Annotated in this window: 71 protein-coding genes; 34 read left to right on the plus strand and 37 right to left on the minus strand. The window is 68.6% G+C overall.

Annotated features, from left to right (window positions below):
* Positions 1–188: 188 nt before the first annotated feature.
* Complete coding sequence (gene argE / locus DFQ59_RS16860; RefSeq protein ID WP_114280901.1) at positions 189–1346, minus strand: acetylornithine deacetylase; 1158 nt, start codon at positions 1344–1346, stop codon at positions 189–191.
* 147 nt (positions 1347–1493) lie between these two features.
* Between argE and DFQ59_RS16865 the strand changes: the two genes are divergently transcribed.
* The gene (locus DFQ59_RS16865) at positions 1494–2618 is read left to right on the plus strand and encodes a GNAT family N-acetyltransferase/peptidase C39 family protein (RefSeq protein WP_114280902.1); all 1125 of its coding nucleotides are present in this window, start codon (positions 1494–1496) and stop codon (positions 2616–2618) included.
* Between the two features lie 20 nt (positions 2619–2638).
* Positions 2639–4132 carry a RimK family protein gene (locus DFQ59_RS16870; RefSeq protein ID WP_114280903.1) on the plus strand — a complete coding sequence of 498 codons (1494 nt, stop codon included), beginning with the start codon at positions 2639–2641 and terminating at the stop codon, positions 4130–4132.
* Between the two features lie 51 nt (positions 4133–4183).
* Here the strand turns inward: DFQ59_RS16870 and DFQ59_RS16875 are convergent, their stop codons facing one another.
* From DFQ59_RS16875 to DFQ59_RS16935, 13 genes are all read right to left on the minus strand, one after another.
* Entirely contained in the window at positions 4184–4369 is a 186-nt protein-coding gene (locus DFQ59_RS16875; RefSeq protein WP_114280904.1) for a hypothetical protein, read from the minus strand.
* A gap of 231 nt (positions 4370–4600) precedes the next feature.
* Complete coding sequence (gene urtE / locus DFQ59_RS16880; RefSeq protein WP_114280905.1) at positions 4601–5296, minus strand: urea ABC transporter ATP-binding subunit UrtE; 696 nt, start codon at positions 5294–5296, stop codon at positions 4601–4603.
* Entirely contained in the window at positions 5296–6135 is an 840-nt protein-coding gene (gene urtD / locus DFQ59_RS16885) for an urea ABC transporter ATP-binding protein UrtD (protein ID WP_114280906.1), read from the minus strand. Before urtD ends, urtE begins: the two co-directional genes overlap by 1 nt.
* Complete coding sequence (gene urtC / locus DFQ59_RS16890; protein WP_114280907.1) at positions 6132–7229, minus strand: urea ABC transporter permease subunit UrtC; 1098 nt, start codon at positions 7227–7229, stop codon at positions 6132–6134. Before urtC ends, urtD begins: the two co-directional genes overlap by 4 nt.
* A 3-nt stretch (positions 7230–7232) precedes the next feature.
* Entirely contained in the window at positions 7233–9002 is a 1770-nt protein-coding gene (gene urtB, locus DFQ59_RS16895; protein WP_245937303.1) for an urea ABC transporter permease subunit UrtB, read from the minus strand.
* A 130-nt stretch (positions 9003–9132) separates the two neighbouring features.
* The gene (urtA, locus tag DFQ59_RS16900; RefSeq protein WP_114280908.1) at positions 9133–10434 is read right to left on the minus strand and encodes an urea ABC transporter substrate-binding protein; all 1302 of its coding nucleotides are present in this window, start codon (positions 10432–10434) and stop codon (positions 9133–9135) included.
* 306 nt (positions 10435–10740) lie between these two features.
* Entirely contained in the window at positions 10741–11361 is a 621-nt protein-coding gene (gene ureG / locus DFQ59_RS16905; protein WP_114280961.1) for an urease accessory protein UreG, read from the minus strand.
* A 37-nt stretch (positions 11362–11398) separates the two neighbouring features.
* Positions 11399–12106, minus strand: a complete 708-nt coding sequence (locus DFQ59_RS16910) for an urease accessory protein UreF (RefSeq protein ID WP_114280909.1) — start codon at positions 12104–12106, stop codon at positions 11399–11401.
* Entirely contained in the window at positions 12090–12560 is a 471-nt protein-coding gene (gene ureE / locus DFQ59_RS16915) for an urease accessory protein UreE (protein ID WP_114280910.1), read from the minus strand. The genes DFQ59_RS16910 and ureE overlap by 17 nt, the downstream gene beginning before the upstream one ends.
* A 28-nt stretch (positions 12561–12588) precedes the next feature.
* Positions 12589–14292, minus strand: a complete 1704-nt coding sequence (ureC, locus tag DFQ59_RS16920; RefSeq protein WP_114280911.1) for an urease subunit alpha — start codon at positions 14290–14292, stop codon at positions 12589–12591.
* 7 nt (positions 14293–14299) lie between these two features.
* A complete protein-coding gene (locus DFQ59_RS16925; RefSeq protein WP_114280912.1) occupies positions 14300–14611 on the minus strand; it encodes an urease subunit beta in 312 nt (103 codons plus the stop codon).
* 11 nt (positions 14612–14622) lie between these two features.
* Positions 14623–14925: an urease subunit gamma gene (gene ureA, locus DFQ59_RS16930; protein WP_114280913.1), complete on the minus strand. Its 303-nt coding sequence runs from the start codon at positions 14923–14925 to the stop codon at positions 14623–14625.
* A 51-nt stretch (positions 14926–14976) separates the two neighbouring features.
* Positions 14977–15825 (minus strand): urease accessory protein UreD, encoded by an 849-nt coding sequence (locus DFQ59_RS16935; RefSeq protein ID WP_114280914.1) that lies wholly within the window; start codon positions 15823–15825, stop codon positions 14977–14979.
* Positions 15826–16122: 297 nt separating this feature from the next.
* Between DFQ59_RS16935 and ilvD the strand changes: the two genes are divergently transcribed.
* On the plus strand, positions 16123–17967 hold the full coding sequence (ilvD, locus tag DFQ59_RS16940; protein WP_114280915.1) for a dihydroxy-acid dehydratase: 1845 nt from the start codon (positions 16123–16125) through the stop codon (positions 17965–17967).
* Between the two features lie 502 nt (positions 17968–18469).
* Positions 18470–19183, plus strand: a complete 714-nt coding sequence (locus tag DFQ59_RS16945; protein ID WP_170142204.1) for a YfdX family protein — start codon at positions 18470–18472, stop codon at positions 19181–19183.
* A gap of 73 nt (positions 19184–19256) precedes the next feature.
* On the opposite strand, the gene DFQ59_RS16950 is transcribed toward DFQ59_RS16945, so the two are convergent.
* Both DFQ59_RS16950 and DFQ59_RS16955 read right to left on the minus strand, forming a co-directional pair.
* Positions 19257–20069, minus strand: coding sequence for an arylamine N-acetyltransferase family protein (locus DFQ59_RS16950; RefSeq protein WP_114280917.1), 813 nt, complete (start codon positions 20067–20069; stop codon positions 19257–19259).
* Positions 20070–20072: 3 nt separating this feature from the next.
* Entirely contained in the window at positions 20073–21005 is a 933-nt protein-coding gene (locus DFQ59_RS16955) for a ketopantoate reductase family protein (RefSeq protein ID WP_114280918.1), read from the minus strand.
* 173 nt (positions 21006–21178) lie between these two features.
* Between DFQ59_RS16955 and DFQ59_RS16960 the strand changes: the two genes are divergently transcribed.
* Complete coding sequence (locus DFQ59_RS16960; RefSeq protein WP_211314983.1) at positions 21179–22363, plus strand: M20 aminoacylase family protein; 1185 nt, start codon at positions 21179–21181, stop codon at positions 22361–22363.
* Between the two features lie 83 nt (positions 22364–22446).
* On the opposite strand, the gene DFQ59_RS16965 is transcribed toward DFQ59_RS16960, so the two are convergent.
* Positions 22447–22824: a sulfur globule family protein gene (locus tag DFQ59_RS16965; RefSeq protein WP_114280919.1), complete on the minus strand. Its 378-nt coding sequence runs from the start codon at positions 22822–22824 to the stop codon at positions 22447–22449.
* Positions 22825–23367: 543 nt separating this feature from the next.
* On the opposite strand from DFQ59_RS16965, the gene DFQ59_RS16970 reads away from it, so the two are divergent.
* Positions 23368–23916 carry a hypothetical protein gene (locus DFQ59_RS16970; protein WP_114280920.1) on the plus strand — a complete coding sequence of 183 codons (549 nt, stop codon included), beginning with the start codon at positions 23368–23370 and terminating at the stop codon, positions 23914–23916.
* A 143-nt stretch (positions 23917–24059) separates the two neighbouring features.
* Here DFQ59_RS16970 and DFQ59_RS16975 read toward each other — a convergent pair whose 3' ends face one another.
* Complete coding sequence (locus DFQ59_RS16975; RefSeq protein ID WP_114280921.1) at positions 24060–25187, minus strand: hypothetical protein; 1128 nt, start codon at positions 25185–25187, stop codon at positions 24060–24062.
* A gap of 5 nt (positions 25188–25192) precedes the next feature.
* Positions 25193–25924: a type 1 glutamine amidotransferase gene (locus DFQ59_RS16980; RefSeq protein ID WP_114280922.1), complete on the minus strand. Its 732-nt coding sequence runs from the start codon at positions 25922–25924 to the stop codon at positions 25193–25195.
* A 257-nt stretch (positions 25925–26181) separates the two neighbouring features.
* Between DFQ59_RS16980 and DFQ59_RS16985 the strand changes: the two genes are divergently transcribed.
* The 5 genes from DFQ59_RS16985 (at position 26182) to DFQ59_RS17005 (ending at position 30611) form a co-directional block, all read left to right on the plus strand.
* Positions 26182–26673 carry a peroxiredoxin family protein gene (locus DFQ59_RS16985; RefSeq protein WP_170142205.1) on the plus strand — a complete coding sequence of 164 codons (492 nt, stop codon included), beginning with the start codon at positions 26182–26184 and terminating at the stop codon, positions 26671–26673.
* 76 nt (positions 26674–26749) lie between these two features.
* Positions 26750–28294: a methyltransferase regulatory domain-containing protein gene (locus DFQ59_RS16990; RefSeq protein ID WP_170142206.1), complete on the plus strand. Its 1545-nt coding sequence runs from the start codon at positions 26750–26752 to the stop codon at positions 28292–28294.
* 94 nt (positions 28295–28388) lie between these two features.
* Positions 28389–28886 carry a C40 family peptidase gene (locus tag DFQ59_RS16995; RefSeq protein WP_170142207.1) on the plus strand — a complete coding sequence of 166 codons (498 nt, stop codon included), beginning with the start codon at positions 28389–28391 and terminating at the stop codon, positions 28884–28886.
* A 158-nt stretch (positions 28887–29044) separates the two neighbouring features.
* Positions 29045–29659 carry a trimeric intracellular cation channel family protein gene (locus DFQ59_RS17000; RefSeq protein WP_245937304.1) on the plus strand — a complete coding sequence of 205 codons (615 nt, stop codon included), beginning with the start codon at positions 29045–29047 and terminating at the stop codon, positions 29657–29659.
* A 154-nt stretch (positions 29660–29813) separates the two neighbouring features.
* Entirely contained in the window at positions 29814–30611 is a 798-nt protein-coding gene (locus tag DFQ59_RS17005; RefSeq protein WP_114280926.1) for a hypothetical protein, read from the plus strand.
* A 92-nt stretch (positions 30612–30703) separates the two neighbouring features.
* On the opposite strand, the gene hspQ is transcribed toward DFQ59_RS17005, so the two are convergent.
* A complete protein-coding gene (hspQ, locus tag DFQ59_RS17010; protein WP_114280927.1) occupies positions 30704–31021 on the minus strand; it encodes a heat shock protein HspQ in 318 nt (105 codons plus the stop codon).
* A 194-nt stretch (positions 31022–31215) separates the two neighbouring features.
* Here hspQ and DFQ59_RS17015 point away from each other — a divergent pair, with 194 nt between their 5' ends.
* The 4 genes from DFQ59_RS17015 (at position 31216) to serB (ending at position 36273) form a co-directional block, all read left to right on the plus strand.
* Positions 31216–31764 carry a hypothetical protein gene (locus DFQ59_RS17015; protein WP_114280928.1) on the plus strand — a complete coding sequence of 183 codons (549 nt, stop codon included), beginning with the start codon at positions 31216–31218 and terminating at the stop codon, positions 31762–31764.
* Between the two features lie 129 nt (positions 31765–31893).
* Entirely contained in the window at positions 31894–33483 is a 1590-nt protein-coding gene (locus DFQ59_RS17020) for a bifunctional GNAT family N-acetyltransferase/carbon-nitrogen hydrolase family protein (RefSeq protein WP_114280929.1), read from the plus strand.
* A 61-nt stretch (positions 33484–33544) separates the two neighbouring features.
* The gene (locus tag DFQ59_RS17025; protein ID WP_211314984.1) at positions 33545–35017 is read left to right on the plus strand and encodes an SLC13 family permease; all 1473 of its coding nucleotides are present in this window, start codon (positions 33545–33547) and stop codon (positions 35015–35017) included.
* A 38-nt stretch (positions 35018–35055) separates the two neighbouring features.
* Positions 35056–36273: a phosphoserine phosphatase SerB gene (gene serB / locus DFQ59_RS17030; RefSeq protein ID WP_114280930.1), complete on the plus strand. Its 1218-nt coding sequence runs from the start codon at positions 35056–35058 to the stop codon at positions 36271–36273.
* Positions 36274–36542: 269 nt separating this feature from the next.
* Here the strand turns inward: serB and DFQ59_RS17035 are convergent, their stop codons facing one another.
* The 3 genes from DFQ59_RS17035 to DFQ59_RS17045 form a co-directional block, all read right to left on the minus strand.
* Positions 36543–37142 carry an acyl carrier protein phosphodiesterase gene (locus DFQ59_RS17035; RefSeq protein ID WP_114280931.1) on the minus strand — a complete coding sequence of 200 codons (600 nt, stop codon included), beginning with the start codon at positions 37140–37142 and terminating at the stop codon, positions 36543–36545.
* A 287-nt stretch (positions 37143–37429) separates the two neighbouring features.
* Positions 37430–38686, minus strand: coding sequence for a TlpA disulfide reductase family protein (locus DFQ59_RS17040; RefSeq protein WP_114280932.1), 1257 nt, complete (start codon positions 38684–38686; stop codon positions 37430–37432).
* Positions 38687–38752: 66 nt separating this feature from the next.
* Positions 38753–39094 carry a hypothetical protein gene (locus DFQ59_RS17045; RefSeq protein ID WP_114280933.1) on the minus strand — a complete coding sequence of 114 codons (342 nt, stop codon included), beginning with the start codon at positions 39092–39094 and terminating at the stop codon, positions 38753–38755.
* A gap of 196 nt (positions 39095–39290) precedes the next feature.
* Between DFQ59_RS17045 and msrB the strand changes: the two genes are divergently transcribed.
* The 6 genes from msrB (at position 39291) to DFQ59_RS17075 (ending at position 44646) form a co-directional block, all read left to right on the plus strand.
* Positions 39291–39692 (plus strand): peptide-methionine (R)-S-oxide reductase MsrB, encoded by a 402-nt coding sequence (gene msrB, locus DFQ59_RS17050; protein WP_114280934.1) that lies wholly within the window; start codon positions 39291–39293, stop codon positions 39690–39692.
* A 117-nt stretch (positions 39693–39809) separates the two neighbouring features.
* Entirely contained in the window at positions 39810–41015 is a 1206-nt protein-coding gene (locus DFQ59_RS17055; protein WP_114280935.1) for a TraB/GumN family protein, read from the plus strand.
* 85 nt (positions 41016–41100) lie between these two features.
* Positions 41101–41889, plus strand: coding sequence for a DUF169 domain-containing protein (locus DFQ59_RS17060; protein ID WP_114280936.1), 789 nt, complete (start codon positions 41101–41103; stop codon positions 41887–41889).
* 144 nt (positions 41890–42033) lie between these two features.
* Positions 42034–42399, plus strand: coding sequence for an antitermination protein NusG (locus tag DFQ59_RS17065; RefSeq protein ID WP_114280937.1), 366 nt, complete (start codon positions 42034–42036; stop codon positions 42397–42399).
* A gap of 7 nt (positions 42400–42406) precedes the next feature.
* On the plus strand, positions 42407–43456 hold the full coding sequence (locus tag DFQ59_RS17070) for a glycoside hydrolase family protein (protein WP_211314985.1): 1050 nt from the start codon (positions 42407–42409) through the stop codon (positions 43454–43456).
* A 227-nt stretch (positions 43457–43683) separates the two neighbouring features.
* Complete coding sequence (locus tag DFQ59_RS17075) at positions 43684–44646, plus strand: phosphoribulokinase (RefSeq protein WP_114280938.1); 963 nt, start codon at positions 43684–43686, stop codon at positions 44644–44646.
* Between the two features lie 93 nt (positions 44647–44739).
* On the opposite strand, the gene rsxD is transcribed toward DFQ59_RS17075, so the two are convergent.
* The gene (rsxD, locus tag DFQ59_RS17080) at positions 44740–45765 is read right to left on the minus strand and encodes an electron transport complex subunit RsxD (RefSeq protein ID WP_114280939.1); all 1026 of its coding nucleotides are present in this window, start codon (positions 45763–45765) and stop codon (positions 44740–44742) included.
* A 126-nt stretch (positions 45766–45891) separates the two neighbouring features.
* On the minus strand, positions 45892–47508 hold the full coding sequence (cimA, locus tag DFQ59_RS17085) for a citramalate synthase (protein WP_211314986.1): 1617 nt from the start codon (positions 47506–47508) through the stop codon (positions 45892–45894).
* A 128-nt stretch (positions 47509–47636) separates the two neighbouring features.
* Between cimA and efpL the strand changes: the two genes are divergently transcribed.
* Entirely contained in the window at positions 47637–48200 is a 564-nt protein-coding gene (efpL, locus tag DFQ59_RS17090) for an elongation factor P-like protein EfpL (RefSeq protein ID WP_114280940.1), read from the plus strand.
* A 347-nt stretch (positions 48201–48547) separates the two neighbouring features.
* On the opposite strand, the gene DFQ59_RS17095 is transcribed toward efpL, so the two are convergent.
* The 5 genes from DFQ59_RS17095 to DFQ59_RS17115 all read right to left on the minus strand — a co-directional run bounded on the left by DFQ59_RS17095 (position 48548) and on the right by DFQ59_RS17115 (position 52558).
* A complete protein-coding gene (locus DFQ59_RS17095; RefSeq protein ID WP_245937305.1) occupies positions 48548–48898 on the minus strand; it encodes a TusE/DsrC/DsvC family sulfur relay protein in 351 nt (116 codons plus the stop codon).
* A 115-nt stretch (positions 48899–49013) separates the two neighbouring features.
* Positions 49014–49406, minus strand: coding sequence for a CoA-binding protein (locus DFQ59_RS17100; protein ID WP_114280942.1), 393 nt, complete (start codon positions 49404–49406; stop codon positions 49014–49016).
* Between the two features lie 72 nt (positions 49407–49478).
* Positions 49479–50387, minus strand: coding sequence for an LOG family protein (locus DFQ59_RS17105; protein ID WP_114280943.1), 909 nt, complete (start codon positions 50385–50387; stop codon positions 49479–49481).
* Between the two features lie 196 nt (positions 50388–50583).
* The gene (locus DFQ59_RS17110) at positions 50584–51330 is read right to left on the minus strand and encodes a sulfite exporter TauE/SafE family protein (protein ID WP_114280944.1); all 747 of its coding nucleotides are present in this window, start codon (positions 51328–51330) and stop codon (positions 50584–50586) included.
* Positions 51331–51565: 235 nt separating this feature from the next.
* Positions 51566–52558, minus strand: a complete 993-nt coding sequence (locus DFQ59_RS17115; RefSeq protein WP_114280945.1) for an HpcH/HpaI aldolase/citrate lyase family protein — start codon at positions 52556–52558, stop codon at positions 51566–51568.
* Between the two features lie 425 nt (positions 52559–52983).
* Here DFQ59_RS17115 and DFQ59_RS17120 point away from each other — a divergent pair, with 425 nt between their 5' ends.
* The 10 genes from DFQ59_RS17120 to DFQ59_RS17165 all read left to right on the plus strand — a co-directional run bounded on the left by DFQ59_RS17120 (position 52984) and on the right by DFQ59_RS17165 (position 70907).
* The gene (locus tag DFQ59_RS17120; protein ID WP_114280946.1) at positions 52984–54105 is read left to right on the plus strand and encodes an HpcH/HpaI aldolase/citrate lyase family protein; all 1122 of its coding nucleotides are present in this window, start codon (positions 52984–52986) and stop codon (positions 54103–54105) included.
* 8 nt (positions 54106–54113) lie between these two features.
* Positions 54114–55739: an acetate--CoA ligase gene (locus DFQ59_RS17125; protein ID WP_114280966.1), complete on the plus strand. Its 1626-nt coding sequence runs from the start codon at positions 54114–54116 to the stop codon at positions 55737–55739.
* On the plus strand, positions 55736–56671 hold the full coding sequence (locus tag DFQ59_RS17130) for an HpcH/HpaI aldolase/citrate lyase family protein (RefSeq protein WP_114280947.1): 936 nt from the start codon (positions 55736–55738) through the stop codon (positions 56669–56671). Before DFQ59_RS17125 ends, DFQ59_RS17130 begins: the two co-directional genes overlap by 4 nt.
* A 117-nt stretch (positions 56672–56788) precedes the next feature.
* Positions 56789–57856 carry a MaoC family dehydratase gene (locus DFQ59_RS17135; protein WP_114280948.1) on the plus strand — a complete coding sequence of 356 codons (1068 nt, stop codon included), beginning with the start codon at positions 56789–56791 and terminating at the stop codon, positions 57854–57856.
* A 232-nt stretch (positions 57857–58088) separates the two neighbouring features.
* The gene (pta, locus tag DFQ59_RS17140; RefSeq protein ID WP_114280967.1) at positions 58089–60185 is read left to right on the plus strand and encodes a phosphate acetyltransferase; all 2097 of its coding nucleotides are present in this window, start codon (positions 58089–58091) and stop codon (positions 60183–60185) included.
* The gene (locus DFQ59_RS17145) at positions 60182–61375 is read left to right on the plus strand and encodes an acetate/propionate family kinase (RefSeq protein WP_114280949.1); all 1194 of its coding nucleotides are present in this window, start codon (positions 60182–60184) and stop codon (positions 61373–61375) included. The genes pta and DFQ59_RS17145 overlap by 4 nt, the downstream gene beginning before the upstream one ends.
* Positions 61376–61524: 149 nt before the next feature.
* Positions 61525–62151, plus strand: a complete 627-nt coding sequence (locus DFQ59_RS17150) for a Rieske 2Fe-2S domain-containing protein (protein WP_114280950.1) — start codon at positions 61525–61527, stop codon at positions 62149–62151.
* A gap of 76 nt (positions 62152–62227) precedes the next feature.
* Positions 62228–63334: a response regulator gene (locus tag DFQ59_RS17155; protein ID WP_114280951.1), complete on the plus strand. Its 1107-nt coding sequence runs from the start codon at positions 62228–62230 to the stop codon at positions 63332–63334.
* 49 nt (positions 63335–63383) lie between these two features.
* Positions 63384–70121 (plus strand): PAS domain S-box protein, encoded by a 6738-nt coding sequence (locus DFQ59_RS20335; protein ID WP_114280952.1) that lies wholly within the window; start codon positions 63384–63386, stop codon positions 70119–70121.
* A gap of 159 nt (positions 70122–70280) precedes the next feature.
* The gene (locus DFQ59_RS17165) at positions 70281–70907 is read left to right on the plus strand and encodes a DUF502 domain-containing protein (protein WP_114280953.1); all 627 of its coding nucleotides are present in this window, start codon (positions 70281–70283) and stop codon (positions 70905–70907) included.
* A gap of 118 nt (positions 70908–71025) precedes the next feature.
* Here the strand turns inward: DFQ59_RS17165 and rpoS are convergent, their stop codons facing one another.
* Both rpoS and DFQ59_RS17175 read right to left on the minus strand, forming a co-directional pair.
* Entirely contained in the window at positions 71026–71907 is an 882-nt protein-coding gene (gene rpoS / locus DFQ59_RS17170; protein ID WP_114280954.1) for an RNA polymerase sigma factor RpoS, read from the minus strand.
* Positions 71908–72102: 195 nt separating this feature from the next.
* The gene (locus DFQ59_RS17175; protein ID WP_147275280.1) at positions 72103–72609 is read right to left on the minus strand and encodes a bacteriohemerythrin; all 507 of its coding nucleotides are present in this window, start codon (positions 72607–72609) and stop codon (positions 72103–72105) included.
* Between the two features lie 828 nt (positions 72610–73437).
* Between DFQ59_RS17175 and DFQ59_RS17180 the strand changes: the two genes are divergently transcribed.
* The gene (locus tag DFQ59_RS17180) at positions 73438–74121 is read left to right on the plus strand and encodes a response regulator transcription factor (RefSeq protein ID WP_245937306.1); all 684 of its coding nucleotides are present in this window, start codon (positions 73438–73440) and stop codon (positions 74119–74121) included.
* Between the two features lie 116 nt (positions 74122–74237).
* Positions 74238–76889 carry a PAS domain S-box protein gene (locus DFQ59_RS17185; RefSeq protein ID WP_170142208.1) on the plus strand — a complete coding sequence of 884 codons (2652 nt, stop codon included), beginning with the start codon at positions 74238–74240 and terminating at the stop codon, positions 76887–76889.
* Between the two features lie 142 nt (positions 76890–77031).
* Here the strand turns inward: DFQ59_RS17185 and DFQ59_RS17190 are convergent, their stop codons facing one another.
* The 5 genes from DFQ59_RS17190 to gpgS form a co-directional block, all read right to left on the minus strand.
* On the minus strand, positions 77032–77457 hold the full coding sequence (locus DFQ59_RS17190) for a VOC family protein (RefSeq protein WP_114280969.1): 426 nt from the start codon (positions 77455–77457) through the stop codon (positions 77032–77034).
* Positions 77458–77513: 56 nt separating this feature from the next.
* Positions 77514–78011 carry a rubrerythrin family protein gene (locus DFQ59_RS17195; protein ID WP_114280957.1) on the minus strand — a complete coding sequence of 166 codons (498 nt, stop codon included), beginning with the start codon at positions 78009–78011 and terminating at the stop codon, positions 77514–77516.
* A gap of 97 nt (positions 78012–78108) precedes the next feature.
* Positions 78109–79167, minus strand: coding sequence for a glucosaminyl phosphatidylglycerol flippase (gpgF, locus tag DFQ59_RS17200; protein ID WP_245937307.1), 1059 nt, complete (start codon positions 79165–79167; stop codon positions 78109–78111).
* Complete coding sequence (gpgD, locus tag DFQ59_RS20340) at positions 79140–79880, minus strand: N-acetylglucosaminyl phosphatidylglycerol deacetylase (protein WP_245937308.1); 741 nt, start codon at positions 79878–79880, stop codon at positions 79140–79142. Before gpgD ends, gpgF begins: the two co-directional genes overlap by 28 nt.
* 4 nt (positions 79881–79884) lie before the next feature.
* Entirely contained in the window at positions 79885–81000 is a 1116-nt protein-coding gene (gene gpgS / locus DFQ59_RS17210) for an N-acetylglucosaminyl phosphatidylglycerol synthase (protein WP_114280959.1), read from the minus strand.
* Positions 81001–81751 lie beyond the last annotated feature (751 nt).

Consider the following 81751-nt stretch of genomic DNA (forward strand, 5'->3'; position numbering starts at 1 on the left):
CCGTGTTCCGTGTTCCGTGTTCCGTGTTCCGTGTTCCGTGTTCCGTGTTCCGTGTTCCGTGTTCCGTGTTCCGTGTTCCGTGTTCCGTGTTCCGTCAAGAGCGTCCCCGATAATCAAGAGCCCGCGCAACCCCTTCGCCCTTCACGCACTCACGCACTCACGCATTCACGCATTCACGCATTCACCCATCACCCTTCACAGCAGAACCGCCCGATCAGCTGCTCCAGCAGGTCCACGGTGGGGCGGACACGGTCCAGCGCCAGGTATTCGTCCGGCTGGTGGGCCTGGTCGATGTCGCCCGGGCCGAGGATCAGGGTCTCCATTCCCAGCGCCTGCAGGTAGGGCCCCTCGGTGCAGAAGGCCACCGCCTCGGCGCCGTGGCCGGTGAGCCGTTCGGCGACCTGCACCAGCGCCGAGGCGGCCGGGGTCTCCATGGCGGGCGTGCCCTTGAACAGGGGGAATATCTCCAGCTCCAGGCGCGAGCCCTCCAGCCGCCGCTCCAGCCGCCGGACGAGCTCGCCGCGCAGCTCGTCGAGCGCCATGCCCGGCAGAGGCCGCAGGTCGATATGCAGCTCGCAGCGCCCGCAGATGCGGTTGGGATTGTCGCCGCCGTGGATGTGACCCAGGTTGAGGGTGGGCACCTCCACCTGGAACAGGGGATTACGGTGGGCCGCCTGGAGCTCCGCGCGCCAGGCCAGGATCTCGCCCAGCACCCCGTGCATTCCCTCCAGGGCGTTGACGCCGAGGGACGGGTCGCTGGAGTGGCCGGAACGGCCGGTAAGCCGGATGGCCTCCATCATGATGCCCTTGTGCATGCGCACGGGCCGCAGCCCCGTCGGCTCGCCGATGACCGCGTAGCGGCCCCGGGGACGGCCGGCGGCCACCAGGGCCTCGGCCCCCTCCATGCTGCTCTCCTCGTCGGCGGTGGCGAGGATGATGAGGGGCGAGCGCAGCTGCCTCGCCTCGAACCGCCGCGCCGCCTCGATGGCCAGCGGGAAGAAACCCTTCATGTCGGCGGTCCCCAGCCCGTAGAGCCGGTCGTCGGCCTCGGTGAGGACGAAGGGGTCGGAACGCCAGCGGTCGGCGTCGAAGGGCACGGTGTCGGTGTGGCCGGCCAGCACCAGCCCCCCCGGACCCGCGCCCAGGGTGGCGATGAGGTTGGCCTTCTCCGGGCGCTCCGGCAGCGGCATCACCTCCACCGCGAAGCCGAGCGTCTCCAGCCAGCCGGCAAGGATGTCGATGACCGCGCGGTTGCTCTGGTCGAACTCGGGGCTGACGCTGCTCACCGAGGGGGTGGCCACCAGGCGCTGCAGCATTTCGATGAGACCGGGGACGGGCGTGTTCATGGAGCAAGGATGGACCGGGTTCCGGCAACTGCGCAAGCGCTCCGTCACGGTGATGGTGGGCCCCGTTCCCGCGTGCTAAATTACTGGGGCCCGTGGCGGTGTGCCGCGTGGCGCAAGGGTGCTTACCCTCTCCCTCACGGTCATCCCATGATCAGACCTGCCGATCTGTCGGACATCGATGCGCTGGTGGCCATCGAGAACCGCTGCTTCGAGACCGATCGCCTCTCCCGGCGCAGCTTCCGCTACATGCTCACCAAGGCCAACAGCAGCCTGCTGGTGGAGGAATCGGAGGGCGCCATCCGCGGCTATGCCCTGGTGCTCTACAACGCCGGCACCTCGCTGGCCCGGCTCTACTCCATCGCCGTGGATCCGGGCCACCGCGGCCTGAAGCTGGGCGGCAAGCTGCTGCAGGCCGCGGAGGCCGCGGCGCTGGAGGCGGGCTGCGCCTACATGCGCCTGGAGGTACGCCAGGACAACGAGGCCGCCCAGCGCCTCTACCGGGAGCTCGGCTACCAGAAGTTCGGCACCTGGCTCGACTACTACGAGGACCACGAGGAGGCGGCCCGCTACGAGAAGCTGCTGGCCCCCCACCTCAATCCCGACCTGGTCATCGTCCCCTACTACCAGCAGACCCTGGACTTCACCTGCGGTCCGGCCACCCTGATGATGGCCATGAAGGCGCTCGACCCGGACACGGAGATGAGCCGGCGCCAGGAGATCCGCATCTGGCGGGAGGCCACCACGGTGTTCATGACCGCCGGCCACGGGGGCTGCGGCCCCTACGGCCTGGCGCTGGCCGCCCACCACCGCGGCCTGGACGTGGAGATCCACGTGGTGGACGACGAGGAGGCCATGTTCATCAGCTCGGTGCGCAGCGAGGAGAAAAAGGAGGTCATCCGGCTGGTGCAGGAGGACTTCCTCGACCAGATCCGGCAGCTCTCCCTGCCCCTGCACCATGACCGGCTGGGCGTGGCGGACCTGCGTGCGGCCTTCGAGTCGGGCGCCATCCCGGTGGTGCTGATCAGCTCCTACCGCATCTACCGGGAGAAGTTCCCCCACTGGGTGGTGGTAACGGGCTTCGACGAACGCTATATCTATGTGCATGACCCCTTCGTGGACGACGAGGCCGGCAAGACGCAGACCGACTGCGTGAGCATGCCCATCCCCCAGAAGGACTTCGAACGCATGGCCCGCTACGGCAAGTCCGGGCAGCGCGCCGTGCTCATCCTCCGCAAGCGCAGGTCGCGCCGCCGCGGGCAGCGCGCCGGCTGAAACGACCGTTCACGGGAGCCATGGCCACTCAAGTCATCGTCGTCGAAAATCCAGCGGACGGGAAAGCCCTCGAGGCGGGCTACCCGGTCATCACCGTCAGCGACTATCTCACCCGCCCGGAATATATCCGCCAGAAGGACCTGCGGGTTATCAACCTGTGCCGCAGCTACCGCTACCTGAGCACGGGCTACTACTGCTCGCTCCTGGGCGAGGCGCGCCACCACCGGGTGGTCCCCGCGGTGAAGACCATGCTGGATCTCAGCAGCAAGGCCATGTACGGGCTCGACGTGGAGGATCTGGACGAGCTGGTGCACGAGACCATGGGCGGGAAGCGCCGGCGCAGCAGGGAGGTGGAGGGACTGACCGGCTTCACCCTGGAGATCTATTTCGGCCACACCATCTACGCACCGCTGGAGGAGCTGGCCCGGCAGATCTTCGAGACCTTCCCCGCCCCCCTGCTGCGGGTGGAGTTCGAGAAGGAGGGCACCTGGCGCATTGCCTCCATCAAGCCCCTGTTCCTGCACAAGCTCACCGCCGGGCAGACCGCCAGCTTCATCGAGGCGCTGGACACCTACTCCAAGAAGCGCTGGCGCACCCCGCGCTCGCGCACCGTCTTCCGCTACGACCTGGCGATTCTCCACGATCCCGCCGATCCCCTGCCCCCCTCCGATCCGAAGGCGCTGAAGAAATTCATCCGCATCGGCAAGGACCTCGGGGTGGACATCGAGCTCATCGGGAAGAAGGACTACGCCCGGCTGGCGGAGTACGACGGACTGTTCATCCGCTCCACCACCAGCATCGACGACTACACCTACCGCTTCGCCAAGAAGGCCCAGAGCGAGGGCATGGTGGTCATCGACGACCCCGAGTCGATCCTGCGCTGCACGAACAAGGTCTACCTGGCGGAGCTGCTGAAGGCCAACCGCGTGGCCACGCCCAGGACCCGCATCATCCGCAAGCGCGACCTGCCGGAGCTGGAGGCGGAGTTCGGCTTTCCCCTGGTGCTCAAGATCCCGGACGGCTCCTTCTCCCGCGGCGTGGTGAAGGCGGAGAGCGCCGAGCAGCTGCAGCGCCATGCCGCGGAGCTGTTGCGGGAGTCGGAGCTGATCCTGGCCCAGGAGTACATGTACACGGAATTCGACTGGCGCATCGGGGTTCTCAACCGCGAGCCCCTCTACGCCTCCCAGTACTTCATGTCCAAGAAGCACTGGCAGATCTACAAGCACGAGGGCGGCGGGCGCTTCGCCAGCGGGGCCTACAAGACCTGGCCCCTGGAGGAAGTGCCGGCGAAGGTGATATCGGTGGCGCTCAAGGCGGCCAACCTCATCGGCGACGGCCTCTACGGCGTGGACCTCAAGATGTACCGGGGCAACGCCTACGTCATCGAGGTGAACGACAATCCGAGCCTGGAATCGGGGGTGGAGGATGGCGTGCTGAAGGATGCCCTCTACCGGCGCATCATCGAGGAGTTCGTGCGCCGCATGGAGCTGCGGCGGAGCAACCGGCGCGGCTGAGCCGGGGAAGGCGGGGCGCCCCCGGCCCGGAAGCCGGGTGCGCGCAGCCGGTCATGAATGGTAGAGGCAACGGCAGAGATAGCCGAAGACAACGACCACGATCGAAGCGGCGATGGCCACCGGGTTGCCCTCGGTGCCCAGGCCCACCACCAGGGGCAGGCCGACGGGAAACAGCACCAGCCAGGGCTGGCGACCCACCCGTCTCAGGTCTCGCTGCAGGTGCTGTGACACACCCATGGGACTCCTCCATCCGCATGTTCTCGGCTCCCGCCGGCGTCTGGCGCGTCGGCTTTATGATTTGTTCTGGGAGCGAATTCATTGTTGTCATGGGTGCGTGCGGCAGACAGCGTCAGCGGCCCGACCCGGTGGCGAATCCATAATTCTCACCACTCGAGTCGGGAAATTAGCAGAACTCCACCCCGGGAGACAACCGGCAGCTGTCGTGCAGCGCAACAAGCAGGCGCCGGTTCAGACGGCGAGATAGCGTCCCACCAGCGTGTCATCCAGCTGCCCGATGGCGCCGGACGCCACGCTGCGCCCCTTCTCCACCAGGTTGAAGCGATGGGCGGTGCGGCGGGCGAAGGGGAGCTTCTGCTCCACCAGCAGCACGGTGAGCCCCTCCTCGCGGTTGAGGCGCCGGATGACCGCGCCGATCTGGTGCACGATGTTGGGCTGGATGCCCTCGTTGGGCTCGTCGAGGATGAGCAGGCGCGGCTCCAGCACCAGCGCCCGACCGATGGCGAGCTGCTGCTGCTGGCCGCCGGAGAGATCCCCGCCGCGCCGGTTCAGCATCTCGCCGAGCACCGGGAACAGCTCGAACACCCGCCCGGGGATACGGCGCGCGCGGGGACCGCGGATGCCGAGACCCACCCGCAGGTTCTCCTCCACGGTGAGCTGGGGGAAGATCTCGCGGCCCTGGGGCACGTAGCCGATGCCGAGGCGGGCGCGCAGCTCCGCCGGCCGTCCCGCCAGTTCCCGGCCGTCGAACCGGATGGAGCCGCTGCGCACCGGCAGCAGCCCCATGACGGCTTTCAGCAGGGTGGTCTTGCCCACGCCGTTGCGCCCCATCAGGCAGGTGCACTCGCCCTCCGGCACCTCCAGGTCCAAGTCCCAGAGGATGTGGCTCTCGCCGTAGAACTGGTTGACGCCCTCGAGCCGCAGCATCACTCGCCCCCCAGGTAGACTTCCACCACCCGCGGATCGTTCTGCACCGTGTCCATGTCCCCCTCCGCCAGCACGCTGCCCTCGTGCAGCACCGTCACCTTGCGGGCGATGGAGCGCACGAAGGCCATGTCGTGCTCCACCACCACCACCGAGTGGCCGCCCGCGAGGCTGGTGAGCAGCTCGGCGGTGCGCTCTGTCTCCCCGGCGGTCATGCCCGCCACCGGCTCGTCCACCAGCAGCAGCTTGGGGTCCTGCATCAGCAGCATGCCGATCTCCAGCCACTGCTTCTGGCCGTGGGAGAGCAGCCCGGCGGGGCGGCCGTGCTCGCCGGTGAGGCCGATGCTGGCGAGCACCTCGTCGATCCGGTCGCGCTGGGCGCCCGTGAGGCGCGCCCTCAGCGTATGCCAGACGCCCTTGCTGCCGCGCATGGCCAGTTCGAGGTTTTCGAACACCGTGTGCTGCTCGAACACGGTGGGCTTCTGGAACTTGCGGCCGATGCCGATCTCGGCGATGGCCGGCTCGTCCAGGCGCAGCAGATCGATGCGCTGGCCGAAGTGGACCGTGCCCGTGTCGGGGCGGGTCCGGCCGGTGATGACGTCCATCATGGTGGTCTTGCCGGCGCCGTTGGGGCCGATGATGCAGCGCAGCTCGCCGGTGTCGATGTAGAGGTTCAGGGCGTTCAGCGCCTTGAAGCCGTCGAAGCTCACGCTCACATCCTCCAGGTAGAGGATGGGGCCGTGGGTGGTGTCCAGCACCATGTCCCGGCTCAGCGCCGGGGCCATGAAGTCGAACACCCGGTCGCGGCGCAGCAGCTCCCGCGTGGTGCGCAATCCGCTCATGCCCGCGCCTCCCGGACCCGGCGCACCAGCCCCGCCACGCCGCGGGGCAGGAACAGGGTCACCAGCACGAACAGGGCGCCGAGGGCGAACAGCCACACCTCCGGAATCGCGCCGGTCAGCCAGGTCTTGGCGTAGTTCACCAGCAGCGCGCCCACCACCGCACCGTAGAGGGTGCCGCGGCCGCCCACCGCCACCCAGATGACCAGCTCGATGGAGTTGAGCGGCGAGAACTCGCCGGGGTTGATGATGCCCACCTGGGGCACGTACAGCGCCCCGGCGATGCCCGCCAGCACCGCCGAGACGGTGAACAGCCAGAGCTTGTAGTTCTCCACCCGGTAGCCGAGGAAGCGGGCGCGGGCCTCGGCGTCGCGCACCGCCACCGTGACCCGCCCCAGGCGCGAACCGACGATGGCGCGGCAGAGCACGTACCCGCCCGCCAGCGCCAGGGCCGAGGCGAGGAACAGGGCCACCCGCGTGGTGTCCGCCTGCAGGCTGAAGCCGAGCAGGTCCTTGAAGTCGGTCAGCCCGTTGTTGCCGCCGAAGCCCATCTCGTTGCGGAAGAAGGCGAGCATCAGGGCGTAGGTGAGCGCCTGGGTGATGATGGAGAGGTAGACCCCGGAGACCCTCGAGCGGAAGGCGAGCCAGCCGAACACGAAGGCCAGCAGCCCCGGCACCAGTCCCACCATGATCAGGGCGAACCAGAACTGGTCGAAGCCGAACCAGTACCAGGGCAGCTCCTGCCAGTTGAGGAACACCATGAAGTCGGGCAGCTCCGGGTTGCCGTAGACGCCCCGCTCGCCGATCTGGCGCATCAGGTACATGCCCATGGCGTAGCCGCCGAGGGCGAAGAAGGCGCCGTGGCCGAGGCTGAGGATGCCGGCGAAGCCCCACACCAGGTCGAGCGCCAGGGCCAGCAGGGCGAAGGTGAAGTACTTGCCCAGCAGGGTGACGGTGAAGGTCGATACGTGCAGCGCCGAGGAGGCCGGCACCGCCAGGTTGAGCACCGCCACGGCGGCGGCGACCACGGCCAGCACCGCCAACAGCACCTGGCCGCCGGTGTCGCCCCGCAGGGCACTGGGAAAGAGGCGCACCATGGCTCAGGCCTCCGCTGCCCGCCCCTTCTGCGGAAAGAGTCCGCGGGGGCGCTTCTGGATGAACAGGATGATGAACACCAGCACCAGGATCTTGGCCAGCACCGCCCCGGACACCGGCTCCAGGAACTTGTTGGCCACCCCCAGGGTGAGACTGCCCACCAGGGTGCCGAGCAGGTTGCCCACCCCGCCGAAGACCACCACCATGAAGGAGTCGATGATGTAGGCCTGGCCGAGATTGGGGCCCACGTTGGTGAGCTGGCTCAGCGCCACGCCGGCCACCCCGGCGATGCCCGATCCGAGACCGAAGGTGAGCGCGTCCACCCGGTCGGTGCGCACGCCCATGGCCTTCGCCATGGCCCGGTTCTGGGTCACCGCCCGCACCTTGAGCCCGAGACTGGTGCGCTTCAGCACCAGGATGAGGGCCACGAACACCATCAGGCTGAAGACGATGATGGCCATGCGGTTGTAGGTCAGCGACAGGGCGCTGTTGATCTCCAGCGAGCCGCTCATCCAGCCCGGCGTGGCCACCGAGCGGTTCAGCGGCGAGAAGACGGTGCGCACCAGCTGTTGCAGGACGAGGCTCAGGCCGAAGGTGGCCAGCAGCGTCTCCAGCGGCCGGCCGTAGAGGAAGCGGATGACGCCCCGCTCGATGGCCACCCCCGCCAGCCCCGCCACCAGGAAGGCCGCCGGCACCGCCACCAGCAGCGACCAGTCGATGGCCTCCGGCATCAGCAGCTGCACCACGTAGGTGGTGTAGGCGCCGAGCATCATCATCTCGCCGTGGGCCATGTTGATGACCCCCATCACGCCGAAGGTGATGGCCAGGCCGATGGCCGAGAGCAGCAGCACCGAGCCGAGGCTGATGCCGAAGTAGGCGGTCTCGGCCAGGCTGAACAACTCCAGCCGCGCGTCGATGCCGGCGAGCACCTTGCGCGCCGCCGTGCGCACGCTCTCGTCGGGCTCGGCGAAGCCACCGTCGTCCCGCACCGCGGTGAGCGCCGCCAGGTGGTTGCGCACCGCCGGCTCCAGGTTTCCTTCCAGCACCCCGAGGGCGCTGAGGCGGGTCTCCCGCTCGCCGCCATTCAGGGCGCCCAGTGCCAGCGCCACCTCCATGGCCGCGCGCACCTCGGCGGCCGTCTCCAGCGCCGCCGCCTCCCGCAACAGGGCCAGGGAGGACTCATCCAGTCCGTCGAGCATCTGCCGCACGGCGGCCAGGCGCACCTCTTTCTCCGGGTCGTGGAGACTGAGGCGGGCGATGGCGTCCCGCAGCTGGCCGCGCAGGCTGTTGTTGATGGTGACCCGGCGCAGATCGCCCTTGCCGACGCTGCCGAGTGCGCTGCCGTCGATGGCATCGGTCACCGGCTGCCCGTCGCCCCCGGCCGCAGCCGGGATCACCAGCCGGTCATCGGACTTGCGCCGGTAGAGCTCGCCCGCCAGGAACGCCTCGAGCAGAATCCGGGCACGGGGATGACCGCTCGCGGCGATCTCCTCCACCCGCGCCGCCTTCTCCCGGAAACCGGCGCCGGCCAACTCCGAGACCAGCATGGCGAAGGTGCGCTCCGGCACCGGCCCATCCTCCGCCGGGGTCCCCGGCGCAACCATTGCGCCGGGATCGGCGGCCGCCGCCGCGGACAGGCCCGGCGCCGGGGGCCCGGCTTCCGCCACGGCGGCAGCGGTGGCCTCCGCCAGTCCCGGCGCGGGACTCCCCAGGCACGCCAGCACCAGCAGCAGGATGCAGGCGGGCCGTAAGCGCGTTGCGTTGTTTCCACCCATGGACGTTGTGTGCCGTGTGCTATCGATGACTTCAGCGGGAATCACCGCCGGAAAGGGATCCTCCGGCCACCGCTCAACCAGCGCCGGAACAGGGAACGGACGCCCTCCCTGGCGTCCGCAGGGCGCCGGATCAGTAGTTCTGGCCCGAGCACTCCTTGGTGACGGTGTTGTAGTTGCCGCAGGAGACGGGCGGCGTCCAGTCGGCGATGATGTCCTTGCTGCCGGGCAGGAAGTCGGACCAGGCGTCGCCGGGAACCTCGGCGTCGGTCTCCCAGACCACCGCGAACTGGCCGTCATCCTGGATCTCGCCGATGAGCACCGGCTTGGTGACGTGGTGGTTCTTCAGCATCACCGCCTTGCCGCCGGTGAGGTTGGGCGTCTCCAGGCCGATGATGGCCTCGGCCACCTTGTCGGTATCGGTGCTGCCGGCCTTCTCCACCGCCTTCACCCACAGGTTGAAGCCGATGTAGTGGGCCTCCATGGGGTCGTTGGTGACGCGCTTGTCGCTCTTGATGAAGGTGTGCCACTGCTTGATGAAGGCGTCGTTCTCAGGCGTATCGACGCTCATGAAGTAGTTCCAGGCGGCGAGGTGGCCCACCAGCGGCCGGGTGTCGATGCCCGAGAGCTCCTCCTCGCCCACGGAGAAGGCCACCACCGGGATCTCCTCGGCGGAGATGCCCTGGTTGCCGAGCTCCTTGTAGAAGGGGACGTTGGCGTCGCCGTTGATGGTGGAGACCACGGCGGTCTTCTTGCCGGCGGAGCCGAACTTCTTGATGTCGGAGACGATGCTCTGCCAGTCGGAGTGGCCGAAGGGGGTGTAGTTGATCATGATGTCCGCATCGGCAACACCCTTCGCCTTCAGGTAGGCCTCGAGAATCTTGTTGGTGGTGCGCGGGTAGACGTAGTCGGTGCCGGCCAGCACCCAGCGCTCCACACCCACGTCGTTCATCAGGTAGTCCACCGCGGGAATGGCCTGCTGGTTCGGCGCCGCGCCGGTGTAGAAGACGTTCCTGGAGGACTCCTCGCCCTCGTACTGCACCGGGTAGAAGAGCAGTCCGTTGAGCTCCTCCACCACCGGCAGCACGGACTTGCGCGATACCGAGGTCCAGCAGCCGAAGATGGCGGCCACCTTGTCCTGCTGGATCAGCTCGCGGGTCTTCTCGGCGAACAGCGGCCAGTCGGAGGCGGGGTCCACCACCACCGGCTCGAGCTGCTTGCCCAGCAGTCCGCCCTTCTTGTTCTGCTCATCGATGAGCATCAGCATGGTGTCCTTCAGGGTGGTCTCGCTGATGGCCATGGTGCCGGAGAGCGAGTGGAGAATGCCCACCTTGATGGTGTCGGCGGCCTGGGCCATCTGCAGGCCCAGGCCCAGGACCGCGGCCGAACAGGCCAGTGCGGTGCGCTTGAGCAGCGTGCGGTTGTTTCTCTTCATGTAACCCCCATACCGGTGTGTGGTCGTTGGTGAAGCAGCCGGGTCGTGCCCGTCGCAAACGGGATTGCATGCACCATGCCAATCGGCAGGCGGGCGGCCGCAACCCGCGCGGATGCGCCGGAACCGGGCCCCGCCCGTGCCGCAACGGCACCCGCTGCACCGCCGCCGTGCATCCGCGCGGTGCACGCATCGGGCTGGTGCGCGCGCACCGCACCCCCACGGTGCGGCCCTGCTCCGCCCGCACCAGTACCGCGCATAAAAAAACCGCGCCTTCGCGGGCGCGGCTGCGGGCGACGGGATGGCGGCTCAGGCCGCCTGTTCCAGCAGACCCTGGCGGACGATGAACTCCACCACCGCCTCCAGCCCCGTGCCGGTCTTGAGGTTGGTGAAGACGAAGGGTCGCTCGCCGCGCATGCGCCGCGCGTCCCGGTCCATCACCTCCAGGGAGGCGCCGACGTAGGGGGCGAGATCGATCTTGTTGATCACCAGCAGGTCCGAGCGGGTGATGCCGGGCCCGCCCTTGCGCGGAATCTTGTCGCCGGCGGAGACGTCGATCACATAGATCGTCAGGTCCGAGAGCTCGGGGCTGAAGGTGGCGCTCAGGTTGTCGCCGCCGCTCTCCACCAGCACCAGGTCGAGCTGCGGGAAGCGCCGCCCCAGTTCGGCCACCGCGGCCAGGTTCATGGAGGCGTCCTCGCGGATGGCGGTGTGGGGACAGCCGCCGGTCTCCACGCCGATGATGCGCTCGGACTCCAGGGCCTCGTGACGAATGAGGAACTCCGCGTCCTCGCGCGTATAGATGTCGTTGGTCACCACCGCGATCTCGAACCGCTCGCGCAGGACCCGGCACAGGGCCGCCAGCAGCGCCGTCTTGCCGGAACCCACCGGGCCGCCCACGCCAACCCGCAATGTCTGCCTGTTTTCCACCGTGTCGTCCTCCACTTCGATCGCGCCGCCGCTCCGATCAGGAGCGGAACAGCCGCGTGTACTGGGTCTCGTGCAGGGCACCGGCCAGGGCGAGACCCGGAGCGCCCATTCCCATCACCGCCTCATCCAGCTCCAGCCCCCGCTCCACCGCGGCCGGCATCCGCCGCTGGAGCGCCGAGAGCAGGCGCTGGGCCGCCGTCTGTCCGAGCGGTATCAGCTTGGTGGCCGCCGCCACCTGGTTCTCCGTCCACGCCCACAGCAGCCCCAGCGCGCCGCTGCGCACCGGGATGCCCCAGCTCACCGCTGCCAGGGCGAACAGGGTGGCGAAGCCGGCATCACCGCGTCCGGCCCAGGCCCGGGCCCGCTCCTCGCCCAGGTCGGCGAGCAGTCGCGCCAGGGCGGCGCCCAGGTGGCGATCCTCGGCCTGCAGCTCGGCGCTCTCGCGCACCGCCCCCAGCCAGGCGTTCCAGTATTCCACCTCCGGCTCGGCCGCTTCGCGCCAGGCCCGGTGCAGCCGGGCGAAGACCGGAACGTCGGCGCGGGCGAGGCTGTGCTCCAGCAGCCCGCCGATCCACTCGCCCGCGCTGCGCTCGTCCGTCACCCAGCCCGCCTCGACGGCCCATTCCAGCCCCTGGGAGTAGGCGAAGGCGCCCACCGGCAGCGCGGGACTGGTGAGTTGCAGCAGGCGCAGCAGGGCGGCTTCGCCGGCCACGTCCGCCGGTTCTGGCTCAGACCAGGCGCACATGCACGTAGTCGTGATTGTGCGCATGCCCGTGGCCGCCGCCGTAGGCGCCCCCCTCGGGCTCGAACGGTGCGATCTCGTTCACCACTTCCAGCCCCAGCTCGCGCAGCATGTCGTCGAGCACGTGGTCGGTTGCGTAGCGCACCCAGGCGGTCTCGATCTGCAGCGCCACGTGGCGGTTGCCGAGGTGATAGCAGGCCCGGGCCAGCAGCAGCGGATCCCGGCTGCGGGCGGTGGAGACGCGCTCCGGGGCCGCGCAGACGCGGATGACCCGCCCGCTCTCGTCGCGCAACAGGTCGCCGTCGCAGAGCTGCGTGCCCCGCGGCAGCATCAGCCCCACGTTCTCGCCGTTGTCCAGCTGCACCGGCATGCGGCTCTTCACCCGCAGCTCGTAGGGCAGCGTGAGGGTCACTTCGGGCTGTTCCGGCGTCCCGAGCCGTTCCGTCACTCGCAGCATCTGGATATCCTCCCGGGGCCGACCCCGGCTAGAACAGGAAGTAGCGCTGGGCCAGGGGCAGCACCGTGGCCGGCTCGCAGGTGAGCAGCTCGCCGTCGGCCCGCACGGCGTAGGTCTGCGGGTCCACCTCGATGCGCGGCAGCCAGTCGTTCAGCACCATGTCCACCTTGCCCACCGTGCGACAGCCCTGCACGGCCGCCACGGTCTTGGCCAGCCCCAGCCGGCCGCCGATGTCCGCCTCCAGGGCCGCCCCGGAGACGAAGGTGAGCGCGGTGGCGTGGCGCGCCCCGCCCAGCGCCCCGAACATGGGCCGGTAGTGCACCGGCTGGGGCGTGGGGATGGAGGCGTTGGGATCGCCCATGGGCGCGGCGGCGATGAGCCCGCCCTTGATGATGAGGTGCGGCTTGGCCCCGAAGAAGGCGGGCCGCCACAGGACCAGGTCCGCCAGCTTGCCCACCTCCACCGACCCCACCTCGTGACTGATGCCGTGGGCGCGGGCCGGGTTGATGGTGTACTTGGCCACGTAGCGGCGGGCACGCAGGTTGTCGCTGCCGGCGGAGTCACCGCTCAGGCTGCCGCGCTGCGCCTTCATCTTGTGGGCGGTCTGCCAGGTGCGCGTGATCACCTCGCCCACCCGGCCCATGGCCTGGGAGTCGGAGGCGATCATGGAGAAGGCGCCGAGATCGTGCAGGATGTCCTCCGCGGCAATGGTCTCGCGGCGGATGCGCGAGTCGGCGAAGGCCACGTCCTCGGGGATGTTGGGGTCCAGGTGGTGGCAGACCATGAGCATGTCCAGGTGCTCGTCCACCGTGTTCACCGTGTAGGGTCGGGTGGGGTTGGTGGAGGACGGCAGCACGTTGGCCTCGCCGCAGGCGCGGATGATGTCCGGCGCATGCCCCCCGCCGGCGCCCTCGGTGTGGTAGGTGTGGATGGTGCGGCCCTTGAAGGCGGCCAGGGTCTGCTCCACGAAGCCCGATTCGTTGAGGGTGTCGGTGTGGATGGCCACCTGCACGTCGAAGCGGTCCGCCACGCCGAGACAGCAGTCGATGGCCGCCGGCGTGGTGCCCCAGTCCTCGTGCAGCTTGAGCCCCATGGCCCCGGCGCGCACCTGCTCCTCCAGCGCTTGCGGCAGGCTGGCGTTGCCCTTGCCGAGGAAGCCGAGGTTCATGGGCAGGCCGTCGGCCGCCTGCAGCATGCGGTGGAGGTTCCAGGGGCCCGGGGTGCAGGTGGTGGCGTTGGTGCCCGTGGCCGGACCGGTGCCGCCGCCGAGCATGGTGGTGACGCCCGACATGAGCGCCTCCTCCACCTGCTGCGGGCAGATGAAGTGGATGTGGGAGTCGACGCCCCCGGCGGTGACGATGAAGCCCTCGCCGGCGATGGCCTCGGTGCCCGGCCCCACCACGATGTCAACGCCCGCCTGGGTGTCGGGGTTGCCGGCCTTGCCGATGCCGGCGATGCGCCCCGCCTTGATGCCGATGTCCGCCTTCACCACGCCCCACCAGTCGAGGATCAGGGCGTTGGTGATGACCGTGTCCACCGTTTCCGCACTCGGCGCCTGGGACTGGCCCATGCCGTCGCGGATCACCTTGCCGCCGCCGAACTTCACCTCGTCGCCGTAGACGGTGCGATCCGCCTCCACCCGGATCCAGAGGTCGGTGTCGGCGAGCCGCACCCGGTCGCCCACGGTGGGGCCGTACATCTCCGCATAGGCCTGCCGGCTGATGCTCACCATGGCCGCCTCATCCCTCCAGCTCGCCCATCACCCGGGCGTTGAACCCGTACACCCGCCTCCGGCCGGCATAGGCCACCAGCTCCACCTCCCGCTCCTGCCCCGGCTCGAAGCGCACGGCGGTGCCGGCGGGAATGTTGAGCCGGAAGCCGCGGGCGGCTTCGCGGTCGAAGGCCAGCGCCGGGTTGGTCTCGTGGAAGTGGTAGTGGGATCCCACCTGGATGGGCCGGTCCCCGGTATTGGCCACGGTCACCCGCAGCGTGGGGCGCCCGGCGTTGATCTCGATCCCGCCCTCGGCGGCCACGATTTCGCCTGGAATCATCATCCGTCTCCTCAGCCGATGGGCTCGTGCACGGTCACCAGCTTGGTGCCGTCGGGGAAGGTGGCCTCCACCTGCACCTCGGGGATCATCGCCGCGACCCCCTCCATCACGTCATCCGCCCCCAGCAGGGTGCGGCCGTAGTCCATCAGCTCGGCGACGCTGCGCCCGTCGCGGGCCCCTTCCAGGATCGCGGCGCTGATGTAGGCCACCGCCTCCGGGTAGTTGAGCTTCAGTCCCCGCTCACGGCGCCGCTCGGCCAGCAGGGCCGCGGTGAACAGCAGCAGCTTGTCCTTCTCCCGTGGCGTCAGTTCCATCACTCCTCCTCTTCATGTTCCCGGCCCCGCCCGGAGGCGCGGGTCCCCGCTTCAGGTGTTCCAGATCCGCGGCGCGCACGCCGGCCGCCCCAGCAGCGCCGGGCGCAGCACCCGCCAGGCGGCCTCGAAACAGCGCCGGGCGCGCGCGGTGGAACCGCCCAGGTAGCGGCACACCAGCACCTCTTCCAGCTGGGTGACAGTGAACAGGTCGCCGGGCGCGTCCGCGCCCACCGCCTCCCGCACGCTCCGATCCAGTCCCGCAACGTTGCCGACGGCGGCGAGGCTGCCGATCACCGGCGCGCCGCGCAGCCCCCAGGCCGCCGACTGGAACGGGGTTCCCGCCTCCAGGTCGAGCCGCTCCAGGTAGAGGGGACGGCCGTTGCGCCACAGCTCGAGGCGCTGGCGCAGCCGGCCGCGGGCGAACGCCTCGCCCGCCGCCGGGCGCCCCAGGCAGGTGATCTCCCAGCCCAGGAAGCGGGCGTCCCCGGCCAGGTCCACCCGGGTCCCGCTCTCCACCCGGGCACCGTCGTAGACGATGTTCTCCTGCGGCAGCCACTCCAGCGCCGCCCCCGCCTCCAGCTCCAGCCGTACCGCCTGGCTCGCGGTCGGCCCGCCGCTGCGGTAGAACTTGCCGGCGGCCGGCGCGGTCAGCAGCACCCCGGAGCGCGCGGCGGCCCGCACCTGCAGCCGCAGGCGGTCGCCCCCCACCACCCCGCCCGGCGGGTGCAGCAGGTAGACGTGGCAGACGCCCGGCTCGGGGTGGAAGGTGCGCTGCACCAGCAGCGGGCCGCGGTGGCGCCGCTCGGCCAGCACGCTGCGCTCCCCCCGGCGCTCGAAACCAAGGGTCAGCGTTCCCAGCCAGCCGGACTCCGCCTCCGCCACCCTGGCCACGGCCGTCATGGGTCACTGCTCCGCCACCGCATCCGTCACCGTCCTCCGCCATGCCTCCGTCCCGGGAACAGAGCAAGGCCCATGCCAGCCGGGAAAAACCGGCGCGGGCATGGATGGATGGCGCCTGGGGCGGGCGCGCGTGCACCAGCACGGGGAACAGGACGGTGCAGGGACGCCATGACGCACCATGATGGTGCGCGGCGGGCGGATTGATCGACCGCGGCGGGGGATCGGCCAGGCGGGTCATCTGCTATGCTAGGGCACTGCTCCGCAGAGCCGTCGAGTCGAACCGCACGAGGAAACACCATGCCCAACTACCGCTCCTGGACCACCACCCGCGGCCGCACCATGGCCGGCGCCCGGGCGCTCTGGCGCGCCACCGGAATGAAGGACGACGACTTCAACAAGCCCATCATCGCCGTGGTCAACTCCTTCACCCAGTTCGTCCCCGGGCACGTGCACCTGAAGGACCTGGGACAGCTGGTGGCGCGCGAGATCGAGGCTGCCGGCGGCGTGGCCAAGGAGTTCAATACCATCGCCGTGGACGACGGCATCGCCATGGGCCACGGCGGCATGCTCTACTCCCTGCCCTCGCGGGAGATCATCGCCGACAGCGTGGAGTACATGGCCAACGCCCACTGCGCCGACGCCCTGGTGTGCATCTCCAACTGCGACAAGATCACCCCGGGCATGCTGAACGCGGCGCTGCGCCTCAACATCCCCGCCATCTTCGTCTCCGGCGGCCCCATGGAGGCGGGCAAGGTGAAGTGGCACGGCGAGGAGCTCCATGTGGATCTCATCGACGCCATGATCGTGGCCGGCGACGACAAGGTGAGCGACGGCGAGGTGCAGGAGATGGAACGCTCCGCCTGCCCCACCTGCGGCTCCTGTTCGGGCATGTTCACCGCCAACTCCATGAACTGCCTCACCGAGGCGCTGGGGCTGAGCCTCCCCGGCAACGGCACGGTGGTGGCCACCCACAAGGATCGCGAGCGGCTGTTCCGCGAGGCCGGGCGCATGATCGTGGCGCTGGCGAAGCGCTACTACGAGCAGGACGACGACTCGGTGCTGCCGCGCTCCATCGCCACCTTCGCGGCGTTCGAGAACGCCATGTCGCTGGACATCGCCATGGGCGGCTCCACCAACACGGTGCTGCACCTGCTGGCCGCCGCCCAGGAGGCGGAGGTCGACTTCACCATGGCCGACATCGACCGCCTGTCGCGCAAGGTGCCCAACCTGTGCAAGGTGGCCCCCGCCACCCAGAAGTACCACATCGAGGACGTGCACCGGGCCGGCGGCATCATGGCCATCCTCGGCGAGATGGACCGTGCCGGGCTGCTCAACCGCGAGGCGAGGACGGTGCACTCCGCCAACCTGGCCGAAGCCATCGCCCTGTGGGACGTGCGCCTCACCACCGACGCCAAGCGCCACGACTTCTACAGGGCCGCCCCGGGCGGCGTGCCCAGCCAAGTCGCCTTCAGCCAGGATCGCCGCTTCCCGGCGCTGGACCTGGACCGCGAGAACGGCTGCATCCGTGACCGGGAGCACGCCTACAGCCAGGACGGCGGGCTGGCGGTGCTCTACGGCAACCTCGCCGAGGAGGGCTGCATCGTGAAGACCGCCGGCGTGGACGAGAGCATTCTCCAGTTCGCCGGTCCCGCCCGGGTGTTCGAAAGCCAGGAGGCGGCGGTGGAGGCGATCCTCGGCAACCGGATCGTGGCCGGGGACGTGGTGGTGATCCGCTACGAGGGGCCGCGCGGCGGGCCGGGCATGCAGGAGATGCTCTACCCCACCTCCTACCTCAAGTCCAAGGGGCTGGGCAAGGCCTGCGCCCTCATCACCGACGGGCGCTTCTCCGGCGGCACCTCCGGGCTGTCCATCGGCCACGCCTCCCCCGAGGCGGCCGAGGGCGGCGCCATCGGCCTGGTGGAGGAAGGCGACACCATCGAGATCGACATCCCCAACCGCTCCATCCGCCTGGCGGTGGACGAGGCGGTGCTCGCGGAGCGCCGCGCGGCCATGGAGGCCAAGGGCGCCGGCGCCTGGAAGCCGGACCGCGAGCGCAAGGTTTCCGCGGCGCTGAAGGCCTACGCCGCCATGACCACCTCCGCCGCCCGCGGCGGCGTGCGCGACGTCAGCCAGCTCGGCTGACCCGCGCCGGGCATCCGCCACGCAGGACGCTAAGACATTTTACTGGACAGGATTTACAGGATTTACAGGATTTACAGATTAAAGCTCCCGGTCCAGTGTCGGTCTCCGGGAAGGGACGGGGCATGGGCAGGACGCGCTTACCGGAATGGGTGCAATCCAAATCCTGTTCATCCTGTGAATCCTGTCTATTCGAAAGTGTCAGCATACTTCCTCCGCATCCGATGGCTTCCTGCTGGCGTCCCGGGCCGGAATCCCCTCCGGCCGCGGTGGCCCATATCCACCCGTCCGACTCCCCGACGGGGGATTTCCACCGCCTCACTCCCTCCTGAAAGAATTACAACGCCCGCGATTTCAATGACTTGACATGATGGCCCGGATGTTGCCCCGGTCAGGGCGTGAATCCGGTCCGTCCCCCGGCAACCCGCCGGCAGGGGCTCCGGGCGCTCCCATCGCGGCGCCGATTCCCCGGAACCGGGCCGCGCGCAACCGCGGAGGACATGTCATGAAGCATTCAGCTCCCAACACACCCCGGCGCCATCCGGGCGCCATGCTCCTGGCCATGCTGCTGATCCTGCCCGGAGCCCAGGGCATCGCCGCCACAACCCCCGCCCCGGCCCGATCCCATGCCTGGAGCGACGCGACCCTGGCCGATCTCGCCTACAGCGCCGGTCACGCCCTGGTGCGCGAGCTGCGCGGCGCCCGCGCCGACCTGGATGCCAACCGCCCGGACGCAGCCCGGCGCGAACTGGGCTACGGTACGCGGATCATCCATGCGATGGACCTGCTGTTCCCCTACGACCGGGCCCTCGGGCAGATCGCCATGGGCGAGTTGGCGAATGCGCGCACGGACCTGAAGGCCGGCCGCAGCCAACGCTTCGAGCAGGACCTGCTCCCCCTATACGCCAGCCTGGAGACCATGGAAGAGTATGCCCCCGAGGAGGCCATGGCCCTGCGCGGCAGTGTGGACAAGGCCCGCCAGGCGGTCACCTCCGGCAAGCCGGGTGAGGCCCTGCAGGCGCTGGACCAGTCCGCCGAGCGCATCTCCGTGAGCAGCACCTACCTGCCGGTGGACTATGTGCGGGGACAGCTCGACAGTGCCATCCACGCCCTGGAGAAGCCGTTCCACGACCCGGCCATCGCCCGTCACGCCATCGACAACGCCCTGGTGGTGGTCGAGAACGACTGGCTGCTGGATACCCCCCGCCAGTTGGAATGAGTCCGCCGTCCCGGGCCGTCCGCCCCCCGGCCCGGGACCGGTCCGGTTGGAACCGCCGCGGATCCGGGCCGCTTCAGGGGGTCGACGGGGCCGGCGCCGCGAAAGCGTCGTAGGCGACGTCGAGTTCGAGGCCGAAGTGGGTGACGAGTGCCTCCAGGTAGGCGGGTCCCGGTTCCAGGGTCTCGCGCCGGAGGGTCCCGCCCTGGCGGATGGCGAGTTCGAAATCGCTCAGGGTCACCCTTCCGGAGGGCATGGCCAGGGCGCAGATCCTGCGCTGGCGGAACGGCGACCCCGGCCAGCGGGAGGTGAAGAAGTTGGCCATGTCGATATCCGCCGGCAGGGTCAGCTCGGCGCTGAAGGCGTAGAGATCCTGCCACCCCTCCCCGCTCTCCTGCTGCAGCACCAGGCCCAGCGACGGATCGCGGCGCAGGCGATAGCGCTCGCCGTACTGGGCATCCACCCGCCCCGGCTCCAGCGGGATGGGGGCCCGCAGCCCCGGGCCGCCGAAGCCGACATCCGCCAGCCAGGTGCGTCCGCCCAGCTCCAGCAGCAGCACCTGGTGGGTACGCGGTCCCGGCCCGGGGCGCCCGTACAGCACCCGCGCCAGGCATGGCCGGGGGGCATGCCCCAGCGCCCCGAGCGCCAGGGACAGCAGGCCGTTCAGCTCAAAGCAGTAGCCGCCGCGGCGGCGCCCGATGAGCTTCTCCGCCAGCGCCGCGGGGGCGAGGGAAATGTCACGGCCGAGATGGATGTCCAGGTTCTCGAACGGGATGGCGAAGACCTGGGCGGTGTGCAGCCGGTGCAGGCTCTCCGCGCCGGTGTCGAACGGTCCCCCGGCGCCGATGCGCTCCAGGTAGGCGTCGAGAGGAAAGCCGGGGCCGGCCACGGTTCAGGGCTCCCCCGCGACGCCGCCGCCCAGGCTCTCGCGGAAGCGGATGAGCCGCGCCAGGGTGGCGTTCACCGGGGTCGGGATCCCCAGCGCCGCGCCCCGTGAGGCCACCGCGCCGTTGAGGAAGTCGATCTCCGTGGGGCGGCCGCGCTGCAGATCCTGCAGCATGGAGGGGTGGTGATCGGCGGTGGCCGGGAGCTGCACCGTGCGCAGATGCTCCAGGTAGGCCTCCGCGCCGGGCCAGGGCAGCGTCACCCCATCCGCCGCGCAGACCGCGCAGGCCTCCGCGACGATCCCCTCGATGACGGCCCAGGCCTGGGGATGGGCGAGGGCGCCGTAGGCGACGCCCATCAGCGCGCCGAGTGGATTGAGGGCGCAGTTGTAGAGGGTCTTGGCCCACAGGGCGGCGCGGATGGAGGGCGTCGACCCGGCCTTGAGTCCGGCGGCGCGCAACAGCGCCACCAGCCCCTCCACGGCCGGGTCCGCCCCCTCCGGGAAACGGCCCAGGCGGATGGGGCCCGCCTCCACGCTGACATGCACCCGGGCGTCGCCGCGCCATTCGAAGCCGGTGATGATGGTGCCGCCGATGACCCGGTCGGTGAACCCGGCCAGGATCTCCTCGTTGCCGAGGCCGTTCTGCAGGCTCACCACCTCGCGCCCCACCAGCACCGGCGCGAAGCGCTCGGCCAGCCCCCGGGTGTCGGTGGACTTGCAGGCGACGATGACATAGTCCCAGTCCTCCTGCTCCGGCACCGTCTCCGCGGCGCTGAAGCGGAAGCGCGCCTCGCCCCAGACCCCGCTCATGGAAAAGCCGTCCGCGGCGATGGTCCGGGCATGGCGCGCCCGGCACACCGCGTGCACCGTCGCCACCCGGGAGAGCATGCCGGCCACCGACAGCCCCACCGCACCGGCCCCCAGGATCAGGATGCGCATGCCTCTCTCACCTCCGCCACCGTACCCGAGCATCATACCGCCACCGGATGGCGGACGGACACGTTGCGGTGCAGCCGGCCCATGCGCATCATGGACGGTAACGCAGCCCGCGGGAGCCCCGAGACCATGGACCCTTTCCTCAATGACACCGATCTGCCGGGAGGCGGGCGCCCGTGACCACCGATGCCGGCGAACGGATCCGGACCCTGCTGCCCGGGCTCATCGCGCTGCGCCATGAACTGCACGCCCACCCGGAGACCGCCTTCGAGGAGTACCGTACCGCCGCCCGGGTGGCCGAGGAGCTCGAACGCTGCGGCCTGGAGGTGCACACCGGACTGGCCGGCACCGGTGTGGTGGGCACCCTGCGCGGCGGCGCAGGCGGCCGTGCCATCGGCCTGCGCGCGGACATGGATGCCCTGGATCTCGAGGAGGCGGGCGGCCTGCCCTACACTTCCACCCGCCCCGGCAAGATGCACGCCTGCGGTCACGACGGCCACACCACCATGCTGCTGGGAGCGGCCCGCTGCCTGGCCGCAAGCCCCGAATTCGACGGTGTGGTGCACTTCATCTTCCAGCCGGCGGAGGAGAACGTGGCCGGCGGCCGGCGCATGGTGGAAGAGGGGCTGTTCGAGCGCTTCCCGGTGGAGGCCGTGTTCGGCATGCACAACATGCCCGGCCTGGAGTTGGGCAGGATGGGCGTGCGCAGCGGACCGGTGATGGCCTCGGCGGATTTCTTCGAGCTGACCCTGACCGGGCTGGGCGGCCACGGCGCCTACCCCCACAAGGCCCGGGATCCCATCCTCGCCGCGGCGCACATCATCACCGCCTGGCAGGGCATCGTCAGCCGCCAGGTGGACCCCATCGAGTCGGCGGTCATCAGCGTCACCCGCATCCACGGCGGCCACACCACCAACGTCATCCCCGAGCGGGTCACCCTCGCCGGGACCACCCGGGCGTTCAAGACCGAGATCCAGGATCTCATCGAGCAGTCCATGCGCCAGCTGGCCGAGGGCATCGCCGCGGCCCACGGCCTGGGCGCGCGCCTCGGCTACGAACGCCGCTACCCCTCCACCGTCAACAGCGAACGGGAGGCGAACCTGGCCCTGGAGGCGATGCTGGCGACGGTGGGTCCCGACAACGTCCGCACGGACCTGCCGCCCACCATGGGCGCCGAGGACTTCGGCTGGATGCTCCGGGCGCGTCCGGGCGCCTACGTGGTCATCGGCAACGGCACCGACGGACGGGCGCTGCACAACCCCGGCTACGACTTCAACGACGCGGCCATTCCCACGGGCGTCGCCTACTGGGTGAACCTGGTCCGCCACCTGCTGCCCGCGGGCGGGAAACCGGAAGGCTGATTGCCGCGACCGTGGTCGGTCGGGTCAAAAAAAAAACGGGCCCGCACCTTCCGGTGCGGGCCCGTTTTCAGACCGGTTACAGCTTACTGCTGTGCCGGAGCGGCCGGAGCGGCCGGAGCCACCGGGGCGCCATAGCCGTAGGGAGCGCCATACGGGGCACCATAGGGGGCACCGTAGCCGCCGTAAGGAGCGCCGTAGCCGCCGTAGGGGGCGCCGTAGCCGTAGGGCGCGCCATAGCCGTAGGGGCCGTAGCCGCCATAGGGATAGCCGTAGCCACGGCCATAGCCGGAACCGGAACCGGAGCCGCGCATGGAGAAGTCCATGTCGCCCCAGCCGTCACCCATGCCGTTCCAGGGTCCGCCGCCATAACCGGGGCCCCACCAGGCCTGGGCCGAAGACAGCGGAGCGGCCACGGCACCAAGGGCGGCGGCAATGAGGGCAGTCCTGATAATCTTTTTCATTATTTCATCTCCTCGAACATTGGATTTATCTGGCCCATCGGGCCGGTTGCTCCCGGATCCTGCTGAGGCCGAATGAACGCGGGAGCACGTTCATCGTCTGCCGGCGTACCGGACAGTTCGGAAAAGCGGACAATAAGAGAAAGGACAGGGCTCGGGGCGGGAGTGCGATTGCAGTTCACTGCCCCGTGGTTCGGGCCTGTGCGCCTGTACAGCTCTGCGTCGGGTCCTTGCCGCCCTTGCTGGAAGCGGTGGTGAAAAATACCGCCCTTCGTTCGTCTGCCGACGGCGGCATCATCGGGAGCTCGTTCTTGTGCCCTCAGTTAAACACAGCCACCGGGCGTCCTACAAGCGCCTGCATACGCTCCGTTTTAACCTGTGATTCGGTGCGATGGGGGCTTGCAACATAATATTAGCATGTACTAATCTTTTGTCCAGAAGAAGATGGTTTGCATGTCGAATCAGGACCTGCGCTATCTTTTCTGGGTGGCCGTCCCGATCGCCGCATCGGAACGGCCAGGTGGGAATAACAAGAGGGAGACTGCCATGTTGAACAACAAGTCGGTTCAATCCACCATCCTGGCGACGGCCGTCGCCATGGCCCTCGGCGCCGGTGTCGCATTCGCCGAGGAGGCCGCCAAATCCGAGCAGGCCCCCGCGGCCGCCGCCGCGCCGCAGGCCGTGGCTCCGGCCTATCCCGTCCGGCCCGGCATGAGCCGCGCGGATCGCCGCGAACGGATGGAAGCCATGCGCGAAGCCCGTGACCGGGATCGCGACGCCCGGCGCTACTGGGACAATCCCTGGAGCGAAACCCGCCGCCAGGCCATGGAGCAGCGCCAGGAGGCCATGCGCGAGCAGGCCGAGAAGGAGCGTGAAGCCCTGACGGCCTGGGACGATGCTCTGATCGGCGCCGATCCCTATCTGTACGGCTACGGGGCGTCGGTCTACGGCTACCCCTACTACGGCGGCCCGTGGGGCGGCTACCCCTACTATGGCGGCCCGTGGGGCGGCTATCCCTACTATGGCGGTCCCTGGGGCGGTGGCCCCTGGGGTGGTCCGTGGGGTGGTCCGTGGGGCGGCGGCCCCTGGTGGTAAGCCGGGAGACGCGGCCTGACCGGGCCTGAACCCGGTCGACCCGCCCGGGCCCGCACGGCTTGCGCCGTGCGGGCCCGTTGCGTTTCAGGATGCCTGGGGCCTGCCCTTGGCCCACAAATCGCCCTTCAGAACCGCGGGCCGGCCTAGGCGGCAGCCCGGTCCAGGCGCCGCAGGAACAGGCGGGTGTGCAGCACCCGGCCCAGGTGCCAGAGCAGCGCGAGCAGCCCCAGGCGCCAGCCCAGCCCGCTGCCCGCCGCCCACAGGGCTCCCGCCGCCAGCAGCAGCCCTAGCCGCGGCAACGCGCCACGGGCGAGCCGCTCCCGCAGCACGGCCTGGCGCGCCACGGCCGCCCCACCCCACCAGACCGGCAGCAACTGGGTGCTCGCCCCCAGGACGAGGGGGAAAAGGAACCAGAGCAGGAACAGGCCCACGGCACGGTCCGTGCCCCAGCCGCCAATCCCGTGCAGGAGACCGGCCGCCAGCGCGGCGGTGAAGCCCAGCAGTGCCGCCGCGAGCAGCCGCGCCGGCGCGGCGCGGAACCAGGGCGGCCGGCCGGGTCCGAGCAGCCCCCACAGGAAGCGCCCCAGCGGCACGCTCCACAACGCCCCGCCCAGGACGGCCAGGGGCGGAAACCAGCCCGCGCCGAACGCCGCCAGCAGCGTCCCGCCGAGGGCGAGGCGAAGATCCCGGCGCAGGGCGACGGCCGCCGAGGGATCGGCATACCCGCCCGCCGTCGGCAGCAGCACCCGCAGGGTGCCCACGGCGGTCAGGCCGACGAATCCGAGCAGGTTGAGGTGCAGGTGGAGCCGCTTCAGCGCCAGCCAGTGATCGGGAAACAGGGCGGTGGCGAGTATGGCCAGCAGCGCCAGCCCCAGGCAGGCGAGCGCCGCCAGGTACCAGGACAGGCACGGGTGGGGCGCACCGAGACCGGCCCGGGCCCGACGCCGCATCCAGCCGGCCAGGGCCGCAGCCGCCGCCAGCGCCGGCAGGGCCGCGGGATGGAAAGCCGGGGGCGCCAGGAGCAGGGCCAGGAACACCCACGCCCCGCCGGCGAGGGCGAGCAGCGGAATCCAGGCCAGCGCGCGCCCGGGGGCGGCGCCACGGGTGAGCACCGGGGTGAAATAGGCCATCGCGGCCAGGATCAGGGGCAGGATGCCGACCGCCAGCACCAGGTGCTCGGCGGCGGCCGGCGGCCAGTCCAGCCACGCCAGGAGGGCCAGCCCGCCGGCGAAGGCCGCCACCGCCGCCGGGGCCAGTGCGCCGAGCGGCATCGGAGTCAGGCGCGCCGGGAGCGGGCCGCCCGGGCGTCGACGACCCCTTCGAGCCAGCGCCCGTAGATGGCGTCGGAGACCCGGTGCAGGGCGGCGAGCCGCTGCGCCAGTCCGCGGGTCATCAGCGCCGCGGACTCGATGCAGGGATGCGCATCCTCCAGGTCGCCGCCGTAGCGCCGCACCCAGCCGTTCACCATGGGGGCGGTCATCTCCAGGTGAAACTGCAGCGCCAGGTGGGGACCGAGCGCGAAGGCCTGGTTGTCGGTGCAGTCGCTCGCCAGCAGCCGTTCGGCCCCTTCCGGAACGCTGAAGGTCCAGGCGTGCCAGTGGTAGGCGGTGAACCGCTCCGGCGCCCCGGCCAGCCAGTCCCGCGCACCCGCGCCCGGCACCTGCCGCACCTCGTGCCAGCCGATCTCCATGGCCGGCGCACGGGTGACCTCGCCGCCGAGGGCGACGCTCATCAACTGACCGCCCAGGCAGACCCCGAGCACCGGCACCGCCTCCGCCACCGCCCGGCGGATGAGGGCGATCTCCTCGGCGATCCAGGCGTGGGGGTCATGCACGCTCCCGGCCCCGCCCATGAACACCAGCCCCGAGACGCCATCCAGGTCCGTGGGCACGGTCTGGCCCTCATCGATGCAGACCACCTCGAAGGGAATGCCCCGGGCGCGCAGAAAATCCCCCAGGTAGCCGGGCGGCTCGCAGGCGATGTGGCGAAAGATGCGGACGGGTTTCATGACTCGGCGTCCCGATGGGTTGTCTCAAGAGCAGGAATGCCTGTGCCACCCGCGGCGGCGACCGATCCCGGAACGGCCGCGCCTCGCGCGGGGAGGTGGCCAAGCGCTGCGCGACCCGCATCTTACCCCGTGCCCGGGTCCGACTTACAGCCCGTTCCCCGTCCTGGCCAGGGAACTTGCCGGTCGAACCGGGCTCACAAGCAGAGACAGCACCGGCGCACCGCCGGCACCGATACCGCCGATGCGAGGATACCCCCATGCGCAAACCGCTCCCCACGACACTCTGGCTGCTGCTCGGAATGTTCCTGCTCGGCGCCGGCGGCACAGCAGCCGCTGCGGGGCTGCGGGACTTCGACGGCAACCCGGCCCGGATCGGGGATTTCACCGGTCAGGAGCGGTGGCTGGTGGTGATGCTATGGGCCTCGGACTGCCCCGTCTGCAATGCCGAGGTGCACCAGTACAACGACTTCCACACCTTTCACTCGGACAGCGACGCCCGTGTGCTCGGCATCTCCCTGGACGGCGCGGCGAGGCAGGACGCGGCGCGGGACTTCATCCGCCGCCACGAGGTGATCTTCCCGAACCTCATCGGCGAGCCCGCCGACGTGGCGGGCCTGTACCGGCAACTGGCGGGCCGGCCGTTCGCCGGGACCCCCACCTTCCTCATCTACAACCCCGCCGGGGAGTTGGTGGCCCAGCAGGTGGGCGCGGTGCCGGTGAACCTCATCGAGGAGTTCATCGGCCGCTGAGGCGCGGCGCGGCCAAGGCTGGACGTCCGCCGCCAACGGCCGCAGAATCCGGCGGATGCCGACAACGGGTGCCGCCATGGACAGTTACGACGCCGTCCCCTACGAAAGTACACCCCTCACCGACACCCACCCCGGGCACCTGGCGGTCATCGGCCGGCTGTTCGGGCTGGAGACCGCTGACCCCGACCGCTGCCGGGTGCTGGAGCTGGGCTGCGCCTCGGGCGGCAACCTGGTTCCGCTGGCCTGGAACCTGCCGGAGAGCACCTTCCTCGGCCTCGAGCTCTCCGCCCGCCAGGCCGCCGAGGGGGCGGACTCGGTCCGCGCCCTCGGGTTGGGCAACATCGAGATCCGTCAGGGCGACATCCTGACCTTCGACGCCGGAGCGGATCGCTTCGACTACATCATCGCCCACGGGGTCTACTCGTGGGTGCCGGAGCCGGTGCGCGAGCGGCTGCTGGCACTGTGCGGGGAGCTCCTGGCGCCCAATGGGGTGGCCTACATCAGCTACAACACCCTCCCCGGCTGGCGCATGAAGGGGATGCTGCGGGACATGCTGCTGCATCATGTGCGGGGGGTGGACGATCCCGCCCTGCGGCTGCAGGGCGCCCATGACCTGCTGGCATTCCTGGACACGGCGACGACCGGCCTGGAGGCCCTGAGCGCGCGCTTCATGCGCGAGGAGATCGCCCGCCTGCGCACGGCCCACCCGAGCTACCTCTACCACGAGTACCTCGAAACCTTCAACGAGCCGCAGCTGTTCTCCACCTTCATCGCACGGGCCGCGCGGCACGGGTTGCAGTACCTGGCCGACGCGGAGCTGCATACCCTCTTCCCCACCACCCTCGGCGAGCGGGCCGCGGAGCTGCTGGAGGGTCTCGGGGAGCTGGAGGAGCAGGAGCAGTACATGGACTTCATCCGCAGCCGCAGCTTCCGCAAGAGCCTGCTGTGCCGCGCGGACGCCTCCCTCGTCCGCGAGCTGGGCCTGGAGCAGCTGGATGGATTCGCCTTCCACGCCGACCTCGCGCCGCCGCGCAAGATCGACCTGCGCCGGGCCAAGGAGCAGTCGTTCACCACCCCCGGCGGCGAGCGCTTCGGCGCCTCCCACCCCCTGACCAAGGCGGCGCTGGCCCACCTCGGCGCGGTGCACCCGGACAGCGTGGCGTTGCCGGCGCTGCTGTCCGCCGCCCGGACCCTGGTGGCCCGCGACGGTGACGCGCGCCTCGCCGCCCAGGCCGAGCACCTGGCCGGCGAGTTGTTCAGCCTCCTCGCCCACGGCGCGGTGCGGGCCGAACCGCGGGCGCGCCGGTTCCCGCGCACGGTCCCCGCCCGCCCCGCGGCAACGGCCCTGGCCCGGCTCCAGGCCGCCGGCGGCGCACACCTCGCCACCGTCCGCCACGCCACCGTGGGGCTCGACGGGTTCGCCCGCCGGCTGGTGCACCATCTCGATGGAACGCGGGACCGTGACGCGCTGGTGGACGCGCTGCTGGCCGATATCCACGCCGGCGCGCTGCCCAATCCCGAGGCCGGGACATCCCGCCCGGAACGGCTGCGCGAACGGGTGGCGGCCAATTGCGACCGGCTGCTGGCGCTGTTCGCCCGCCAGGGTGTGCTGGCCGGTTGAGCCGGGCGGCGGGTTCCGGGGCGATGGCCCCCGTACGCCCTCCTCCGCCCGCCGGCGCCTTGCAACAGCCGCCCGAAACCCTATGATGATGTCCATGGATACGGACACCGTGACTGCCGGGCGGACCGTCTCCCCCGCCCTGCTCCTGCTGGTGGTGATGCTGCCGGCGCTGCTCGGTCTCGGCGGCTGCGGCAGCGTGCCCAGGCGCGCGGATCACGGCCCCACCGGCTCGCCGGTGGCCGATATCGCCGCCAGCCAGGTGGGCACTCCCTACCGCTACGGCGGCTCGAACCCCGCCCGCGGCTTCGACTGCAGCGGACTGGTGAGCTTCAGCTACCGCCAGGCCGGTCTGCGGGTCCCCCGCACCGCCGACAGCCAGTACCTGGCCGCCCGGCCGGTCGCGCCCGGACGAATCCGTCCCGGCGACCTCGTCTTCTTCGCCCTGCCCCGCCAGAAGGCACTCCACGTGGGCATCTACACCGGGCGCGGCGAATTCGTGCACGCGCCTTCCTCCGGCAAGCGGGTCTCCTACGCCAGCCTGGACGACAGCTACTGGCACCGCCACTTCATCGGCGCGGGCCGCTTTCCCTGAGCCCCGCGCAACCTGCCGGAGGCGGCCTGAACCCTGCCCGGCGACGGGATTCAGGCCCCGCCGGCCGCCGTCGAGATCCAGCCGCGCCCGCGGCTCCGCCTGTGGTAAACTGCGCCGCCGCGAATCCGGGCGGCGCCCGTAGCGACGGACCCCTCGCCTTGAACATCATCTACCTGCTCGATCTCTTCGGCACCGCCGTGTTCGCCGTGACCGGCGCGCTGGTGGCCGGCCGCAAACAGATGGACCTCTTCGGTGTCGTGGTGCTGGCGCTGGTCACCGCCATCGGCGGCGGCACCCTGCGCGACCTGGTGCTCGGCGCCGACCCCGTGTTCTGGATCGGCGATTCGCTCTACATCACCGTGGCCACCGCCGCCTCCATTCTGACCTTCGCCCTGGCGCGCATCCGCCGTCGCCCGCGGGGCCTGCTGCGCACGGCGGACGCCTTCGGTCTGGCCGTGTTCACCATCATCGGCGCCCAGAAGGCGCTGAGCCTCGGCGTGGGCCCCGGGGTCGCGGTGATGATGGGCATCATGACCGGGGTGGTGGGCGGCATGATCCGCGACGTGCTCTCCGGCGAGATCCCCCTCATCCTGCGCCGCGAGATCTACGCCACCGCATCCCTGTGCGGCGCCGCGGTCTACGTGCTGCTCCACCCGTTTCTGCCGGACCATCCCGCCGCCATCCTGGTGGCCATGATCGTCACCCTGGGGCTGCGCCTCTCGGCCATCCGCTGGAACCTGGCGCTCCCGGTATTCTCCCACCAGGATCACTGAGCGCCCGGCGCCATCTCCACCCGGGACGGCTCCTGTTTGACCCTGCCTCCGGGCGGGTTATCCTTGCCTTACAACAATGTGCCGGGACAGGGAACGCCTCCGGCGGATGGACTGTCGCAGTGGACGCGAACGCAATGGCGGACAGGAGTATCCCGTGAGCGAGCCAAACCCCACCCAGCAGTTCGCAAGGAAGTACCAGGGTATCGAGGGCTTCTACCTGATCACCGGCAACGGCGAGCTCGGCTTCATCCGGCCGGCCGACCTGAAGCCGGTGGAAGAGGCCTTCCCCCAGTTGGGCGACGCGGACTTTCTGCACGAACACCCCCGCTTCCAGGACGATGTGGATCGTTTCCGCGGCGAACTGGTCCGCTTCATCGAAACCTACCGGGCGCGGCCCGACCTGCCCATCGAGCTCGGCTACGTGGATCCGGCGGGCAACCCCGAGCGCAGCTGGCGTTCCGCCAGCCTGGTCATCTACAACTACGTGCGGGAAATCTACCGCCACGACGACAAGGCCCGATACGACGCCGGCAAGCTCGATCACTTCGGCATCGGCGAGCACGATGACACCTGGAACGCCGTCCGGGGCATCCACCGGGGCCTGGAGGATCTCTTCGCCCACCACTCCGAGGAGGGCTTCCACCGCTTCTTCCCCGTCCTCTACTACCACCGGGGTGACGGCCCCGCCGACCGTCAGTCCGGTGACGAACTGGGCCTGGCGACAACCACCGCCTACCACGACGATCAGCTGCCCCGCCGTGAAGAGGGGCTGCGGGTACTGAACCTGTTCTGGAACCATATCGACGACGAAACCCGGCCCGGCCGCTGGACCTTCCCCTTCGCCAACGCCGACACTGAAGCCCAGGTCTTCCGCACCCTGCGCGACAACCTCTACCGGCGGGGAGTCATCAACCCGGACCTCCGGGTGGAGAAGCGCTTCGATTTCAGCTGACCCGGGGCTCGGGAACCGCCCATCGGGCGCGAGGGCGGGAGCACCCGCAAGGAGGGTGGGGCCCTGGCGGCCGCAGGGGGGGATGTTTCACATCAGTTCAGCGCCTCGCGGCGGGTGTAGACGCCGCCGCGGAACTCCTTGAAGTAGGCGGCGACCCCCGGATGGTCCACCGGTTCGCCGCTGTCGTCGGGCTCCAGGTTCCCTTCGGCCACGTAGCTCTCGGCGTCCGCCTCATCCACCAGCACCCGGTACCAGGGCTGATCCTTGCGCGGCCGGGTACGCACCATCTCGTCCAGCCACGGGCCCTCCCCCAGGAATTCGGGATCCACGTCCACGACGACGCCACGGTAGTCGAACAGGCGGTGATGCACCACCTGCCCCACGCAGTATTTCGCTCGGTTGTCGCGCATCCCGGAACCTCCTGCCCAATCCATTCGCCAGGGCACCGCGGGCTGTCCACTTAAACTTAGCACGTGCCGGCCAGGGTGCACCGGGGACCGCCGTGAGCGGACGCAAATGGATGATTTTCCCAATGGTTGTGATATCTTTGCGCGTCCATAACCAGAAGGTAATAAAGCATCCTGCCGATGCGAGGAGACCCTCCGTGCTGTTCGACATCCCGCCCGCCGAGGTGGCCAAGGCGAAGATCCCCCACGAGATCTTCCTGACCAACCTGATCGGCAATCACATCCTCATGTTCGTAGCCGCCCTCGGCACCTACAGCGTGATGCCCTTGGCAATGCTGTTCGTGCCGACGGTCTCCGTAGGCTCCCTCGTCTACACCCTCTGGCGCGCCCGCCGCTCGTTGCGGCGCGATCCCTGGTTCGTGGCCTGCCACTGGCAGATCGCCGCCCGCCGCAGCCGCATCTTCATCGTCATGCTCGGCCTGCTGGGCATGGTCAGCCTCCTCGGCTGGCTGGGCCACACCTACCTCGGCATGATGCGGGAGGCCATCTTCGCCCTCATCGGCGGCCTGGGCATCCTGCCCGTCATGGTGACCATGCTGGTGCTCATCATCATGGAATCCGAGACCCTGCACCGGGCCAGCCAGAGCCGCCTGCCCCCCTGGGTGGTGAACCGCTACCCCAACCCGGAGGCGAAGCAGGTGGAGGAGCTCGACCGCGACGCCGCCACCGCCCACGGAGACAGCTGATCCCCGGCCGGTCGGCCACCGCGCCGGGAAGCGGTCGGACGGGCGCCCTGGTGGCTGCGCCGCCGCGCCGTTCTGCTATAGTCTGAGCGCGTACGACGCCCCGAATCCCTCCCCGCAGCGGACTTCACCATGGCCAAGGACACCAGCAAGAAGAGCAGGCAGCGCCCCCGCCCGGCGAAGAAACGCCAGAAGAAGAGCCCCGAGCACAAGCTCATCCTGCGCAACACCCGCCCCGAGGACTACGAGGACATCCGCGAGATCATGGATCTCGTCTATCCGGGCGCCCTGGGCGGGGCCTGGAGCCGGGAGCAGTTCACCTCCCAGATCACCCGGTTTCCCGAGGGCCAGATCTGCATCGAGGACAACGGCAAGGTGGTGGCCGCGGCCATCAGCCTGGTCGTGGACTACAAGCGCTACGGCGACAGCCACACCTACCGCGAGATCACCGGCAACGGCTATCTCACCACCCACGACCCCAACGGCGACACGCTCTACGGCGTGGACATCTTCGTCCACCCGGACTACCGCGACCTGCGCCTGGGGCGGCGTCTCTACGACGCCCGCAAGGAGCTGTGCGAGCGGCTCAACCTGCGCCGCATCGTGGCCGGCGGACGCATCCCCGGGTACCGCAAGCACGCCGAGCGCCTGAGCCCGGCGGAGTACATCGAGCAGGTGAAGCGCCACGAGATCCGCGATCCCATCCTCAGCTTCCAGCTGGCCAACGACTTCCACGTGCGCAAGCTCATCACCGGCTACGAGCCCACCGACAAGGAGTCCCACGCCTACGCCACCCTGCTGGAGTGGATCAACATCTACTACGAGGAGAAGGCGCCGCTCATCGGCGCGGTCAAAAGCGAGGTGCGGGTGGGCGCCGTGCAGTGGCAGATGCGCCCGGCGGAGTCCCTCGAGGAGCTGCTGAAGCAGGTGGAATTCTTCGTCGACGCGGTGGCCGGCTACCAGTCCGACTTCGTGCTCTTCCCGGAGTTCTTCAACGCCCCGCTGATGGCCCAGTTCAACCAGGAGAACCCCGCCCAGGCGATCCGCGATCTCGCCGCCTACAGCGAGCGGGTGCGCGAGGAGATGGTGCGCCTGGCGCTCGCCTACAACATCAACATCATCGCCGGCAGCATGCCCGAGTACCGGGACCAGCAGCTCTACAACGTCTCCTGCCTGTGTCGCCGCGACGGCACCTGGGACGCCCAGTACAAGCTGCACATCACCCCCGACGAGCGCGCCTACTGGGGCCTCACGGGCGGCGACTCGCTGCGGGTGTTCGAAACCGACGTTGGCCGGGTGGGCATCCTCATCTGTTACGACGTGGAGTTTCCCGAGCTGCCGCGCATCCTCACCGACCAGGGCATGACCATCCTCTTCGTGCCCTACTGGACCGACACCAAGAACGCCTACGAACGGGTGCGCCGCTGCGCCCAGGCACGCGCCATCGAGAACGAGTGCTACGTGGTCATCTCCGGCAGCGTGGGCAACCTGCCCAACGTGGAGAACATGGACATCCAGTACTCCCAGGCGGCCATCTTCACCCCCTCCGACTACGCCTTCCCCCACGACGCCATCGCCGCCGAGGCCACCCCGAACACGGAGATGACCCTCATCGCCGATCTCAACCTGGAGAAGCTCAAGGAGCTGCGCGAGCAGGGCAGCGTGCGCAACCTGCGTGACCGGCGCACGGATCTCTACGCGGTGACCTGGCGCAAGAAATAGTTGCCGGTTGCCAGTCACCTGGCGACTGGCGACCGGCCGCTGACTGCACCACACTTTTCCCATGGGCATGAGAAGCTTTCTCCGTGCCGGCGGGGTGCGCCGGATCGGGCTGCTGCTGGGGCCGGTGCTGGGGCTTATCGCGTGGCTGTGGCTGCCGGTGGGCGAGGCGGGCCTGACGCCGGGCGGCCGCGCCACCGCCGCCATCGCCGCCTGGATGGCCTGCTGGTGGCTCACCCAGGCCGTGCCGCTGGCGGTCACCGCCCTGCTGCCGGTGGTGCTGTTCCCGCTCACCGGCGCCGCCAGCCTGGCGGAGGCCACCGCCCCCTACAGCCGCAGCCTCATCTTCCTGTTCCTGGGCGGCTTCATCCTCGGCCTCGGCCTGCAGCGCTGGGGCGTGCACCGGCGCCTGGCCCTGCTCACCCTGCTGGCGGCGGGCACCGGCCCGCGGCGGCTGGTGGCCGGCTTCATGCTGGCCTCCGCCGGACTCAGTCTCTGGATCTCCAATACCGCCACCGTGATCATGCTTCTGCCCATCGGCACCAGCGTGCTGGAGATGCTCCGCGAGCGGGACCCGGATGCCCCGGAACGGCTCCACCGCCGGCTCTCCGCGGCGCTGCTGCTGGGCATCGCCTACGCCGCCTCCATCGGCGGCACCGGCACCCTGGTGGGCACGCCGCCGAACCTGGTCCTGGCCGCCTTCGCCCGCGAGCACTACGGCTACGACACCACCGTGCTGGAGTGGCTCGGCATCGGCCTGCCGCTGGTGGCGCTGTTCCTCCCCCTCACCTGGCTGTTCCTCACCCGGGTGGCCTTCCCCCTTCCCGCCCGGCCCCTGCCGGGCGGGCGGGAGCTGCTGACCCGGGAGCTGCGCGATCTCGGCCCCCTGGCGCGGGGCGAACGCATCGTGCTCGCCGTCTTCACCCTCACCGCCGCCGGCTGGATCCTGCGCCCGCAGCTGGTGGCGCTCACCGGCCTGGAGGGGCTGAGCGACCCGGTGATCGCCATGATCGGCGCCCTGGCCCTGTTCGTGATTCCGGTGGAACCGGCACGGGGGGTCTTCGCCATGGACTGGACCACCGCCCGGCAGGTGCCCTGGGACATCCTCATCCTCTTCGGCGGCGGGCTCAGCCTGGCCGCGGCCATCGGCGCCAACGGGGTGGACCGCTTCATCGCCCAGGGTTTCGTGGCCCTCCAGGACATCCCCCTCTGGCTCTTCCTGCTGGCGCTCACCGGCACGGTGGTCCTGCTCACCGAGATCACCAGCAACACCGCGGTGGCCACCACCCTGATGCCCATCCTGGCGGCCACGGCACTGGCCACCGGCCTGCCGGCGGGACCGCTGCTCACCGCCGCCACGCTGGCCGCCAGCTGCGCCTTCATGCTCCCGGTGGCCACCCCGCCCAACGCCATCGTCTTCGGCTCGGGCCGCGTCACCGTGGGCCAGATGGCCGGCGCCGGCATCGGCCTCAACCTCATCGCCACGCTCCTGGTCACGATGCTGGTATATTTGGGCGGACATCTGCCGCTGCCCTGACCCGGTTCACCCCGCAACGCCCAGGTTCCAGAGAAGCCATGAGTGAAATCGTCCTGATCCAGATCTCCGGCAACGACAAGCCCGGGCTCACCTCCTCGCTGATGGGCATCCTCGCCGAGTACGACGTGAACATCCTGGACATGGGCCAGGCGGTCATCCACGACACCCTGTCGCTGGGCATCCTGGTGGAGATACCGGACACGGCGGAGAACTCGCCCATCCTCAAGGACATCCTGTTCCACGTCCACGCCCACGGCATGCACCTGCGCTTCGTACCGGTGGGCGGCGACGCCTACGAGAGCTGGGTCCGGGAGCAGGGCAAGGCGCGCTACATCATCACCGTGATCGGCCGCGCCATCACCGCCGCCCAGCTCCAGCCCATCGCCGCGGCCATCACCGCCAACGGCCTGAACATCGACGACATCGAGCGCCTCTCCGGCCGCCGCTCCCTGCAGCGGAAGGACACCGGCCCCGGCCGGGCCTGCATCGAGCTGTCCGTGCGCGGCCAGCCGCCGGATGCGGATGCGCTGAAGGGGGAGTTCATGACCATCGCCCAGGAGGTGGGCGTGGACATCGCCTTCCAGGAGGACACGCCCTACCGGCGCAACCGCCGCCTGGTGGTGTTCGACATGGACTCCACCCTGATCCAGCAGGAGGTGATCGACGAGCTCGGCCGCGAGGCGGGCGTCATGGACCAGGTGGCCGCCATCACCGCGGCGGCCATGCGCGGGGAGATCGACTTCCGCGAGAGCCTGCGCCGGCGCCTGGCGCTGCTGCGCGGGCTCGACGTGGCGGTGCTCGAGCGGGTGGCCGGACGGCTGCAGCTCACCGAGGGGGCCGAGCGGCTGATCCGCAACCTGCGCCACCTCGGCTACCGGACCGCCATCATCTCCGGCGGCTTCACCTACTTCGGCCACTGCCTGCAGCGCCGTCTCGGCATCGACCATGTCCACGCCAACGAGCTGGAGATCGCCGACGGCCGGCTGACCGGCAACGTGGTGGGCGCCATCGTCGACGGGGAGCGCAAGGCCGAGCTGCTGCGGGAGATCGCCGCGGCGGAGGAGATCGACCTGGAGCAGGTCATCGCCGTGGGCGACGGCGCCAACGACCTGCCCATGCTGCGCAGCGCCGGCCTCGGCGTGGCCTTCCACGCCAAGCCCCTGGTCCGCGCCAGCGCCCGCCACGCCATCTCCACCCTCGGCCTCGACGCCCTGCTCTACCTCATCGGCATGCGCGACCGCGACCTGCGGGCATAGCGGATCGGGAAAATCAAATCGCGGAATATAACGACAAGACCATTTTTTATCCGCAGATTACGCAGATTACGCAGATGGTTTAAAAAACTGTAGCAACCGGAGCGCCTGGCTGGGGTGTCGGTTATTTCCCGTAGAGATGTGGTTCGTGTGAAAGATCGGGGATTCGGCTTGGCGCAGCTCAATTAAAATATCTGCGTAATCTGCGTAATCTGCGTAATCTGCGTAATCTGCGTAATCTGCGTAATCTGCGGATAATACACAAAGCCTCTTCACCCCCGGGCCTCCACCTGCCATGCCCGGACCTGTGCCTGCAGCTCCGGGAAGAAGGCCTCGAAATCCGCCTCCAGGGCACCATAGTGTCGCGCCACTTCCGCCTCCGCCCCCACCAGCAGCTCCGGGCGACGCAGGCGCCGGGACATGCGCGTGAAGGTGACGCCGAGGCCGTCGCGGTCGCCGTAGCAGCCGAGCCAGTTCTCGCCGATGAGCCGGGGCAGGTGGCGGGAGAGCCGTTCCGGCAGCAGCGCCCGGTTCTCCTCCAGCAGCCGGTAGAAAGCGGCGATGAACGCCTCCCGCGCCTCCCCCACATGCTGGTCCCAGCGGCGCGTGAGGACGTGGTCGTAGCCCACGTCCACGATCACCCCCGCCAGCCGCCGGTGGCGCGGGTGGATGCGGGCGCAGCTGGCGCGATGGCGCGGATGGGCGTCGGTCCAGGCGTCGATGCGCCGGTGCAGGGCGATGCCGGCGAGCACCGCCGCGGGGTAGCGCCCGCGCAGTCCCGCCAGGGTGCCGGTGACGAAGTCGCCGAGGAAATTCCCGAGCTGCGCCTCCGGGTCCGGCCCGGCCAGCACCACGTGGGCGAGATAGTTCATGGACCTGGTTTGTTCAGAATTATTAATAGACAGGATTTACAGGATTGACGGGATTCAAAGACAAAGACTCTTTAGCCGCAGATTACACAGATTACGCAGATTGTTGATGCAGGGAGCCGACCGATGTACCGGTGAATGGCTCGTTTCCACCAGAGTGGATCCACATCACGGCTCCAGCACCGTTGCTGCAACCGGCGCTTGGGCTGCATTCAGCAGAGGCTGGATTCCAAATCCGCGTAATCGGCGCAATCTGCGGATAAAAGGTATTTGTTCTTCAATCCTGCCATTCACTCCGCGAGCAGCGACTCGATCTGCGCCACCACCTCGGGGTCGTCCCATTCCAGGGCGCCGAAGAAGGCGAAGCGGATGTGACCGGCACGGTCCACCACGAAGCTGGTGGGGAAGCCGTGCACCTCCCAGTCCTTCAGCGCCACGCCGTCGGGGTCGATCAGCATCGGAAAGGTCACCTCGAAGGGCGCCGCGAAGGTACGCACCGTCTCGGCCGTCTCCCCCACGTCCACCGCCAGGACCTGGAAGCCGCGGTCGCGCAGCCTGGCGTAGAGGCGCTGCAGGGAGGGGATCTCCTTGACGCACGGGGGACACCAGGTGGCCCAGAAATTCACCAGCACCACCTGTCCGCCGAGGGCGTCGAGCGCATGCTCCCCATCCTCCAGGTCCTTCAGCACCAGGGGCGGCGTGGCCCCCTCCCCCGCGTAGGGCTTGAGCAGGCGGCTGCGCGGCGCATCGGCCTGGGCCAGGGCGCCGCGCTCCGGCAGGGGAGCCGCCACGCGCGGCCTGGCGTAGCTCTCCAGCATCCACAATGCCTGGCTCACCTGGCCCGGCAGGCGCCGGGTCATGGCCTCCTCCACCGGGGTGAAGTCAGGCCGCTGGTTGTAGCCGTCGGAGACCTCCTCGAGCATCTGGGTCGTCACGTTGCTGCCGCCCCGCTCCAGCAGCTCGGTCAGGCGCTCCAGATGCCAGCTGGAGGCCGACAGGGTGGGCTGGAAGATATAGATGGGCAGGTTGGTGGCGGAGGCGATGGGCAGGTAACGGGCCTCGGCTCCCCCCTGGGGCGTCTCGGCGTAGAGGTTGGGGTGGAGCAGCACCGCCCCCAGCAGACCCGCCTCGCCGGGGTGGTCCAGCTGCCAGGCCCGGGCAGCCCCGAGGGCAAGGGGCGCGGTGCGCCCGGAGGCCATCAGGACCACCCGCCGGCCGTCCGCGGCCGCCGCCTCGATCAGTGCCTGGCCCAGACTGTCCGGGACCTCCTTCAGGCTGCCGCGCCCGGGCGAGAGCAGCAGCGCGAGGTGGATATCGGGCATCCAGACCTCGAACCCCATGCCCGCCAGCGCTTCGGCGGTGGGTCGCTGGCGGGGAGCGATGCCATGGTCCGAGGGCAACCACAGGATGCGCGTGTCGCCCGTGGCCGGATAGGTCTCGACCGCAATCTTCTCGCCGCCCGGCAGGGGCACCTCGAGGTTCCCGGCCCGGGCCGTGAAGGCCGTCAGGAGGGCCAGCAAAAACAATATCGGGCGCAGCACCGCCATTCTCATCACCCAGCCTCACACTCGGAATCCATGCCTGCAGCCACGCCGGTGTACCCGCACCGGCCCTCAGTCGATTTCCCGCCCCTGGCCGTCCAGCAGGACGGTATTCTGGGGTTCGCCGTCGGTGTCGATGCGCACCGTGTGCACTTCCGGCAGGCGGGAGACGATATACCCCGCCATGCCCTGCACCATGGCCGCGTTGCCGGCCTCCACTGCCAGCAGCAGCCGCTCGGCCGCGATCCGGGCCCGCATCACCCGCCCGGGCTTCTCCAGGAATTCCGGGCCCACCTGCCAGCCGGCGTCCATGTCCCGGTCCATCTTGTCGAAGAATTCGCTCCCTGCAGCCAGCGTCTCGGCGCTCACCTCCACCGGGTGGTGCCGCTGCTCGATCACAACATCCAGCATCATTCTCCAGTTCTCCGCGTCAGCATTCGGGTGCGGGCATTGTAACAGAGACCCAGGGTGCTGAATTCCCGAACTTTTCCAGGGCCTTGCGCACTGAACCCGGGACGCCCCTGATGGTCTATCCTGTTGACCTGCCGAAGGATCTCCTACCGCCCGCGAGCGGTACACAGTGCGGCCGACATGGCCACGGGGAGTTACCATGAGTGACAAGATCGTCCTTACCGACGCGGAATGGCGCGAGCGCCTGACTCACGAGCAGTATCGCGTCTGCCGCGAGAAGGGAACCGAACGGGCCTTTTCCGGTGAGTACTTCGACACCAAGACCCCGGGCACCTACCACTGCGCCTGCTGCGGCCAGCCCCTGTTCAGCTCCGGGGACAAGTTCGACTCGGGCACCGGCTGGCCCAGCTTCACCGCCCCGGTGGCGGAGCAGAACGTCCGCTTCGAGGAGGACCGCAGCCTGTTCATGCGCCGGGTGGAGGTGCTCTGCGCCCGCTGCGATGCCCACCTCGGCCACGTGTTCGACGACGGACCCGCCCCCACGGGCAGGCGTTTCTGCATGAACTCCGTGTCCCTGAAGCTGGAGCCGGAGGAGAGCTAGCCATTCGGCAGGCCCCCTCGCGGCACATCGGGATGTGACGCGCGGCACCGCCCACTCCCGGGACCCCGCGGCGGGGGTTCGGGTACAATCCCGGCATCACCCGCCCTGGAGCCCCGCATGCCCCCTGAGTCCGCCCCGCAGGAACCCCTCGCCACCCTCACGGTGGAGGGTTCCGAGATCACCCTGCTCGGCACCGCCCATGTCTCCCGCGCCAGCGCCGAGCAGGTCCGCATGCTGCTCTCCGGCGACGACTTCGACGCGGTGGCGGTGGAGCTCTGCCCCAGCCGCCACCACGCCCTGGTGAACCCGGACGCCCTGTCGCGGATGGACCTGTTGCGTGTGGTGCGCGAAGGCAAGGCGGCCATGGTGACCGCCAGCCTGGCGCTGGGCGCCTACCAGCAGCGCCTGGCCGAGCAGTTCGGCATCGAGCCGGGGGCGGAGATGCGCGCGGCGGTGGATTGCGCCCGTGAGGCCCACCTGCCGGTCCTGCTCATCGATCGCGAGGTGGGCACCACCCTGCGTCGGGTCTACCGCAACGTCCCCTGGTGGCGGCGCCTCAACCTGCTCTCGGGCCTGCTGGCCAGCGTGCTCTCGAAGGAGGAGGTGAGCGAGGCGGAGGTGGAACGGCTCAAGGAGGGCGACGTGCTGGAGACCACCTTCTCCCAGTTCGCCGACCGGGAGCAGGAGCTCTACGAGCCGCTGGTGGATGAGCGCGATCGCTACATGGCCGCGCGCCTGCGTGCCGAGATCCGCGCCTCCGCCCACCCGCGCATCCTGGCGGTGGTGGGGGCCGGTCACCTGAAAGGCATCGCCCGCTACCTGGCCGAGGATCGCGGGGACCCGGATGCCCTCATCCGCGAGCTGGATCACTTGCCGCCGCCCAGCCGCTGGCCGCGGCTGCTGCCCTGGATCATCGTGGCGCTGGTGGTGGTTGGCTTCGCCATCGGCTTCGCCCGCAGCCCCGACCTGGGCTGGACCCTGGTGGCCGACTGGGTGCTCATCAACGGCGGGCTGTCCGCCCTTGGCGCCCTGCTCGCCGCGGGCCATCCGGTCACGGTGATTGCCGCCTTCCTGGCCGCCCCGCTCACCTCGCTGAATCCCACCGTTGGCGCCGGAATGGTGACCGCGGCGGTGGAGGGCTGGCTGCGCCGGCCGCGGGTGGGTGACTTCTCCCGCCTGCGCCACGACACCACCCGCCTCTCCGGCTGGTGGCGCAACCGGGTGGCGCGCACCCTGCTGGTGTTCCTGTTCAGCACGCTGGGCTCGGCGGCCGGCACCTACCTGGCCGGTTTCCGCATCTTCGGCCGCCTCGCCGGCGGCTGACGCCGGGACCGGATCCGCCACCCTGGCCCCGGGCTGCGCGCGACCCCGACACCCGAACGACAAGAACCGTGATGGAGGAGCCGACATGGACCTGAAGCCGCTGCGGGAAGCCCTGGACCACTTCGTGCGTCCGGCCACCTACCCCCTCGCCATCCGCATGCTCGCCCCGGGCGAAGCGTTCCCCGGGCGCTGCAAGCGCCCCCGGCGGGATCTCCAAGAGGCGTTCGCCATCTGCCAGGGCTTCACCATGGCGCGACGCTACGGCTGGAGCCTCGGCTTCACCCGCGAGGACATCTCCTGCCCCCTGGCCAAGGTGGTGTGGGGCTTCGAGCCGATGCTCGACTACTACCTGAACGGCATGACCTGCGCCGGCATGTACACCGAGACGCCCGCGGCCGGCGCGGTCTCCGAGGCGGCGGTGGACAAGTGGGAGTACGGCCGGTGGGAGGGGGTGGTGATGGCCCCCCTGCACCGCGCCGACTTCGAACCCCACGTGGTGCTCGTCTACGGCAACTCCGCCCAGGTGATGCGGCTGGTGACCGCCCGGCTGTGGCAGAGCGGCGGCCGGGTGGAATCCTCCTTCTCCGGGCGCATCGACTGCGCCGACGCGGTCATCACCACCATGCAGCGCGACGACTGCCAGGTCATCCTGCCCTGCTACGGTGATCGCATCTTCGCCCAGACCGAGGACGGGGAGATGGGCTTCACCCTGCCGGCCGGCCGCATCGGGGCCATCATCGCCGGGCTGGAGGGGACCCACCAGGGCGGCGTACGCTACCCGGTACCCAGCTTCCTGCGCTACACCGGCGAGTTCCCCGAACACTACCGGGAGTTGGACCGCCAGTGGGCCGCCGATGCCGGGGAAGAGCCATAGGAACCCGCCGGGAACGGGGTTCCGGCACCGAGCGCACCGCCTCGCACCCGGAGGCACGGGCCGTGGTCCGCCGGAGGCTGTCCCCGGGCGCGACGCGGCACACCGACTGGCCACGCCGCCGGACACCCGCTAACCTGAGGCGCCATGATAGGCAAGATTCTCTTCACCGCAGCGATCATCGGCGCCCTGCTCCTGTTCGCGCGCACCCGCACCGCGAGCCGGCCGCCGCGCCGCGCCCCGGCACCGCCGCCCCGGGCCAGCGCGACGGCGCGCCTGGCCGCCTACGGCACCCTGGCCGTGGTGCTGATCACCGGGGCGGTCTTCTACTACCTGGACTGGCGCGAGGATCACCGCGTCATCAGCATCCGCGTCATCAACGCCACCAGCGGCGAGGCGGTCACCTACCAGGCCTACAAGTCCGCCATCGAGGGACGCAGCTTCGAGACCCTCGACGGCCGCCAGGTGACCCTCTCCGACGCCGAGCGGGTGGAGATGGTCGAACTGCCCTGACCATGCCATGTCCCTCCTGCTCTTCGGCCTGCCCGTGCCCGACCACCCGGCGGGGAACGCCGCCGTGACCCCCCTGGAGATCGCCGCCTCGGGCGCCGCCTGCCTGGCCGGCCTCGTGGATGGAGAGGGCCGCTTCCGCTACCGCTTCGACGCCGACAGCGGCGCGGAGGCCTCCGGCTACAACATCCTGCGCCATTGCGGCACGGTCTGGGCCATGCTCGACGTGCACCGCCACAGCGGGAGTCCCGGAACCCTCCCCGAAACCGCGGTGCGGGCCATGGCATGGCTGCTCGACAACCACCTGCGCTTCTTCCGCGCCGTGGACAACCCGGTGCTGGTGGAGGAGAACAGCATCAAGCTCGGCGCCAATGCCCTCGGCGTGCTCGCCCTGGTGGCCCTGCACCGGGCCACCGGCACCGCGCTGGCGCTGGACCTGGCCCGCGGCCTGGCCGGGTACATGGTCGGCGAACAGCGCCACGACGGCGATTTCGTGCACAAGCGCTTCTTCCGCTCGGGCCGGGTCTCCGATTTCCGTTCCGAGTACTACACCGGGGAGGCCCTGCTGGCCCTGTGCGAGCTCGGCGCGGCGACCGGCGAGGCCCGCTGGCGCGAGGCCGCCGCCGCCGTGGCCGACCGGCTCGGCCCGCTGGACTACGGCGTGGAGCAGCACTCCCACTGGATGCTCTACGCCCTCGATCGCCTCCACGAGGCCACCGGCGCGGAGCGCTACCACCGGCATGCCGAGCGCATCGCCCGCCATATCGTCGCGCACCCGGACTACCGGGCGTGGCGGCGCAGCACCCCCATCGCCTGCCGCAGCGAGGGGCTGCTGGCCTTCCTGCGGCTGCTGGAGCGGCGCGCCGCGGTGGAGGACCTGGCCCTGCGCCAGGCCTGCCTCAATACCGTGCGCGAGAACCTCGCCCTGCAGGCCGGGTTCCGCACCCCGGCGGGCTGCTTCGTGCGCGGCGGCGGGGACAGCCGCGGACGGGAAGTGCGCATCGATTACATCCAGCACAACATCTCCGCCTTCCTGCACTACCACCTGGGCGGCTACTGACAGCACCGGCCGACGCCCCCGTCGCACATGCCGGCCGCGGCATCCGCCGGGTTCGTGCGCCCTGGGCGACGGGGCCAAGGGGGCCATGTTGCTCTGCACCGTGCACCCGGTGCCGGTTTCGGGTATGAAGAGCAGTTTAAGCGTTTGTGAATATTCCCCGGCCGTGCCGAATACGCCCGGCGGGGGGAGCCGGAGGCACAGGCGCCCGGATCAGACACGGAGAGTGCATGTCCAGCAAGCATCCCATCATCGCGGTGACCGGCTCCTCGGGCGCCGGCACCACCACCGTCCGCGCGGTGTTCGAGGACATCTTCAAGCGCGAGGCGGTCAACGCCGTGTGCGTGGACGGCGAGAGCTTCCGCCGCTATGACCGCGACACCATGCGCGCGGCGTTCCGGGCATCGGTGGGCGAGGGACGGCCCATCAGCCACTTCGGGCCCGAGGCGAACCTGCTGGACCGGCTCGAGGGGCTGTTCCGCGAGTACTCGCGCACCGGCACCGGCCTCATCCGCCGCTATGCGGGCACCGCCGCGCAGGCCGAGGCGCTGGACGTGCCGGAGGGCAGCTTCACCCGCTGGGCGGAAATCTGCGACGGCACCGATCTGCTCTTCTACGAGGGGCTGCACGGGGGCTGCATCGAGGCCACCTGGTCCCACCGCCACATGAGCCCCTCCCACAACCCGTTCGTCATCCGCGAACGCCACCGGCTGGAGACCCGCTACGACACCGGCATCGACGTGGCCCAGTGGGTGGACCTGCTCATCGGCGTCGTGCCGAGCATCAACCTGGAGTGGATCCAGAAGATCCACCGCGACACCACCCTCAAGGGCGCCTCGGCGGAGGCGGTAGTGGGCACCATCATGCGCCGGCTGCCCGACTACATCCGCTACATCACGCCCCAGTTCTCGCTCACCGACATCAACTTCCAGCGCGTGCCGCTGGTGGACACCTCCAATCCCTTCATCGCCCGCGACGTGCCCTCGCTGGCCGAGAGCATCCTGGTGATCCGCTTCCGCGAGCCCAAGCGGTTCGACTTCCCCGAGTTGCTGCAGCGGATTCCCAATGCCTTCATGTCCCGCCCCAACACCCTGGTGGTGCCGGGCGGCGAAATGGAGCACGCCCTGCGGGTCATCTGCACCCCGCTGGTCCACGAACTGGTGGAGCGCATGCGCCACAGCCGGGAGCTGTGAGGGGCCCCTGCGGGGCAGGGGTACGGATGAAAGGGTTACGGATAAAGATCGACAGTTCTCCTCGATCTGTGACCCCGTAACCCCGTGACCCTTTCATCCCTCCCGGTGGCCGTAGACCCGGGGGCGGACGAAGTGGTCGATGGTGGGGGCGGCGATGTTCATCAGCAGCACGCCGAAGGCCATCCCGTCGGCATAGCTGCCATAGGTGCGGATGATCCATACCAGCACCCCGACGCCGGCGCCGAACACCAGCCGGCCGCGGCCAGATGCCGCGCCGCTCACGGGATCGGTGGCGATGAAAAAGGCTCCGAGCAGGGCCGAGAAGGTGAAGACGTGGAACCCCGGGCCGGCGAACCGATCCGGTTCCAGCCCGTGGAACAGGCCCGCCATCAGGGCCAGCGCACCCAGCAGGCCCACCGGCACATGCCAGGTGATGACCCGGGTGGCGAGCAGCGCCAGCCCCCCCAGCAGCAGCATGATGTTCACCATTCCCCAGCCTGGCCCGCCGTAGCTGCCGAACACGGGCTGGGTCATGATCTCCGCGACCGTGCCGCCCGCACTGAGGCTGTTCTGCAGGTGATCCAGGGGGGTTGCCATGGTGATGGCGTCGATGGCCAGGCCCGCGGGCAATTGGCCGGCGAAGGCGAACTGCAGCTGATCGGAGAAGCCGAGGTGGATATCCCGCAGGACCATCGGCGGAAGCCAGGTGGTCATTTCCGGCGGGAAGGCGATCAGCAGGACCACGTAGCCCACCATGGCCGGATTGAAGACGTTGTTGCCCAACCCGCCGTAGAGGTGCTTGGCCATGATGATGGCGAAGGCCGCCCCCACCGCGGGCAGCCACCAGGGCACCAGCGGGGGCAGACAGACAGCGAGCAACAGCGCCGTGACCAGCGCGCTGCCGTCACGCAGAAACACGACCACCGGCCGCCCGCGCAGCCGCAGCATCAGCGCCTCCGCCGCCAGCGCCACCACCACCGCCACGGCGATGTTGATCACCACACCCCAGCCGAAGCTCCAGGCCTGGACGACGATGGCGGGAACCAGTGCCGCCACCACCAGCAGCATGTCGCGGGTAATGCTGCCGGTGGTGTGGACATAAGGCGGACTGCTGGGCATGGATGCGCGGCTCCCTGGGCGGATAATCACTAGTATGCCCAGTCCGCACCTTCGGCGCGAATACCGCGACGTCAACCCACAGATTCCGCAGGGATTTCCCCTCCGGCCTGACGCCCGGCCCCGCCGTTACCCGGCCTCGGAGACCGGCGCTGGACGATTCGCCCCGGTGCGGGTCAGGAGTGCGAACTCCATGCTGTCGGAGAGCGCCCGCCAGCTCGCCTCGATGATGTTGGGGCTGGCGCCCACCGTGGTCCAGCCGCGCTCCCCGTCGTGGAAATCGATGAGCACGCGGGTGGTGGCCGCGGTGCCCTTGTCGCTGTCCAGGATGCGCACCTTGTAGTCGGTGAGCCGGACCGTGGCCAGCTCCGGATAGACGTCGCACAGCGCCTTGCTCAGGGCATGGGCCAGGGCGTCCACCGGACCGTTGCCCTCGGCGGCGGTGAGCTTGAGCGCCCCCTCGATGCGCACCTTCACCGTGGCCTCGGAGAGCAGCCCGCGGCCGTGGCGCTGCTCGGTGAGCACCATGAAGTCGACCAGCTCGAAGGGCGGGGTGTAGTCGCGGCTCACCCGGTAGAGCATCAGGTCCACCGATGCCTCGGCCGCCTCGAAGGTGAAGCCCTCGTGCTCCAGTCGCTTGATCTGGTGCAGCACCCGCTGGGCGTCCTCGCGGTTGATCTCCAGCCCCCGGGAGCGGGCCTGGTAGACCAGGTTGCCGCGGCCGGAGAGCTCCGAGACCACCGCACGGGTTTCGTTGCCCACCCGCTCCGGGTCGATGTGCTGGTAGGTGTCCACCGCCTTGAGCACCGCGGCCACGTGGATTCCACCCTTGTGGGCGAAGGCGCTGGCGCCCACGTAGGGCGCGTGGCTGTCGTGCTTGAGGTTGGCCAGCTCGGCGGCGAAGCGCGACAGGGTGGTGAGTCCGCGCAGCTGCTCGGCGCTCACCACCTGCAGCCCCATCTTCAGCTGCAGGTTGGGGATGATGGTGGTGAGGTTGGCGTTGCCGACCCGCTCGCCGTAGCCGTTCAGGGTGCCCTGCACCTGGGTGCAGCCGGCGCGCACCGCCGCCAGGGTGTTGGCCACCGCGCAGCCGCTGTCGTTGTGGACGTGGATGCCCAGCGGGACGCGGGTGCGGGCGCGCACCTCGGCCACGACCGACTCCACCTCCCAGGGCAGCGCGCCGCCGTTGGTCTCGCACAGCACCAGCGCGTCGGCCCCCGCCTCCTCGGCCGCCAGCAGCACCGCCAGGGCATAGGCGGGATTGGCCTTGTAGCCGTCGAAGAAGTGCTCGGCGTCCAGGAACACCTCCCTCCCCCGGGCCTTCATGTAGGCGACGCTGTCGCGCACCATGGCGAGGTTCTCCTCGCGGGTGGTGTCGAGCACGGCGTCCACGTGGTAGTCCCAGCTCTTGGCCACCAGCGTCACCACCGGGGTCTCGGCATCCAGCAGGGCCTGCAGGTTGGCATCGTCCTCGCAGCGGCCGTGCTTGCGCCGGGTGCTGCCGAAGGCGGCCACCTTCGCCTGCCTCAGCCCCAGGCTGCGGACCCGCGTGAAGAACTCGGCATCCTTGGGATTCGAGCCCGGCCACCCGCCCTCGATGTAGTGAACGCCGAACTCGTCGAGCCTCCGGGCCAGGGTGAGCTTGTCGTCGCACGAGAGCGAGATCTCCTCGCCCTGGGTGCCGTCGCGAAGGGTGGTGTCATAGATGAAGATGCGGGACATGATCGCCTTGCTGATGGTATCCATAAGAAAGATTTATATTCTGACAGCGAACCCCACCCCGTTGCCAGCACTTGTCCGCCCCCCCTGCCCGTGAGCGTCCCGAGCGGATAAACTTGTGCCCCGATTCTTCCAGCCCGGCACGGGATGCGAACATGAAAGCCACTGAACTCAGGAAAGGCATGGTCATCCAGATGGACGGCCGCAACGTGGTGGTCAAGGACGTCCAGGTCCAGACCGCCTCCTCCCGCAGCGGCAACACCCTCTACAAGGTGCGCGGCCGCGACGTGGTCTCGAAGCAGAAGTTCGAGGCCAGCTTCAAGGGCGACGAGTGGGTGCAGACGGTGGACTTCGAGCGCCGCCCGGTGCAGTACCTCTACCGGGACGCCGACGGCTGCACCTTCATGGATCGGGAGAGCTACGAGCAGTACACCTTCGACAGCGAGGCGCTGGAGGAGGAGCTGCTCTACCTCGGCGAGAACCTGGAGGGCATCTACGCCCTGGTGGCGGACGGCATGCCGCTCGGCATCGAGCTGCCGGCCACGGTCGTGCTGGAGATCACCGAAACGGCCCCGGCGATGAAGGCCGCCTCCGCCTCCGCCCGCAGCAAGCCCGCCACTCTCAACACCGGGCTGGTGGTCCAGGTGCCGGAGTACCTCGCCCAGGGAGAGGCCATCAAGGTCAACACCCTGACCGGCGAGTTCATGTCCCGCGCCTGAGCCCGGCGCCCGCGTCGTCCAATCCTGTTCGTTGCCCCGGCCTGCCGCCGTGACCACGGCGCCGGGATGGAGTTGAAGCGGGATTCGAAAGGGGAGGAAGGTAGCCGGCCGGGGTAGGCAATCCGGGCGGGAGTGGCAGGCTGCTCAAACCTGTTGGACCCGGACCGCCCGCCTGGCGAACCCGCGCGCGCTCGGGTGCACCACCGCACGCGCGCGTTGCGTGGTCCGCCAACCCCGGCCGGCTGTCCTGATTCTACCCCTGCCGGGGAGGTGAAAATATCGGGCTGCGGCGAAGCGTGAACCCGGTCACACTTTTTAACCGGGCTGAAGCACCGGAACGCCGCTCCCTACTTCACCGTACCGCCGGCGGGACTCACGCTGCCGGACGGGGCATCCAGTCCGGCGACGCGGCAGCCCTGGGCGATGGGGCCGCCGGGGAACAGGGTATAGAGGTACTTCATCCCCCCCTCGGCGTGGAACCGCTCGTCCAGCGCGTCGTGGACCTCCCGGGCGTTGATGCTCTCGTGCCTGGCGAAGTAGGCCTGCAGGGCGCGCACCGCATCCCAGTGGGTTTCGGTGAGGGTCAGTCCCTCGCGGGCCGCCTCCTCCATCGCCGTCTCCCGGGTCCAGAACTCCGGGGCGTGGGGGAAATCCGGGTCGCGGTCGAACTCCAGCCCCGGATGCAGCACTTCGTTCATGGTATCCGGCATGTCCTCGATCCTCCCTGTTCTGGTCGGTTTCGTTGAGACGCATACATACGAACACTATAGAACACCGGCAAGACCGCGGTCGTGGCTAGCCGCCCGGCCGCTCTCAGAACTGCCGGGTCCGCAGCATCACCAGGGTGCAGCCGTGGATGAAGGGAATCTCCAGCGACTGCAGCCGCGCCTCCAGCTCGGCGGACTCGGTGCCGGGATTGAAGATCACCCGTCCCGGCCTGAGCGCCACGATGTCATCGATGAGCGGCCGGCTGCGCTCGGGACCGACATAGAGGGTGAGGGTGTCCACCGGCCCCTCCACCGCCTCCAGGGAGGGGGCCGCATGCAGCCCCTCGATGTCGGTGAACCGGGGATGCACGGGCACCACCCGGTAGCCGTGCTCCTTGAGCAGGCGCACCGCCTGGTTGGAATAGCGCGCCGGCTTCGGGCTGGCGCCCAGCACGACGACGGTATGATCATGATGGAGTGCGTGGCCGGTGTCGAACATGTCAATGTCTGCCTCTGCAGAGGGGCCCTCGAGCCCCTGAACCCGGGAACTGACCCGGCAGGGTAAACGGAATCAGCGGCCCCGCACCAGCCCCGTGCCCGCGTAGAAATCGACGATGTAGCTCCAGGCCTCCTCGGCCGTCTCCACGAACCGGAACAGGTCGAGATCCCCGGCGTCGACGGTCCCCTCCTCCACCATCGCCTCGAAGTCGATGATGCGGTCCCAGTAGGCCTTGCCGAACAGCAGCACCGGTACGGGCTTCACCTTCCGGGTCTGGATCAGGGTGAGGGTCTCGAACAGCTCGTCCAGGGTGCCGAATCCGCCCGGGAAGGCCACCAGCGCCTTGGCGCGCAGCAGGAAGTGCAGCTTGCGCATGGCGAAGTAGTGGAACTGGAAGCTCAGCTCCGGGGTGATGTAGGGATTGGGATTCTGCTCGTGGGGCAGGACGATGTTCAGACCGATGCTCCGGCCGTTGGCATCGAAGGCGCCGCGGTTGGCCGCCTCCATGATGCCCGGCCCGCCGCCGGTGATCACCACCAGCTCGCAGCGGCCGGGGCACTGGCCGTCGGAGGTGATCATGTGGCCGAGCTTGCGCGCCTCGTCGTAGTAGGCGCTCTTGGCCAGGATGCTGCGGGCCACGCGCACCGCCCGCTCCGCCGCCGGGTCGCCGGGAGCGGCGCGCAGGCGCGCCTCGGCCGCCTCCAGGTCGCGGCAGGCGCGCTCCTCCTCGGGGATGCGGGCGCTGCCGAAGATGACGATGGTGGACTTGATGCCGTAGTCCTGCTGCATCAGCTCCGGCTTCAGCAGCTCCAGCTGCATGCGCACCGGCCGCAGCTCCTCGCGCAGGAGGAACTCGTGGTCGGCGAAGGCCAGCCGGTAGGAGGGTGACCGGGTCTGCGGCGTCTCCACCGGGTGGGAGGCGATGCGATCGTCCTCCTCGGCGGTGGGGAACGCCGGGTTCGGATGCTTCAGATCGGTCATGGGGGAATCTCTCCTCTGGTTCTCGGCGGCCATTGAACGGGCGGACAGGATGGGGTGCGCGGCTCGATTCTACCAGCCGCGCCCGGCCCGCAGGCCGTGCTTTTCGTTGTTCTGATACCTTTAGATGGCCTGCCGGCAACGGAGGTTCATTCATTGGCCGTTCCGGACAATCCGCGCGGGATTGCCGGAGCCGCCCTCAACCCGCGGCCACGTCCCAGGCCAGTTTCAGTCCGGTCACGAACAGCAGCGCGTAGCAGACCTGGTAGAACAGCCGCACCGGTATGCGCGAATGGAGCCACACGCCCAGCGCGATGCCCAGGGCGCCGAGCGGCAGCAGCACCAGCGAGGTGAGCAGGTTGCCGGCGTGGAACTGGCCGAGCCAGGCGTAGGGGATGAGCTTGACGTAGTTGACCACGATGAAGAAGACCACCGAGGTGCCCACGTAGACGGTCTTGTCCAGCCGGCGGGAGAGCAGGTAGACGTTCACCGGTGGCCCGCCGGCGTGGGCCACGAAGCTGGTGAAGCCCGCCAGCGCGCCCCAGAAGCCGCCGGAGACGGCGTCGGGGCCGCGTCCGCCGCTGAGCCGGGGGCGGAACCAGAAGTCGAGGGTGAAGAGGATGGCGATAAGCGCCACCATGAGCCTGATGAAGCGTTCGTCGATGAAGCGGAAGGTGAAGGCGGCGAGCGCGATGCCCGCGACCGCCGCGGGCAGCAAAACCTTCAGGTGCCCCCCGTCCCAGCGCCCGCGGTAGTGCCAGACGCTGAGAATATCCATGAAGCAGAGGATGGGGAGCATCACCGCCGCGGCCTGCACCGGCGGGATCACCAGCGCCAGGATGGGCACCGCCATCACCCCCAGCCCGCCCCCCAGCCCCCCTTTAGAGGTGCCGGTGATGAGCACCGCGACGACCGCGGCGGCATAGAACCAGGGATCGGTGATCAAGGGTCGTTGATTTTCCGGTCAACCACGAAGGACACGAAGAACCGTGTTCAGTGTTCAGTGTTCAGTGTTCAGTGTTCAGTGCATGATCTCCCGGTCTCCGTGGCGCAGGGTAGCTGCCGGCGGTCGCTGATCCGTGAAATCTCTTCGTGGTGGTTGCTTCGTGTCCTTCGTGCCTTCGTGGTGAATCCGGAAAGGCGGCCGCACACCCTGGCCGCCCTTCCGGTCCGTCGCGCCCTCAGGCGAAGAAGCGCCGCTCGGCCTCGGCCGGCATCGGGATGCCGGTGACCCGGGCCTTGCGCAGCAGATCCCAGAAGTAGCGGTAGGTGGCGCGGTCGTGGAGCTCGCCCTTGTACTGGATCGGGCCCCAGGAGACATCCTGGGCCGCCATCAGGATGTTGGCCGCGTCCTCCACCTCGCCGTAGTCGGGCTTCATGGCGTCCACGATGGGCTGGATCTGCGCCGGGTAGATGCTCCACATGCGCATGAAGCCGAACTCGTTGCGGGCGCGGGAGGCGTCCTGGTAGGTGGTGTAGGGGTTCTTGAGGTCCAGGGTCACGTTGTGGGCGGGCACCACGCCGTTGGCGAGCGCCGCGGCCACCACCTCGGCCTTGGCCCGCCGCAGCAGCTCGTGGTCGAACTGACCGGGGCTGCGCATGGCGGCGGCGGGAATGGCGCCATGGTGGCCGGAGACGAAGTCCATGAGGCCGAAATCGAGCACCTGCACCCAGGGGGTGGCGGCGATGGCCTGCACGTCGCGCAGCGCGCCGTGGGTCTCGATCAGCGCGTGCAGCGGGATTTCGCGCTTGATGCCGTTGCGGGCGGCCACCGCCTGGATGTACTCCACCATCTCGCGCAGGTGGTTGACGTCGGTGGTCTTGGGGATGGTGATGTAGGCGGTCACCTCGCCGAGCCCCTCCACCAGGATGTCCACGTCCTGCTTCCAGGCCGGGTGGCTGTAGTCGTGGATGCGCACGCCGGCCATCCTGAACTTGTTCCCGGCGCTGTTCTGCACCTGCACGATCATCTCGGCATGCTCGCGCTCCTTGCCCGCCGGGGCGCCGTCCTCGCAGTCGCAGGTGATGTCGAAGATGGGTCCGAGCTTCTCCTGCAGGGCCAGCGCCTTCTGGATCAGCTTCTCACTGCCGGCGAAGTGCTCGCAGGCGGCGATGATGGGAAAGGGCTTCTCGCCGCCGAACAGGGCCTCACTGGGGTGTACCGCTTCGGTCATGATACGTGTCTCCTCCGCTCCGGGGGTTGCTCCCGGAATATCGATCCGAGCCGGCGCCACCGTCCCCTCGCGGGCGGTGGCGCCGGTGCCGGCAGGCTGAACGGTTTGATGCATAGCACAAAAAACCGGCTCAATGGAAGTCCCGCCGCGACTTTCCCGTGCCCCCGGGCGGGCCATCGCCTGCTCCGGGCCACACATATAACCAGTTGTTAATATTTCAATTAACCGACCGCCCAGCGCTTACGCTTGCATCCGGGAGGGCGTTGGTCAATGATAACCGCTCCGCTGTTGCGATGCAGCATTTTCTTGACTACCATCCTCAGCTATCGAGGCAGGCAGGTGGGCGGCCTCCCCCGCGAACAACAACGACAGGGGCGGAGGAACAGCGTACCGCCTACACTGATGCGACACAGGGGAAGAATACGATGTACCAGACGGCGTACCTCACCGACGTGACCGACGAGGCCGTTCTGGGCGATTTCTGGCCGGGCATACAGCTCTACTACCCGCCGGTGAAGTACTCCCCGGCGGCAGGCGTCTACGAGGACCTCGAGACGGCCTCGCAGCGCATGAAGAAGCATGCCCACGCCACCAACGCCCACACGCTGCTGTTCGACCTGGAGGACGGCTGCCGGCAGAAGGCGCTGAGCCGCGAGCTGCTGCGCCAGGAGCTGCCGCAGTTCCCGCGCTCGGACGTGCAGATCGCCGTGCGCATCAACCCGTTCCGCACCGACGAGTACGAGAAGGACCTGGCCATGGTCCGCGATCTCGCCGATCACGTCGACGTGATCGTGCTGGCCAAGGCGGGCGAGGCCTACGGGGCCGCCGAGATCCGCGATCTCTCGGCCTGGCTCGAGGGCGTGAACAGCCGCATCACCATCCAACCCATCATCGAGCACCCCAAGTCGCTCAAGCTGGCCCCGGAGCTGATGCAGTACAGCACGGTGAAACACGTGGTGTTCGGCATCCACGACTTCTCCAAGGCCATGGCCATCCACATCACCCCGGAGGGCTGGACCCAGGAGCTGAAGACCTACCTGGACCTGCTGCTGTTCGAGGCGCGCATCCAGGGCAAGGGGGTAATCGGGGGCGTGGAGGTGCTCATCAACGAGACTCCCATGCCGGAGGATTTCGTGGAGATTCACGACGTGCGCCGCTGGCTCGACCTCCACGGCGAGACCGAGTCCCACGTGGTCTACCGCCACGCCTGCCACGAGGCGGCCATGGGGCTCACCGGCAAGCAGGTGATCCACCCCAACCACATCCACCTGTGCAAGGTGGCCTTCACCCCCGCGCCCAGCCAGGTCCAGCGCAACATCTCCATCCTGCGCGCGGCGGTGGAAGCCGACGCCCTGCTCGGCGGCGCCATTCGCTTCGAGGGCGAGATGCTCGACCCGCCCATGTTCGGCAAGGCCCTGCAGGGGCTGCTGCGGGCCCGGGCCCTGCGCGCGCTCAGCCAGGAGGACACCCAGTTCGCCCTGGACATCCTGAAGCAGCTGCCGATGCAGGTCATCCGGGAAAACTGGCCATACGGGACACTGCTCTGATGACGACCATGAACAGACCGCAATTCGAAGAGTGGACCTGGGAGGTCCCCGAGTACTTCAACATCGGCGTGGCCTGCAGCGACCGCCACCTGGGCACGCCGACGGAGTCCGCCACGGCGATGATCGTGGAGGACGACCAGCTCGGCACCGGCACCTGCACCTTCCGGGAGCTCGCCGCCGCCACCTCGCGCTTCGCCCAGCTGCTGCGCAATCTCGGCGTGGAGACCGGCGAGCGGGTGCTGATCCGGCTGCCCAACTCGCTGGCCTACCCCACCGCCTTCCTCGGCGCCATGAAGCGCGGCGCCATCGCCGTGCCCACCTCCACCCTGCTGGTGGCCGAGGAGGTGCAGTACCTGGCGGAGGATTCCGGCGCCGCGGTGCTGGTGACCCACAAGACCATGTGGCCCTCGCTGCGGGATAAGCTGGAGGACGCCGGCAGCCTGCGCCACGTGATCCTGTCCGGCCCGGGCGAGATGCCCGTCAGCGACCGCCTGGCGCTCCATGACCTGGACGCCGGACTGGCCGCCATCGACCGCTGGGAGCCGCCCCACGCCTCCCGCGCCGATGATCCCGCCTACCTGGTCTACACCTCCGGCACCACCGGCCACCCGAAGGGGGTGCTGCACGCCCACCGCGCCCTCATCGGCCGCCTGCCCGCCAGCCGCTACTGGTTCGACTTCCGGGACGGCGACCGCATCATGCACTCGGGCAAGTTCAACTGGACCTACGTGCTCGGCTCGGGCCTGATGGACCCCCTCTACCACGGCATGACCGTCATCGTGCACGAGGGGAAGAACGACGCCCATACCTGGCCGCGGCTGATCAGGAAGCACGGCTGCACCATCTTCATCGGCGTGCCCACCATCTACCGCCAGATCATCCAGAAGACCGACTACTCGAAGGCCGACGTGCCGACGCTGCGCCACTGCATGAGCGCCGGCGAGCACCTCTCCGACGAGATGCTGCTGGCCTGGCGCGAGCGCTTCGGGATGGATGTCTACGAGGCCATCGGCATGTCGGAGATCTCCTACTACATCTCCCAGAACAAGGGCATGCCCATCCGCCCCGGCGCGGCGGGCTTTCCGCAGCCGGGCCACGACGTGCGCCTGCTGGACGCGGAGTTCAACGAGGTGCCCCAGGGCGAGGAGGGCATGATCGCCATCCGCGAGACCGACCCGGGGCTGTTCATCGAGTACTGGAACCTGCCCGGGGAGACCGCCAAGGTGCGCCGCAACGGCTGGTTCCTGACCGGCGACTACGCGCGCCTGGACGAGGACGGCTACATCTGGTTCCTGGGCCGCCGCGACGACATCATCAACACCTTCGGCTTCCGCGTCTCGCCCCACGAGGTGGAGCGGGTGATGAAGACCCACCCCCAGGTGGCCGACTGCGTGGCCATCGGCCAGGACATCGGGCGTGACAAGACCCTGGTGGCGGCCTGCGTGATCCTCGCCCCCGGGGCGAAGGTGGACGCCGAGGCGCTGCTGGCCTTCGGCGAGCAGCACCTGGCAGGCTACAAGCGCCCCAAGCTGGTGCACATCCTCGAGGACTACCCGCGCACCAAGAACGGCAAGGTGATCCGCGGCAAGCTCAAGCAGATGCTCGAGGCGCGGACGGCGGAGAGCGCAAGATGAGCCCCCTGAACCCCAACTTCCCGAAAGTCCGCCCGCGCCGGACCATGCTCTACGTCTCCGGCGACAACCCGCGGCACCTGGAGAAGTCCCGCGAGCTGCCCGCCGACGCCCTGGTGTTCGACCTGCACGAGTCGACCGCCATGGAGCACAAGGCCCGTGCCCGCGACAACGTGGTGGCGGCCGTGGCGGCCGGCAACTTCATCGGCCAGGAGCTGGTGGTGCGCCCCAACCCGCTCAACAGCGAGCGGCTGGCCGAGGATCTCGACGCCATCGCCGCACTGCCCATCGACGCGGTGCTGTTCTCCGGCATCAACACCCGCGCCGACATGCTCAAGGCGGTGGCCATGCTCGACGCCGCCGGCGGCGAGCGGCTGCCGGTGATGATCATGGTGGAGTCGCCGCTGGCGGTGATGCACCTGGAGGAGATACTGACCGCCACCCGGCGCCTGTCCTGCGTGGTGGTGAGCACGGCCAACCTGTGCAACGGCCTGCGCATCAACGTCACGCCCGATCGCACCGGCCTGCTCACCATCCTCTCGCTGGTGGTGCTCGCGGCCCGGGCCCACAACGTCGGGGTCATCGACGGGGCGCACGTGGAGGTCAACGACGCCAAGGGCTGCGAGTTCGCCTGCCGCCAGGCGCGCGATCTGGGCTTCGACGGCAAGGCCGTCATCCACCCCGTGCAGCTGCCCTACACCAACGACACCTTCACCCCCAAGCCGAAGGAGGTGGAGAAGAAGCGCGCCATCATCACGGCCATGCAGGACGCCGAGGCCGAGGGGCGCCCCTATGCCGTGCTCGACGGCCGGCTGCTGCAGCCGGTGGAGCTCGAAGCCGCCCAGCGCTGCATCGCCATGTTCGAGGCCATCGAGGAGCGGGAGCAGGCCTTCAACCTCTGCCCGGGCATCTACTGCTCCACCCAGCAGGGCTGAGCCGGATCGCGCGCCACGGGGAAGGCCCCGCCCCGACGGGCTGCGCGGCCGCCCCCGATGGCTGATACACCCGCCGGCGCCGTCACGCCGGCCGGGGCCGAGAGACGAGGGAACCACATGTCGAAACAGTTCCAGGGCAATTTCTTCGAGGACTTCCGGCTCGGCCAGACGCTGAGGCACGGCACGCCGCGCACGATCACCGACGGGGACGCGGCGCTCTACATCGCGCTCACCGGCAGCCGCTTCCTGCTCCACTGCGCGACCCCGGCCGCCCACGCCATGGGCCTGCGCGAGAAGAACGTGGACGACCTGCTGGCCTTCCACGTGGCCTTCGGCAAGACCGTGCCCGAGGTCTCCCTCAACGCCGTGGCCAACCTCGGCTATGCCGACGTGCGCTTCCTGCGCCCGGTCTACGTGGGCGACACCCTCAGCGCCGAGAGCACCGTCATCGGCCTGAAGGAGAACTCCAGCGGCAGGAACGGCAACGTCTACGTGCGCTCCACCGCCTGCAACCAGTACGGCGAGGAGGTGCTCTCCTGGATCCGCTGGGTGATGGTGCACAAGAGGGATCCGGCCAGCCCGGCACCGGAGACGGTGCTGCCGGAGCTGCCCGATCACGTGAGCGTGGATCGCCTGCCGATCCCCGCGGGGCTGGACGCCGCCGACTTCGACACCACCCTCACCGCCTCCCCCCACCTGTGGGAGGACTACGGCGTGGGCGAGCGCATCGACCACATCAACGGCATGACCGTGGACGAGTCGGACCACACGCTGGCCACCAAGCTCTACCAGAACAACGCCCGGGTCCACTTCGAGGCGCACATGATGAGCGGCTCGCGCTTCGGCCGGCGGCTCATGTACGGCGGCCACGTCATCTCCGTGTGCCGGGCGCTCTCCTACAACGGCCTGGCCAACGCCATCGGCATCGCCGCCATCAACGGCGGCGCCCACTGCAACCCGAGCTTCGCCGGCGACACCTTCTACGCCTGGAGCGAAATCGCCGACAAGTGGGAGCTCCCGGGGCGCGCCGACCTGGGCGCCCTGCGCGTGCGCACCTACGGGGTCAAGAACATGGACACCCGCGAGCTCGGCTCGCCGAAGGTTGAGGTCGAGGGGAAGAGCCGCTACCACGAAAGCGTGGTGCTGGACCTGGACTACACTGTGCTGATGCCGCGCCGCGGCTGAATCTCCGGGCGCCGGTCCCGGGGCGCATCCGGCGCCCGCCCCGGCCGCAACGACCGCGGGCGGGGAGCGTCACAACACGGTCGCCGTGATGCGCTAAGCTGTGTGACGGTTTCAAGGGCCTTCCACGGGCCGGGAAACACCCGACCGCGGCACCCGCTCCCGAATACCGGACAACACCGTCGCCTGGCACTCTTCCCGGCGGAACCGAACGATTTTCCAGCGAGGTCCTATGCTGCACAGCCTGTATATCGCCGGGGCGGAGCCCGGCAGTGGCAAGTCCATCGTGGTCCTGGGGATGATGGAGAACCTCACCGCCACGGTGGAACGGGTCGGATTCTTCCGCCCCATCATCCCCCGCGACGGCGTGCACGATCCCCTCCTCCACCTGGTCAGCGGCCGCTACGAGCTGCCCGCGGGCGCGGAGGCGCTCTATGGCTGCACCGAGGATGTCGCCCGCCACTACCTGACCCACGGCGACTACGACGGCCTGCTGAAGCTCATCCTGCACAAGTACAAGGCGCTGGAGGAGTGCTGCGACCTGGTGGTCTGCGCCGGCACCGACTACTCCCGCGTCACCTCGGCCCTGGAGCTGGATTTCAACGCCGACCTGGCCAACAACTTCGGCTGCCTGCTGATGCCGGTCATCAAGGGCTTCGAGCGCAACGGCGAGGAGATAGCCGATGCCGTGCAGGTGCTGGAGGAGACCCTGGAGGACCGCGGCTGCGAACTGCTCGCCACCGTGGTCAACCGCGTGGACCCCGGCCGCATCGAAACGGTCTGCGGGCACCTGAAGCAGACCCTGAAGAGCGGAATTCCCTGCTTCCTGCTGCCCGAGCACCCCTCGCTGGAGAAGCCCACCGTGGGCGAAATCGCCCGCACCCTCGACGCCCGGGTGCTCACCGGCGACGCCGACGCCCTGAACCACGAGGTGCTCGCCTACAAGGTGGCGGCGATGGAAGTGCCCGACTTCCTCGACTACGTGGAGGAGGGCAGCCTCATCATCACCCCCGGCGACCGCTCCGACATCATCCTCGGCTCCATCACCGCCGACGTCTCCAGCAACTACCCGAAGATCGCCGGGCTGCTGCTGAGCGGCGGGCAGGTGCCGGCCCCCCAGGTGCAGCGGCTGCTGGGGGGGCTCAACCACAACGCCATCGCCCTGCTCAGCGTCACCACCGACACCTTCACCACGGCGCTCAACGTCTCCGCCGTGGAGGGCACCATCCTCCCCGGCGACAACCGCAAGATCGCCGCCGCGCTCGGCATCTTCGAGAAGAACGTGGATCTCGGCGTGCTGCAGCAGCGCATCTCCGCCGACCACACCCGGCGCATCACGCCGCTGGTGTTCGAGTACGAGCTTATCCAGCGCGCCCGCTCGAGACGCATGCACATCGTCCTGCCCGAGGGCACCGACGAGCGCGTCCTGCGGGCGGCGGAGATCCTGCAGCTGCGCGGGGTCTGCGAGCTCACCCTGCTGGGCGACCCGGGGAAGATCGGCCAGCGCGTCGCCACCCTCGGCCTGAAGCTCGAGGGGGTGAACATCGTCGATCCCCAGACCTCCGACCGCCGCCCCGCCTACGCCCAGGCCTACTACGAGCTGCGCCGGCACAAGGGCATCTCCAAGGAGCTGGCCTTCGACACCCTGGCCGACGTGAGCTACTTCGGCACCCTGATGGTGGCCCACGGCGACGCCGACGGCATGGTCTCCGGCGCGGCCCATACCACCCAGCACACCATCCGCCCGGCCTTCGAGGTGATCCGCACCGTGCCCGGCACCTCGCTGGTCTCCAGCGTCTTCTTCATGTGCCTGGAGGACCGGGTGCTGGTCTACGGCGACTGCGCGGTGAATCCCAACCCCAACGCCGAGCAGCTCGCCGACATCGCCGTCAGCTCCGCCAACACCGCGGCCATGTTCGGCATCGAGCCGCGGGTGGCGATGCTCTCCTACTCCACCGGCGAGTCGGGCAAGGGCGCCGACGTGGAGAAGGTGCGCGAGGCGGTCGCCATCGCCCACAGCCGCCGCCCCGACCTGATGCTGGAGGGGCCCATCCAGTACGACGCCGCCGTCGACGCCGGCGTGGCCCGCTCCAAGCTGCCCGACAGCCGGGTGGCCGGCCACGCCACGGTGTTCGTCTTCCCCGATCTGAACACCGGCAACAACACCTACAAGGCGGTGCAGCGCTCCGCCGGGGCGGTGGCCATCGGGCCGGTCCTGCAGGGGCTGAACAAGCCGGTGAACGATCTCAGCCGCGGCTGCACCGTGACCGACATCGTCAACACCGTGGCCATCACCTGCATCCAGGCCCAGGCCAGCGGAGGCGAACGATGAGAATCCTGGTCCTCAACTCCGGCTCCTCCTCCATCAAGTACCGGCTGTTCCGGATGGAGGACGAGGCCCAGCTGGCCGAGGGCCACGTGGACCGCATCGGCGAGCCCGAGGGGCTGCTGGTGCACCGCGCCGAGGGCGCCGAGCCGGTGCGCGAGACCCGCCCGGTGCGCGACCATGGCGAGGGGCTGCGGGACATCCTCGCCGCCCTGGTGGCCAACGGGGCGCTGGCCGACACCGCCGACCTGGGCGCCATCGGCCACCGCGTGGTCCACGGCGGCGAGGAGTTCACCACGGCGGTGCGGGTGGACGAGGCCGTGATGCGCACCATTAGCGAGCTGGTGCCCCTGGCGCCGCTGCACAATCCGCCCAACCTGCACGGCATCGAGGAGGCGCGCCGCGCCTTCCCCGCCACGCCCCAGGTGGCCGTGTTCGACACCGCCTTCCACCAGAGCATCCCGCCCCACGCCTACCACTACGCCCTGCCCCGCAGCGCCTACACCGATCACCACGTGCGCCGCTACGGCTTCCACGGCACCTCCCACCGCTACGTGGCCCGGCGCGCCGCGCAGCACCTGGGCCGCCCGCTGGAGGCGCTGAACCTGATCACCCTGCACCTGGGCAACGGCGCCAGCGCCACGGCCATCGCCGCGGGGCGCAGCGTGGACACCTCCATGGGCATGACCCCGCTGGAGGGGCTGGTGATGGGCACCCGCAGCGGCGACGTGGACCCGGCGGTGAACTTCTACCTGCAGCGCGCCACCGGCATGAGCCCGGCGGAGATGGAGAACGTGCTCATCCGCGAGAGCGGCCTGAAGGGGCTGTGCGGGGCGAACGACATGCGCGAGGTGCACCGCCTCGCCGCGGCCGGCTACGCCGACGCCCGGCTGGCGCTGGAGGTCTTCTGCTACCGCATCCGCAAGTACCTGGGCGCCTACTACGCCGTGCTCGGGCGGGTGGACGCGGTCGTCTTCACCGGCGGCATCGGCGAGAACGATCACACGGTGCGCAGCTGCAGCTGCGGCGGCCTGGAGCGGCTCGGCATCCGCCTCGACCCGGAGCGCAATGCCGCCCCCTGCCGCGACGTGCTGGAGGTCTCCGCTGCCAACAGCGAGGTGAAGGTGTTCGCCATCCGCACCAACGAGGAGCTGGAAATCGCCCGCCAGACCCTGGTCTGCCTCGGGCAGAGCTAGCTCCATCGCCCCATCCCTTCCTCCCGGCCGTCCTGCCTGCCACGGCCTCCCCGAAGTGCGGGTCGTGGCGGTGGCCTGTCGGTCACCCGTGCCGGTACAGGGTCGGCTACTATGGTGGAGAACTCACCCGCAACACCGAGGAGATGCCGATGAGCGATGCGTTGAACTACCTGGTCAAGGCCCGGCCCGAGGCCATGGGCGCCTACTTCAAGTTCCTCAAGGGGGCCGGCGACCACCTGGACGTGAGGACCCGCGACCTCATCTCGGTCATCACCAAGGTGGCGGTGCAGACCGAGGGGGGCTTCCGGCAGTACCTCACCCGGGCGCTGCGCAACGGCGCCAGCCCCGACGAGGTGATCGACGCCCTGCTCATGGCCTTCCCCGTGCTGGGGCTGGCCAGGATCGTCTGGGCCGCCGATATCCTGCTGGAGATGGATATCCCCGAGTTCCGCCCCGAGAACCTGGGGGTGGAGCCCTCCTGGCACGACATCGCGCCCATGGCGGCGGTGACGGACGGCGAGGTCACCTTCCACGAGGCCGACGGGCGCCACCTGTTCGTCTGGCGCGACGGCGAGGAGCTGCGGGTCTACGACAGCCGCTGCCCGCACCAGGTCACGGACATCCCCCACCTGGCCCTGGAAGGCCGCCGCCTCACCTGCCCCAGGCACCACTGGGCCTTCGACATCGAAACCGGCGAGTGCGTGGCCGTCGGCAACCGGCCCCTGCGCAGGTTCAAGCACCAGGTGGTTGAGGGGCGGCTGCACGGCTGGTGGTGACCCGAGGCAACCGGGCGGCGGGAGCGGAAAGATGCTTTAATAACTTATAAAACCGCTAAGGAATAAGAGGACGAAGATGGATGCTTTCTCCTCCGGCACCTCGTCCACACTGCTGGTGGTGGATGACGTCCCCCAGAACCTGAGCATCATGGGAGATCTGCTGCAGAACGCGGGCTACCGTGTGCGGGTAGCGAACTCGGGCCGCAGCGCGCTGCGGTATGCCGCCCTGGAGCCCGTTCCCGATCTCATCCTGCTGGACGTCATGATGCCGGAGATGGATGGCTACGCGGTCCTGGAGCAGCTGCGCCGGGAGCCGCTCACCCGGGACATCCCGATCATCTTTCTCACCGCCCTGAACGATGCCCGCGACGAGGAGCACGGCCTCGGGCTCGGGGCGGCCGACTACATCACCAAGCCCATCCAGCCGACCGTGGTGCTGGCCCGGGTCCGCACCCAGCTGCAGGCCAAGCTGGCGCGGGACTGGCTGCACGACCAGAACGCCGCCCTCGAAGCCGAGGTGGCACGGCGCATGGCCGAGAACGAGCTGATCCAGACGGTCGGCATCCGGGCCCTGGCCCACCTGGCCGAGATCCGCGACACGGAGACCGGCAACCACATCCTGCGCACCCAGGGCTACGTCCAGGCCCTCGCCACGCGGCTGCGGACCCATCCCCGCTTCGCCGCCGCCCTCACCGACCACGCCATCAGGCTGCTGGCCCGTTCCGCCCCGCTCCACGACATCGGCAAGGTGGGCATCCCCGACGCCATCCTGCTGAAACCCGGCCCCCTCACCCCGGATGAGTGGACCGTCATGAAAACCCACGCCGAGCTCGGGGCCCGGGCCATCGAACATGCCGAGCGGGACATCGACCAGCCGGTGGAATTCCTCTCCCTGGCCAAGGAGATCGCCCACTGGCACCACGAGCGCTGGGACGGCACCGGCTACCCGGATGGCCTGGCCGGCGACGCCATACCCCTCTCCGCCCGGCTCATGGCCCTGGCCGATGTCTTCGACGCCCTCATCTCGCCCCGGGTCTACAAACCGCCGATACCCTTCGCCGAGGCCCGCGGGATCATCGTGGACGGACGCGGCCTGCACTTCGACCCGGACGTGGTGGACGCATTTCTCGCCATCTACGACGAGTTCGTCGCCATCGCCGCCCGCTACAGCGACAACGGCTGAACCCGGGTGATCGTCGCCCGCGGAGTCAACTGCCCATAGTCAACTGCCCATGAAGAACCAGCCCCCGATCCCGCCACCCGACCCGCCGTCGCCGCACACCCCGTTCCGCATCCTGACGGTCGTCCTGCTCTACGCCATCTTCGCCGCCCTGTGGATTCTGCTCTCCGACAAGGCGCTGGAGTGGGCCTTAGGCGCTCCGGGCCCGGTCACCCTCGTCAGCACCCTCAAGGGCTGGCTGTTCGTTCTCGTCACCTCGCTGCTGCTGTACGGACTGATGCGGCGCCTCCTGGGACCCGCCGCGGCGGCTGACCGGCAGCGGGAGAGCCTGCGGCCCCAGCGCCTGCCCCTGGCACTGATATTCGCCTCCATCGCCTTCCTGACGGCGGGCAGCATCACCCTCTCGTTCAATCAACAGAAACATGCCGAGCTGGCCCGGCTGCAGGCGATCGCCGACCTCAAGACGCGCCAGATCGGGGACTGGCTGCAGGAACGGTTCGCCGATGCGAACATCCTGCACGGCAGCCGGATCTATTCCGATCTCTACCAGCGCTGGCGCACGGATGACGACACCAGCAGCCGCGACCTGCTGCTGAGCCGGCTCACGAGCTACAGCAGGCTGAACGGCTTCGGAGATGTCCTGCTGCTGGACCCGCAGGCCGAGCCGCTGTGGGACTCGGGGGGCGGAACGCTGGCCATCGGGCCGATCCTGCGCACCGCCGCCCTCGATGCCATCGACGCCAACCGGCTCCGCCTCCTGGGTCCCTACCGGGACGGGACCGGTCGCGTGCACCTGGATTTCGTTGTCCCCCTGCCGGCGGTGGCTGGACAGCCCGGACCCATCATCGTTCTCCACGCCAACCCGGGGGACTACCTGTACCCGCTCCTGCAGCGCTGGCCCGTCCCCAGCACCACCGCCGAGACCCTGCTGTTCCGGCGGGACGGTGACGATGTGCTGTTCCTGAACGAATTGCGCCACCAGCAGGACACCGCGGCGAAGCTGCGGGTATCGGTCAAGAAGAAGAGGCTGCTGGCCGCCCAGGCGTTGCGGGGGGATGTCAGCCTGGGCAGCCTGGTGGAGGGCGTGGACTACCGGGGCGAGCCGGGCATGGGCGTGGTCCGGGGCATTCCCGGGACCGACTGGTACCTGGTGGCCAAGATCGACCGCGCAGAGCTCTACGCCGGGATGGAGCGGGAGCTGTTCTGGACGGGACTGGCTGGGCTCCTGGCCCTGTTCGCCGCGGCGGTCGGCGCCTTTCTCTTCCGCGAGCACCAGGCGCTCGCCCTCTCCCTGCGGGAGCGCGAAGCCCAGCGGGAGAAGCTGCGCGCCCTGGAGCTGCTCGAATCCATCGCCTCGGGCTCCACCGACGCCATCTTCGCCAAGGATAGCGACGGGCGCTACATTCTCTACAACCGCGCGGCGGAAGAGGTTGCCGGGAAGCCACGGGAGCAGGCCCTCGGCCACAGAGACACGGATCTGTTTCCGGCCGGGCAGGCCGCGCGGATCATCGCTCAGGATCGGGAGGTGCTCACGGGCGGCCAGCCGGTCACCATCGAAGAAACCCTGACCACGGTGTCGGGCGAGGCCACCTTCCTGACCACCAAGGGACCGCTCCACGACGAGGCCGGCAACACCATCGGCCTGTTCGGCATCGCCCGCAACATCACGGAGCGCAAGCGGTCCGAGGCCTTCCTGCAGCGGGCCAACCGGGCGTTACGCACCCTCAGCGAATGCAACCAGGCCCTGGTCCGGGCTGAGAACGAGGAGGAGTTGCTCCACGCCACCTGTCGCATCGTCGTGGACTACGGCGGCTACCGCATGGCCTGGGTCGGCCTTGCGAAGACCGACCCGGAACGCACCGTACAGCCGGTCGCGGAGGCCGGCCAAGTGGGCGACTACCTCAAGTCGATCCATGTTTCCTGGGGCGACAACGAGAGGGGCCATGGCCCGACGGGCACCGCTATCCGCGAACGGCGCCCGGTGGTCAACAGGGACGTCCGGTCGGAACCCGGCTTTGAACCGTGGCGCGAGGCCGCACGGCAGCATGGGTATCTCTCCACCATCGCCCTGCCCATCCTGCCCGATGAAAGCCAGTGCATCGGGGCCCTGAACATCTACGCCGTGGAACCGGATGCCTTTGATGCGGAGGAAGTGGAACTCCTCACCGAGCTTTCCAGCGACCTGGCCTACGGTATCCGCGCCCTGCGCGAGCGCAGGGCGCGGCAGGCGGCGGAGGCGGCGCTGCAGGAGTCCGCGACGCGGCTCCACCACCTGCTCGAGGCGAGTCCCACCATCACCTACTCCCTGCGCGTCGCCGACGGCGCGCTGGTCCCCGGCGAGGTGAGCGACAACATCGAGCGGATAACCGGCCACACGCCGGCTGCCGCGCTGCAACCGGGCTGGTGGCAGAACCATATCCACCCGGAGGATCTGACCGCCGCCATGGCGGCCCGCAACCGGCTGCTGGAACAGGGCCACCTGGTCCATGAATACCGGTTTGCCCGCGGCGACGGCCACTATATCTGGATCAACGACGAACTGCGCCTCATCAATGACGCATCGGGCCAGCCGGTGGAGGTGGTCGGGGCCTGGACCGACATCACCGCCCGGAAGCAGGCGACGGCGGAGCTGCGCCGGCAGGAGCGGCTGCTGTCGGAGTCCCAGCGCATCGGACACATCGGCAGCTGGGAGCTGGATCTGGATAGCGGCAAGATCCACTGGACGGAGGAGACCTACCGGATCCATGGCGTCACCCCGGAAGCTTTCGGAGACACCCTGGATGAATTCCTGGCGCTGATCCACCCCGAGGATCGGAGCGCCATGCAATCCTGGATTGACGCGCTGCTGGCGCAGGAGGCACCGGGGGACCTGGAGTTCCGCACCGTCCACCCCGATGGCGGAATCCGGGTCATCAACGGTCGCGGCGTGCTGGAATGCGATGCCATGGGCAGGCCGATCCGCGCCGCAGGGACGGCACAGGACATCACCGATCTCAAGCGCGCCCAGGAGTCGCTGGAACGGGAGCGCGGCTTTCTCAAGACCCTGGTCCAGACCCTGCCCGATCTCGTCTGGCTGAAGGACGCCAACGGCTTTTTCCTCGCCTGCAACCCCCGTTTCGAATCCTTCTACGGCGCCACGGAGGCGGAGATCGTCGGCAAGAGCGACTACGACTTCGTTGACCGGGAGCTGGCCGACTTCTTCCGCGCGAAGGACCGCGCCGCCATCGCGGCCGGCGCTCCCCTGGTCAACGAGGAGGAAGTCACCTTCGCCGACGGCCACCGGGAGCTGCTGGAGACCATCAAGACCCCCATGCACGACGGGCAGGGGCAGCTCATCGGCGTCCTGGGCATCGCCCGGGATATTTCCGCAGCCCGCCGGGTCCAGGAGGCATTGCGTCAGGAACGGGACCGCAATCAGTACTATCTCGATACCATGCAGACCCTCATGGTGGCCCTCGACGCGGAGGGCCGCATCACCATGATCAACCGCAAGAGCCGCGAGTTGCTGGGCTACAGCGAACAGGAGCTGCTGGGCCGCAACTGGTTCGAGACCTGCATGCCCCAGCCGTTGGGCATGGCAGAGATCTACCCCGAATTCCGCCAGTACATCGATGGCGCCCTCTGTCCGGCGGAGTACTTCGAAACCCGACTGCAGTGCCGCGACGGGACCCTGCGGCTGATCGCCTGGCACAACGCGCTTCTCACCGACGGGGAGGGCACCATCAGGGGCGTGCTCTACTCGGGCGAGGATTACACCGAGCGCCGGGCGGTGGAAGTGGCGCTGCGGGAGAAGGATGCCCTGCTGCGGGAGATGAGCGCCATCGCCCACATCGGCGCCTGGGAGTTCGATCCGGAGACCGGCAGCGGCACCTGGACCGACGAGGTTGCCCGGATTCACGAAACCGATCCGGGGCAGGAGACCAGCATCGACCGCGGGCTCGCATTCTTCCACGGCGAATGGCGGGAGACAATCGAAACGGCCATCCACGATGCCATCGGGTCGGGCACCCCCTACGACCTGGAGCTGGAACTGGTAACAGCCACCGGGAAGCGCAAGTGGGTCCGCACCATCGGCATCCCGGTCCGCCAGGACGGGCGTACCGTGAAGGTGCACGGCACCCTGCAGGACATCACCGGGCGCAAGCAGGCGGAGCTGGCCCTGCGGGAAAGCGAGGCGCAGATCCGCCTGCTGCTGGAATCCACCGCCGAGGCCATCTACGGGGTGGACCTGGAGGGTATCTGCACCTTCGTCAATCCCGCCTGCCTGCGGATGCTGGGCTATGACCGGGAGGAGGAACTGCTCGGTCGGGAAATCCATGAACTTATCCATCATTCCCATGCCGACGGTTCACCCTACCCGGCCCTGGAGTGCCGCGCCTACAACGCCTACCAGACCCGGGAGGGCGTGCACGTGGACGACGAGGTGTTCTGGCGCCGGGACGGCACCTCCCTACCGGTCGAATACTGGGCCTACCCCATCCATCGTGGTGGCGATGTGGTGGGTGCCGTCGTCGCCTGGCTCGACATCAGCGAGCGCCGCCAGGCCGAGGAGCAGCTGCGCAAGCTCTCCCTGGCCGTGGAGCAGAGTCCGGAGAGCATCGTCATTACCAACCTCGACGCGGAGATCGAGTACGTCAACGAGGCTTTCATCCGTACCACGGGCTACAGCCGCGCGGAGGTGCTGGGCGAGAATCCCCGCATCCTCCACTCGGACAGGACACCGCGGCCGACATACGAGGGGCTCTGGGAGGCGCTGACCCATGGCCGCACCTGGAAGGGGGAGTTCCTCAACCGGCGCAAGGACGGGAGCGAATACGTGGAGTTCGCCATCATCACGCCCATCCGGCAGCCGGACGGGCGCATCACCCACTACGTGGCGGTGAAGGAGGACATCACCGAGAAGAAGCGCATCGGGGAGGAGCTGGATCGACACCGCCACCACCTGGAAGAGCTGGTGGCGACCCGCACCGCCGAGCTGGCCGAGGCCAAGGAGGCGGCGGAGACCGCCAACCGGGCCAAGAGCGCGTTCCTGGCCAACATGAGCCACGAGATCCGCACACCCATGAACGCCATCATCGGGCTCACCCACCTGATGCAGGGCCGTGTCGCGGAACCCGAGCAGGCAGCACGGCTGAGGAAGATCGACACCGCCGCCGGCCACCTGCTCTCCATCATCAACGACATCCTCGATCTCTCCAAGATCGAGGCCGGCCGGCTGGAGCTGGAACAGACCGATTTCGCCCTCGGGACCGTACTGGATCATGTCCGTTCGCTCATCGCCGAACCGGCCCGGAGCAAGGGACTGACCATCGTGGTTGATACCGACGCCGCCCCGCTCTGGCTGCGGGGCGACCCCACCCGGCTGCGCCAGGCCCTGCTCAACTTTGCCGGCAACGCCGTCAAGTTCACCGAGCGGGGAACGATCACGCTGCGCGCGCGCCTCCTGGAGGAGACCGGAGGGCGGTTCCTGCTGCGCTTCGAGGTGCAGGACACGGGAATCGGCATTCCCGCAGAAAACCTGGCGCGTCTGTTCGAGCCCTTCGAACAGGCTGACGCCTCGACGACGCGCAGGTATGGCGGGACTGGGCTGGGGCTGGCCATTACCCGTCGCCTGGCGGAGATGATGGGAGGTGAAGTAGGCGCAAAGAGCAAGCCGGGACATGGCAGTACTTTCTGGTTCACCGCCCGGTTCAACCAGGGCCGTGCGGTCGGCACGACCCTGTCGCCCACCCCCGGGGACGATGTCGAGAACTTGCTGCGCCGTCACCACGCCGGTGCCCGCCTGCTGCTGGCGGAAGACAACGCCATCAACCGGGAGGTGGCCCTGGAACTCCTGCACGACGCGGGCCTGGCCGTCGAGACGGCGGCAAACGGCATGGAAGCCGTGGCCCGGGTCCGATCCAACAACTATGACCTGGTCCTGATGGACATGCAGATGCCCGAGATGAACGGCCTGGAGGCCACCCGGACCATCCGGGCCCTGCCGGGACGGGAAACGCTCCCCATCCTTGCTCTGACCGCCAACGTTTTCAACGAGGACCGCCAGGCCTGCCTGGAAGCGGGAATGAACGACTTCATCGCCAAGCCGGTGGACCCCGGCACCCTCTACGCGGTCCTGCTCAAGTGGCTACCGGCCGCCGCGGGGGCCGTCGGCACAAGGGAACCCGAGGACACTGCCACGACTGATCCCGGGGAGCGCCTGAGCCGGATACCCGGCCTCGATTCCGCGCGCGGGCTGGCCCTGGTCGGCGGGAAGATGGAAAAATACGCCCGCTTGCTGGCCATGTTCGCCGACAGCCACCACGGGGATATCGGGCACCTCTCCGATCGGCTCGCGGCCAACGACCTGGCCGGCGTGGAGCAGCTCGCCCACGCCCTGAAAGGCTCCGCCGGCAACCTCGGCGCCATGGGCGTCTACTCAGCGGCCGAAGCGCTCCAGACGGCAATCCGCCAGGGGGCGGGGCGGGATGAGGCTCATCGCCGGCACGCCATCCTCGCCACCGAGCTGTCGGCCCTGATCGAATCCATCCGGAGCCAGTTGCCCGCGACACCACCCCCCACGATGGCGGCTGATCCCACGCATCTGGGCAAGGTTCTCCGGAAGTTGGCCAGGCTGCTGGAGACAGGCGACCTGGACGCCGGCAACCTGGCGCAGGAGGAGTCCGCTCTCCTGCGTGCCGGACTCGGCGCCACGGGCGATGACCTGCTGACCCGCATCGAGCTTTTCGACTACGAGGGCGCCTTCGAACTGCTCCAGACGCTCCAGGAGAGTGATGAAGCTGACGGCTGAGCGCGATGCAGCGGGGCATCAACGACCGCAACACCCCCCAGCAACCGGCGCCACCAGCCCCGCCCGCTCCCGCGGCGGTGAACCGTCCCGGTGCATAACCGGGCCCGTGCAGGCAAACTGTGCGGAATCAGAGCCGCTGACCAACCAGGGGAGCTTCGGATGCTGAGTTTCATTGGCAGGAACATCCTGACCGGACTGGTGACCATCCTGCCGGTCGCGCTGACCCTCTACCTCCTCTACTGGCTGGCGGTCACCGCCGAGTCGCTGCTGGGTGGCCTGATCCACCTGCTCCTGCCGGAGGCGCTCTATTGGCCCGGGATGGGCATCATCGCCGGGGTGGGCGTGCTGTTCGCCGTCGGGCTGCTGATGCACGCCTACGTGTTCCGGCAGCTGTTCGCCATGGGCGAGCAGCTTCTGTACCGGATGCCGCTGATCAAGTCCATCTACCGCTCCATCCGCGATTTCTTCGATTACTTCTCGCCCAGGGAGCAAAAGGAATTCCAGCAGGTCGTCGCGGTGACCATCGGCGACTCGGACATGGAACTCATCGGCTTCGTCACCCAGACGAGACCGGATCACCTGCCCGGGGATTTGCGGGGCGGTGACCGAATCATGGTCTACCTGCCCATGAGCTACATGATCGGCGGCTACGCCGTGCTGGTGCCCAGGAGCAGCGTCCGGCCGCTCGACATGAACATGGAGGAGGCCATGCGCTTCGCGCTGACGGCTGGGGTAACCGGCGCCGGCTCATCGAAAGGAGATAGAGAAAAATCCAAGGCCCGGTAGTGGACTGAACCGCTCTGCAGCATCAACCACACCAGCGACTCCCTGCGCCATGACGCCATCCCGGGCAGTTCGCCGACAGCGCGGGCGCCATCGTCCCGGCCCTGGCAGTGCAACAGGGTTACCTGAACAGGACATCACAGGTAATCCCCTGTCTCTCAAGGATCTCCCGCAATCTTCGGAGCGACTCCATCTGAATCTGTCGCACCCGCTCGCGGGTCAGGCCAATCGCTTTCCCCACCTCATCCAGGGTGGAGCTCTCGTATCCGCACAGACCATAGCGACGCTCCACCACTTCACGCTGCTTGTCGTTGAGCTCTGAAAGCCACTCCTCGACACCGGTTCGCATGTCTTCATTGAAAATGACGCCAATGGTATCGAATGGCGTATCGTCGGCTATCGAATCCAGCAGCGGTGTTTCCGAGTCGTTGCCACAGGTCGAGTCCAACGAAGTGACCTGCGTATCGAGCCGCAACATCCGCTCCACATCGATCGCAGGACGATCCAGGAGGCGTGCGATCTGTTCGGAATTGGGATCCTGCCCCATGACTTGAACCAGTTGTCGTGCCGCCCGCAGATAGACATTCAACTCCTTTACCACGTGGATCGGCAGTCGTATGGTGCGCGTCTGATTCATGATTCCACGCTCGATGGACTGCCGGATCCACCAGGTGGCGTAGGTGGAGAAGCGGAACCCTCGTTCGGGGTCGAACTTCTCAACAGCCCGCATCAGGCCAAGGTTCCCCTCCTCGACAAGGTCGAGCAGGTCCAGCCCGCGGTTCAGGTAGCGACGGGCTATTTTCACCACCAGTCGCAGATTACTCACTATCATGCGCCTGCGCGCATTCTCGTCACCGGCGAGGGCCTGGCGCGAGTAGCGGACCTCTTCCTCGGCGGTGAGAAGCGGCGAAAAGCCGATTTCGCTCAGGTACAGCTGGGTGGCGTCCAGACTTTCAGTGGATGCGTTACCGGACAGAAAATACTCCTCCCCTTGTTCCGGCATTCCTGTCCGACCGGCCGGGATACTGTCATGCCATTCATCATGTTCAATATCGGCAGTCACGTTGTTTTACCACGCGCACTTCCCTGGGACTCACGAATGCCCATGCCCCATTCATCAGCACTGCACCTGCATTCAATACGGCCACCTGCAGTAACCTGGACCAGGTATCCGGGCAGTTGGCACCGGGTACTCGATCTATTGATATCCTTCCTCAATGGTCTTCATCTTCCTGTAGTGGCGACCTATCTCATAGTCCGACCCGGAGAGGTGTCCAAGAAACCAGTGCTTCAGGGATTTGAGCGTCTCGCCACCAACAGGCTCCACTCCGCAGTTGCAGCTCCGCACCAGGATGGAAAGCTCTGCCGACAGCATCAGGTGTTCACGGCGATGCTCCGGCAACCCTTTGAATGCCAGCGCGAGCATAATCTCCTCTTCTGACTGGAAGTGGGCACGCGTTGCCTTGACAAGACGGTCCAGCAGGTGCGTGACCTCACGTTGCAAAGGATTACGCCCGTAGACACATTGCATGGCGGACAGTCGCGGGCAGGAATAGTACCGACCGGGTATCTCACCCTGCAGGTTGTTCATGTTCACAGCCTTATCGTAAAGGCGGTTCATGATTTCCGCGATCTCAAAATGCCAGCCATCAATCTCCGGTATGCCGATTATCAAGTTTTCCGGGATATCAATGAATTTATTCACCGGGAACTTTATTATGGAATCGGTGAACCACGTCCGATTTCCTGCATTGCCATGTCTGCCGCCGCGGCGATTCCCTATGCAACATGCAGTCACCGTGAACGCGGCGCAAGGCACGCCGGGATTCAGTGTCCGCCGGGACTGTTGCGCCTGTCTGCATCCAGTCCGGCCGGGCGGCAACGGCCTCTGCGTGCGGAGACATGCCGCCCCCGATTTGTGATCCGTACCTGCCGCAGTTCTGCCCGCAGCCGTTCCAGCCGTCTCTCCAGCAAGACACGCATCCTAATCTGGGAGGGTGAGCCGGAAGTACCTATCAATTCCAATACCGTCTCTGCACTGGCGATGAGCCGCTCAAGCTGCACGGCTCCACGCTGCGTGGTACGAGACTTGGCTATTTCGCGTTCTCCGCTTCCCATGCGATGCACTCCTTGAGGCGATACGTTTCTCCCGGCATCCCCTGCAGCCACCAGTTTTCCCCCGCCATGCGCGGCGTGGACGACAGATGACCATTCGGAAGGCATTGCCGGCATCAGGTATTGTGGAGAAACACCCCGGGCAAGCACATCGGGGATTCCCCCATTTTCATGAAGCTGCGGCGGTTCGGCGCCTGGCGCAACGGAGACGGAGCGGATTACGGTTTACACAGACCCACCGATATCCACTAAGATAGTCCCGGCGGCTGCCTGGACCAGGGAAGATGCAACCAAAGCAGATGTCCACTGTCGATAAAGACGACCGCCTGAAATTTCACCCGCTTCGATCCTCTCCCCGACACCAATGCGTATCTACCAGAGCATGGCCTGTTTGCACGCACCCGATGCAGGCACTTTCATGGAATATGACTTCACAATGAAGAAATCCGCATCCCGGTCGTCCCCAGGCCCATCCCGAATCCTGCTCATCGATGATCACCCCCTGGTCCGTGCCGGCCTAAGGGCTCTCATCGACCATGAACATGACTTGGCGGTGTGCGGTGAGGCGGCCGGTTCGGGGGAAGCCCTGAAGCTGGCGGACGACCTTGCTCCGGATGTGGCGATCGTGGACCTGTCCTTGACCGAGGGCAGCGGTCTGGAACTGATCAAGCGGCTGCACGCGCGACATCCGGCCACCCTGCTGCTGGTTTGCTCCATGCACGACGAATCGCTCTTCGCCGAGCGGGCACTGAAGGCGGGGGCACGTGGCTACATCAACAAGCAGGAGGCCACGAACAACGTCGTGGATGCCGTCCACCGGGTCCTGGAGGGGGGAATCTACCTGAGTGCCACCATGACCCAGCGCATGCGTCAAGCCGGTAATGCCGGCAGGCAGGCATCAGTCGGTGATCTGACCGATCGCGAACTTGAGGTGTTCGGCCTGATCGGGGAGGGTCTCGCCACTTCCCGGATCGCTGAACAACTCCATCTGAGCATCAAGACCGTGGAAAGTCACCGGGAAAAGATCAAGAAAAAGCTGAATCTCGCCACCGGCAGCGAGCTGGCTCGCTACGCGGTGCAGTGGACCCTCGAGCACGATTGAGACGCCCTGCCCGGGCGTCGCCGCCAGGCCAGGGAGCGGATCACCCACCGACCGCACTCGATCGCCCCAGGCGCCAATGTCATATATCCGAAACCGACCACAACCAACGCAAACCCGTGTCCGACAAACCGCCATTCTCCCCGCCTGTCACGACCGACCCGCACCAGCCGCCAGAGACGCTTCTGCGCATCCAGCACGAACTGCTGCTGGGATTGCACCAGGCGCACGACCTGTCGGAAAAACTCCGTCTGTGTCTTGATGCCGCATTAAACGCCGCAGGGATGGACCGCGGCGGCATCTACCTGATCGACGAGTCCGGTGGTCTGCGGCTGGAACGAGCCACCGAATCTTCCCAGGACTTCGCGCAGGCCGTCCATCGTTACCCTGTGGACACCGCCGTTGCGCGCCTGGCAATGGCCGGTATGCCGTTTTATGCACACCACGCGGAACTCGAGACCACTCTCTCTGAATCGGAACGGGGCGAGGCTCTGCGTGTGCTTGCGATAGTCCCGTTCCGGGACGAGCGGCGCGTCATCGGCTGCCTGAAAGTGACCTCTGGCCGGGTGGACGAGGTGCCCATGCCCGCCCGCCTGGCATTGGAGGCCGTTGCCTCGGTAGTGGGGCTGCTTTTCTCCCGTGCCCGGGCAGACGAGGTGCTGCGCAAGTTCTCACGCGTGATTGAGCAGACCGCCAGCACCGTAATCATCACCGGCACCGAGGGTGTCATCGAGTATGTCAATCCACGTTTTTCCGAGACTACCGGCTATTCGGCAGCCGAGGTAATCGGCAGGCGCCCCAGCCTGCTCAGATCCGGATACACCTCGCCGGAGGAGTACCGCCAGCTGTGGCACACCATCAAGGGTGGCGATGTCTGGCACGGTGAATTCCACAACCGACGCAAGGATGGTTCGCTGTATTGGGAAGCGGCAACCATCTCGCCGATACGTGACGAGCAAGGACTGATAACACACTTCGTCGGGATCAAGGACGACATCACCGATCGCAAACTGGCCGAGGCGGCCCTGAAAGAGAGTGAATCCTTGCTCAAGCAGGCTCAGCACCTGGCCCGAATCGGAAACTGGAGATGGGATTTTCGTACCGACGCACTCATCTGGTCGCAGGAGCTGTATCGCATCTTCGGTCGCGATCCGGCACTGCCCCCGGCCAACCACACCGAGCTGATGCAGTACTTCACCGCGGAGAGCCGGGCCCGGCTCTCCGCTGCCGTGGACAGGACGATTCATGACGGGACACCCTACGAGACGGATCTGGAGATGGCGCGACCGGACGGTAACCGCTGGGTACTCGCCATAGGCAAGGCGGTCCGCGACAGAACCGGCGCCATCGTCGAATTGCGCGGCATGATGCAGGACATCACCGATCGAAAGCGCGCGGAGTTGGCGCGAGCCGAGCAGGAGGCCCGCTATCGTGCGGTGATTGAGACCGCGTCCGATGGCTTCTGGATGCTGGACAAAGACGGCCGCATCCTGGCCGTGAACGAAGCCTATGTCCGTCGTTCCGGCTACAGTCGCGAAGAATTGCTGACGATGTGGATCGGGGACATCGAGGCGCAGGAATCGCCGGAGGAGGTCCGTGCGCATATCGAAAAGGTCAAACGCTCCGGCAGCGACCTGTTCGAGACCCGGCACCGGACCAGGGACGGCGAGGTCTGGCCCGCAGAGGTCAACACCTCTTACTCCTCAACCGCTGGAGGGATTTTCTTTGCCTTCTCGCGCGACATCACCGAGCGCAAGCAGGCGGAGGAATCGCTGCGCGAGAGCGAAAACCGCTACCGCAACCTGTTCATGCATTCGCCCGATTGTATCCTGGTTAACCACCAGGGCCACATCACGCTCGTGAACCGGACCTGCCTGAGATTGTTCGGCGTCAATAGCGATCAAGCGCTGGTGGGCAAGTCTCCCTACGATCTCTTCCACCCCGATTTTCACCCGATGATAGCTGCCCGGATTCGCCGTATGTGTGAAACCGGCGAGGCGGCACCACCGATAGAAGAGAAGATTTTGCGTTACGACAGAAGCACGGTCGATGTGGAGGTGATTGCCGCGCCTTTCCCGGTTGGCGATGGGAGCGCCATCCATGTGATCCTCCGCGACATCACCGAACGCAAGGCCCTGGAACGGCAGATCATCGAGGTGAGCACCGCTGAACAGGAGCGCATCGGTCACGATATCCACGACGGCATCGGCCAACAGCTGACCGGTGCCTCCATGCTGGCGGCCGGGATCGAACGCCGCTTGATTGCTGCCGGACACCAGTCCGCGGCAACAGCCATAGCGGAGCTCCGGACCCACCTTCTGAACACCCTGGAAGAGGCCCGTTCGCTTGCCCGCGGTCTGTCACCGGTCGACCTCGACTCCGAGGGCCTGGCCGACGCACTGATCGATCTGGCAGAACGGATTACGCAAACCTCCGGCGTCAAGTGCCGATATGAGGGCCTGCGGACGGTGCAGGCGGACAATGACATCCTGCTGGTGCATCTCTACCGTATTGCGCAGGAGGCGGTACACAATGCAGTCAGGCACGGAGCGCCCGGAGTCGTGGAGATTCGCCTTGATCCCGGACCTGACGGAATCGTGCTGACGGTGCGGGACGACGGCAAAGGTTTCGACATCACGCAGGACAGTTACAACAGGCTGGGGCTACGGCTGATGCGCTACCGTGCCGGCATCATTGGCGGCCGACTCAGCATTGCACCCGCCGCACAGGGGGGCACCCTGGTACGCTGCGAGGTGCCGCTGAGCCCATGACGGTTGATGGGCTGGACACGGATGTTGTCCCTGGGCGGCAGGAAGATACCGGATACGGATGGACCGGGGAATTCAATCCGTTCGCCCGATGCCCGGGGCGGGCCGGGGTTCTCCTCGGCGCCCATGGCAAGACTGCATTGCATCAGCCGGGAAGGCTGACCGCGCCCGACTCGTCCAGCGGGAACCCCGGGTTCCACGCCACCTCCCACAGGTAGCCATCCAGATCGCGGAAGTAGCCGGAGTAGCCGCCCCAGAAGGCATCCGCGGCCGGCTTGACGATCTCCGCGCCCGCGGACCGGGCCTCGGCGAGCACGGCGTCGACCTCCCCCCGCGTCCGGGTATTGTGGGCCAGCGCGAAGCTTCCGCTCCCGGGGACGCCGGGCGGAACCCCGGCGTCCGCCGCCAGCGCCTCGACGGGGTACAGGGAGATGGCGATACCGCCGCACTGGAAGAAGGCGACGCCCGGCGCCCCCTTCACCGAGCGCCGCCAGCCGAGGCGCTCGAAGAAGGCGGTGCTCCGCGCCAGATCGCGCACCCCCAGGGTAACCAGCGTGATCCTCTGTTCCATCATTTCAGACTAGTGTACTGCGTCACCCTGGTCTAACGGACCGCGCATGCCGAGTGTCAGACCTCCGCGAAGATCGAGCCCCTGGCGCCGCAGATGGGGCACTTCTCCGGCGGTTCACCGAACTCGATGTGGCCGCACACCGGGCAGAGGTAGAACTTCGTCTCGGCGAGATCCTCGCCCCGCTCCAGCGCCTCGAGGGCCAGCCGGTAGAGCCGGGCATGGACCTCCTCGGCCTTGACCGCGTAGCCGAACATCCGTTTCGCCCTGTGGCCCTCGGCCTCGGCCTGCTCGAGCATGGGCGGGTACATCTCGGTGTACTCGTGGGTCTCGCCGGCGATGGCGGCCTTGAGATTGTCGGCCGTGGCGCCGACTCCATCGAGCGCCTTCAGGTGACCTTCCGCGTGGAGCCTCTCCGCCTCGGCCGTGGTCCGGAACAGGCGGGCGATGTTGGGGAGCCCCTCCTTCTCGGCCTGCGCGGCAAAGGCGCGGTACTTCATGTTGGCTTCGCTCTCGCCGGTGAACGCGGCTTTCAGGTTCTCTTTCGTGGTCGGCATGACGGCCTCCTGCTGTGCCTCGGGATGTCCAGAGCCCAGTGTAGCGGGGGCCATGGGAGGGTGTGGCACAAAGCGCGGCTTTCTTGCGCCGGATCAATCACAGCGGCTGCGTTCCGGGCGCCTCCCCGCCTCTCGCCCGGGCAGAGTGCGGGGCCAGGCGCTCCCACAGCGTGCGCCCCGCGATCCAGGCGAACACCGGCGCGCCCGCCAGCAGGTACCAGTAGTAGGTGGCGAAACGCCACAGCAGCAGCACCGCGCCGAGGGTCGGCGGGTCGAGCAGCGGCGCCAGCAGGGCGGTGAAGCCAAGCTCCACCCCGCCGCTGCCGCCCGGGAGCAGGGTGAACTGCCCCAGGGTCAGGGCCAGCATCTGCACCAGCAGGGTATAGGCCCAGGGGACGGGCTCGCCCAGGCCCCGGATGAGGACGTAGAGGATGCTGTAGCGCAGCAGCCAGTGGCCGATGCAGAGCAGGTAGATGGCGACAAGGCGGCCGCGTGAGAGCCGGAGCATGACGCCCAGACCCTGGCGGAAGCGCAGCAGCCCGCGGGCGATGCGCCGGCGGGTGGCGGGCGGGATGTTCAGCCGCCGCAGCAGCCGGCCGCCCCGCAGCAGAAGCGGCCGGTAGTGGCGCAACGCCAGCCAGGCACCGGCCAATACCGCCAGCAGCAGGGCGGCCAGCAGTCCGATTTGCCAGCCCGCATGCAGTGCCTCCGGCCGGAACAGCAGCGCCAGGGCGATGATGACCAGCAGCGCGGCGAAGAAGAGCATGTCCATCAGCACATCCAGCGCATAGAGCGCCGCGGCGGCGCTGCCGGCGACCCCGTGACGACGGAGCAGGTAGACGTAGGCGAGCGGTCCGCCGCTCCCCGCCGGGGTCGCCGAGAAGGCGAACTCGGTGGCCATGACCGTGGCCAGTGCGCGGCCGTGGCCCATGGGCTGGCGGATGCCGCCGAGCATCAGGCGCAGGCGCCCGGCGTTGAAGTTCCAGCCCGCGAAGACCATCCCCAGGACCGCACCCAGGAGCAGCGGGGAGATGGCTGCCAGCCGCCCGAACAGCCCGGCGCCGCCATAGGCCAGGGGGATGCCGAGCCCCAGGGCGAGACCGGCCGCGGCGAGCCAGAGGGAGCGCCTTATCCGCACCGCTGCAGCCACTGCCACTTGGTGACCGGGGTGCGCTCCGCCAGCAGCGCCGCCAGCGTCTCCAGCCAGAAGCGCACGGCGCCCTCGTGGGCCATGTCCACGGGGTGCAGGCCGAGGCGCAGCAGGGGCTGCACCCGGCCGCGCCGCAGCCGGTGCCGGTTCCAGAGCAGCGAGGCCCGGCGCCGCCAGGCGCTGCGCGCGCTCCAGACCAGGCTCGGCGCCTCCACCCGCCGCCATTCCGGCAGCCGGATGAGGCCGCCCGGGTCGCTGGTGTAGCGCAGCGGCAGGCGGGTCAGCGCGCTCCGGGTGCCGTGGCCCATGAGCCAGGCCGGGGCGACGAAGCCGGCCACCGGCCACCGGTAGCGGTGAAACAGCTCCAGCCCCACCTCCAGCCGCGCCAGGGCCTGCCTCTCGTCGAGAGGGTAGAACTCGCCCTCGCGGGTGTAGATCCGGCGCCTGCAGTAGTCCACCGGATCGAGTCCCAATGGCGCCTCGTCACTGTGGAAGAACCCGTGCAGCACCAGTTCGTCGCCGCGGCCGATGCGCCGCTCCAGCGCCGCCCGGAAGGCCGGGAATCGATCCAGGGCACCACGGTGATGGAAATCGGGCACCACCAGCAGGGTGAGGGGGACCGTCCCCAGAGCCTCCACCGCGTGGACGAAGCGCCGGTAGACGGGCCATGTCTCCGGGGCGACATCGTGCAGCACCACGCTGACGGCACGCGCGTTCATCGGCTCAGGCAATCTGCAGCTCCAGCGTCACCGGCGCCGGCTGGCCGGTCAGCTCACGGTAGCGGTCGAGGAGACGCTCCAGCACCCGGTCCCAGGTGTAGTGCTCCTCCACCCGCCTGCGCGCCAGCCGGCCCATGCCACGATGGCCGTTGGCGAACAGGGCGCGCGCGGCCTCCGCGAGCGCCGCGGCGTTGCCGGGCTCCACCAGCAGCCCGGTGCCGGGGACCACGTGCTCGGCCACTGCGCCCGCCCGGGTGCCGATGACCGGGATGCCGCTCGCCATCGCCTCCAGCACCACCAGGCCGAAGGTCTCGCTGTCGCCGGCATGGATCAGCCCATCGCTGCTCGCCAGGTAGCGGGCGGTCCGCTCCCGGTTCGCATACTCGGAGACCACGGTCACGTTGCCCGGCACGCTCCGGGGCATTCCCGGACCCACCAGCAGCAGGTGGTAGCCGCGGCCCAGCCGCTCCATGGCTTCGAGCAGCAGCGGGATGTGCTTCTCCCGAGAGGCACGGCCGGCGAACACGAGCAGCGGCGTCCCGGCATCGAGACCCAGTTCCCGCTTCAGCGCGGGATCCCGCCGCCCGGGAGAGAAGTGGACGCTGTCCACGCCCAGGGGCTGCAGCTCCACCTGCCCGATCCCCAGGCCGCGCAGCTTCTCCACCATCACCCGGCTGGGCGCCAGGACGAGATCGAAGCGACGGTAGAGCCCCCGCACGTAGGCCTCCACCCGCGGCTCGCTCCAGCGGCCGATGCGGGAGCCGATGAGGCGCGGCAGGTCGGAATGGTAGAACCCCACCACCGGCACCCCCAGGCGCCGCCCCGCATCCAGCGCGGCCCAGGCGGTGACATAGGGATCGCCCACCTCGATGAGATCCGGCCGCAGCGCCACCAGGGACTCCACCCAGCCGTCGGTACGCAGGGGGAAGCGGTAACCGTGGCCGAAGGGAATCGGGGCCGCCGGCACCGTTTGGACAGCTTCCGTCCGCTGCCGGCGCGCGCCGGGCACGACCAGCGTGTGCGCCTCCCGCCCCGACAGCCAGCGGCGTTTGGCCTCGAGATAGGTGCGTACGCCACCGCTCGAGGGGGTGTAGAACATCGTGACATCCGCGATATGCATGACTCTGACACCAGGACCGGGTCGGGAAAAGGATGCGGGCGCCGCGCCGGGACCTGCCGGGGACTGCGCCCGCCCGGCGGCACTCCGCGCAGGGCCGGGAAAGCCGCGGCGTGGCGGCCGGCAGCGGAGCGTCCCGCACCTCGGCCCCCGCCCTATTTCAACCACAGCCGGATGACAGCCACACGAAAACCGGGGTGTCTGCCGCGCCGGGCGGAGAGCGCCCGCATCCGCCGTGGGGGCCGCCTTGGCCGGGGTTGCGCCACAGGTTCCTCTGCAGCGCCCATGCCAATCTCCAACACACTGTGCTGAATGGTTTTTTTATCGCGACGGAGGGACGTTCGGTGCTAATCAACAGTAATCGGCAATTACCCTGGTTCTTATCAACCAGTGACGGACAGGCAGGAGGTATGCGGGGGAACTACCCGCCCCGAGGGAGGTGAGACAGGTCAGAGGCCCGGGCAACGCCGGGCGGCGGCGTACGGGCGACGGATGCCGGGCGGTTGCGGGCGACCGCGAGCGGATGGAGGGCGCGAGGGGGTCCCGCCCGGTTCAGCGCCGCACCGGCGCGGGCGGCGGGTTGAACGCCCCGCGGACCGGGACGTCGCCCCAGCGGGCCGGTACGGTTCACGCACGGGAAAATGACCGGACGGGACCGGGATTATCTCATGGCAATAAAAAACCCCTGCCCGATGGGGGCAGGGGTTGGAATAGGTGCCTGGCAGTGACCTACTTTCACATGGGGAAGCCCCAC

The organism is Thioalbus denitrificans (genome assembly GCF_003337735.1).
Lineage (GTDB): Bacteria > Pseudomonadota > Gammaproteobacteria > DSM-26407 > DSM-26407 > Thioalbus > Thioalbus denitrificans.

Bases quoted from the DNA above. Each gene is read 5' to 3' on its own strand.
- argE (WP_114280901.1), bottom strand. From the start codon at position 1,346: ATGAACACGCCCGTCCCCGGTCTCATCGAAATGCTGCAGCGCCTGGTG.
- DFQ59_RS16865 (WP_114280902.1), top strand. From the start codon at position 1,494: ATGATCAGACCTGCCGATCTGTCGGACATCGATGCGCTGGTGGCCATC.
- DFQ59_RS16870 (WP_114280903.1), top strand. From the start codon at position 2,639: ATGGCCACTCAAGTCATCGTCGTCGAAAATCCAGCGGACGGGAAAGCC.
- DFQ59_RS16875 (WP_114280904.1), bottom strand. From the start codon at position 4,369: ATGGGTGTGTCACAGCACCTGCAGCGAGACCTGAGACGGGTGGGTCGC.
- urtE (WP_114280905.1), bottom strand. From the start codon at position 5,296: ATGCTGCGGCTCGAGGGCGTCAACCAGTTCTACGGCGAGAGCCACATC.
- urtD (WP_114280906.1), bottom strand. From the start codon at position 6,135: ATGAGCGGATTGCGCACCACGCGGGAGCTGCTGCGCCGCGACCGGGTG.
- urtC (WP_114280907.1), bottom strand. From the start codon at position 7,229: ATGGTGCGCCTCTTTCCCAGTGCCCTGCGGGGCGACACCGGCGGCCAG.
- urtB (WP_245937303.1), bottom strand. From the start codon at position 9,002: ATGGGTGGAAACAACGCAACGCGCTTACGGCCCGCCTGCATCCTGCTG.
- urtA (WP_114280908.1), bottom strand. From the start codon at position 10,434: ATGAAGAGAAACAACCGCACGCTGCTCAAGCGCACCGCACTGGCCTGT.
- DFQ59_RS16910 (WP_114280909.1), bottom strand. From the start codon at position 12,106: ATGTGCGCCTGGTCTGAGCCAGAACCGGCGGACGTGGCCGGCGAAGCC.
- ureE (WP_114280910.1), bottom strand. From the start codon at position 12,560: ATGCTGCGAGTGACGGAACGGCTCGGGACGCCGGAACAGCCCGAAGTG.
- ureC (WP_114280911.1), bottom strand. From the start codon at position 14,292: ATGGTGAGCATCAGCCGGCAGGCCTATGCGGAGATGTACGGCCCCACC.
- DFQ59_RS16925 (WP_114280912.1), bottom strand. From the start codon at position 14,611: ATGATTCCAGGCGAAATCGTGGCCGCCGAGGGCGGGATCGAGATCAAC.
- ureA (WP_114280913.1), bottom strand. From the start codon at position 14,925: ATGGAACTGACGCCACGGGAGAAGGACAAGCTGCTGCTGTTCACCGCG.
- DFQ59_RS16935 (WP_114280914.1), bottom strand. From the start codon at position 15,825: ATGACGGCCGTGGCCAGGGTGGCGGAGGCGGAGTCCGGCTGGCTGGGA.
- ilvD (WP_114280915.1), top strand. From the start codon at position 16,123: ATGCCCAACTACCGCTCCTGGACCACCACCCGCGGCCGCACCATGGCC.
- DFQ59_RS16945 (WP_170142204.1), top strand. From the start codon at position 18,470: ATGAAGCATTCAGCTCCCAACACACCCCGGCGCCATCCGGGCGCCATG.
- DFQ59_RS16955 (WP_114280918.1), bottom strand. From the start codon at position 21,005: ATGCGCATCCTGATCCTGGGGGCCGGTGCGGTGGGGCTGTCGGTGGCC.
- DFQ59_RS16965 (WP_114280919.1), bottom strand. From the start codon at position 22,824: ATGAAAAAGATTATCAGGACTGCCCTCATTGCCGCCGCCCTTGGTGCC.
- DFQ59_RS16970 (WP_114280920.1), top strand. From the start codon at position 23,368: ATGTTGAACAACAAGTCGGTTCAATCCACCATCCTGGCGACGGCCGTC.
- DFQ59_RS16975 (WP_114280921.1), bottom strand. From the start codon at position 25,187: ATGCCGCTCGGCGCACTGGCCCCGGCGGCGGTGGCGGCCTTCGCCGGC.
- DFQ59_RS16980 (WP_114280922.1), bottom strand. From the start codon at position 25,924: ATGAAACCCGTCCGCATCTTTCGCCACATCGCCTGCGAGCCGCCCGGC.
- DFQ59_RS16985 (WP_170142205.1), top strand. From the start codon at position 26,182: ATGCGCAAACCGCTCCCCACGACACTCTGGCTGCTGCTCGGAATGTTC.
- DFQ59_RS16990 (WP_170142206.1), top strand. From the start codon at position 26,750: ATGGACAGTTACGACGCCGTCCCCTACGAAAGTACACCCCTCACCGAC.
- DFQ59_RS16995 (WP_170142207.1), top strand. From the start codon at position 28,389: ATGGATACGGACACCGTGACTGCCGGGCGGACCGTCTCCCCCGCCCTG.
- hspQ (WP_114280927.1), bottom strand. From the start codon at position 31,021: ATGCGCGACAACCGAGCGAAATACTGCGTGGGGCAGGTGGTGCATCAC.
- DFQ59_RS17020 (WP_114280929.1), top strand. From the start codon at position 31,894: ATGGCCAAGGACACCAGCAAGAAGAGCAGGCAGCGCCCCCGCCCGGCG.
- DFQ59_RS17025 (WP_211314984.1), top strand. From the start codon at position 33,545: ATGGGCATGAGAAGCTTTCTCCGTGCCGGCGGGGTGCGCCGGATCGGG.
- serB (WP_114280930.1), top strand. From the start codon at position 35,056: ATGAGTGAAATCGTCCTGATCCAGATCTCCGGCAACGACAAGCCCGGG.
- DFQ59_RS17035 (WP_114280931.1), bottom strand. From the start codon at position 37,142: ATGAACTATCTCGCCCACGTGGTGCTGGCCGGGCCGGACCCGGAGGCG.
- DFQ59_RS17040 (WP_114280932.1), bottom strand. From the start codon at position 38,686: ATGGCGGTGCTGCGCCCGATATTGTTTTTGCTGGCCCTCCTGACGGCC.
- DFQ59_RS17045 (WP_114280933.1), bottom strand. From the start codon at position 39,094: ATGATGCTGGATGTTGTGATCGAGCAGCGGCACCACCCGGTGGAGGTG.
- msrB (WP_114280934.1), top strand. From the start codon at position 39,291: ATGAGTGACAAGATCGTCCTTACCGACGCGGAATGGCGCGAGCGCCTG.
- DFQ59_RS17055 (WP_114280935.1), top strand. From the start codon at position 39,810: ATGCCCCCTGAGTCCGCCCCGCAGGAACCCCTCGCCACCCTCACGGTG.
- DFQ59_RS17060 (WP_114280936.1), top strand. From the start codon at position 41,101: ATGGACCTGAAGCCGCTGCGGGAAGCCCTGGACCACTTCGTGCGTCCG.
- DFQ59_RS17065 (WP_114280937.1), top strand. From the start codon at position 42,034: ATGATAGGCAAGATTCTCTTCACCGCAGCGATCATCGGCGCCCTGCTC.
- DFQ59_RS17070 (WP_211314985.1), top strand. From the start codon at position 42,407: ATGTCCCTCCTGCTCTTCGGCCTGCCCGTGCCCGACCACCCGGCGGGG.
- DFQ59_RS17075 (WP_114280938.1), top strand. From the start codon at position 43,684: ATGTCCAGCAAGCATCCCATCATCGCGGTGACCGGCTCCTCGGGCGCC.
- rsxD (WP_114280939.1), bottom strand. From the start codon at position 45,765: ATGCCCAGCAGTCCGCCTTATGTCCACACCACCGGCAGCATTACCCGC.
- cimA (WP_211314986.1), bottom strand. From the start codon at position 47,508: ATGGATACCATCAGCAAGGCGATCATGTCCCGCATCTTCATCTATGAC.
- efpL (WP_114280940.1), top strand. From the start codon at position 47,637: ATGAAAGCCACTGAACTCAGGAAAGGCATGGTCATCCAGATGGACGGC.
- DFQ59_RS17095 (WP_245937305.1), bottom strand. From the start codon at position 48,898: ATGAACGAAGTGCTGCATCCGGGGCTGGAGTTCGACCGCGACCCGGAT.
- DFQ59_RS17100 (WP_114280942.1), bottom strand. From the start codon at position 49,406: ATGTTCGACACCGGCCACGCACTCCATCATGATCATACCGTCGTCGTG.
- DFQ59_RS17105 (WP_114280943.1), bottom strand. From the start codon at position 50,387: ATGACCGATCTGAAGCATCCGAACCCGGCGTTCCCCACCGCCGAGGAG.
- DFQ59_RS17115 (WP_114280945.1), bottom strand. From the start codon at position 52,558: ATGACCGAAGCGGTACACCCCAGTGAGGCCCTGTTCGGCGGCGAGAAG.
- DFQ59_RS17120 (WP_114280946.1), top strand. From the start codon at position 52,984: ATGTACCAGACGGCGTACCTCACCGACGTGACCGACGAGGCCGTTCTG.
- DFQ59_RS17125 (WP_114280966.1), top strand. From the start codon at position 54,114: ATGAACAGACCGCAATTCGAAGAGTGGACCTGGGAGGTCCCCGAGTAC.
- DFQ59_RS17130 (WP_114280947.1), top strand. From the start codon at position 55,736: ATGAGCCCCCTGAACCCCAACTTCCCGAAAGTCCGCCCGCGCCGGACC.
- DFQ59_RS17135 (WP_114280948.1), top strand. From the start codon at position 56,789: ATGTCGAAACAGTTCCAGGGCAATTTCTTCGAGGACTTCCGGCTCGGC.
- DFQ59_RS17145 (WP_114280949.1), top strand. From the start codon at position 60,182: ATGAGAATCCTGGTCCTCAACTCCGGCTCCTCCTCCATCAAGTACCGG.
- DFQ59_RS17150 (WP_114280950.1), top strand. From the start codon at position 61,525: ATGAGCGATGCGTTGAACTACCTGGTCAAGGCCCGGCCCGAGGCCATG.
- DFQ59_RS17155 (WP_114280951.1), top strand. From the start codon at position 62,228: ATGGATGCTTTCTCCTCCGGCACCTCGTCCACACTGCTGGTGGTGGAT.
- DFQ59_RS20335 (WP_114280952.1), top strand. From the start codon at position 63,384: ATGAAGAACCAGCCCCCGATCCCGCCACCCGACCCGCCGTCGCCGCAC.
- DFQ59_RS17165 (WP_114280953.1), top strand. From the start codon at position 70,281: ATGCTGAGTTTCATTGGCAGGAACATCCTGACCGGACTGGTGACCATC.
- rpoS (WP_114280954.1), bottom strand. From the start codon at position 71,907: ATGCCGGAACAAGGGGAGGAGTATTTTCTGTCCGGTAACGCATCCACT.
- DFQ59_RS17180 (WP_245937306.1), top strand. From the start codon at position 73,438: ATGGAATATGACTTCACAATGAAGAAATCCGCATCCCGGTCGTCCCCA.
- DFQ59_RS17190 (WP_114280969.1), bottom strand. From the start codon at position 77,457: ATGGAACAGAGGATCACGCTGGTTACCCTGGGGGTGCGCGATCTGGCG.
- DFQ59_RS17195 (WP_114280957.1), bottom strand. From the start codon at position 78,011: ATGCCGACCACGAAAGAGAACCTGAAAGCCGCGTTCACCGGCGAGAGC.
- gpgD (WP_245937308.1), bottom strand. From the start codon at position 79,880: ATGAACGCGCGTGCCGTCAGCGTGGTGCTGCACGATGTCGCCCCGGAG.
- gpgS (WP_114280959.1), bottom strand. From the start codon at position 81,000: ATGCATATCGCGGATGTCACGATGTTCTACACCCCCTCGAGCGGTGGC.